Here is a 108,709-nt window from a genome sequence, read left to right as displayed (position 1 = left end):
ACCGGGTCACGCCCGGTATACTTGCTGGAAGCAAGGTCATCGGCCATCGCCTGCACTTCCAGGATGTGCAGGCCACAGAACTCGGCGATCTGTTCGAAAGTCAGGGCAGTGCTGTCGACCAGCCAGGAAGCGGTCGCGTGCGGCATCAGCGGAGTGGGCTGGCTCATGTCTCTATCTCCGGCGGAAACAATAAGGGCCGCCCCTTCGCGGAGCGGCCGTACGGAAGCTGATTTAGGTGATTGTGGCGCATTCGGCAAGCACCGAGGGAATAACCTGTATTTAACCGCCATCCCGCTATGCCCGGCGATACGGGAAACCGGGGGGAATATCCGCGTGCGCAAACTGATTTTGTCCGGCGCTCTCTTGCTGGGCGCCTGCGGCGGGGGCGAGGACTTCGCGCTGGACGTGAACCTGCCGGCGGACCGGGCCTATGCCGACTTGTCCCGCCTGAACGGCGGAGAAATCCTGGCGCTGGCCCACTTGCCCGCGATCGACCGGACCCGGCCGGCCGACGGCCAGGTGCGCTATGTGATGCACTCGCTGGAAGGCAAAGGCGATGCCGTGATCGATTTCCGCATCGAAAGGCTGAACCCGGCGCAATCGCGCCTGCACGTCACGGTCGACATGCCCAGCGTCGACTTCAGGCTCAATGGCGTGGACAAGTATGTCAGCGAGTGGAAGACCGAGCTGGTGCTCAAGAAGCTGCTGCGCCAATGGGCCGACCAGCGCGCCGCCGGCAAGCCCGCGACGAGCCAGATCGCCGAGCTCGATACCGCGATGGGCGCCTTCACCCTGGTGCTTTCGCCCGGCAAGTTTGACAGCGTCACCCGGCAGGCCGCGCTCGGCCGCTTCGATTTCGCCCGCTTCGCCGACGCCGACGAAGCGGCGGCGGAACCCGAAGCCGAGCACTGGGAACTGCAGCCCGGGGAGGTGAACGCGCCCGATCCGACATATCGGGAAGAACGGTCCGCCGCCTATGACGGCGACAGCGAATCGAGCGGATCGCAAAGCGACTGGGGCGCGGCCAACTGAACCTCACCAGAGCGCGGGCCGCGCCCTCAATCCACGCCCTCAATCAATCCATCGCGACGTAGTGCGGCAAGCCCTCGACGCGGCGCAGCCAGGCGCAGACCCCGGGATAATCGCGCAGCCGGAACCCGCCCGCCTCGCAGACATGGGTATAGGCATACAGCGCGATGTCGGCCAGCGAGACCGCCTCGCCCACGAACCATTCGCGCCCGGCCAGATGCTCTTCCATCAGGCCCAGCGCCGCCTCGCCGCCGGCACGCTTGGCCATGATCTGGCCACGCTGGTGCTCGCCCAGATTTGCCTCGCCCACGAACAGCAGCCAGAAGCGCAGCGTGGCGATGTTGGGTTCGTGATTGTACTGTTCGAAGAACATCCAGCGCAGCATGTCGGCGCGCGAGAAGCGGTCCGTGGGGATCAGCGGGCTGCCTTCGGCCAGATACCAGCAGGCGGCATTGCTTTCGGGCAGGAACCTGTCGCCCACCTGCAGCACCGGGATGCGCCCGTTGGCGTTGACGGTGCGCAGGAACTCGGGCTTGCGCGTATCGCCGAGCATGATGTCGTACTGCACGCGCTCGATCGGCAGGTCCAGCAGCGCGGCGGTCAGCCGGATCTTGTAGCAATTGCCGCTGCGCGGATCTTCATGCAGGACCAGGCGCTGGTGCTCGGCCTCCGGGTGGCTCTTCGAGAACAGCGCCAGCGCGGAGAACACGCCCGAGGGGAACTTCAGCACCTCGGGCTTGCCGGTGCCCAGCCCCTCGGTCCCCGAAACGGTATAGGGCAGCGACAGGGTCGATTGCGGATCGCTGGGCCACATGCAGTGGCGCGCGCTGAGCTTCTCGCCCTCGGCGCCTTTCCATTCCTGGTTGCGATCGGCCGGGCCGCTGAAGATTTCCACCATGTCCTGCCAGCGCCGGGCGCCGCGCCCCTTGCGCACCTCGACATGCGCATAGTCGCGCGTGATGCGAAGGACGGGGTAGGACATGGCTCAAACCTCCAGCACGATCTTCCCGATATGCTCGCCCGCTTCCATCCGCGCGTGCGCGGCGGCAGCTTCGGCAAGGGCAAAGCGCTTGTCCATGATCGGCCGCAATTCGCCGGAGATCACCAGCGGCCACGCGTTGGTGGCCACTTCCTGCACCAGCAGGGCCTTGAATTCGGCCGGACGCGGCCGCAGCGTCGAGCCGGTGAGCGTATAGCGCCGGGCCATGATCACCGCCATGTTGAGCTCCGCCCGCGCGCCGCCCTGCACCGCAATCGTCACATGGCGGCCATCTTCGGCCAGGCACTTGAGATTGCGCGGCACGTAATCGCCCGCGACCATGTCGAGCACGAGCTGGACGCCCCTGCCCCGGGTGATTCGCTGCACTTCGGCCACGAAGTCGCTCGCCCTGTAGTCGATCGCGTGCGCCGCGCCGATTTCCAGCGCCCGCGCGCATTTTTCCGGCCCGCCGCAGGTGACGATGACGTCAAGGCCGAACAGCTTGCCCAGCATCGTCGCCATCGTGCCGATGCCGCTGGTGCCGCCATGCACCAGGATCGTCTCGCCCGCCGTCGCCCAGCCGCGTTCGAACACGTTGTGCCACACCGTCAGCAGCGTTTCGGGCAGGGCCGCCGCCTGGTCCAGCGGCAGCGACTCGGGAACGGGCAGGCAATGCGCGGCGTGGGCCAGGCAATATTCGGCATAGCCACCGCCCGTCACCAGCGCGCAGACCGTCTGGCCCAGCAGCGAGGCATCCACCCCGTCGCCCAGCGCGACCGCTTCTCCCGCGATTTCCAGCCCCGGTATCGGCGAGGCGCCGGGCGGCGGCGGATAATGGCCTTGCCGCTGCACCACGTCGGGCCGGTTGACCCCGGCGAAAGCCACCTTGACCAGCACTTCGCCGGGCCCCGGGGCGGGCACCGCGATCTCGCGCGGGGCGAGGACTTCGGGTCCGCCGGGCGAATCGAAACCCACGGCGATCATCTTGGACGGAAGGGCAACGGGCATGACTGTTCTGTTGCCACAAGGGTACGCCTTTGGGGAACATGTTTTGTGACCCGTTGACAGCGGGCGGTCGCAGTCCGATGTTGCATTGCAATGGACGACGACGACCGACCGCGGCGGCGGTTGCCGGGGCAAGACCTTGGAGCCGCCAGTCTCCTCGCCGGCGAGAGCCTTGAGAGCTATTCGCTGGACGAACTCGACGCACGCGTCGTTCTTCTCGAAACCGAGATCGCGCGCGTGAAAGCGCATCGCGGCCAGGCTTCGGCCCACATGCGGGCGGCCGAAGCGCTGTTCGGACCCAGGCGGGGATGATTTCCGGGCGCCTCCTCGCAGCTTTCCCTGAGCTTCCTATATGGGAAGCGTTAGCCCCCCTTAGTTCAGACTCTCCGCGCAATGGAGAGTCCCCCTCCGGCATGAAAGAGCTTTAGATGCCAAGTTTCGCCCAAAGCCTCGAAAAGACACTGCATTCGGCATTGTCGCACGCGTCCGACCGCAGTCATGAATACGCGACGCTCGAGCACCTGCTGCTGGCGCTGATCGACGATCCCGACGCGGCGCAAGTGATGCAGGCATGTGGCGTGGATCTTGGCGATCTGGGCGATGTGGTGCGGCAGTATCTCGATCAGGAATACCAGTCGCTCAAGACCGAGGAAAAGGGCGATCCCGCCCCCACCGCCGGTTTCCAGCGGGTGATCCAGCGCGCCATCCTGCACGTCCAGTCCTCGGGCAAGGACACCGTGACCGGCGCCAACGTGCTGGTCGCGCTGTTTTCCGAGCGCGACAGCTACGCCGTCTATTTCCTGCAGCAGCAGGACATGAGCCGGCTCGACGCGGTGAGCTATATCAGCCACGGCATCGGCAAGGGCGGCCGCCGGATCGAGGATCGCACGCCCAAGGGCAGCGAGGAACAGGCGCCGCAGGCCGAGGAGAAGTCCGAGGCCAAGAGCGGCAGCAAGAAGGATTCGGCGCTTGACCAGTTCTGCGTCAATCTCAACGAGAAGGCGCTGAACGGCAAGGTCGATCCGCTGATCGGGCGCGGCCCGGAAGTGGATCGCACGATCCAGATCCTGTGCCGCCGTTCGAAGAACAACCCGCTCTACGTGGGCGATCCGGGCGTGGGCAAGACCGCCATCGCCGAGGGTCTGGCGCGCAAGATCGTCGAGGGCGAAGTGCCCGAAGTGCTTGACGAGGCGGTGATCTATTCGCTCGACATGGGCTCGCTGCTGGCCGGCACGCGCTATCGCGGCGACTTCGAGGAGCGCCTGAAGCAGGTGGTCTCCGAGCTGGAGAAGATGCCGCACGCGATCCTGTTCATCGACGAGATCCACACCGTGATCGGCGCCGGCGCCACCAGCGGCGGGGCGATGGACGCATCAAACCTGCTCAAGCCCGCGCTTTCGGGCGGGACGATCCGCTGCATCGGCTCGACCACCTACAAGGAGTTCCGCAACCACTTCGAAAAGGACCGCGCGCTGCTGCGCCGGTTCCAGAAGATCGACGTGAACGAGCCGACGATCGAGGATACCGTCAAGATCCTCAAGGGCCTGCGCACCGCCTTCGAGGAGCACCACAAGGTCAAGTACACGCCCGAGGCGATCAAGACCGCGGTCGAGCTTTCGGCGCGCTACATCAACGATCGCAAGCTGCCCGACAAGGCGATCGACGTGATCGACGAGGTTGGCGCGATGCAGATGCTGGTGCCCCCCAGCCGCCGCAAGAAGACGATCACCGGCCGCGACATCGAGGCGGTGATCGCGACGATGGCGCGCATCCCGCCCAAGTCGGTCAGTTCGGACGACAAGAAGGCGTTGGAGAATCTCGAGCGTGACCTGAAGCGCGTCGTCTATGGCCAGGACAAGGCGATCAGCGTGCTGGCCACCGCGATGAAGCTGTCGCGCGCGGGCCTGCGTGACCCGGACAAGCCGATCGGCTCGTTCCTGTTCTCCGGCCCCACCGGCGTCGGCAAGACCGAGGTCGCCAAGCAGCTCGCCTCGATCATGGGCATTCCGATCCAGCGCTTCGACATGTCGGAATACATGGAGCGGCACAGCGTTTCGCGGCTGATCGGCGCACCTCCGGGCTATGTCGGCTTCGACCAGGGCGGCCTGCTCACCGATGCGATCGACCAGCAGCCGCATTGCGTGCTGCTGCTCGACGAGATCGAGAAGGCGCACCCGGACCTGTTCAACATCCTGCTGCAGGTGATGGACAATGGCCGGCTGACCGACCACCACGGCAAGACCGTCGATTTCCGCAACGTCGTGCTCATCATGACGACCAACGCGGGCGCTTCGGACATGGCGCGGCAAGGCATCGGCTTCGGCGACGTCTCGAAGGAGGACGCGGGCGACGAAGCGGTGAAACAGATGTTCACCCCCGAGTTCCGCAACCGCCTCGATGCGATCGTGCCGTTCGCCTATCTCGGCAAGGACACCGTCAGCCGCGTGGTCGACAAGTTCATCCTCCAGCTCGAACTGCAGCTGGCCGACCAGAACGTCCACATCCAGTTCGATGGCGATGCCCGCGAATGGTTGGGCGAGCGCGGCTACGACAAGCTCTATGGCGCGCGGCCGATGGCCCGCCTGATCCAGGAGAAGGTCAAGCAGCCGCTGGCCGAGGAACTGCTGTTCGGCAAGCTGGCGCATGGCGGCGAGGTCCACGTCTCGGTCAAGGAAGACGCGCTCTCGTTCGAACTGACGCCGGCCGCGCCCAAGGTGGTGCGCAGCAAGAAGAAGGCGCCGACGAAGAAGGTGGCTCGCAAGGCCGGATCGGAGTCGGAAACCAGCTCCGACGAATAAGCGCCGCGAGCCGAAGACCTGAAAAAACGGGGTGGTATCGCCAGCGGTTCCGCCCCGTTTCGCGTGGATCGCCAGCGTGCTCGGGGATTTGAAACTTGATGCCGATCAAGGCGGTAGCTTTACCGGCCGCCTAGCGATATCCCTTCCAGAACCCCCGAGAGAGCGAGACGTGCCGACACCCGCCGCCGAACAGATCCCCGACACGCCGTTCTATCGGCTTGGCGGCCACGCCACGATGGAAGCGATCTGCAACCGCTTCTACGATCTTATGGAATCCGAGCCCGAATACGCCGAGCTGCGCGCGATGCACGCGGCCGATCTGGCGCCCATGCGCCAGTCGCTGCCGCTGTTCCTCGCCGGCTGGTCGGGCGGCCCGCGTGACTGGTTCGCGGCCAATCCCGGCCGCTGCATGATGTCGATCCACAAGCCGTTCACGATCGGCCCGGACGTGGCCGGGCAATGGGCCGAGGCGATGAAGCGCGCCATCGCCGATGTCGCGCCCGAGCCGGCCGACATGGCCCGGGCCATGGGCGAAGTGCTGGAAAACCTGGCGCGCGGCATGGCCCGGCCATGATGGCGAAAACGGGAACGAATCGGGTCAGGAACGCGAATATTGATTGATACCGGCGCCCGCGCGCCGTAATCCTCGATCATGAAGCCCAAATTGCTGACGACACTGCCCACCTATACCGGCGGGCTGTTCCTGGCTGACGCGATCGCCGGAATTACCGTGGCGATGGTGGCGATCCCGCTGAGCATCGCCATCGCCATCGCTTCGGGCACGGACCCGGCCAAGGGCCTGATCACCGCGATCGTCGGCGGCTTCGTGATCTCGCTGCTGGGCGGCAGCCGCGTGCAGATCGGCGGGCCGACCGGCGCCTTCATCGTCGTGGTCTATGGCGTCATCGCGCAGCACGGCTATGACGGGCTGGTGCTGGCCACGCTGATGGCAGGCGCGATCCTGCTGATCGCGGGGCTGCTGCGGGTGGGCAACCTGATCGCCTTCGTGCCCGAAGCGGTGGTGAACGGCTTCACCATCGGCATCGGCGTGATCATCGCCAGCGGCCAGCTCAAGGACTTCATGGGCCTGCAGGCGGCCAACCTGCCCGCCGAGTTCCTGCCCAAGATGGAAGCGCTGTGGCACGCGCGCGCGACGATCAACTGGACGGCCTGTGCCGCGGGCGCCGCATCGCTGCTGCTGCTGGTGGGGCTGCGGCGGCTGTTCCCCCGCGTGCCCGGCCCGATCTTCGCGCTGGCGCTGGTCTCGGTCGTGGCGATGGTTCTGGGCTTGCCGATCGATACGATCTTCTCGCGCTATGGCACGCTGCCCAGTACCTTGCCGGTGCCGGCGCTGCCCACCGTCAGCTTCGCGCGGCTGATGGAACTGCTGCCCTCGGCCTTCGTCATCGCCTTCCTCGCGGCGATCGAATCGCTGCTTTCGGCCATCGTCGCCGATCGGATGATCGAGGGTTCGCATCGCCCCAACGCCGAAGTGCTGGCGCAGGGCTGGGCCAATATCGCTTCCGCGCTGTTCGGCGGCCTGCCCGCGACCGGCGCGATCGCGCGCACCGCCACCAACGTGCGCGCTGGCGGGCGGACGCCAGTGGCCGGCATGGTCCACGCCGTGACGATCCTGATCGTGATGATGCTGGCCGCGCCGCTGGCGGGCTATCTGGCGATGCCCGCGCTCGCGGCGCTGCTGCTGATCACCGCCTGGAACATGAGCGAGCCGCACAAGTGGCGCGGATATTGGTCGGAACCGCTGGCGGACCGGCTGCTGCTGATCCTGACGCTGGTGCTGACGGTGCTGGCCGATCTGACCGTGGCGATCGGCGTAGGCGTCGGACTGGGCCTGGCGCTGCGGCTGCGTGACGGCAAGCTCAACGCGCCGGAGTGGCACACGCCCGATCGCTAGAGGCGATCGAGGCGGCTGCGGCCCCGCGTCGCTAAATCTCCACCCTGAACTGCTTTTCGCGAGAAGTTGCGCCGCGCAACAACTCGACCCGGCTGGGCGCGATGGCCAGCGCCGTGGCCAGCAGTTCGCGCACCGCTTCGTTGGCCTTGCCGTCCTCCGGCTTGGCGCGGACCTTGGCGGCAAGCCGCCCGTCGGCGATCTCCAGCGCTTCCCCGCGCGCGCCGGGGGTGACGCGCACCGTCAGCCGGCCTTCGCCATCGACCAGCGCGCGCACCGCCTCGGGCGGGGGCAGCACCGCGCGGGGCCGCGCCATCAGCGATCGAGGCCGAGCGCCCCGGCGTGAATCCCGGCGTTGATGACATAGCCCTTCACGCCGGCCTGATTCGCCGCGATGGCGGCATCGTCCAGATCGCGCGCGTGCTTGGCCGGCCGGCCGATCCACAGCTCGCGCGGCCCGATCGCCTTGCCCGGCGTCAGCATCGCGCCCGCGCCCAGCATCCCGTCCGAAGCGATGCGGCAGCCATCCATCACGATCGCGCCCAGGCCGACGAAGGCCCGGTCTTCCAGAACGCAGCCATGGACCATGGCCATGTGGCCGATCAGCACGTCATCGCCGATGATCGTGGGAAAGCCATCCGGGTTGCCGGGCTTGGGGCTGTCGCAATGGACCACGGTGCCGTCCTGGATATTGCTGCGCGCGCCGATGACGACGCGGTGCGCGTCGGCGCGGATCACGCAGTTATACCAGATGCTGGCATCGGGCCCGATCTCGACATTGCCGATGATGCGGCAGCCGGGCGCGATGAAGGCGCTGGAATGGATGCGCGGCGCCTTGCCGTTGATCGCGGCCAGCGTGATATCGGTGCGGTTGGCGGTCATAAGTTCCCCAGCAGCCTGTTCCAGCGGATATACGGCAGGATCGAGGCGTGATCATCTGTCCAGGCGCGCGGCGCCGGTGGTTGCAGGTCTTCCCATGGCGCAGAAGGGTCGGTCTGTTCAAGCGCCACCAGCCGCATCGGATCGTGCGAGATCGCCACCCATGAGGATGCGACCAGATTGATCCCGTCCGGCGGAATGTCCTTGCGCACCCTGACGTCAAGCCCGCGTTGCTTCGCGATAGCGGCCAGGATCGGCTCCAGCTCGATATAGCGGTTCGAGATGTGGACCAGCAGCAGGCCCTTGTCGGTCAGGGCATCGAGATAGACACCCACCGCCTCGTCCGTCAGCAAGTGCAGCGGAATCGCGTCCGACGTGAAGGCATCGACCGCCAGCACATCGAACGACGCGCGCGGTGCGCGTTCCAGATCGAGCCGCGCGTCGCCCAGCACCACGCGGGCATCAGGCGCGCAATCGCGCAGATAGGTAAACGTGCCTTGCCGCGAATAGCGCAGCACCACCGGGTCGATCTCGAAGAAGGTCCAGCGCTGGCCGGGCAGGCGCAGGCAGGCGAGCGTGCCGGTGCCGAGCCCGACCACGCCGACGCGCGCATCGCGGCCATAGAGCCGGGGCACGGCGCGCATGGCGATGCCCACGCCCGATGTCGGGCCGTAATAAGTCATCGCATCGCGCAGCCGCGCCGGATCGGTCGATTGCTGGCCGTGCAGCGTCGTGCCGTGGACCAGCAGGCGCATCTTCTGCTCGGGATAGTCGTGCACGGTATAGATGCCGAAATAGCTGCGGGTGCGCAGCCCGTCGAGCGTGGTCTGGATCGTCTCCACCCCGCCTTGCGCCAGCATCATCGCCGCCAGCACCGCGATATAGGCCCCGCGCCAGTGCAGCAGCATCAGGCCAAGGCCGGTCAGCATCACGGTGAGGAAAACGCGCGGCAGGCCCGGATCGGCCGCCGCCGCGACGTCATAGAGCAGCCAGGCGAGGAACGCGGTCATGGCCAGCAGCAGGCCCACCGCGATCCGCGCGAGGCCGGGATCGAGATCGGGCAAGCCGCGCCAGCCGAGCACTTCGGGCAGCGGCAGCACCAGCGCGGCGGCCAGGATCAGCAGCGGATGCTCCCACACCCAGTCGAATGCGACCGGCGCGACCAGCGCGGTGAAGGCTCCGCCCAGGGCGCCGCCGGCCGACATGACGAAGTAGAACAGCGTCAGCCGCGAAGTGCCGGGGCGCAGCTCATAAAGCCGGGCGTGGAGCGCGATCGCGATCACGAACAGCAGCAGGCAACTGCCCACCGCGATCGTCATCGTGCCCGAATTGCGCGAGAGCATGGCGAAGCTGCCAGCGAACAGCACCACCGCCGGCGCCGCCAGCATGACGCCGCGCGCCGCCAGCCGCCTGTCCGAAAAGGCGATGACGAAGCTGAGCAGGTAAAGCCCGAGCGGGATGACCCAGAGCAGCGGCATGGCGAAGATATCGGTGGTGAGATGCGTCGTGGTCGAGAGCATCAGCCCCGAAGGGATCGCCGACAGCGCGAGCCAAAGCGCGATCCGGCGCCAGCCGATCGGCTCGGCCGGCTCGGCGGCGGCGGCGCTGGCGCTCGCGGCACCACCGGCGCGCCAGCGCGCGCCGGCCGCCAGCGCCACCAGCACGATCAGCGCCGCGTAGCCCAGGCTCCAGACCACGCTCTGCGCGTGGAGCGACAGCAAGGGCTCCGCCAGCAGCGGATAGGCGATCAGCCCGGCAAAGCTGCCGATGTTCGACGCGGCATAGAGCGACCATGGCTCGCCCGCGGCAGGGCTGGCGGCGAACCAGCGCTGCATCAGCGGCGCCTGCGCGGAAACGACGAAGAACACCGGGCCCACCGTCAGCACGAAGAGCAGCGGCACCCAAAGCACTTCCCAGCCGGGAACGGGTGGCGGCAGATCGGCCAGCCGCAGCGGCAGGATCACCGCCGCCAGCAGCAGCAGCGCCAGATGCAGCCCCGCCTGCCGCCGCAAGGGCCAGCGCGAAAGCCAGTGCGCATAGGCATAACCGGCCAGGAGCAGCGCCTGATAGACCAGCATCGCACTGTTCCAGACATTGGGCGCGCCGCCAAGGCGCGGCAGCGCCATGCGCGCGACCATCGGCTGGACCAGGAACAGCAGGAAGCTGCCGACCAGGATCGTCGCGACGAACAGCGCGCGGCGGGCAGGCACGGTCACGGCGCTACCGGCGCGGTCCGGCGACGGGGGCGGCGGGCCATGGTCGCGGAATCGGGCGTCCGGCCGCGATCACGCGCCCAGCAGGCGCGCCGCATGCGCCGCGTGATAGGTCAGCACACCCGAACAGCCCGCGCGCTTGAAGGCAAGCAGGGTTTCGAGGACGAGCGCATCGCGATCACCCGCGCCGGCAGCCACCGCCGCCTCGATCATCGCGTATTCGCCCGAGACCTGATAGGCGAAGACCGGCACCTCGAAGCGCTCCTTCACCCGGCGGACGATATCGAGATAAGGCAGCCCGGGCTTGACCATGACGCTGTCAGCGCCCTCGGCCAGATCCAGCGCGACTTCGCGCAAGGCTTCCTCGCTGTTGCCGGGGTCCATCTGGTAGGTCTTCTTGTCGCCCTTGAGCAACCCGCGCGAGCCGACCGCGTCGCGGAACGGGCCATAGAAGGCCGAGGCGTATTTGGCGGCATAGCTCATGATCTGGACATTGGCGTGCCCGGCGCCTTCCAGCGCGACGCGAATCGCCCCGATGCGGCCATCCATCATGTCGGAAGGGGCGATGATGTCGGCTCCGGCCGCCGCCTGGTTCAGCGACTGGCCGACCAGCGCTTCCACCGTGACGTCATTGAGCACATAGCCGGCATCGTCGATCAGCCCGTCCTGCCCGTGGCTGGTATAGGGATCGAGCGCGACATCGGTGAGCACGCCGATGGCATCGCCCACCGCATCGCGGATCGCGCGCGTGGCGCGACACATCAGATTGTCCGGGTTCAGCGCCTCCCGCCCGTCCTCGCTGCGGCGTTCCGGCTGGGTGTGGGGGAACAGCGCCAGGCAGGGAATGCCCAGCGCCACCGCTTCGCGCGCGCGCGCGGCAATGCCGTCAAGCGACCAGCGCGAGACGCCGGGCAGCGAGGCGACGGGTTCTTCCACGCCGTGGCCTTCGGTGATGAACAGCGGCCAGATCAGATCGGCGGGAGTCAGCAGCGTTTCGCGGTGGAGCGCGCGGCTCCACCCGGACGCGCGCGCGCGGCGCAGGCGGGCATGGGGATATGCGGGAGTCATGGCCGGCCAATAGCCGGAAAATCACCGTGGCTTCAATCGGTCCGATCGCCTGGCGGTGCGATCGCCGCTGCCGCAGGCCCGCGTCAGGGCTTCGGCCCGGCGGGCGCCACCACGGCGCGCGGCAAGGCCGCCCGGTCAATCTCGCGCCCGATCGCGCGCGCGGGGCCGGCCTCCACGGGGCCGCCGGGCGCGATGGCGCCCAGCGCCGCGCCGGGGCGAACCGCCATCAGCGCGGCCAGCCGGGCCTTGAACGCGGCCTGTTCCTTGCCGTCGATCTGCGGGCGCGAGACGAAGCGGATCGACAGCGGATTGATCGTGCGGCCACCCTGATAGGCTTCGAAATGCAAGTGCGGCCCGGTCGAAAGCCCGCTCGATCCGACATAGCCGATCACTTGCCCGGCCCGCACATGCGTGCCGCCCGCCACCGCGATGCGGCTCATGTGGGCATAGCCGGTGCCCATGCCGTCGCCATGGTCGATCCGCACGTAATTGCCATGGCCGCCGTGACGCCCGGCATAGACCACGGTGCCATCGCTGACCGCGTAGATCGGCGAGCCATAGGCGGCGCCGAAATCGATGCCCGCGTGCATCCGCACATAGCCCAGGATCGGGTGGCGGCGCATCCCGAAGCCCGACGTGATCCGCCCGGCGACCGGCGCGCCGGTGACGCGCGATTCGTTGCGGCCGATGCCCGAAGCCTCGAAGAACTGGCCATCGCCGCCCCAGCGCAGCAACTGGAGGCGCGGCTTGCCATCGCGCAACAGCCCCGCATAGAGCAGCGCGCCCACTTGCCGCTCGCCCCTGGCGGAGCGCTTGTATTCCACCACCAGATCGAACTGGTCATCCGCGCGCAGATCGTTCTCGATGCTGAGGTGCTGGTCCACCGTGCGCAAGTAGGACTGGATCGCGGCAATCGGCGCCCCGGCATTGCGGGCCGATCGGTAAAGGCTGACGCCCACGGGCGCCCGGATGCGCAGCGGCGTGGCATCGACCGTGATCGGATGGCGCACCAGCGCAAGGCCGCCCGCGCCGCGCTCTATCGACAGGTCGAGATCGAAGCGCGCGCGGAAATCCATGCTGTCGAGCGCGCGCGGCGCCCCCGGCGCGGCGCGGCGGCCCAGCGTGATGTCGAATTGCGTGCCCGGCGCGATATCGCCCGGCGGCAGGGCATTGCCCACCAGTTGCGTCACCCGGCCGATATCGCCCGCCCCCAAGCCGGCGCGTTCGAGCATCCGGGCGAAGCTGTCGCCCTGCCCCAGCGTCGAGACGAGTTCCACGGTCGGCCGTTCCGGCGCGTTGCGCAGCGCGTGGACGAAAGGCGTCGCGCCCATGTGGCGGCCACTGTCGCTGCCGAGCGCGAGCGGCATGATCATCTGGCTGCGGAATTCGTCGCGCACCGCGTGATCCACCGGCATCGCCGTCGCGGCCTCGACCGCCGAGAGATCGGGCCAGAAGGCGATCGCGACGACGCCGAGCGCCACCATCGTGCCCAGCCCGCGAAACCATGTGCCGCTGCCGATGTCCTGCGCCAGATCGGGCGCGAGATCGACCCGGTGGCACCAGCTTTCCACGCCATGGCGCAAGGCATCGATCCGTTCGCGGAAGGAAGCACGGGAAACCGGCGAGGCATCGCGCGGGGCGGCGGCAAGCACTTGCGCGTGCGACAGCGCGGCGACGCCTGCCGCGCCGCCTGCCCGATCGCCATCACCGCACGTTTCCAGCGCCTTGAACAACGCTCGACCCCACCTTGCGCCCGTTTCGGGCACGTCTGGAAACGTCCCTGCGCCTTCAAGGTTAATCGACCGCTAACGCTGGATAAGAGTGTGTCGGGAAATGCGCCTTTCGGCGCATGGCGGCACCAGCCCACGTCCCCACCCGGCCTCCCACGAAAGTATACCGTCATGGGAGGCCGGGTGGGGACGTGGGCTGGTGCCGCAACGAAATGCGCTCTTCCGCGCATTTCCCGACACACGCCCACAAACCGTCGCGACTCGGCAACGCGCCACTTGCTAGCGGCCAGCGGCAATGCCAGATTGGCTGCGAGATGGTTTCCAGACCGCCTGCCAGTTCGCGTAGCGCCGCCTCCCCGAAGGTGAAGGCAGTGCTTGGCCCCACCAATACCGGCAAGACCCATCTCGCGATCGAGCGGCTTTGCGCGCATTCGAGCGGGGCGATCGGCTTTCCGCTGCGGCTGCTGGCGCGCGAGGTCTATGACCGGGTCTGCGCAATCAAGGGCGCGTCGCGCGTCGCGCTGATCACCGGCGAGGAGCGCATCGAGCCCAGGGACGCGCGCTGGCTGCTCTGCACCGCCGAGGCGATGCCGGTGATCCATGACAGCCTGGCCTTCGTTGCCATCGACGAGGCGCAGCTTGCCGCCGATCGTGAGCGCGGGCACATCTTCACCGACCGGCTGCTGCACGCGCGCGGCCGCGACGAGACGATGATCCTGGGTTCATCGACGCTCGAACCGATGGTGCGCGCGCTCGTGCCCGAAGCGGAGATCGTCACGCGCCCGCGCTTTTCCACGCTGCGCCATGCCGGCGCGAAAAAGCTGAGCCGGGTGCCGCCGCGCAGCGCGATCGTCGCCTTCTCGGCCGAGCAGGTCTATGCCATCGCCGAGATGCTGCGCCGCTTCCGGGGCGGCGCGGCGGTGGTGATGGGCGCGCTGAGCCCGCAGACGCGCAATGCCCAGGTCGCGCTCTACCAGTCGGGCGAGGTCGATTACCTCGTGGCCACCGACGCGATCGGCATGGGCCTCAACCTCGATATCGAGCATGTCGCCTTCGCCGGGCTCGCCAAGTTCGACGGGCAGCGCCATCGCCGGCTGACCACGGCCGAAATGGCCCAGATCGCCGGCCGCGCCGGCCGCCACCAGCGCGACGGCACGTTCGGCACGCTCGCGGGCGGGCACCACGCGGCCGAATTCGCCGACGAGGAAGTCTACGCGATCGAGGAGCACCGCTTCCCGCCGCTGACCAGGCTGTTCTGGCGCGAGCCGGAACCGCGCTTCGATTCGATTGCCACGCTGATCGCCGATCTGGAAGCCCCGCCCGACGCGCCCGAGCTTGCCCCCGCGCCCGAGGCGATCGACCTGGCCGTGCTCAAGCGCCTGGCCGACGAGCCCGAAGTGCTCGACACGCTGCGCGCACCCGGCATGGTGCGGCGCTTCTGGGAAGCCTGCTCGCTGCCCGATTTCCGCCAGCAGGGCACAGAAACCCATTCGCGCTTCGTCGCCCGGCTGTGGCAGGATCTGCGCCATGGCGAGCTGGGCGCCGATTACGTGGCGCAGGCCATCGCCCAGCTCGACAACACATCGGGTGATATCGACACCTTGCAGGGCCGCATCGCCGCGATCAGGAGCTGGGCCTACATCGCGCAGCGCCCCGACTGGGTGCTGGCGCGCGACGAGATGGCGGCGCGCGCCCGCGCGGTGGAAGCGCGCCTGTCCGACGCGCTGCACGGCAAGCTGACCGAACGCTTCATCAACCGGCGCACCGCCGTGCTGATGCGCAAGCTCGGCCCCGATGCCGGCCTGCTTTCGGTGCGGCTGGAGGACGAGGAAGTGCTGGTGGAGGGCGAGCACATCGGCAGCTTGCGCGGCTTTACCTTCCACGTCGATCCGGGCGCGCGCCATTCGGATCGCAAGCTGCTGCTGGCGGCGGCCGAACGCCACGTGCCGGCCCTGCTGGAACAGCGCGCCGAAGCGCTGGTCGAGGCGATCCATCGCGGCGATCCGGCGCTGCGGCTCGACCGGGGGGTCATCGTCTGGGACGAGGAGCGGCTGGCCCGGCTAGCGCCGGGGCGCAGCCTGCTCACGCCGCAGATCGTACCCGAGCGCGCGGTGGACGGCTTGCCGGCGCCCGCGCGCAAGCCCCTGATCGCCGCGCTCGAAGTCTGGCTCGACAAGGCGCTGGAACCGCTGGCGCCGCTGCGCAAGCTCGATGCAGCCAGCCGCGCGCCCGAAGCGGGGCCGGAACTGCGCGCGCTGCTGATCGCGCTGGTGGAGGCCGGCGGCATGATCGAGCGCGAGCGATCCGCCGTGGACCGGCTCGACAAGACGCAGCGCGCGATGCTCAACCGGCTGGGCGTGCGGGTGGGCGCGCTCGATATCTTCGCCCCTGCGATGTTGCGGCCCGGCCCGATCGCGCTGTGGCGCGAGATCGCGGCGGCGGCCGGCCAGCCGCCGCGCTGCGATGCGCCCGATGCGGCGATGCCGCCCGCGCTGCCGGCGACGCGCCAGCACCGCACGCCCGGCTATCGCAACCTGGGCCAGCAGCTCGTCCGGCTCGACATGGCCGAAAAGCTGCTGCGCGAGGCGCATGACGCGCGCGTGCCGGCGGGCAAGCGGCCTTTTGCGCTCAGCCCTTCGCGCGCGGTTTCGATGGGGCTGACCACCGCCAGCTATGCGCGGCTGCTCCGCCTGGGCGGTTTCCAGCCGGTGATGGCCCGGCCGCTGGCCGAAGGCGCGCATGGCCCGCCGGCGCCGGTGCGCTGGCGTTGGCGGCCGCCGCGCCGGCAGGTCGTTGCCGCCCAGCCGCCGCCCGCGCGCCGGGATGGCGCTTTCGCCGCCCTGGCCGAGCTGGTGCGCTGATGCCGCCCAGGCGGTGCGCGGCATGAGGATCGACAAGCTCCTCTGGTTCCTGCGGCTGGCCCGGACGCGCGGCGTGGCGCAGGCCATGGCCGAGGAAGGGCACATCCGCGTCAACGGCCGCAGAATCGACCGCGCCCACGCCAGGATCACTCCCGGCGACGTGCTCACCCTGCCGGTCGGCCACGGCGTGCGCGTGATCGAGGTGTGCGCCCTGCCGGTGCGGCGCGGCCCCGCGCCCGAGGCGCAGGAGTGCTATAGAGTGCTTGACGAGACGCGTGCGAATCCCATAGCAGCGGCCAGTCGCAATGAGTAGGTGAAGAGGGGATTTCGCAGCCATGACTTATGTCGTCACCGACGCCTGCATCCGCTGCAAGTATATGGATTGCGTGGAAGTCTGCCCGGTGGACTGCTTCTATGAGGGCGAGAACATGCTCGTCATCAACCCCAGCGAGTGCATCGATTGCGGCGTCTGCGAACCGGAATGCCCGGCCGAAGCGATCCTGCCCGATACCGAAAGCGGGCTGGAGCAATGGCTGGAGCTGAACGCGAAGTATTCCGCCGAATGGCCCAACCTCACCTCGAAGAAGGATTCGCCCGCCGACGCGGACGAGTTCAAGGGCGAGGACGGCAAGTTCGAGAAGTACTTCTCGCCCGAGCCCGGCACCGGCGACTGAGCCGGTAACTTTCCCCGTCAGGCCTGTCCCGATCCGGCCCCGATCCAGCAATGCCGGACGGGGCGGACGCGCTGGCGTTCTCGCCTCTGGCAATTTTGTTACAGCGCTGCTATATACGGACTTCGCTGCCGGGGCGTCCGCCCATTTCGGCAGGCGTTTCATTGAGAGGCAGGGTTCGAAAGCACACGGTTGGGATGCATATCTGACCGGCGGCGAAGGCTTTCACTCGCCCCGGGGTCGCATCCCCGTCGCGCTGTTTTACGAAGCCTGCAGGTGAAAGGACGATACATGGCAGCCAAGGCCAACGCCTTCGATGTTGGAGATTACGTCGTTTACCCGAAGCACGGTGTCGGTCGGGTTATCGAGCTTCAGAACCAGGAAATCGCTGGGATGCAGCTCGAACTTTATGTTCTGCGGTTCGAGAAAGAACGTATGACGCTGCGGGTCCCGGTCAACAAGGTTGAAGCGATCGGGATGCGCAAGCTGTCTTCGGACAAGACGCTGCGCGAAGCGCTCGATACGCTGAAGGGCAAGCCCAAGGTGAAGCGCACCATGTGGTCGCGCCGCGCCCAGGAATACGAAGCCAAGATCAACTCGGGCGATCTCGTCTCGATCGCGGAAGTGACGCGCGACCTGTTCCGCGCCGACGACCAGCCCGAGCAGAGCTATTCGGAACGCCAGATCTTCGAGGCCGCGTCCTCGCGCCTCGCCCGCGAGCTCGCGGCGATGGAAAAGACCGACGAACCGGCCGCGCTCAGGAAGATCCTCGAAATCCTCAACGAGCACGCCCCCAAGTACTACGAGAACACCGAAACCGCCTGAACCAGCGCGTTGCGATGATCCCGGCAGGCCGCTTCCGCCAGGAGGCGGCCTTCCTGTTTGCCGGGCCCGCGTGGGCGCGCGCCGCTTCGTTCATTGCCCCGACACGGTGGCGGTGGCACTGTCGCCGCCATGCCCCGCCCCCATTGCTCCGCCGCCCTTGTCCTCGCCGCGCTGCCCGCGCTTTCGGGGTGCCTTGCCAAGACCGTGATCGACGTGGCGACCGCGCCCGTGCGAGTCGCCGGCAAGGCGGTCGACCTGGCGACGACCAGCCAGTCCGAAGCCGATGAAAAACGCGGCCGCGAAATCCGCAAGCGCGAGGAACGGCTGGGCAAGCTCCAGCGCGCCCATGACCGGCATATGCGCGATTGCGAAAACGGCGACGACGACGCCTGCGACCGCGCGCGCGAGGAATACAGCGAAATGCAGGACCTGATGCCGGGCGTGCCTTACGAACCGCGTTAGGGCCGATCGCCATTCAGAAGATGACGTGCCGGAAATGGGGGTTTTTTGCGGCGCGGAGCGCGGCGTATCAATAGTACGTGAGCACCGGAAGCGCGGAAAATCGCCATTTGCAGGCCCTCAGGGCTGAATGGCGAGCGGCCCTTAAGCAGCGGCGCGGCGCAGCCGATCGTTGATCGCCGCGCCGATGCCTTCCCAAGGGATCGGCGCCACCGCGATGCGCGGCCGCGCGGCGCCGGCCGCTTCGTGGAGCAACGCGTAAAGCCGCGCGGCGGCTTCGGCCAGATCGCCGGTGGGCGAAAGATTGGCATCCCCCGGCACGGCGCCAAAGCCGATGTGGAACTCGTCCGGCCCGGCCGCGCACGCATCCAGCCGCACCGGCTTGCCGGGCGCGTAATGGCTGGCAAGCTGGCCGGGGGCCTCGATCGCGGCTGACGTCACGGCTTCGGCCGCGCCGCCCAGCACCGCGCGCAGATCAGCCTCGGCGATCGGGCCGGGCCGCAGCACTTGCCATCCCCCGCCTTCGCGCAAGGCGACGATGGTCGATTCGATCCCCGCCGCGCAAGGCCCGCCATCGAGCACCAGATCCACCCGATCGCCCAGCGAGGCCGCGACATGCGCCGCCGTCGTCGGGCTCACCGCGCCGCTGCGATTGGCCGATGGCGCCGCCAGCGGCACCCCCGCCGCGCGCAGCACCGCGCGCATCACCGGATGCGCGGGGCAGCGCAGCGCGACCGTTGGCAGGTTCGCCGTCACGGCGGCGGCCAGCGCGGCATCGGCGCGGCGCGGCAGGACCATGGTCAGCGCGCCGGGCCAGAAGCGTTCGACCAGGCGATGGGCGCGCGCATCGAACACGGCCAGCCGCTCCGCCGCCGCGACATCGGCCACATGGACAATCAGCGGATTGAAATCGGGCCGGCCCTTGGCACGATAGATCGCGGCGACCGAGGCAGCGGCATCGGCCCGCGCGGCCAGGCCATAGACGGTCTCGGTCGGCAGCGCGACAAGCCCGCCCGCGCGCAAGCGCGCCGCCGCCACGGCAATCCCGCGCGGATCAGCGGCAAGTATCTGGGGTCGGCTGGTGCCCGGCATGACCCGCCGCTATAGGCGAGCGGAAAGAATGCCAAGGAAAAGCATACCATGAGCTTCACGCCCCCGACCGAGGAACAAGTCTTCGCCCTGCGCATCAGCGCCGGAATCGCCGAACTGGCCAGCCACGCCCGCTTCGCGGCGGCCAGCGACGATCTGATCGAAGCGGTCGTCGCGGGCGCCGGCCAGTTCGCGGCCGGCGAATGGGCGCCGCTCAACCGGATCGGCGATAGCGAGGGCGCGCGGCTGGCCGAAGGCGGGGTGTCCCTGCCCGAAGGGTTCGCCGCGGCCTATCGCGCTTATGTCGAGGCAGGATGGGGCGGCATGGCCGCACCGGAGGACCAGGGCGGACAGGGCCTGCCCCTCGCGCTCGCCATCGCCGCGTTCGAGAACCTGGGCACGGCCAACATGGCCTTTTCGCTGCTGCCCATGCTGACGCTGGGCGCGATCGAGGCGCTGGTCCACCACGGCAGCGCAGCGCAGCAGGCCCTGTACCTTCCCAAGATCGTGACGGGCGAATGGTCCGGCACGATGAACCTTACCGAGCCACAGGCCGGCAGCGATGTCGGCGCGCTGCGCACCACCGCGACGCCGATCGCCACAGGGCCCCACGCCGGCAAGTATCGCATCGCCGGCACCAAGATCTTCATCACCTGGGGCGAGCACGAACTGACGCGGAACATCATCCACCTGCTGCTGGCCCGCACGCCCGGCGCGCCCGCCGGATCAAAAGGCATATCGCTGTTCATCGTCCCCAAGTTCCACGTGGAACCCGATGGCACGCTTGGCGCGCGCAACGACTTGCGCGCCGTGGGGCTGGAGCACAAGCTGGGCATCCACGCCTCGCCCACTTGCGTGATGAGCTATGGCGACAACGGCGAATGCATCGGCGAACTGGTGGGCGAGGAATGCGGCGGCCTGCGCGCCATGTTCACGATGATGAACCACGCGCGGATCAATGTCGGCGCGCAAGGCGTGCAGATCGCCGAGCGCGCTTTGCAGCAAGCCGGGGCCTATGCCCGCGAACGCGTGCAATCGGCGCGGGCCGGCGCGGGGGACAAGACCCCGGTGGCCATTGTCGAGCATCCCGACGTGCGGCGAATGCTGCTGCGGATGCGGGCCTTGACCGAAGGCGCGCGCGCCCTGCTCTATTACACCGCCGGGCAAGTCGATCGCGGCACGCTGGGCGATAGTGCCGCGCATCGCCGCGCCGATCTGCTGGTGCCGCTGGTCAAGGCGTGGTGCACCGACATCGGCGTCGAAGTGGCCAGCCTGGGCATCCAGGTCCACGGCGGCATGGGCTTCATCGAGGAAACCGGCGCGGCGCAGCACCTGCGCGACGCGCGGATCGCGCCGATCTATGAAGGAACCAACGGCATCCAGGCCGCCGATCTGGTCACGCGCAAGCTGGGCATGGAGGGCGGCGGCGTGCTCTTCGCCTTGCTGGACGAGATCGCGGCGGACGCGGATGACGTCATGGCGCTTGCCGATTTGTGCAAGGATTGCAAGGCGATCGGCGAGTGGATGGGATCGGCCGCCAGCCTTGACGACAAGCTGGCGGGAAGCGTGCCGTTCCTCGCCATGTGCGCCAGCGCGATCGCCGGCTGGCAATTGCTGCGGCAGGCCCGCGCCGCCAAGGCGACTGGCGGCGATTCGCTGGCGCGCGCCAAGGACGTGGTTTCGCGCTATTTCCTGGACCATCTGGTGCCCGAGGCGCGCGGGCTGAAACAGGCCGCGATAGGCGGTGCCGGGCTGCTCTATGCGCTTTCCGCCGAGGAGCTGGCGCGATGACCGATCAGGGCGATCCTCTGGCCCGTATCGCCAATGCGCTCGAACGGCTGAGCCCGCCCGCGCCGGTGCCGACCGACTGGCTGGCCGCGCCGGCCTATGTCTGGACCGGCAGCGCGGCGCGCGCGGTGGACCGGCTCGATGCCCCGGCCCTCGCCCTGCTGCGCGGGATCGAGCGGCAGAAGGAAACGGTGGTGGCCAATGTCGCGCGCCTCGCGGCGGGGCACGCGGCGCACGACATGCTGCTGTGGGGCTCACGCGGCATGGGCAAGTCGGCCGTGCTGCGCGCGGCAGTGAAGGCCGCGCAGCAGACTCATGCGGGTCGCCTCGCGCTGGTGCAAGTGGCGCAGGAAGCCCTGTCGGGCGTGAGCGCGTTGTTCGCCACGCTGGGGCATGTCGATCGACGCTTCCTCGTCTTCGTCGATGATCTCGGCTTCGAGGAAGGCGATGGCAACGGCCCCCGGCTGCTGCGCTCATGGCTGGAAGGCGGCGTCGAGGCACGGCCGGGCAATGTCCGGCTGGCGGTGACGTCAAACCGCCGGGCGATCGTGGCCCGCACCCTGTCCGAGCAGGACGACCCGATCAATCCGCGAGACGCGGTGGACGACCGGCTGGCGCTGGCCGATCGCTTCGGCCTTTCGATCGGCTTCCACAATTGCAGCCAGGACGATTACCTCGCGATCATTGCCGGCTATGCCGAGGACTTGGCGCTCGACTGGGAGCAGGCCGACGCGCTCGAATGGTCAAAACGGCGCGGTGCCCGCTCGGGCCGCGTCGCCTGGCAATATGTCGTGGAACTGGCCGGCCGCGCGGGCAGGGCGATCTAGGGCCGGGGAATCCGGGCGGGGCCGTGCGACGACCGGATGGCCCGCCGCGACGGCCGGGCCCTCAAGGCAATTGCCGGTCCGCGCCGCCGGAGAAATCGGCCTCGAACTGCCGCGTCGGGTCCTTGATCTCCTGCTGCGGCTGCATGTGCCCGGTGACGACCGGGCGGGGCCCCGCCGATGGCCTGGCGCCGGGCGCCAGCACGCGCCAGATCACGCCGGCGGTATCGTCGCTGAGCAGCAAGGCGCCCTTGCCGTCCCAGGCCAGCCAGGTCGGGCGGCCACGGGTCTCGCCCGTGCCGGGCTTGAGGAAGCCGGACAGCACCGGCACCGCCTTGCCGTTCGGATTGCCGTTGGCGTCGAACGGCACGAAGACCAGGTCATAGCCGGCGGGCGGCTGGCGGTTCCACGAACCATGCCGCGCGATGAAAGCCCCGTTGGCAAAGGCATCGCCCATCAGGTTGCCGCTGGCCGAGAACACCAGCCCCAGGACCGAAACGTGCGCGCCCATCGCGTATTCGGGCTTGCGCGTATATTCGAGCATGTAGGTTTCCATGGGCCACTGCACGCGATCGTCGAAATTGTTCTTCCAGTAGACCCACGGCCAGCCATACTGCGCGCCGACCGGCACATTCGTGAGGTAATCGGGCACCAGATCGGGGCCGAGCATGTCGCGCTCCTGCACCACGGCCCACATCTCCCCGGTCGAGGGGTTCCAGGCCATGCCGTTGGGATTGCGCATCCCCGCCGCGTATTGGCGGCGGCGGCCGGTGTCGGTGTCGATTTCCCAGATCGCGGCGCGGCCCGATTCGGCTTCCATGCCTTCGTCGGCGATGTTCGTCGCCGATCCGACCGCGACGTAGAGGTGCTTGCCGTCAGGGCTCAACAGCAGGTTGCGCATCCAGTGATTGCCGCCCGCCGGCAGTTCCATCACTTGCCGGGGCCGGCCGGCCAGTCGCGTCACGCCGGGCTGGAAGGCGAAAGCCAGCACCGCGTCATGATTGGCGATGTAGAGCGTGCCGTCGCCATAGGCCATGCCCGACGGCGATTGCATGTCCGCGCTGCGGAAATCGAAGCGCTGTTCGGCCTTGCCGTCGCCATCGCCGTCGCGCAGCAGCACGATCTTGTTGGGCGAAGCCTCGCCGGCGCCCACCCGGTTCATCGCCAGCTTCATGAAATAGCCGGCGATCCCGCCGCCCGCGCGCGGCGGCGAACTGGTTTCGGCGACAAGCACATCGCCATTGGGCAACGTCAGCATCGTGCGCGGATGGTCGAGCCCTTCGGCGAAGCGCGCCACCGCGAGGCCCTTGGCCGGCAGCGGCGCCTCGTTGGCCGCCCAGCCCACCGGCTTGACCAGGCTCACGGCGGGAATGCGGCGCGGTTCCGGCTCGACCAGCAAGGGCTCCTTGCCCATCGTCGCCTCGATCGGCTTGTCCGATGGACTGCCGTACCAGACATAGCCGATGAAGGCTCCGATCAGCACGACAAGGATGCCAAGGGCGACGAGCAGTTTTTTGAGGATGGGGCGCATGGCGCTGAAATAGGCCGGGCCGGCCTATGCGGCAACCGCCCGTTGCGCTATTCCGGCGCCGATGTTCGACTTTGCCGCCGATCCCGATCAGCCCAAGCCCATGTTGTACAACGCGCTGGCCCGTGCCGCCGATGCGCTGGTCGAGGGGGAGCGTGACACCGTCGCCAACATGGCGAACATCGCCGCGCTGATCTGGCAATTCGTCCCCCGGCTCAACTGGGCCGGATTCTATCGTGCGGTCGGCGATGAGTTGGTGCTGGGCCCGTTCATCGGCAAGCCGGCCTGCATCCGCATTCCCTTCGGCCGGGGTGTGTGCGGCACGGCCGCCGCGACCGGCGCGACGCAGCTTGTGGCCGATGTCCATGCCTTTCCCGGGCATATCGCCTGCGACGCGGACAGCCGGTCCGAACTGGTCGTGCCGGTGCTGGCGCACGGCAAGGTCATCGCCGTGATCGACCTCGACAGTCCCGAGCCCGCGCGCTTCGACGAAGCGGACGCGGCCGGCATCGAATGGCTCGCGCAAGTCGCCGCGCGCGCGATCTGAATCGCCGTCACATCCCCGCCCAGGCTGCACCGAAACGGGACAGCGTTAGCTATCGTTAGCTACCACGCTTGGTCTTCCCCGCTTTAGAGTGCTAAATTTCGCGTTAACGCCGGAATCCTTCCGGCTTTTGCGTTACGCGAAAGGGAGAGCCATGCGCCTTCGCCAGATTGCCCAGACCGCATCCGCCGCGGCGGCCGCGATGATCGTTTTCGGCGCCGCGCCGGCCTTTGCCCACGATGGCCATCATCGCGATGACCGGCCCGAATGGCACGAAGACCGCCCGGATGGCTATCCCGGCCACGCGATGCCCCGCCAACCGATGATCGACCCGCAGGCCCGCGCGGCATGGCTGGCGGATTGCCGTCAGCGCGTCTCGCATCGCGACAACGGGCTGGGCGGCGCGGCGATCGGCGGCCTGATCGGCGGGGTTGCCGGCAACCGCATCGCCGGCAAGGGCGATCGCACCGTCGGCACGATCGCGGGCGCGGCGGTAGGTGCCGCCGCCGGCATGGCGATCGACAAGGCCGAGGACCAGGGCCGTTCGCGTGACGAATGCGAAGCCTATCTCGACGATTACTACGCGCAATACAGCCGGGGCTATCCGGGTTACGGCTACCCCGGCTATGCCTATGGCGCGAGCTATCCGGGGTACGGCTATGGCTATCCGGCCTATGGCTATGGCAACGGGTGCTGCATGTCCGCCCCGGTGATGATGGTGCCGGTCCGGCGGGCGGAGCCGGAATGCACTGAGACCATCGAATATGTCTATGAAGACGTGCCGGTCCGCCCTCGCCCTCGCCCCGCTCCGCGCAAGCCCGTCAAGGTGGTGCCCGACAAGCGCGTGAAGGTCGTCCCGATCAAGTGATGTCGGTCGGAAATTAATCCATATATTTCAAAGCGATAATCGGCGGATTGGTCAGATCGATCCGCCGGTCAGGCGCTGGCAGATCAGGTCGAGCTGATCCAGCGTGCCATAGCGGATCGTCACGGTGCCCGATTTGGGATCGGCATCGGCGCTGATCCGCACGGGCAGGCCAAGGAATTCCTCAAGGTGCCCCTGCACCGCCGCGATATCGGCATCGTCCGCCGGATCGCGCGCGGTGCGCGCGCGCCGCGGAGCCGCCGCATCGCCACGCGCCTTCTTGCGCACCAGCTTTTCCACTTCGCGCACCGACATCTGCCTGGCAACGGCGGCCTCGGCGATCGCTTCGGCTTCGTCCGATCCGATCAGCGCGCGCGCATGGCCCATCGACAGCGCGCCTTTTTCCACCAGCGCGATCACCGGCTCGGGCAGCGCGAGCAGGCGCTGGAAATTGGCGACATGGCTGCGGCTCTTGTCGACCATCCGGGCGATCTCGGCCTGCGTCAGCCCTTCGAATTCGGCCAGCCGGTTATAGGCGCGCGCTTCCTCGATCGGGTTCAGATCCTCGCGCTGCAGGTTCTCGATCAGCGCCAGCGCCATGACCTCGCGCTCGGACAGTTCGCGCACCAGCGCTGGGATTTCGTGCAGCCGCGCTTTCTGCGCCGCGCGCCAGCGGCGTTCGCCGGCAACCAGTTGGTAACGGCCATTGTCCATGGCCCGCACGATCACCGGTTGGATCACGCCGCGCTGCGCGATCGAGGCGGCAAGCTCTTCCAGCGCGGCTTCATCGAAATAGCGGCGCGGCTGGTCCGGGTGCGGCGAGATTTCCGCGATCGGCAGCATGGCTAATCCCGTCGTCACGGTCGCGGGCCGATCTCCACCAGTGGACGGAGACGGCGCCAGCGGTTCCTCGCGCCGCGTCTCGCCCATCAGCGCGCCCAGGCCGCGCCCCAGCCCCTTGGGCTTCTGCCGGGGCGGTGATGCATCCTGCGGGGCCCGGGCCGAGATTCGCACAATCTGATCGTCGCTCATGCGGCTTTCCTCTTTTCGGGCAGGCGGGCGATCAGTTCGCGGGCCAGCGCCATGTAGGCGCGGCTGCCGGCGCAGGCATGGTCATAGATCAGCGCCGGCAAGCCATGGCTCGGCGCTTCGGACAATCGGACATTGCGCGGGATGGTCGTTTCGAACACCAGCTTGCCCAGGCACGAACGCACGTCTTCCGAGACCTGATCGGTCAGCCGATTGCGGCGATCGAACATGGTGAGGGCAATGCCGATGATGCCCAGTTCGGGATTGAAACGCTGCTGCACCCGCTCGACGGTCTGGAGAAGCTGGCTCAACCCTTCCAGCGCGAAGAATTCGCACTGCAGGGGCACCAGCAGCGTATCGGCGGCGGTCAGCGCATTGAGCGTGAGCAGGCCCAGCGACGGCGGGCAATCGACCAGGCAGATATCATAGCCGAAATCGCTGCGCAGCGCCTTGCTCAGCCGATGCGCGCGATCGTCCGCCCCCACCAGTTCGACTTCGGCGCCGGACAGGTCCACCGTGGCCGGGATGATATCGAGGTTGGGAATCTGGCTCGGCACGATGCAGCTTTCCACCGGCGCCTGATCGACCAGGATGTCATAGGAAGACCGCTCGCGGGCGGACGATGGCAAGCCAAGCCCGGTGGACGCATTACCTTGCGGATCGAGATCGAGCAGCAGGGTTTTCCAGCCGGTCGCCGCCAGCGCCGTGGCGACATTGATGGCCGTTGTCGTCTTGCCCACGCCGCCTTTCTGGTTGGCGATTGCAACGCGTATCACGTGCTCGTTCCCTTCCTGCCGGCCAGTGTTCCAACAATGATCCCGGCATCGGGATCGGTTAGCGACTGTTCCACGTGGAACATATGCCGCCATTTGCGGAGGTCTCGCAATTCTTGGACCGCCGACCGGCCCTTGGGCAACAGCCAATGTGTGTCGCTTGTGGAAAAGCGCGCGGATAACGCAAGCAATCGCTCAAGTGGTGCAAAGGCGCGTGCGGAAATCACCTTTGCGGTGAACGCCGGGACATTCTCGAGCCGCTCACCGATCACCACCGCCGAATCGAGGCCGAGATCACAGCGCGCGCGTTCCAGCCAATCGACTCGCCGCGCACGCGATTCGATCATGCGGACTTCGGTTTCGGGTAAGAGCGTGGCGACCACGAGACCGGGAAACCCCGCCCCGGTGCCCAGATCGAGCCATGGCGATGTTTCACGTGGAACGTGTGTGAGAAGCTGCGCGCTATCGGCGATATGCCTTTGCCACACTTGTTCCAGGCTGGCCTCCGACACCAGGTTCTGCCGCGCGTTCTCCTCACGCAGCAGCGCGACGAGGCGTTCGAGCCGCTCTATCGCCAGGTCATCGCAAGCGGGCAGCGTACGTAGCCACGCCTTGGCCGCCGCTTCGTCCCCGATCACGCGGCCTCGCGGCGGGCGTGGACCAGCAAGGCAGCAAGCGCCGCCGGCGTCACGCCGGGCACGCGGCCCGCCGCGGCAAGCGTCGCCGGGCGTGCCCGGTCAAGCCGTTCGACCATCTCGCGCGAGAGGCCGGGGACCGTGCCGTAAGGAAAGTCATCGCGCAGCGGCAAGGCCTCGCTCGCGCGCAACTCGCGCAGCTCGCGCTCCTGCCGATCGAGATAAGGCGCATAGGCCGCGTCTTCCGCCGCCTCATCCGCCAGATCGCCATCGGCCAGTGCTTCGGCATCGAGCCACGGGGTCAGCGCGGCAAGATCGACCCCACCAAACCGCAACCATTCGCGAATCGGCAAGTGTCCGGTGTCGTTGCGCACCGGCAGGCCCGCACGCGCGAGATCGACCGCCGGCACAATCGTGTCGAACGCACGGTCGATCCCGTCGCGCCGTTCCTCACGCCGGGCAAACCAGTCCCGCCGCGCCTCGCCCACCGCGCCGGCCTTCAAGGCCAGCGGCGTCAGCCGGGTCGCGGCATTGTTGGCACGCAGCCGCAAGCGGTATTCGGCGCGCGCGGTCAGCATCCGATAGGGCTCGCTCACCCCGTGCAATGTCAGGTCATCGATCATCACCGCCATATAGCTGTTCGACCGATCAAGCACGCTCACATCGCGATCGTGCACCGCCCCGGCCGCGTGCAGCCCGGCGACCAGCCCTTGCGCCGCGGCTTCCTCATACCCCGTGGTGCCGTTGATCTGACCCGCGCAATAGAGGCCGGGAATGTCGCGCAGTTCCAGGCTGGGCCGCAGCGCGCGCGGATCGATGTGATCGTATTCCACCGCGTAGCCGGCCAGCACCATCTCGACCCGCTCCAGCCCCTCCATCGTGCGCAGCATTTCAAGCTGAACCTCGGAAGGAAGCGATGTGCTCACGCCGTTCGGATAGATCAGCCGGGAATCGAGCCCCTCGGGCTCCAGGAAAACCTGGTGCCCATCGCGATCGGCGAAGCGATGGATCTTGTCCTCGATCGAAGGGCAATAGCGCGGCCCGCGCGCGTCGATCGCGCCGGAGAACAAAGGCGAGCGATGCAGGTTGTCGCGGATCACGGCATGGCTGTGCGGATTGGTGCGGGTGATCGCGCAGGCGAGCTGCGGGTTAACCCGCCCCTGCCCCATCGCCGACATCGTCCAGCCCTCACCGTCCGAAGGCTGTTCCTCCAGCCGGGCCCAGTCGATCGTGCGACCGTCAAGCCGGGGCGGTGTGCCCGTCTTGAGCCGCGCCATCGGCAGCGCCGCTTCCCGCAACTGGGCCGCGAGGACAAGGGCCGAAGATTCGCCGATCCGGCCGCCGACGATGCGCTCTTCACCCCGGAACAGCTTGCCGCCCAGGAACGTGCCCGTGCACAGGATCACCGCCTTGCCGGCAAGCCGCGTGCCGTCGGCAAGGTCGACGCCGGCCACGCGGCCTTGCGCGAGCACCAAGGCCGCCGCCTCGCCCTCGATCAGCGTGAGATCGCCTTGTTCCTTCAGCAACCGCTGGATCGCCGCCCTGAACAAACGCCGGTCCGCCTGGACGCGTGGCCCCTGGACCGCACTGCCCTTCGAGCGGTTGAGCATCCGGTAATGGATCGCCGCCGCATCGGCCGCGCGCGCGATCAGGCCGTCGAAGGCATCGACCTCGCGCACCAGATGGCCCTTGCCCAGACCGCCGATTGCCGGGTTGCAGCTCATCGCGCCGATCGTGGAGAGATTGAAGCTGACCAGCGCGGCGCGCGCACCCATCCGTGCCGCAACGGCAGCCGCTTCACAGCCGGCATGTCCGCCGCCGATCACGATCACGTCAAAGTTGTGCATGATGGCTGCCGCCTTACCCGAAGCGACCGGACGGGTCAAAGCGCGCGGCGCTGTTCCACGTGAAACATACACGTCACTTGCCGATGCAGAAGCGCCCGAACAGCGTATCGAGCATATCCTCTGTGGTGGTCCGGCCCATCAGCGCATCGAAAGCGACCCGGGTCTGGCGCAAGCCTTCCGCCACCAGCAAGGGATCGCCCTGATGCAAGGCATCGCCCAGCGCGACGGCGGCATCAGCCAGCAAACGGTGTTGCCGCGCATTGAGCGCCGCCTCGCCGGGCTTGGGCAGGGCAGCGCGCGCCGCCGCGACAAGCGCCGCGCGCAGATCGCCGAGCCCCTCGCCCGTCACGGCCGATACCCGATGCCGCGCCGCCGCCTTGGCCGGATGCCCGCGCCGATCGACTTGCGCCGTGATCTCCCACGCCCCTTCCGGCCCCTCACCTTCCGCCCCCAGCCAGAGCACCAGGTCTGCCCGATCGAATTCCGAGCGCGCGCGCGCGATGCCGATCACTTCGATGGCGTCGCTGGCGCCTTCGTGGAGGCCAGCGGTATCGGCAAACAGGAATGGCACCCCGCCAATCGCCACCGCACGCGTGATAACATCGCGCGTGGTGCCGGCGACAGGCGCGGTGATCGCCGCCTCATCCTCGACCAATGCGTTGAAAAGCGTGCTTTTTCCCGCGTTAGGCGGCCCCGCGAGCACCACCCGGAAGCCTTCGCGCAAGCGTTCCGCGCGCGGGCGATCGAGCCAAGCGGTGATTTCGCCGCGCAATGCCGCCACTCGCGCGGTGAAATCCGCCGGCAACCCGGAAACATCGTCCTCGTCGCCGAAATCGAGCACCGATTCGACCAGCGCGGACGCCGCCAGCACCCGCTCGCGCCAGCCTTCCACCAGCCGTGAGAATTCGCCGCCGGCCATGGCGAGCGCGCTGCGCCGCTGCATCTCGGTTTCGGCGGACAGCAGGTCGGCCAGTCCTTCGGCTTCGGCAAGGTCGATCCGGCCATGGGCGAAGGCGCGGCGCGTGAACTCACCCGAAGTCGCGCGACGCAACTCGGGCAACGCGGCCAGTGCGCGCTCCACCGCCGCGATCACCGCGCGGCCGCCGTGCAAGTGCATCTCGGCCAGATCCTCGCCCGTCGCCGTGTCCGATCCGGGAAACCACAGCACGATGGCCTGGTCCAGCGTCTCACCCGCACCATCGCGCAGACGGCGATAGCTGGCGCGCCGCGCGGGCGGCACGCCGCCGGCCAGCAGACGCAGCGCCGTTCCCGCCGCCGGCCCGCTGATCCGCAGGACCGCGATGGCCGAAGGCGGCGCCCCGCTCGAAAGCGCGAAAATCGTATCCGTCATCGCTGTGCAAAGTCCCCGTCAGCCGGGGGAACGGCTGGCCTAGTCGCCATCCTTCCTGGTGGCGGACCCGGTGCCGGCCCCACTCATCGCCATGGCCGCGCCGCTTTCCATCAATTGCTGGAACAGCTTGAGGCCCAGTTGCCTCATCGGCGCGACTTGCTTGGCCAGTTCCTGAAGCTGGTCGAAATTGCCGACGCCCTGCATCGCATTGGCGACCGCGTCCACATAGACCTCGTTGGCCTTGGTGATGTCCGGCAGGCCCAGGAAGCGCCGGGCCTCCTCGGGCGAGCACTCGACCTCGACATTCACCTTCATCGGCCTCTCCTCGGCGGAATTCTGCACTATTGCTGACACATACGCTTGGCAAAGTCCATCGCCCGCGCTTACTCCCTGACACAAACGCACTTGAGGAGAGCCCCATGACCACAAACACCCAGATTCCCACGCTCGATGGCGATGGCATGATCCCCGCCTATGTTGCCACGCCCCAAGGTACGCCGCGCGGCGCGATCATCGTCCAGCAGGAGATTTTCGGCGTCGATGCCGGCATCCGCAAGAAGGCCGATGGCTGGGCGGCGCGCGGCTATCTGGCGATCGCGCCCGACACGTTCTGGCGGCAGAAGCCCGGCGTCGAATTCGATGCCGATGTGCCCGAACAGTTCCAGGAAGCGGTCGGCTACATGATGAAGCACGATTTCGACCTGGGCATCCGCGATATCGAAGCGGTGATCCACTGGGCCCGCCGCGAGATGGGCGTGCCCAAGGTCGGCCTCGTCGGTTACTGCATGGGCGGCAAGATCGCCTATATGACGGCGGCGCGCACCGATATCGACGCTTCGGTCGGCTATTACGGCGTCGGCATCGACCAGATGCTGGGCGAGAAGCATGCAATCGCCCGCCCGTTGATGCTGCACATCCCCACCGCCGACGGCTTCGTGCCCGCCGAAGCACAGAAGGCGATGCACGAAGGGCTGGACGATCACCCGCGCGTGACGCTTCATGATTACGCCGGGCTCGATCACGGCTTCGCCGCCGAGATCGGCACGCGCCGCGACGAAGCCGCCGCGACTCTGGCCGACGAGCGGACCGCCGCGTTCTTCGCCGCGCATCTCGGCTAAGCCGATGCCCAACGCGCCCCGCTACACCGTGCCGCTGTTCCTGGTGGCGGCCGTGGCCTTGTGCTGGTTCGTCCCGCCGCTGCGCTGGGCGCTGGTGCTGTTCGTGCCACTGCTGGCCATCGCCTTGTGGGATTTCCTGCAAGGCAGCCACGCGTTGCGGCGCAATTATCCGCTGATCGCGCGGGTGCGCTGGCTGTTCGAGGATCTGCGCCCGTTCCTGCGCGCCTATATCGTCGAGAGCGATCGCGAGGGGCGCCCGTTCACCATCGATGAGCGCAGTCTGGTCTATGCCCGCGCCAAGGGGGCGATCTCGACCCACCCGATGGGCACCGAGCTGGACGTCTATTCCGACGAATACGAGTGGCTGGGCCATTCGATCGTCCCCACCGAGCAGGCGCCGGCCAGCTGGCGCCTGCGCATCGGCGGGCCCGATTGCCTCAAGCCCTACGAATCCTCGCTGCTGAACATTTCAGCGATGAGCTTCGGCTCGCTTTCGGCGCGCGCGGTCGAAGCGCTGAACAAGGGCGCCGCGCTGGGCGGCTTCGCGCAGGATACCGGCGAGGGCGGCATCTGCACCTATCACCGCAAGCATGGCGGCGATCTGATCTGGGAGATCGGCAGCGGCTATTTCGGCTGCCGCACGCGCGATGGCGGCTTCGATCCCGAAAAGTTCGCGGCCCAGGCCAGCGCCGATCAGGTCAAGATGGTGGAGATCAAGCTGAGCCAGGGCGCCAAGCCCGGCCATGGCGGCGTGCTGCCCGGCCCCAAGGTGACACCCGAGATCGCCGACGCGCGCAAGGTGGAGCCCTGGCAGGATTGCCTTTCGCCCGCCGCGCACTCCACCTTCTCGACGCCGATCGGCCTGCTTGAATGGATTGTCGAGCTGCGCCGCCTGTCGGGCGGCAAGCCCGCCGGCTTCAAGCTGTGCATCGGCCAGCCGCACGAGGTGATGGCGCTGTGCAAGGCCATGGTCGAAACCGGCATCACGCCCGATTTCATCGTGATCGACGGGGCCGAAGGCGGCACCGGCGCCGCGCCGCAGGAATTGACCGACAATGTCGGGATGCCCTTGCGCGAGGGGCTGATCCACATGGGCAACGCGCTGGTCGGCACCAATTTGCGCGATCGCATCCGCCTGGGCGCTTCGGGCAAGGTCCATTCGGGCGCGGGCATGGCGCGGGCGATCGCGCTGGGGGCGGACTGGTGCAATGCCGCGCGGGCCTTCATGTTCTCGCTGGGCTGCGTCCAGTCGATGAAATGCCACACCGGCAATTGCCCGACGGGCGTGGCGACACAGGAAGCCTGGCGCCAGCAGGGCCTCGTCATCGAGGAGAAGGCCGAACGCGTCGCCCGCTTCCATGCCGAGACGCTGAAGGCCCTGCGCGAGATCCTGGTGGCGATGGGGCTGGAAAATCCCTGGGCGCTGACGCACCATGACATGTTCCAGCGCATCGACAGCGCCAAGGCCGGCCCGCTCGACGAAGTCTACGAGTTCCTCCGGCCCGGCCAGTTGCTCGAAGATCCCGACAGCACCAGCTATGCCCGCGCCTGGCGCAATGCGCGCGCCGACACGTTCCGGCGCGCGTGAGCTGAACGGGGATCAGCCTGCGAAAAGCGAAGCCACGCCGAGCGAAGGGTCCACCCAGCCCTCGTAGATCATCTTCACCGCGACGTAGAGGATCACGGCGAGCCCGATGTAGGCGATCCAGCGATAGCGCTCGATATACTTGGCGATGATGTTGGCCGCGATGCCCATCAGGATCACCGAGAGCAGCAGGCCGACGATCAGGATGCCCGGATGCGCGCGCGCCGCGCCGGCGACCGCGAGCACGTTGTCGAGGCTCATCGAAACGTCGGCGACCGCGACTGCCCAGGCCGCGCCGACGAAGCTGCGCGCCGGCTTCAACCCGCTGTCCTCGTCGCCCGCGATCTCGGGCGAGCCTTCGCTTTCGCCCCCGTGATGCAGTTCGCGCCAGAACTTCCAGGCGACCCACAGCAAGAGCAGCCCGCCCGCGAAGATCAGCCCGACAATGCCCAGCAGCCAGGTTACCGCCAGGGCAAAGCCGATGCGCAGGACCAGCGCGGCGCCGATGCCGATCAGGATAACCTTCTTGCGATCCGCCGCCGGCAATCCGGCGGCCAGCGCGCCCACGACAATCGCGTTATCGCCCGCCAGCAGCAGGTCGATCATCAGCACCTGGCCGAACGCGGCCAGCGCGGCCGGTTCGGTGATGTTGGAGAAATCGGCGACGATGTGCTGCCAGATCTCGCCCGGGCCACCCAGCGAAGGGATCGCCGCGGCCAGCGTCATCAGGATATCCAAGACCAGTCGCCTTCGCTTACTGGTTCATCGCGTCGAAGAAGTCCTCGTTGGTCTTCGAGTCCTTCATCTTGTCGAGCAGGAATTCCATCGCGTCGACCGTGCCCATCTGCATGAGGATGCGGCGCAGCACCCACATCTTGGAGAGCTGGTCCTTGGGAACGAGCAACTCTTCCTTGCGCGTGCCGGACTTGCCGACATCGAGCGCCGGGAAGATGCGCTTGTCCGCCACCTTGCGGTCCAGCACGATCTCGGAGTTGCCGGTGCCCTTGAATTCCTCGAAGATGACTTCGTCCATGCGGCTGCCGGTATCGATCAGCGCAGTGGCGATGATCGAAAGCGAGCCGCCTTCCTCGATGTTGCGCGCCGCGCCGAAGAAGCGCTTCGGGCGCTGCAGCGCGTTGGCATCGACACCGCCGGTCAGCACCTTGCCCGAGCTTGGCACCACGGTGTTGTAGGCACGACCCAGGCGCGTGATCGAATCGAGCAGGATGACCACGTCACGCTTGTGCTCGACCAGGCGCTTGGCCTTCTCGATCACCATTTCGGCGACCTGGACGTGGCGCTGGGCGGGCTCATCGAAGGTCGAGGAGATCACCTCGCCCTTCACCGAGCGCTGCATGTCGGTGACTTCCTCGGGCCGCTCGTCGATCAGCAGGACGATCAGGAAGACTTCCGGGTGATTGTCGGTAATGGCCTTGGCCATGTTCTGCAGCAGCACCGTCTTGCCGGTGCGCGGCGGCGCGACGATCAGCGCGCGCTGGCCCTTGCCCTGCGGCGAGATGAGATCGATCACCCGCGCGGACTTGTCCTTGATCGTGGGGTCGAGCGAATCGAGCCGCAAGCGCTGGTCGGGGTAAAGCGGCGTCAGGTTGTCGAAGTTGACCCGGTGGCGAACCACATCGGGATCGTCGAAGTTGACCGTGGTCAGCTTGGTGATGGCGAAATAGCGTTCGCCGTCGCGCGGGGCACGGATTTCGCCCTCGACCGTGTCACCCGTGCGCAGGCCCCATTTGCGGACCTGGTTGGGCGAAACGTAGATATCGTCGGGGCCGGCAAGGTAATTCGCCTCAGGGCTGCGCAGGAAGCCGAAACCGTCGGTCAGCACTTCGATGGTGCCAAGACCCATGATTTCCTCGCCGTCTTCGGCGACTTCCTTGAGGATCGCGAACATGAGATCCTGCCGCCGCATCGTCGAGGCGCCTTCGACGCCCAGGTCCTCGGCCATTTCGACCAGTTCGGCCGATGATTTCTTTTTCAGTTCTTTAAGATGCATTGTTATCGATTCCGGGTGGAAGGAGTGTGCGGCCGGCCAATCGTAAGGGCTTGGGGAAAGCGGATCGAGGCGCGCAAGTGTGTCTGCTGGCCTGTTGCCGGAACACCGCCCAGATAAGGCCTGCCCGGCTCGCGGTCAACGCATGATCTGTGAAACGAACGCTTGTGCGCGATCGGCTCCCGTATCGAACCACGCATCGAACCACACTGGGCCCGGCGTTATTTGTCGGACTGTCGGGCCGACTGGCCGAAGTGCTGCAAGGCATTGCCGACTTTCTCCAGCTCGGCCCCGCGCTGCATCATTTCCTGCCCGCACCGCGCGGCATCAGCCTCGATCGCGGCCGGCGAATAAGCATCGCCGGTCAGCAGCCGGGTCATCTGGCCTTCCAGATCGAACCCGGAGGTTCGCCCCTCGATCCGCCCGAGGAAATACATCATCGCGCCGACGAAACCCGCCGTATCCTCGCTTTTTTCGGCATTCTTCTGCGCGCCCGAAAGCGCGAAGATGGCGATGCAGCGCAGATCCGCTTCATCCGCCGGAGACAGGACCGCAAGCGAGGCGGCGGCAAGCGGCAGGATCATAACGCGGATACTCCTGATGGGCTTCCCGGCCCGACGGAATTGTCCGGCCCCTGGGAAGATGCCCTGAATCGAAGCGCGCGGCGAGTTTCTAGAACGGCTTGACCACCGCGAGCACCACGATCAGCGCGGCAGCGAGCCCCGGAACCTCGTTCAGCAGGCGCAGGCGCTTGCCGGTGAAAGGCCGCTCCCCGCGCGCCAGCTTCTTCGCATAAGCGACAAGCCAGCCGTGATAGCCGCTCAGCAACACGACCAGCAGCAGCTTGGCGTGGAACCAGCCCTGGTGGAATGCCCCGGTGCTGTAAGCCAGCGTCAGCCCGAAAATCCACACGACGATCAGCGAAGGCATCAGGATGATCCGGCGCAGCCGCGCCTCGCGCTCCACCCAGACCGCGTTTTCCGGCGAGCCGGGCGTGGCCTCCTGATGATAGACGAAAAACCGAGGCAGCATGAACAGCCCGGCCATCCAGAAGATCACGAAAATGATGTGGCCCGCCTTGAGCCAGAGATAGGTCATCTGCAGCATCTGCTCCATGACTCGCATTTAGCGCGGAATGGCCGGCGGCGTCAGCCCCGCCATTGCCGAACCGTGGACAAAAGATGCTCCACATGCGCGATCGGCGTCTCCTTGCCGATGCCGTGGCCCAGATTGAACACGTGCGGACGATCGGCGAAGGCATCGAGGATGCGATGGACTTGCCGGTCAAGCTCCCCGCCGCTCGCGCCGCCGCCGTAAAGCAGCAGCAACGGGTCGAGATTGCCCTGCACCGGCAGGCCCTGCGGCAGCACGGCATGGGCCCAGCACGGGTCGATCGTCTCGTCGAGCCCCAGCGCATCCACGCCGGTCTCGCGCGCATAGGCGACCAGCTTTTCGCCCGCGCCCTTGGGAAAGCCGATCACCGGCACTTGCGGATAGCGCGCCTTCAGCGCCGTCACGATGGCCGCGTTGGGCGCGATCACCCAGCGCTCGAACTCGGCCGGGGCCAGGCTGCCTGCCCAGGAATCGAACAATTGCACGGCTTCGGCGCCAGCGGCGATCTGGCCGCACAGGTATTCCACCGTCACCGCGACGATCGCGTCGATGATCGCCTGGAACGCACCGGGATCGCGATAGGCGTGGCCGCGCGTCTCATGCTGGTCGCGGCTGCCTTCGCCCGCCACCATGTAGGTCGCGACGGTCCACGGGCTGCCGGCGAAACCGAGCAGGGTCTTGTCCGGGCCCAGTTGCGCGCGCACCTTGGCCACCGTCTCGTAGATCGGGCTCAGCCGCTCGGGCACTGGCGACAGCGCGGCCAGCGCGGTATCGACCAGCCGGGGCGAAAGGCGCGGCCCCTCGCCCGCGAGGAATTCCAGGTTCTGGCCCATCGCGTAAGGCACGATCAGGATATCGGAAAACAGGATCGCCCCATCCAGTCCGAAGCGCCGCAGCGGCTGGAGCGTGATTTCCGCCGCCGCGTCGGTATCATAGACCAGCGCGAGGAATCCGCCCTTCTCGGCGCGCAAGGCGCGGTATTCGGGAAGGTAGCGGCCGGCCTGCCGCATGAGCCAGACTGGACGCGGTTTCGCAGAGCTTCCGCGCAGGGTTTCAAGGAGGAGACCGGGCATCGCGTCGAAGATCCAATCAAATAAGAATAGTATTATATAAGGTTGATGGAGTCTGTTGGTCCTGTGGATAGCGGGGACGGGCGCGCCTTGCCCGATTTGTCCGGCGATGAACAGACCGAACTGCCGGTGCGACTCCCCGTCACGGCACGGTCAAGCAAAGCTTGTTCGCCTTATCCCCAGCCTGTGCAGGATCGGCCCGGCCTGTCCACAACCGGGCAGCGCCACAGCCGTCAGCGGGGAGCAAATCGCACCGGCGAGTTGTCACCGGAACTCTCCCGTGGTTTATGCGTCCGTTATCCACAAGGCTACCGGCAGGACCCCGGCACCGTCCATGACGCGTTACCATCTGCACCTCCTGTCGGATTCCACGGGCGAGACGCTGGAGATGATTGCCAAGGCCGCGCTCGCCCAGTTCGACGATACCGACGTGATCCGCCATTTCTGGCCGATGGTGCGCTCGCACCAGCATCTCGATCGGATCATGGGCGAGATATCGGCCAATCCCGGCCTCGTCTTCTTCACGCTGGTCAATACCGAGACGCGCGGCCGGCTGGAAGCGGGCTGCCAGTCGCTGGGCCTGCCTGCGATCGCGGTGCTCGATGGCGTGACCGACGCGCTGGAGGATCTGCTGGGCCAGGAAGCCAAGGGCCGGCCCGGCCGCCAGCACAAGCTGGACGAAGCCTATTTCGCCCGCGTCGACGCGATCCAGTTCACCATCGCGCATGACGACGGGATCGCCTGGGAAGATTGGGAAGATGCCGATATCGTGCTGGCCGGGGTTTCACGCACATCCAAGACGCCGACCAGCATCTACCTGGCCAACCGCGGCTACAAGGTGGCGAACATTCCGATCGTGGTGGAAAGCCCGCCGCCCCCTGCCCTGTTCGGCCTGCGCCGTCCGCTGGTGGTCGGCCTTACGACCGCGCCCGAGCGGCTGGTGCAGGTCCGCCGCAACCGCCTGCTCTCGCTCAGCCAGTCGCCCGATACCGATTATGTCGATGGCGACAAGGTTTCGAGCGAAGTGAAATACGCCCGCCGCATGTTCGCCGACAATTCGTGGCCAGTGATCGACGTCACGCGCCGCTCGATCGAGGAAACTGCCGCGGCGGTGATCAACCTCTATAACGAGCGCAAGGCATCGAGCGAGGCCGGGCAAGGCGGGCCCAAGCCGATATGATCGTGCTCGCTTCGCAAAGTGCCTCGCGCCGGGCCATGCTGGAGGCGGCGGGCATTCCCTTTCGCGCCCAGCCCGCCGATCTGGACGAACGCGCGGTCGAACAGGCGATGGGCGATGTCGCCCCCGGCGTGATCGCGCTGGCGCTGGCCGAGGCCAAGGCGCTCGCGGTTTCGGCCATGGCACCGGGCGAGATCGTGCTGGGCAGCGATTCGCTGGTCGAATGCGCTGGCCGGCGTTTCGACAAGCCGCGTGACCGGGCCATGGCGGCCGAGCACTTGCGCTTCTTCTCGGGTCGCGCGATGCGCTTGCACAGCGCCGCCGCGCTGGCGCGCGATGGGGCCTTGCTGTGGCGGGATGATGCCATGGCGTCATTGCATGTAATTGATATGTCAGAGCAATTCATCGAAGACTATCTCGCGGCGGAATGGCCGGCTGTGGCCGGCTGTGTCGGCGTGTTCCGCATCGAGGGGCGCGGTGTGCAACTGTTCTGCGAGATCGAGGGAGACCAGTTCACCGTGCTGGGAATGCCGCTGCTGCGCGTTCTTGGCGCACTGCGCGAACTGGGCGTGCTGGCCCGATGACCCGGCCTTACGCGGAAGTGATCGGCGATCCGATCGCCCATTCCCGATCGCCGCGCATCCACGGCTTCTGGCTGGAACAGCTGGGGATCGAAGCCGATTACCGCGCCTGTCACGTCCGCCCGGACGCACTGGGCGACTATATCGCCAGCCGGCGGACCGATCGGAACTGGCGTGGCTGTAACGTGACGATCCCGCACAAGGAAGCGATCCTGCCGCTGCTCGACACAGTCGATGCCAGGGCCCGCGCGGTCGGCGCGGTCAACACCGTGCTGCGCGATGAAAGCGGCACGGTGCTGGGCACCAACACCGATCTGGACGGCATTGCCGAGGCGATCGCCGGTGTGGCGCTGGAAGGCGCGACCGTCACGGTTCTGGGCGCGGGCGGCGCGGCGCGCGCGGCGTTCGCGCTGCTGGCCGGCACGCCTTGCGCCGGCGTGCGTATCCTGGCCCGCCGGCCCGAGCAGGCGCGCGCCGCCGCGCGCGATTGCGGGCTCGCGGCCGAGATCCTGCCTTTCGCGCCCGGCGCGGGCGGGCTCGCCGGCAGTTCGCTGCTGATCAACGCGACGCAGCTGGGCATGACCGGGCAAGCGGCAATGCCCGAATTCGTGCTGGAGGAACTGGGCGCGATGGCGCCGGGCGGGCTGGTCTTCGACATGGTCTACGCGCCGCTCGATACCCGATTGCTGCTCGCCGCGCGCGGGCAGGCCCTTGCCACATCGGACGGGCTGGTCATGCTGGTCGGCCAGGCGGCGACGGCTTTCGCCCGCTTCTTCGGCATGGCCGCCCCGCGCGCCTGCGACGCGCGGCTGCGCGCGATGCTGCTGGCATGAGCGGCGCATGAGCGATCAGCGCCCCTTCGTGCTCGGCCTCACCGGCTCGATCGGCATGGGCAAGTCGGCGGTCGCGGCGATGTTTCGCGGGCTCGACGTGCCGGTGTTCGATGCCGATGCCGCCGTGCACCAGTTGCAGGGCCCCGGCGGCGCGCTCCTGCCCGCGATCGAGGCGGCCTTTCCCGGCACGACCGGACCTGGCGGGGTCGATCGTGCCAAGCTGGGCGCCGCCGTGTTCGGCGATCGCGACAAGCTGGCGCGGCTGGAAGCGATCGTCCACCCGGCGGTCGGCGAGATGCGACTGGCGTTCCTGCGGGAAAACGCGGATCGCGCCCTGATCGTTTTCGATATACCCCTGCTTTACGAGAAAGGCGGGCCGCAAGGCCTCGACGCGGTCGTCGTGGTCAGCGCGCCGGCGGCGGCGCAGCGGGAGCGGGTTCTGGCGAGGCCGGGGATGACGGTGGAGAAATTCGAACAGATCCTGGCGCTGCAGGTGCCCGATGCGGACAAGCGCGCGCGGGCCGATTACGTGATCGATACGGGCGCTTCGCTGGCGCAAACCCGGCGCGCGGTCGAACGGCTGGTGCACGCGCTCACGGGTCGCGATTAATCGCCCGCGAGGCCTTGCGCAGCGGCGCCGTCAGGCAGATATGCAATCAGATGCGTGAGATCATTTTCGATACCGAGACGACCGGTCTTGACCCGAAAAGCGGTGACAGGATGGTGGAAATTGGTTGCATCGAGATGATGAACCGGGTGGCCACCGGGGAGACCTTCCACGCCTATTTCAATCCGCAGCGTACGATGCCGGCGGAAGCCGAAGCGGTGCACGGCCTGTCCGATGCCTTCCTGGCCGACAAGCCGCTGTTTTCCGATCGCGCCGCCGAATTGCTCGACTTCCTCGCCGACAGCCCGATGGTGGCGCACAACGCCGGCTTCGATTTCGCCTTCCTCAACAGCGAGCTGGTGATCTGCGGCCTGCCCGCGCTCGATCGCGCGCGGATGATCGATACCGTCGCCATCGCCAAGGTCCGCCATCCCGGCGCCAAGCTTTCGCTCGACGCGCTGTGCACCCGCTATGGCATCGATCGCAGCCACCGCACCCGGCACGGCGCGCTGCTCGATGCCGAGTTGCTCGCGCAAGTCTATGTCGAGCTTCGCGGCGGCCGCCAGATCGGCCTTGAGCTGATGGCCGGGGAAACCGCCGGCAAGGCCACCGAAACCCAGGTTCTCGTCAAACGGGAGCGTCCGTTCCGCAAACCCCGCCCGCACGCGGCGAGTGCCGAGGAACTGGCCGCGCACGCGGCTTTCCTCGAAACCGTCACCGCACCGGTCTGGTCTGCCTGAAATCAGAAGTAGGAGAAGTTCTTCAATGGATATCCGCGTCTCCGGCCATCAGGTCGATACGGGTGAAGCCCTGCAGGTTCATGCGGGTGAGCGCCTGACCACGATTGTCGAGAAGTATTTCAGCCGCGCCCTGTCCTCGCACGTGACGTTCGGGCGCGCGCCGGCTGGCGCGTTCCGATGCGATATCATCATGCACGTCATGCAGAACCTCGTGCTCAAGGGTACCGGCATGGCCCAGGACGCGCATGTCGCGCTCGATCAGGCGGCGGAAAAGATCGACAAGCAGCTGCGCCGCTACAAGCGCCGGCTGAAGGATCGCCATGGCCAGCCTGTCTCCGTCGATGCGATCGAGGAAGCAGCCTACACGATTTTCGAAGAGCCGGTCGATCACGATCAGGAAGTGGAAGCCGATGCGCCTGTGGTCATCGCCGAGACGCGGGTCGACGTGCCTGAAGCCACGGTTTCGGACGCGGTCATGATGCTGGACTTGCGCAATACCACGGCCCTTCTGTTCAAAAACGCTGGCACCGGACGCCATAATATGGTTTACCGCCGCGGCGATGGTTCGATCGGCTGGGTCGAACCTTCCTGACGCCTGCTCGGGCGTCTGGTTTTCTGGTCGGAGGAAGAGGACAAACTCCCGGTTTCCGGGAGGTTGGAAACGCATAGTAGTTTGGCAACCGGCCCTTGATAATAGTCTGAACCGAAATGACCGCTCTATTCACTCTCCTGCCCGAGGCTGTCCAGACGGTATCCGAAGGCAGCAAGGAAGCCATCCTGCGCCGGCTGGCGGGCCTGTTTTCCGACGTCTACGCGCTCGATCGCGATGCCGTGCTCACGAAAATCACACAGCGCGAGGATCTGGGAAGCACCGGCTTCGGCCGGGGCTTCGCGATCCCGCATGCGCGCGTCTCCACGCTGACCCGGCCCGTGGCGGCCATCCTGAAACTCAACGCGCCGGTCGATTTCGACGCGGCGGACGGTATGCCGGTGGACCTGGTCTTCGGCCTGCTCTCGCCCGAAGGGGCCGGCGCCGCGCATCTCCATGCCTTGGCCGCGATCTCGCGGATGATGCGCGACGAACGGATGCATGACGCGCTGATCCAGGCACCGGGCCCCGAGGCGGTCTACAGCCTCCTTTCCGATGTCATTGACCGCGACGCCGCCTGAAGTCTCCGGCGCCGGGCTGCACTGGCGCGCGCTGGAAGGGCTCTATGCCTCGGCTCCGATCAATCGGCTGTTTCCGTCGAAACTGCGGATTCTGGGTGAAGGCAGCGCGCGGATCACGTTCCTGATCGAGCCCAGCTGCTTTCACGCCGCCGGCGCCGCGCATGGCACGATCTATTTCAAGATGCTGGACGATGCCGCGTTCTATGCCGCCAACACGCTCGTCACCGATCGTTTTCTGCTGACCACATCGTTCAACCTGCATTTCTCCAAGCCGATCCGCGAAGGTGAAGTCACCGCCGAAGGGCGCTGGATCAGCGGCCGGCGCCGGGTCCTGGTCGCGGAATCGCGGCTGGTCGATGCCGAGGGAGAGGAAGTGGGGCGCGGCACGGGCACGTTCATGCGCTCGCGCATCGCGCTTTCCGGCCTGCCGGGCTATTCCGACGCACTGGCCGATGGCGCCTGAGGTGGAACCGCGGATTCCCGCGCATCTCGAAGTCTCGGCGCTGATTCGCCGGGTCCAGGCCGAAGGTGGCTTTGCCGCCGTGCTCAGCAAGGGGGAGCGCGACGCCGGTACGCTGATGCTCGTCCTTACCGAAAACGGCGCAAACTCAAGGGTTTATGAGAGGATGCCACAGGCGGACGGCACCCGCGCTTGGCATTGTTCGAAGCGCCAGGATCCTGAAAACAAACAGGAATTTCTCGATTTCCTGACCCGGCGCGGAGAGCAGGACCCCGATCTCTGGATCGTGGAACTGGATATCGCACGTGGCGAACGGTTCATCGGATTACCGCCCACGGTTTGATTGACTTCGCCGCAAGTCAGGATAAGCGCGCCTTCGCTCAAGCGGATGCGGCATGGGAGGCGGATCGGCCATCCCTGCTAGCACGCAGACGGGGAGCCGTCGGCAGGTCGTTACGGACACTTCAACGCCCCAAGGGGCCGTCCGTTCCCGCCTGTGTCGGACGCGTTCACCGCTTTTGATCAAGGCATAATGCGAAGCAAGGTCCAGAAGGCCAGCGCGATTGCGCTGACCGCAACGTTGTGCACCGCACTTCTGAGCGCCCAGGGTTCGGGCGCCGCCGCCGAGGAAGCCATTCCGGTCGCGGTTCAGCAGAAACCCGCCATCCCGTTCGTTTCCCATCCGGTCATCCAGCCGCTTCCTGCCATGCCGGGCGAGGACAATGCTGGCACTGTGGACGCTGCCGGCGATGACGATGCGGAACCGGATTCGATCCGCGAGGCCGCTTCGCTGGGCGAACTCGTCGCCGCGCAGCCCCTGCCGGAAAACCTTTCGCGCGAGCTCAATTGCCTGGCCGGCGCCATCTATTTCGAAGCGCGGGGCGAATCGCTCTCGGGCCAGCTCGCGGTGGGCCGGGTGATCGTCGATCGCGCCAATTCGGGCCGCTTCCCCAGCAGCTATTGCGGCGTGGTCTATCAGCCCGCGCAGTTCTCGTTCGTGCGCGGTGGCGGGATGCCGCCGATCCGTAAGGGATCGCGCGACTGGCGTGAGGCCGTCGCCATTGCCCAGATCGCCGACGACAACACCTGGACGAGCCCGGCGCAAGGCGCGTTGTTCTTCCACGCCGCGCGCGTCTCGCCCCGCTGGCGCCTCACCCGGCTGGCGCGGGTGGACAACCACATCTTCTATCGCTGATATTGGTGCTCTCCCGGCCTGTGCGGGCCGGGAGCCGCCATCGCCGGGTCAGGCCTTGAGGCTGACCCACATCGGCGCGTGGTCGCTGGCCTTCTCGCGCCCGCGATAGCTCTTGTCGACGCCGCATGCGACGAGCCGGTCGGCCAGCTCGGGCGAGAGCAGCGCATGGTCGATGCGAAAGCCGTGATCGCGCTGCCAGGCGCCGGCCTGATAGTCCCAATAGGTCCACAGGCCGCCGCGCGGATTGTGCAGCGCCAGCGCATCGGTCCAGCCATCGTGCAGCAGCCGCATATAGGCATCGCGCGATTTGGGCTGCATCAGCGCATCGGCCGCCATCGCGGCGGGCGCCCAGACATCGCGGTCATGCGGGATGACGTTGTAGTCGCCCGTGACGATCGCCGGCACTTCCTCCGCCGAGATCGCGCGCATCCGGTCGCGCAGACGGCTCATCCAGCGCAGCTTGTAATCGAACTTGGGGCCGGGCTGCGGATTGCCGTTGGGCAAGTAGATGCACACCACCCGCAGGCCGAAAACCTCCGCCTCAAGATAGCGCGAATGGTCATCCTCGGGATCGCCGTCGAGCCCGCGCTGGATTTCGACCGGGCGTTCGCCATCGGCCAGGATCGCGACGCCGTTGAAGCCCTTTTGCCCGTGCCAGATCGCCTGGTAGCCGATCTTTTCGAACTCGTCGGCGGGAAAGCCCTCGTCCTGCGTCTTGATCTCCTGCAGGCAGGCGACCGAGGGCCGGGTTTCCTCCAGCCATTCGAGCAGGCGCGGCAAGCGGGCCTTGATGCCGTTGATGTTGAAGCTGGCTACACGGATCAGGGGGCCGGTGGTCACGGGCGGGATCAGACCGCGAAGCTCGATCCGCAGCCGCAGCCGGCGGTCGCGTTCGGGTTTTCGACGCGGAAGGCCGCGCCGCCCAGCGATTCGACGAAATCGACCGTGCAGCCGGCCACCAGATCGAGGCTGACCGGATCGACCACCAGCCGCACGCCATCGGTTTCCGTCACCGCGTCATCGCCATAGGGCGCTTCGGCCAGGCCGAACTTGTACTGGAAGCCGGAACAGCCCCCGCCTTCGACCGAAAGGCGCAGGATCGCGGGCTTGCCCTGCTTTCCGGCAATCGTCGCGACGCGCGCGGCGGCCGAGGGACTGAGAGAGACGGGCTGGATGTTCATGCCCTGAATGTAGGCGCCGCCGTGTGTCGCGGCAAGCGCCCTTCCCGCCAAGGTGCCCGCGCGCCGTGTCCGTCGACTGCCAGCCCCGTCAGGCCATCTGGATATAGCTGCGCATCGCCTCGGCTTCGGATTCGATCTTGTCGATGCGGTATTTCACCAGATCGCCGATCGAAACGAAGCCGGCCATGCGGCCCTCGTCGACCACCGGCAGGTGGCGGATGCGGCGGCGGGTCATCAGCGAAAGCGCGGCCAGCACGGTGGTGTCGGTCGTCACCGTGACGGCGGGCGCGGTCATCACGTCCCCCACCGGGCGTTCCAGCACGGCCGGGCCGAATTCGTGCAGGCGGTAGATCACGTCGCGTTCGGAAAAGATGCCGGCCAGGCTTTCGCCCTGCATCACCGGCAGGGCGCCGATCCGGCGCTCGGCCAGCATGGCGGCGGCATCGCGCACCGTCGTGGTGACATGGCAGGTGAGGACTGCGGCATCGCGGCCCTCGATCAGGCGACCGATGGTCATTTTCTGTCTCTCCCTTGTTCTGGGGTGAAAGAATATCACAACTCGGGCCGCCACGCCACTTCGCCGCATTCATGCCTCCGGCCAGGGTCGCGGCGCTTGCGGCGGGGCGGGCAAAGGGGCACAGGAGGCGCGATGATTCCGCGCTCGCCCCTGGATGATCCGCACAACGCGGCCTTCGCCTGGGCGCGCTATCGCCGCGTGATGCGCTGGATGATGCTCGTGACGGTGACGATGGTGGCGGGATCGGTCTGGCTGCTTTACCGCAGCAATGGCCTGGTTTCGATCCACCTCTACATCGCCACCGCGCTGGGCATCGGCTTTACCATGCTGCTGGCATCGGCGCTGATGGGGCTGGTGTTCCTTTCCAGCGGCACCGGCCACGACGAGTCGATCGCCGACAAGCTGGAGGATGAGCGCAACCGGGAAGGCTGATCGGGGGCCGATCGGGCGTGCGCGATCCGCGATGCTTAGGCCGCGAGCATCCAGCGCTGGGCCGATTCGCGGAAATCCGGGCCGAGCGCGACCGGGCCATCGGGCCCGGATGTCACCAGCACGGTCCGCGCGAAGACGATCGGCTGGTCCTCCTGCATCAGAAGCTGGGCCAGCGTGTGGCTGGTCCGCCCCAGGGCCAGGACGGCGACATGCATGGCGATGGGGATCGGATAGCGGCCTTCGCCCAGGTATTCGATGGCCAGGCTCGCGACGACCGAGCTGTTCGGCCCCAGGCTTTCGCGATAGCCGCTGGCCCGGTGGAACCGCACGCGCCCTTCCTCCAGCAAGCCGGCGAACGCGACGTTGTTGACATGCATGTTGAGATCGAGATCGCCGAAGCGCAAGTCGATCGCGCAGCGGAACGGATAGCGCGCGGGATCGAGCAGCGCGGGTTCGGGTCTGGCCATGGCTGGGGGCCTAGAGCCAGGTCGGCGGCAGGTCCAGCCGCGCGGCGGGCATCAGCCTTTCTTGCCGACGATCCGGGCGATTTCGGCCGCCACCAGCTTTTCGACCATCGGCGGCAGGTTCTTGTCGAGCCATTCGGCCAGCGCCGGGCGCAGCAGATCACGCGTCAGGCCTTCTAGCGAGGTTTCGCCCGAACGGACGATCTGCGGCGGCACGCCCGGCTGCGACAGCATCGCCAGCGCGGCGAGCGAATCGCGCATACTGGCCCGCGCCTCGGGATTGACCAGGGCCTCGTCGGCCGCCTCGGCCTCATCGTCCTCATCCTCGGCCGGTTCGTCGGCGATCTCGATCATGCCGGCGAGATCGAGCACGTCGGCCTCGTCCGCGCCGTCAAGCGGTTCTTCCTCGGCCACGCCGGCGGTCGCGCGGCGGCGGCGTTCGACAGCGGCACCCGCGCGGTTGTCCCGCGCGATCACCTGCTTGATCGATTCGAGTATCTCCTCGACGGTAGGCTCCCCGGCCTGGCGCATCGCTTTACCCCCTGAGCGCTGAGTCATTGCGGTGGAATGTCACCGTCCTGCACCGGCGTGTCAACGGTGCGTGTCGATTGCACGGTCGGCGCGCGATCGTCGTCCCAGTCGAACCACTTGCCGCGCACGCGCTTGTAGTTGAGATCCGGGTCGTACAGCGTGCCGCCATCCAGATTGAGGTCGCGCGCTTCGGCCCGGCCCATCGCGGCCAGCAGCGAGAAGCCGGCGACGTAGGCGTTGCGCCGGGCCGTCACCAGCCGCACGCGGGCGTTGAGCAGTTCCTGCTCGGCATTGAGGATGTCGAGGATCGTGCGGTTGCCCACGGTGTTTTCCGCCCGCACGCCTTCCAGGCTCAGCTCGGCGGCTTCCACCGCCACTTGCGCCGAGCGGATCAGCTCGTTCGCGGCGGTCCATGAGGTATAGGCCGAGCGGGTCTGCGCGATCACGTCGCGCTCGATCTCGATCTGGGTTTCGAGCGCGGCCGAGGCTTGCGCCTGCGCCTGCCGGCGCTGCGCCGCCGGGCGGCCGCCCTGGAACAGCGGAATGGTCAGCCGCGCACCGGCTTGCGCGGTCTGCTCGGTCTGCTTGATCTGCGCGGAATTGGCGCCGCCCAGCGTGTTGAAATAGTTGTTGTACGCGCCCGAGGTGTAGAGGCTGACGGTGGGCAAGCGGCCCGCGCCGGCAACGTCGATGTCGTTCTCGGCCGCGTCGACGCGTTCCTTGGAGGCGAGGATGTCGGGATTGTTGTCCAGCGCGACGCGAACCGCTTCGTCGGCCGAGACCGGCAGGTTGGGCAGCGGCGGCGGTGGCTCCAGCGCGTTGGGCACTTTGCCGACAAGCTGGATATAGCGTTCGCGCGAGGCGGCCAGGTTGGCCTCGGCGCTGCGCGCGTCGCCTTGCGCCAGCGCCAGCCGCGATTGCGACTGGGCCACGTCGGTGCGGGTGAGATCGCCGATCTCGAAACGGTCGCTGGTCGCTTGCAGGTTGACGTTGAGCACGTCCACGTTGCCGCGATTCAGCCCGACGATCGCCTGGTTCTGGATCACGTCCATGTAGGCCGCCACGATTTGCGAGAAGACCGCGCTTTCCGTGCCGCGCAAGTCCGCCTGGCCGGCTTGCACCCGGTTCTTCGCCGCCTTCACCCGGTTCTTCACCGCGCCGCCCGAATAGATCGGCACGCCCAGGTCCACGCCCGCCGAAAGCCCGCGTTCGGGCGCGGTGAAGCTGTTCGCGCTGCGCTTGACGAATTCGGTGTAAGTCGCGTCGGCGCTGAGGCTGGGCAGGCCCGAGGCGCGCGCGATCGGCACGCTTTCGTCGGTGGCGCGCTGCTGGGCCCGCGCGGATTCAAGCGTCGGGTTGGTCTGGTAGGCCAGCACCAGGGCATCGCGCAGCGTGTCGGCGAAAGCAGCCTGCGCGCCGGCGGTCAACAGCAAGCAGGCCCCGGTCAGCAGACCGGCGCGTCCGACAGCGCGGATCATGGTCAGAAGCTCCAGCGTTTCGGCGCGGCGAATTCGGGAAGGACCGGAATGCCGATTTCGGCGAGCGGCAGCAGCGAGACCTCGCCGGCGGTCTTGCGGCCGACCGCGAGCCGGGTCACGCCGCGCAGCAGCAGCCCCGTCACCACGCGGCCACCTTCGCCCAGCCGCGCGGCGAGCGCCGCCGGCAGTTCCTCGATCGCGCCGTCGATCACGATCAGCGAAAAGCCGTCGCTGGCTGCGGGCTTGGTGGCCGCGGCCGGATCGACCGCGTCGAGCGTGCCCACCAGCGGGCGCAGCAGCGCGGCGAGATAGCCCTGGCCATCCCCCACCAGCAGCGCCTTGTCGGCCGGCTTGGGCGCGGCTTCGGCCAGCATCCGGCCATGGACCAGCGGCGCGGCGAGCGAGCGGCCATTGCCCAGCGGGATCGCGCGGTCGATATAGGCGGCGGCGCGCATCGCCTCGGGCACGAAATCCTCACGGGCCACGTTGGCCATCGCGGCCAGCACCCAAGGTTCGTTGACGCCGCTGGTGCGCAACTGGCTGTCGATCATGGCACGGCGCGCCGCTTCCGATGAGGCGGTGGGCCGATCCTCGGTCATTGTCATTGCGAGCATTTTCCCTCATGTGCCCGCCCCGGGTGCGGACAATGCATAGCGCCGGGCCTTCTATGACATGCGGCCTGCTACGCCAAGCGCTTTGACGGAATGGGTCCGCCGTGACTAGAGACGCATCGACCGGAGTGGAATCGGCATCGACCAGCTGCTTCCACCCGACCGTCTCACCGCCGTTCAGGAGCGCACGATCATGGCCGAAATGGTGACTATCCGCGAAGCCGACCTTGTCGACAGCATCGCCGATGCCCTGCAATACATCAGCTACTTCCATCCGATGGATTATATCCGCGCGCTGGCGAAAGCCTGGGAGCGCGAGGAGAACCCCGCCGCGAAGGACGCGATGGCGCAAGTGCTGGCCAATTCGAAAATGTGCGCGCAGGGCCACCGGCCGATCTGCCAGGACACTGGCATCGTCAACGTGTTCCTGAAATGGGGGCAGAACTGCCGGCTCGAATCGGACAAGTCCTTGCAGGAAGTCGTCGATGAAGGCGTGCGCCGGGCCTATATGCACCCGGGAAACAAGCTGCGCGCCTCGATCGTCGCCGATCCCGCCTTCACCCGGCGCAATACCAGGGACAACACGCCTTGCGTGCTCAATGTCGAGATGGTGCCGGGCAGCACGGTGTCGGTAGACGTTGCGGCCAAGGGCGGCGGCTCGGAAAACAAGACCAAGTTCAAGATGATGAACCCCAGCGATTCGATCGTCGACTGGGTGCTGGAGATGATCCCACAGATGGGCGCGGGCTGGTGCCCGCCCGGCCAGATCGGCATCGGCATCGGCGGCACGGCGGAAAAGGCGGTCCTGCTCGCCAAGGAATCGCTGATGGACGAGATCGACATTCACGAGCTCAAGGAGCGCGGCCCGCAGACCGATACCGAGGCGCTGCGCATCGAGCTGTACGACAAGGTCAACGCGCTCGGCATCGGCGCGCAGGGGCTGGGCGGGCTGACCACGGTGCTCGACGTCAAGGTCAGGGAATGGCCGTGCCACGCGGCGGGCAAGCCGGTGGCGCTGATCCCCAACTGCTCGGCGACGCGCCATGCGCATTTCACGCTCGACGGCTCGGGGCCGAAATTCCTCGAAACCCCGAAACTGGACGACTGGCCTGACGTCACCTGGGCGCCCGACGCGCAGGCCAGGCGCGTCGATCTCGACACGCTGACGGCGGAGGAAGTGCAGAGCTGGAAGCATGGCGACCGGCTGCTGCTCAACGGCAAGATGCTCACCGGCCGTGACGCGGCGCACAAGCGCATCCAGGACATGCTGGCGAAAGGCGAGGAACTGCCGGTCGATTTCCGTGGCCGGGCGATCTACTATGTCGGCCCGGTCGATCCGATCGTCGGCGAAGTGGTCGGCCCCGCCGGCCCGACCACCGCGACCCGCATGGACAAGTTCACCGACATGATGTGCGAGCTGGGCCTGCTGACGATGATCGGCAAGGCCGAGCGCGGGCAGGGCGCGACCGAGGTGATCGCCAGGCACAAGGTCGCCTACCTGATGGCGGTGGGCGGCGCGGCCTATCTCGTCGCCCGCGCGATCCGCGAGGCGAGGGTGCTTGGTTTCGCCGACCTCGGCATGGAAGCGATCTACGAATTCACCGTCGAGGACATGCCGGTGACGGTCGCGGTCGACAGCGAGGGCAACAATGTCCACCAGCTCGCGCCGCAAGTCTGGAAGGCGAAGATCGCGCAAGACCATCTCGTCGCGGGCTGACCTTTCGTTGGCCAGCGGCCTTTCGGCGCGGGCGGGCCCTGGCCCGGCTCGACGAAGCGCTGATCCGCGCCGACCGGCGGCATGGCCAGCATGGCCCGGTCCGCGCTATGCGGGCCGGTCATGAACGATGATATCCCAGAGGCGCGCGTTCCGGCGCGGCTCGTCCTCGCGTCGCTGATCGCGCTGTGGGCGTGCTATTTCCTGGTCGCGACACTGCGCGGGATCTTCCTGGGGTTCGAGTTCGACTGGCCGATCATCTCGCGCCGCCTGACCATCTGCATCGTCTCGATGCTGGTGATGGCCGCGCTCTGGCCGCTGCTGCAATTGCTCGATCGGCGCTCGTTCGGCACGCGCGTGGCGGTCGTGATGCTGGGCGCGCTGCCCGTCTCGCTGGCGCTGGGTGCGATCAACGAGGCGGTGTTCTCCGACATCGACGGCGAGATGCCGGCCGAGCAGCAGGGCGAAGGTGGCAATGTGCGGATCTCGCGCGACGATGCCGGCAATATCCTGGTGGACTTGCCGCCGGCCCCGCCCAAGCCGCCAGCCCCTCCCGTGGCGCCGGTTCCGGCTCCGGGAGCGCCGGATTCGGCCAGGGCGCCCCAGGTTCCGGCCGTTCCCCCGACGGCCGCCCCGGCCGGCAAGCCGCCGCAGGCCGGAACCGGATCGAAGATCACGCTGCAGGCGCCGACGGACGAGCGCGCGACCAAGCGCTGGGCGGTGATCGCCGATACCGCGTTCGGCCGCTACTTCCTCGTGCTCGCCTGGGCGGCGCTCTATTTCGCGCTGGTCAAGGCCGAGGAAGCGCGCGCGGCCGAGCGGCGCGAAGGCGAATACCGGCGCGCCGCCGCCGCCGCAGAGCTGCGTTCGCTGCGCTATCAGGTCAATCCGCACTTCCTGTTCAACACACTCAATTCGCTGTCCGCGCTGGTCATGACCGGGCGGCAGGACGATGCCGAACAGATGATCCAGACGCTTTCCACTTTCTATCGCCACACGCTTTCGGGCGATCCGACCAACGACTTGCCGCTGGCCGACGAGATCGAGCTGCAGCAGCTCTATCTCGCGATCGAGGGCGTGCGCTTTCCCAGCCGGCTGCTCACGCAAATCGATGTTGACGCCGACGTCGCCGATGCGATGGTGCCGGGCATGATCCTGCAGCCGCTTGTCGAAAACTCGGTGAAGTACGCGGTCGCCAGCACGCGCGAGCCGGTGACGATCACTATCGCCGCGCGGCGCGAGGACGGTTTCCTGTGCCTTTCGGTCAGCGACAACGGCCCCGGCGCGCGCCAGGGCGAGACGCATGGCTGCGGCATCGGCCTGGGCAATGTGCGCGATCGCCTGCGCGCGCGCTTCGGTGACGCGGCCAGCCTTGCCTTCGGCAAGCGCGCCGATGGCGGCTTCAGCACCGTGATCCGCATTCCGCTGGAACTCGCCCGTGCCTGAAGCCTTGCGCGCGCTGATCGTCGATGACGAGCCGCTGGCGGTCGAGCGGTTGCAGGTGATCTGTTCGCGGCTCGATGAAGTCGCGGTGGTCGGCACCGCGAACGACGGGCAGGCGGCCTTGCGGCTGATCGACGCGCTGGCGCCCGATCTCGTCCTGCTCGACATGACGATGCCCGAAACCGACGGGCTGGGCGTCGCCCGGCGGCTGGGCCGGCTGGCGAACCCGCCGGCGATCATCTTCGTCACCGCGCATGATGAATTCGCGGTCGAGGCGTTCGATCTCGACGCGGTGGACTATGTGCTCAAGCCGGTCGCGCCGGACCGGCTGCGCCGCGCCATCGCGCGCGTCGTCGCGCGGCGGGCCGATCGCGCGGCCCGGCCCGAGAGCGCGGGAGAGGCCTGGCTCAGCGAATTCTGGGTGCCGCATCGCTCCGAACTGGTGCGGGTCGCCGCATCCGACGTGCAGCGCATCGATGCCGAGCGCGATTATGTGCGCATCCATGTCGCGGGGCAGAGCTATCTGCTGCTGCAGACCATCACGGGGCTGGAATCGCGGCTCGATCCGGCGAAGTTCATCCGCATCCACCGCTCCACCATCCTGCGCCGGGACCATGTCACGGGCCTTCGGCATGAAGGGCTTGGCGTCTGGTCGGTCGAGACCGCCGATGGCGAGGCCTTGCGGATCGGGCGGACCTATCTGCCCAACGTAAAGAAAATGGCGGGCCGCTAGGCCCGCCAGTTTGTTGGCACTTCTTCTTTTGGGACCTCGGTTGTCGGGGGATCAGCCGCCCAGGCGCTCGTTCTCGATGGCGAGAGCCATGTCGTTGCGCGCCTTGGCGTGGGCTTCCTTGTAGCAGGCCAGCGTCTTGGCCGAGCGCAGGCGCGTGCCGGTGGTCATCTCGTCAAAGCCGCAGGCCTGCCGAGCGGCCTGGTCGAGGCGGCGCTCCAGCTTCTTCTGGCCTTCGGCGGTGGCCAGGTTCAGGTCGCCGTAGCTGACGCGGACTTCGCGGGCATAGGACGCGGTGGCGGTCAGGGCGATGCCGAGCGCGGCGGCCATGGCGAACGGGGTGGTGATCTTCATTGTGTACTTCCTCCTCATGGGTGAGCCGGCGGCGGGGGGACTTACTGTCCGGCTCGATGAGTGGGTTGTGCCGGGAATCGGGGCGCCGCGCATGGCGGGCTCGACTGTGGCTCGTCCCGGCTCGACGAACGGCAAGGCGGCCCGATGAACGACTTCGGCCATCGACGAACGCCATCGCCCGCTGGCGGGAAAGGCATGGATTTCCGGGGTGTGCGGGCGAATCGGGGCCGCGTTTCGCGCTGCCCTGGGTGTGCAAGGCGCGACTGGCCTTGTGCGGCCGGGATGACTACAGTGCGACGGGAACATGGCCATTCTCGTCATCTTCTGCCTGGGCATCGCCAATTTCGCCGCGCACAAGGCCGTGCTGGAAAGCGGCCATCCGCTGCTGGGCCAGATGCCGCGGTTCTTCCACCTCCTGTCCGGGCGCGTCAGCCTGCTGGTCGAATTCGTGATGTTGTTGGGCGCGATGCTGATGGCCCATGCCGGATCGCTGGCCTGGGCCTGGGGCTATGCCGTCTACAGCGCCTTTAACGGCTTGTCCGCCTGGCTCATCCTGACGAGGAAAGTATGATGGGAACCCTGTGCCCGCCCGGGCGGTTTCCCGCATGAGACGCGGCGCGCGCGACAGCGGCGGCCATGCGCGATGCGGCCACTTTACCGCGCGCGACGTCGCGCGGCTGCAATACGATTTCCGTAACGTACCCTATGGCTTTCCCCGCAAGTCACCGGACGTTGCGGCTGGTCTGCCGGGAAGGAGAACCGATGGGATTGCTGATGGACGGTGAACCGGCAGATGCACGGTAGCGCGGACCCGATGCGGCGCGGCCCGATCAAGCTCTTTCACCTGAGCGACCTTCACTTCGGGCTGGAGGATCGGCAGGCGCTCGCCTGGGTGGAGGATTGCATCGGCGCCGAGCGGCCCGACGCGATCGCGATCACCGGCGACCTGACGATGCGCGCGCGGCATCGCGAATTCGCCGTCGCCTGCCAGTGGATCGGCTCGCTCGACGTGCCGGTGACGGTCGAGGTGGGCAATCACGACATGCCCTATGTCAATCTCATCGAACGCTTCGTGACGCCTTACAAGCGGATCCAGGCGATCAAGGCGGTGGTGGAGGTGGAGCTTGACCTCGGCGATCTGGCGATCGTCCCGCTCAGGACCGCGACGCGCGCGCAGTGGCGCTTTCCCTGGTCGAACGGCTGGGTGACGCGCTCCGCGCTGGCCGAGACGCTGGCGGCGATCGACGCGCTGCCGGCCGGCACGCGCGTGCTCGTCACCGCGCATCATCCGCTGCCCGAACGCAGTGCCGCGGGCAAGCGGCTGACGATCAACGGCACGCGCGCGCTGGAGGAACTGGCGCGCCGCAAGGTGCTGGGGATTCTCAGCGGCCATGTCCACGATCCGTTCGACCTGATCGAGCAGACCCCGGCCGGGCCGGTGCGCATGATCGGCGCCGGCACGCTCTCGCAGCGCATCCGGTCGACCCCGCCCAGCTTCAACCAGATCATCATCGATGGCGGCAAGGTCACGGTCGAGGCGCGCAACCTCGGGCATGTGCCCACGCCGGACATGCAGATCGACGATGTGCCCGAAGATGCCATGCCGCCGCGCAAGCCCGGTGAGCCGGTCTCCTCGATCGCGACGATCCCACCGGTCGATCCCCCGCTCTACTGATCGCGTTGCCGCGCGCACCGGACAAGGCCCCCCACGCGAAAACGGCCGCGCCGGCTCATGCCGGCACGGCCGTCCGCGCGATACCGCCGGCGGGGGGTGGGCGGTGCCGGTATCAGTATTCGTGGTCGATCGAGCCCACGCCATTGATCGCGCTGCGCAAATGCGCCGGCTTGCGGTGCAGCGTGACATTGCCCGCGCCGTTGATCTCCACATCGACATTGCGCGTGGCGGCGATGCTGACATCACCCATGCCATCCACCCGTACAGTGGCATCCTCGGCATCCAGCCGGGCCAGATCGAGGTCGCTGGCGCCCGCGGCCCTGATGTCGAGCCGGCGGACCTTGCCGTCGGCGGTCAGGTCCACCGCGCCTTCGGACCGCAGGCGGAACTGGTCCTGCTGCAGCCCGGCCAGCGCGATATCACCGGGGGCTTCCAGATCGAGCCCCGCGATCTGCGGCGCGACGATAGTGACGTCAAGGCCATGGCCCAGCCGGGCGGGGCCCTTCAGCGAGAGGTGGCCATTCTCCCAGACCAGCCGGTCGATTGCGGCCGCCGGGCCCCTGACCACCATTTTCGCCTCGTCGCCGCGCGAGAAGTGCAGGTCCACCGGCACTTCCATGGTGAGCGTCTGGCCGCTGTCGATCGCGAAGGTGCGCGTTTTGCGCGGGCCCTTGGCATCCGGGCCGAAGCTGATGTTGAAGCCTTCGCCGCCCAGCATCGACTGGTGCAGCTCCTTGCCGCCGACCACCCAGGCAAGGCCGAGCGCGACGACGCACAGGATGGTTCCGCTGGCAAATACCACGAGCAGTTTCTTGAGCATGGTCCTGTCCTTCCTCATGCGAAGTCGTCGGATTTGATGGCGGGCTCGATCACCCGGTAGTGCAGGCGGCCGAACCACATCAGGGCATTGATCACCCAGATCGAGACGATGGTGAGCAGCGCCCCGGCCGCGACCGATCCGGCCATGATGCCAAGCCCGGCCAGCAGCGCGGCGATGGCGCCGCCCGGCATCGCGCTGAACGGGCCGACGACCATGACGAAGCCGCCGGCGATGAACACCGCGATCACCGCGACATACAAGGCCACGATCACGCCGATGATCGGCAGCACGATCGGCGCCAGGATCAGGATGTCGATCGTGGCCAGGCCCATGAACGCCAGCACCGCCGCCCAGGCCGAGGACGGCGTGCGCCCCGCTTCCCAGTTGCGGATGCCGGCTTCCAGCCGCAGCTCGCGGGCCAGCCGGCCGGGGTTGCCCAGGGCCTCGGCCACTTCCGACTCGGATCGGCCATCGGCTGCGCCGGCATCGAAATGGGCTTCGTAATCGCCGACGATCTCGGCCACATCCTCGGCGGGCATCCCCTTGAGGCCGGCCTTCAGCCGCTTGATGAATTCGTTACGCGTCATGGCTTGCCTCCGCTTGGCCTTCCGGCGCCGCTTCTGCTGCGGGCGTGATGAGGCCTTCGACCGCGGCGGTGAACGTGCGCCATTCGGCGACCTGCTCCGCAAGACGGCCACGGCCGGTATCGGTGATCTTGTAATATTTGCGCGGCGGACCCGAGGGCGATTCCTCAAGGTAAGTGCCGACCAGCCCTTCGGACTGCATCCGGCGCATCAGCGGGTAGATCGTCCCTTCGCCCATATCGACCGCGTGGGCCATGCGGCTGGCGATCTCGTAGGCGTAGCTGTCACCGCGCGACAGCAGGGCGAGCACGCACAGGCCGAGCACCCCTTTCTTCAACTGGATTTCGATTTCGGACACGAATCATCTCCCGTGGACGAGAGGCGGTGTATCGCAAGGTAGTATGTTATGCAAGATACCTTGCATCGACTTAATGCGTGTTCATGCAAGGTATCTTGCTATCACGAGGTATTGTGCAAATGCCTGTCGCATAAGGACATGACATAACACCATATTATCCCTGGATCGCGAGCGGTTTGCATCACCCGTGCGGTGCGCTATGGCATGGCGATGCGCATGATCGGGCTTGTCGGAGGCATGAGCTGGGAAAGCTCGGCCGAATATTATGGTATCATCAACCGGGCGATTCGCGATCGCATCGGGCCGACGGCATCGGCGCGATGCCTGCTCTGGTCCTTCGACTTTTCCGAGATCGCGGCGCTGCAACGGGCCGGGGACTGGGATACCCTCACCGCGCGCATGATCGACGCGGCGACCCGGCTCGAAGCGGCGGGGGCGGACATGGTGGTGATCTGCACCAACACGATGCACCGCATGGCCGACGCGGTGCAGGCCGCGATCGCGATCCCGCTGCTGCACATCGCGGATACCGTCGCGGAACCCATCGTCGCTGCGGGAATGGGCAAGGTAGGCCTGCTGGGCACGGCCTTCACCATGGAACAGGACTTCTATCGCGGGCGACTGCGCGATCGCTTCGGGCTCGATGTGCTCGTGCCCGAAGCGGCGGACCGGGCAACGGTGCACCGCATCATCTACGACGAACTGGTCGCCGGTGTGGTGACAGAGCAATCGCGGGCCGAATATCGGGCCATCATCGCCCGGCTGGTCGAACGCGGGGCCGAAGCCATCATTCTGGGCTGCACCGAGATCATGTTGCTGCTGCGGCCGGAGGACAGCGCGGTGCCGCTGTTCGACACCACGCGGCTCCATGCCGAGGCGGCGGTCGCGGCGGCGCTGGCGGATTGACCGGACAAGAAAAAGGGGCCGCGGCTGCCCGCGACCCCCTTGCAGGTCGATAAACCCGAAGTCTTAGCGCTTCGAGAACTGGAAGCTGCGGCGGGCCTTGGCGCGGCCATACTTCTTGCGCTCGACCACGCGGCTGTCGCGGGTGAGGAAGCCGGCGGCCTTCACCGCGCCGCGCAGCACGGGCTCGTACTTCGACAGGGCCTGCGCGATGCCGTGCTTGACGGCGCCCGCCTGGCCCGAAAGACCGCCGCCCTTGACGGTGGCGATGACATCGTACTGGCCGGTGCGATCGGCGACCTGGAACGGCTGGGCGATGACGAGGCGCAGCGTCGGGCGCGCGAAATAGACTTCCTGGTCACGGCCGTTGACCGTGATCTTGCCGCTGCCGGGCTTCAGCCAGACGCGGGCGACTGCATCCTTGCGGCGGCCGGTGGCATAGGCGCGGCCCTGCGCGTCGATCTCCTGATCGCGCAGCGGCGCGGGCGGAGCGGCGGGGATGACGGGCGCCTGGGTCTCGGCCACCACGGGGGCCGGCGCGGCGTCGGTAAGGTCCTTGAGGTCGGACAGGCTCTGAACGGTATCGGTATCGGACATCACGCGCCCACCTTGTTCTTGCGATTCATGGATGCGACATCGAGCAGCTCGGGCTGCGTGCCGGCGTGGGGATGCTCGGGGCCGCCATAGACGTGCAGCGCGCGCATCTGGGCGCGGCCGAGGGGCCCGCGCGGGATCATGCGCTCAACCGCCTTTTCCAGCACGCGCTCGGGAAAGCGGCCGGCCAGAACCTTGTCGGCGGTCACTTCCTTCAGGCCGCCGGCATAGCCGGTGTGCTTGTAGTAGGTCTGCTGCTTCAGCTTGTTGCCGGTGAAGCGGACCTTTTCGGCATTGATCACGACGACGTGATCGCCGCAATCGACATGCGGGGTGAAGCTCGGCTTGTGCTTGCCGCGCAGCAGGTCGGCGATGATGACGGCGACGCGGCCGACCACCAGACCCTCGGCATCGATCAGATGCCATTTCTTCTCCACCTCGGCCGGCTTGATCGACCGGGTGACCTTGGTAAGCGCCTTCATGGCTGGTCATTCCCTATGTATTGGGTGCTGTAACTTTTGCCGCCTCCAGCCGCGCCCAAAGGGGCACGCCGGCTTACGGGAAGGCGGCCCAATCGTCGAAATCCGCCTCTAAGTCAAGCAGGGCGCGGGTTTGCGAAGAGGTAAAATGATACCGTGATGCCGAGCGGGGGCCGATCGCGCCCGCTAGCCGCCGATGCCGGCCAGCCATGCCGCCGTGCCGCTCGCGGCCGCGTCGCAGCGCCAGCCGAGCACGGCGGGCTCGTCATAAGGATGGAGCTGGGCAAGCCGGCGCGTGGCCGGTTCGAGCAGGGCGGCATTGGTCTTGAGCAGCGCGCCGGTTTCCTCCGCCGTGCTTCTTGTGCCGTTCCACACGAAGATCGCGGTCATCGCAGGAAGGATGTTGCCGCAGGCGATCAGCCCTTCGTCCAGCAGCGCGTGCACGCAGGCGGCGGCCGATTCGCCGTCAGGAAAGGGGCACCAGAGGAGCGCGGGCACGTCCCTTGGCGCCGCCTCGGTCATTTGCGGGCGCCCAGCGCGTGCGCGCCCCAGACCGTGGCGACCAGCACCAGCGCACCGACAAGCTGGTGCGCCGCCGCGATCCACAGCGAAACGCCCGACCAGACGGTGAGCACGCCCAGCACGATCTGCAGGCCGAACGCACTGTGCAGCGCCACCGAAACCTCGCGCCGGTGCTTCGCGCGCAAGCGGCGGCCCATCATCACCAGCGCGATCACCACCACCCAGGCCCACCAGCGGTGCAGGAAATGCGTGAGGTAGGGATCGCTGAACAGTGCGTGCGCCGTGCCTTGCGACCAGTCGATGCCTTCGGGCAGGAAGCGGCCCTGCATCAGCGGCCAGGCATCCAGGCTGAACCAGCCCGCGCCCGAGACATAGCCCGCGCGCAACCCCGCGACGAGCGCGCCCAGGAACAGCTGCACCGCGACGACGGCCAGCGCGGCCGCGCCGAACCCGGTCAGCCGCGACGGGGCTTCCCGGCGGCCAAGCGCCTTGAGATCAAGCGCGGTCCAGACCAGCCCGCCCAGCGTGGTCAGCGCCACCAGCAAGTGCGCCGCCAGCCTGAAGTGGCTGACCTTCACGTCCTGGCTGAGCCCGGAGGACACCATCCACCAGCCCACCGCGCCTTGCAGGCCGCCCAGCGCCAGCAGCGCGAGCAGGCGCGGCTTGTAGCCCAGCGGGATCGTGCGGCGATACCAGAACCAGGCCAGCGGCAGCGCGAAGGCCAGCCCGATCAGCCGCGCCAGCAGCCGGTGGACCCATTCCCAGAAATAGATGAACTTGTAATCGGCCAGCGTCATGCCGGCCGGGCCGTTGACCTCGGTATATTGCGGGATCCGCTGGTAGGCGGCGAATTCGGCCTGCCACTGCGCTTCGGTCAGCGGCGGGATGGCCCCGGTCAGCGGCTTCCACTCGGTGATCGAAAGGCCCGATTCGGTCAGCCGGGTGATGCCGCCCACGACCACGATCATCACCACCAGCGCCGCCACGATCAGCAGCCATCGGGCAATCGCGGCGATATCGTCGCTGGTTCCAATGAGCGGGCGACCGTCGGGGATTCTCATGCGGCCACTCCCTGCGACCTTGCGCGGTTTTGCGCAAGGGGGGAGCGGGTCGGGGCCGCCATGCGCGACACGCCGCCTTCGCGGACCCGCCCGCCAGGGGTTGCGGCATGATACAACATTACATATGTGCATCGCCATGCGGCACGCCCTCCTCTCGATTCGCGATCGGCTTGACCGGATGGGCGTCGTCCTGTCCGCGCTTTGCGCCGTGCACTGTGTGCTGGGTATCGTCTTTGTCTCGGTCCTGGGCCTGGGCGGGCGATTCCTGCTCGACCCGCGCATTCACCAGATCGGCCTGGCGCTGGCGGTGCTGGTCGGACTGGTCTCGCTCGGCTTTGGCGTGCTGCGGCACGGCCGGCTGGGTCCGCTGGCGATCGGCGCCATCGGCCTGGGCCTGATGGCCTCGGCGATCCTTTCCGGGCATGGCCTGGCGGAAACCGTGCTGACCGTTGCCGGGGTGGCGCTTGTGGCCACGGCGCATATCCGGAACTTGCACCGCGCGGCGTGAGCGCTATCTGCGGGGCATGTCCGCTTTACTCCAGCTCATCGTCAACGGCGAACCGCGCCGGATCGCCCCCGGCGCCAGCATCGCCGATCTCGTTTCCAGCCTTGAGCTTGACCCGCGCAAGGTCGCGGTCGAGCGCAATGGCCTGATCGTGCCGCGATCGACGCTGGCCGAAGCGCCGCTGGGCGATGGCGACGTGCTGGAGATCGTGCACTTCGTCGGCGGCGGCGATGTCGCCGCCCCGCCCGAGGATACCTGGACTGTGGCGGGCCGCACGTTCCGGTCACGCCTGATCGTGGGCACCGGCAAGTACAAGGATTTCGCCCAGAACGCCGCCGCCGTCGAAGCGAGCGGCGCGGACATCGTCACGGTGGCGGTGCGCCGGGTCAACATATCGGACCCCAAGGCGCCGATGCTGACCGATTTCATCGACCCGAAGAAGATCACCTACCTGCCCAACACCGCCGGCTGCTTCACCGCCGACGAGGCGATCCGCACGCTGCGCCTGGCGCGCGAGGCGGGCGGTTGGGATCTGGTCAAGCTGGAAGTGCTGGGCGAGGCGCGCACGCTCTATCCCGACATGCGCGAAACGCTGAAGGCCACCGAAGTGCTGGCCGGCGAAGGCTTCCTGCCGATGGTCTACTGCGTCGATGATCCGATCGCGGCCAGGCAGCTTGAGGAGGCCGGCGCGGTCGCGGTGATGCCGCTGGGGGCGCCGATCGGCTCTGGCCTGGGCATTCAGAACCGGGTGACGATCCGCCTGATCGTCGAGGGGGCGAGCGTGCCCGTGCTGGTCGATGCCGGGGTCGGCACCGCATCCGACGCGGCGGTGGCGATGGAGCTGGGCTGCGACGGCGTGCTGATGAACACCGCCATTGCCGAGGCGAAAGACCCGATTCGCATGGCCCACGCCATGAAGCTGGCGGTGGAAGCGGGCCGCGCGGCCTATCTCGCCGGCCGCATGGCGACGCGCCGCTATGCCGATCCCTCCAGCCCGCTTGCCGGCCTGATCTGATCGCGCCCGCCGGTCCCGCGGGGCCAGGCACGGAGCGATGGTTAACTGCTTGGTAAGTCTAATGTGGTGATCTGTGATTCGCGGAGAGGGGGCAGGCCCGTTCCGCGAGCACGGGATGACAAGCCATGGGCTATGCAGGTACCGCCAGTCTGACCATCAGCGAGCTGCGCGAGTTCGCCAGCTTCACCTCTTGCGAGCAGCGCTATATCAAGCGCGGCCTCGATATCGGTCTGGGCCGGCAGGACGCGTTCAAGCTCTGGGCGCGTAATGCCGATGAGATCGCCTCGATCCGCTCGCAATACGTCGCTTATCAGGATCTCAAGACGCTGCGCGCGATGCGGCCTGACGATATCGGCTTCGACGGGCTCGAAGGCTTCATGGGCAAGCTGGTGCGGATGACCGCTTTCGACTTGTCGCAGGAACGGATCTCCAGCTTTTCGGCCTATCGCTTCCTTTACGAGCGGCTGCTCGGCGCGTGGGCGCGCCCCTGGCTGCCCGGCGCCTTCTGCGGCGCCGCCGCGCTGCCGCAGATTCGCCCCGATCGCCGCAAGCAACTGCTCCACTCGATCAGCGAAGCCGCCGCCACCGCGCCCGGCTGGTCCGATCGTGAGCCGAGCTTCTATCCCGAGTGGATCGAGAAGGAAGCGGCCTAATCTGGAAAACCCAATTCGAAGCTGCCGTCCAAATCTAACCTCAGGCAACCTTGGGAGATGATATCCATGCCGAGCAGGACATCGTAAAAGCGGCTGTCGCCGCCATCTATGCCCAAGATCTCATTACCGATCCCAAAAAATGCAGGGAGCGAATCGTCCTGCGTCTCGGGCCAGATTCCGACATAGAAGTGATAAGTGTGGTGATGTTCCGTGCGCTTGACATTGCCGACCGGCATAGTTCCGCGCCTCTCCAGGCCCACTTTGTTGACGACGTTTTGACTGATTGAGGTGCGCGTTGCACCCGTATCGACCAAGGCGTTGAACTCATGACAAGTCAGATCAACATCAGCGGTCACATCAGGATTGAATGCCCTGATTCCCACCCGAATCCGGATGCGATTGTCCTCTACTCTACCCCTGACATATCGCATTACTCATAAAGCCCAAGTCAACGGGTTCGTCCGTCACGAGTTGAACGGAATAGGGACCACGGCCGAACTTGGCAAATCCTTGCCGGTCTGCTTCCCCCGGCGAGTCGAAGACACCTTCAAGAACTTGATCGTGCAGCAATGCATACCGCCCGTTATTGGACAGCATAAGCCTTTCCAGCATGTCAAGAAATGCTGCGTAATTGCGCTCAATCTCGACCTCGATAGAGTGCGCCATGATTGCTCTCCTGTGTGACGTCCAACGTAACATATGCGGGATTCCGCTGTCACGTGAAAATGCCTTGACTCTGGCACCGTAAAGAGTCCGCTACGCTGCGAATCCGATCACCCCTTGTACAGGGCATCCAGCCTTTCGCCGTAGCGCTCCTTCAGCTTGTGGCGGCGGACCTTGAGGCTGGGGGTCATCTCCTCGTTCTCGATGCTGAACGGCTCGTCGGCGAAGGCGAACTGGCGGACCTTTTCGATCACGGACAAGTCGGCATTGACCCGGTCCACCGCCGCGCGGATCGCCGCCCGGTATTCGGAAGCCGCTCCCAGCGATGCCGTGTCGGCGGGCTGGCCGTTGGCCCGGGCCCATTCCTCCGACCATTCGCGGTCGGGCACGATCAGGCCAACGATGTAGGGCCGCCGGTCGCCCACCACCATGGCCTGCGCGATTTCGGGCTGGAGCGTCAGCAGCGATTCGATTTTCTGCGGGGAGACGTTGTCGCCCTTGTCGTTGACGATCATGTCCTTCTTGCGATCGGTGATGACGATGCGGCCGTTCGCGTCGAGATGGCCGATGTCGCCGGTGTGCAGCCAGCCGTCGTGCAGCACGGCGCGCGTCGCCGCCTCGTTCGCCCAGTAGCCGTGCATCACCAGTTCGCCGCGCACCAGGATCTCGCCATCGTCGGCGATCCGCACCTCGACGCCGTGGAGCGGCGGGCCGACCGTGTCCATCTTGATGCCGGCGCCGGGCCGGTTGCAGCTGATCACCGGCCCCGCCTCGGTCTGGCCATAGCCTTGCAGCAGCGTCAGCCCGATCGACTGGAAGAAGCCGCCAAGCCCGGGATTGAGCGGCGCGCCGCCCGAAACCAGCGCTTTCAGCCGGCCGCCGAAGCGGGCGCGGATGCGGGGACGCAGCGTGTGGTCCAGCAGCTTGCCCAGCGCCCAGTCGCCGAACCGGGGGTGGCCGCGCGCCGCGCGCGATCCGGTGGCGATGGCGCAGTCCATCAGCAGCGCGGGCAGGCGCCCCTGCTTGCCGATCTGCTTGACGATGCGCGTGCGCAGCACTTCGAACAGGCGTGGCACCACCACCATGATCGTGGGGTGCACTTCCTCCATGTTGGCGGCCAGCTTGTCGAGTGCCTCGGCATAGTAGATCTGGCCGCCCAGCCCGATCGGCAGGCACTGGCCGCCGGTATGCTCATAGGCGTGGCTGAGCGGCAGGAACGAGAGGAAAACCTCGTCCTCCCAGCCGAAGTCCTCAAGGATGATGCGCGCGCAGCCAGCCATGTTGGCCAGGATCATGCCGTGGTGCTGGCGCACGCCGCGCGGCGCGCCGCCAGTGCCGCTGGTGTAGATGATGCAGGCCAGGTCCTCGCGCCGCATCCCGGCCGCCCGCGCGCGCACGGCAAGCTGCGCGGCCGGTGCGTCGCCTGCGAGCAGCGCCTGCCAGGCGTGGCTGATGAAGCCGCCCGATTGTGCCGGCGGCGGCAGCGGCTCGATCGCGATCACATGCTGGCACAAGTCGGTCTGGAGCACGGCCGGCAGCAGCGCCCTGGCCAGCTTGGCGGTGGAGACGATCACCGCCCGCGCGCCGGAATTCTCCAGGATATGGACATGATCGCGCGTGGTGTTGGTGGTGTAGGTGGGCACCGTCACGCAGCCTGCCGCCATGATCGCCAGATCGGCGATGCACCATTCGGGCCGGTTTTCCGAGACGATCATCACCCGGTCGCCCGGTTGCAGCCCCATGCGCCGCAGTGCTTCGGCCATCAGGCAGACGCGCCGGGCCGCTTCCTTCCAGCTGATCGCCCGCCACGCGCCGTCCTGCTTGGTCCAGAGCATCGGCTTGTCGCCCAGCGCATCCGCGCGCGCGAGAAACAGCGAGATGAAATTGCCGGCGTTCTCGAAGTCCGAAAGGTCCATGCGCTGCGATCCTCTTCCCCGGCCGGGTCTATGTCGGCGGCGCCTGTCCGGCAAGCCGCCTGCGGGAAAGTCACCTATTGGGAAATGGCGCGGCCCTCGCTGCGCGGATCGGCGGCGCCGTCCAGCGCGCGCCCTTTCACCGCGATGGCATTGGTCTTGAGCGGCAGCTCGGCCTTGCGGATGGCGGCGTGGCCCAGCTTTGCGAGCGCGGGGATCAACGCCTCCAGCTTGGACCCCTGCTCGATCGTCACCGTGTCGCCGGGGGAATAGAGGACGGGCAGCGCCAGCGCGTCCGCGATCGGCAAGCGCCAGTCGATGAAGCCGATCAGCGCGCGTGCCACTTGCACCGGGATCGTCGCGCCGCCCGCCGCGCCCACCACCAGCACCAGCTTGCCGTCCGGGCCATAGACCAGCGTGGGCGCCATCGAGCTGCGCGGCCGCTTGCCGCCCCACACGCCATTGGCCACCGCCGCGCCGTTCTGTTCGGGCACGAAGCTGAAATCGGTCAGCTCGTTGTTGAGATAGAAACCGCCGGCCATGATGCCCGATCCGAACGCGCTTTCGATCGTGGAGGTATAGCTCACCGCCTCGCCCGCGCGGTCGACCACCACGAAGTGCGAGGTGCCGTTCTCGGGCGGGCCGAAGCCCGGCGCGCGGGCCAGGTCGCGCCGGCCGGGGAGCGCTTGCGGCAGCGTCCGGTCCGGCGCGATCAGGCGGCCGCGCGCGTGCAGGTATTCCGGGTCGATCAGGCTTTGCACCGGCACCGGCACGAAGTCGGGATCGGCCAGATAGAGGTCGCGATCGGCGTAGGCGAGCCGCTGCGATTCGGCGAAAAGGTGCCAGGCCACTGGCGAATCGGGGCCGAGCGCGGCCATGTCGAACGGTTCGAGCTGGATGAGGATCGCCAGCACCGTCGTCGCGCCCGAGGATGGCGGGCCCATGCCGCAGATCCGGTAGGCGCGGTAGACGCCGCAGACCGGCGGGCGCTCCTTTGCGGCATAGCCGGCGATGTCGGCGGCACTCATCCGGCCATCGTCGGGCGTTTCGGCGGCGACCTTGCCGGCGATCTCGCGGCCGAGCGGGCCCTGGTAGAAGGCCCCGGCGCCTTGCCGGGCGATGGTTTCCAGCGTCCGGGCCAGCGCCGGGTTGCGTACCCGGGCGCCTGCCGGCAGCGCGACGCCGGCCGCGTCATAGAACAACGCCTTGCCCGCCGCGTCATGCGCGCCGGTATCGGGCTGGCGTTGCAGGAAGTCATGCCCGCGCTGGCTCAGCACCCAGCCATCGCGGGCCAGCCGGATCGCCGGCGCGAACAGCGCGGCCCAGGCCAGCTTGCCATGCTCGGCATGGGCCTTTGCCGCCAGCGCGAGATTGCCCGGCACGCCCACGCTGCGCCCGCCGATCACGGCCGTGCGGAAAGGCAGGGGCTTGCCGTCGGCACCCAGGAAGCGGCGCGGAGTGGCGGCGGCGGGCGCCGTCTCGCGCCCGTCGATCGTCTCGATCGCGCCGTCCGCGCCGCCGCGCACATAAAAGCCGCCGCCGCCGATGCCCGAGCTTTGCGGCTCCACCACGGTCAGCGCCAGCATGGTCGCGATCGCCGCGTCGGTGGCGCTGCCACCCTTGCGCAGGATCTCCGCGCCCGCCTCGGCCGCGCGCGGATCGGCGGCGCTGACCATGCCGGTATCGTAGAGGCTGGGCGAACTGGCCGAGGGCGGGGCGGGCACGCTCGCGCAGGCGGAAAGGGCGAGCGGGGCGGCAAGGCCCAGAAGAAAACGCTGCAACATCACGCGAAACGCTATTCGCTTCCGACCGCCTCGGCAATGGAGGCGAACCCGTCGCGCCGCATCAGCCGTTCCATCCCCTTGCCGATGCGATGCGCGATCCCCGGCCCTTCATAGACCATGGCGCTGTAAAGCTGCACCAGGCTCGCGCCCGCGCGGATGCGGGCCCAGGCATCCTCGGCGCTGGCGATGCCGCCCACGCCGACCAGTGGCACCGCGCCGCCGGTGGCGCGGCGGAAATCGCGCAGCCGCTGCTGGGCCAGATCCTTCAGCGGCGCGCCGGAAAGGCCGCCGGCCTCGCCCGCGTGGGGCGAGCGCAGCGGCGGGCGCGAGACGGTGGTGTTCGAAACGATCAGCGCGCCCAGCCGCTTGTCGATGGCGATGCGGGCAATCGCGTCGATATCCGCCGGCTCCAGATCGGGCGCGACTTTCAGGAACACCGGCGGTGGCGGCCGGGCCAGGCTGGCGCTGTCGCACGCGGCGATCACCGCGTCGAGCAGCGCGGTCAGCGCCGCCTCGTCCTGCAGCGCGCGTAGCCCCGGCGTGTTGGGGCTGCTGACATTGACCGCCAGATAGCTGGCGAGCGGCGCCATCAGCCGCGCCATCGTCGCATAATCGGCAATGCGGTCGGCCGAATCCTTGTTGGCGCCGATATTGATGCCGATCACGCCGGGCCGCCCGGCGCGGGCCTCCAGCCGGTCGACCGCGGCCTGCGCGCCGCCGTTGTTGAACCCCATGCGGTTGATCACCGCGCGATCCTCCGCCAGCCGGAACAGGCGCGGCCGGGGATTGCCCGGCTGCGGCAGCGGCGTGATCGAGCCGACCTCGGCAAAGCCGAAGCCCAGGCCGAGCAGCGCGTCGGGCGCCTCGCCGTCCTTGTCGAACCCGGCGGCCATGCCGATCGGGTTGGGGAAGGCGATTCCGGCAACATCGGTGGCCAGCGGGCCCTGGCCGCGCGCGGCGGCGCGGCGCGGGCTCAGCCGCAGCGCCCGCAGCGCCAGGCCATGCGCGGATTCGGCTTCGAGGCGGAACAGCAGGGGGCGCAGCAGGGCATAGATCATCGCAGCACCGCGCATACCGGCCCGGGAGGTGTGGCTCAAATGCTTCTTTTGCCCGATTTCCATCCGATAATCGGGTCGATTTGGACCGGATCGCTGGCTCAGGGCGGGCCGGATGTCGCGTTTCTACAATAAATCACCCGGCGCGGCGCATAGAGGCCGTGGTGCGACCCGAAGGGCTCGTTAGCGGTTTCGCACGAGTTCTTTCTAAACTTGATGGCGGTTCCCCGTCTCCTGCGGGGAACCGCCGTTTCTTTTTCGCTTCCCGCACGCAGGGCCATTGAATCGCGACGGCGACCGCATTAGGTGAAATCGGAAAGAATCACTCTGATTTAGCCTGTCAGGTCGGGAAACCAGCGAAAATGCGCCTTTCCAGCATGGCCGATTACGCCGTTGTCACCATGGTCGCCGCCGCGCGGCATTGTGGCTGCGCGCGCGTTTCGGCCGCGCAGATCGCCGATGAGACCGGCCTGCCGGTCCCCACCGTGCAGAAGCTGGTCAGCCGCCTGACCGCGGCCGGCCTGCTGCGTTCGTCACGCGGGGTCGGCGGCGGCATCAAGCTCGCCCGGCCGCCGGCGGCGATCACCGTGGCCGATATCGTCGAGGCGATGGAAGGGCCGATCGCGCTGACCGCCTGCGTAGAGCAGGGCCGGCATGACTGCACGCTGGAAGATGTCTGCCTGCTGCGGCCGCACTGGCCGCAAGTCAATGCCGCGCTGCGTGGCGCGCTGGCGCAAGTCGCGCTGACCCAGCTCGTCGAGGAACCGCAATGACCGACGCAACCACCAACCTTGGCCCCGCGAGCGCGGGGGAGGAGAACCAGAAGGACCAGGCCGCGCGCGACGCCGCCGCCCGCGTCGCCGAATACGAGCACGGCTGGTCCGCCGATATCGAGCAGGAATTCGCCCCCAAGGGCCTGTCGGAAGACACCGTGCGCTTCATCTCGGCCAAGAAGAGCGAGCCGGAGTGGATGCTCGAATGGCGGCTCAGGGCCTATCGCCGCTGGCTCGAGATGCCGATGCCCGACTGGGCGAAGCTGAACGTGCCGCCGATCGACTACCAGGACGCCTATTACTACGCCGCGCCGCGCAGGAAGGAAGCGCTCGCCTCGCTCGACGAGGTCGATCCCGAGATCCTGCGCGTTTACGAAAAGCTGGGCATCCCGCTGGAGGAGCAGAAAGTGCTCGCCGGCGTCGAGGGCGCGCGCAAGGTCGCGGTCGACGCGGTGTTCGATTCGGTCTCGGTCGCCACCACTTTCCGCAAGGAGCTGGAAGCGGCCGGGGTGATCTTCCGCTCGATCAGCGAGGCGATCCGCGAATATCCCGACATGGTGCGCCGCTGGCTGGGCAAGGTCGTGCCGGTGCACGACAACTATTTCGCCGCGCTCAACTGCGCGGTCTTTTCGGACGGCACGTTCGTCTACGTGCCCGAGGGCGTGCGCTGCCCGATGGAGCTGTCCACCTATTTCCGCATCAATGCCGAGAACACCGGCCAGTTCGAACGCACGCTGATCGTCGCCGACAAGGGGGCCTATGTCTCCTACCTCGAAGGCTGCACCGCACCCCAGCGTGACGAGAACCAGCTCCATGCCGCCGTGGTCGAACTGGTCGCGCTCGACGATGCCGAGATCAAGTATTCCACCGTGCAGAACTGGTATCCCGGCAATGCCGAGGGCAAGGGCGGCATCTACAACTTCGTGACCAAGCGCGCGCTGTGCCAGGGCGCGCGATCGAAAGTCTCGTGGACCCAGGTCGAGACCGGCTCGGCGATCACCTGGAAATATCCCTCCTGCGTGCTCAACGGCGAGGATTCGGTGGGCGAGTTCTACTCGGTGGCGGTTACGAATAACCATCAGCAGGCCGATACGGGAACCAAGATGGTTCATAACGGCAAGGGCAGCCGCTCCACGATCATTTCCAAGGGCATCAGCGCGGGCCAGTCGAACAACACTTATCGCGGGCTGGTGCGCGTGGCGGCGAACGCGGAAGGCGTGCGCAATTTCACCCAGTGCGATTCGCTGCTGCTCGGCGCCACCTGCGGCGCGCATACCGTGCCCTATATCGAGGTGCGCAACCCCACCGCGCAGATCGAGCACGAGGCGACCACCAGCAAGATCAGCGACGACCAGCTGTTCTATGCGATGCAGCGCGGGCTCGATACCGAGCAGGCCGTGGCGCTGATCGTCAACGGCTTCGCCCGGGAAGTGCTGCAGCAGTTGCCGATGGAATTCGCGGTCGAGGCGCAGAAGCTGCTGGGCATTTCGCTGGAAGGGAGCGTGGGATGAGCCGCAAGACCCTGTCTGTAAAGGCCGAGGCCACGCCATCGCCCGGCGGCGAGAAGGCCTGGAGCGTCACCGGCGCGCGGCTTGAGAACCTGAAGGCCATGGCGCGCGAGAAGCGCCGCCACCCGACCGAGGCGCGCGCCCTGCTGTGGGAACGGCTGGGCAGCGCGCGCTTCGGCGCGTTCAAGTTCCGCCAGCAGGCGCTGGTGGGCTCGACCTTGGTCGATTTCGCCTGCCCCTCGCGCTGGCTGGTGGTGGAAATCAGCGAGGCCGGCGCCAATCCCGAACTCGATGCCCTGCAGGACCGCAAGCTCACCGATGTCGGCATCCGCGTGCTGCGCTTTGCCGAAGACGCGGTGCTGGCCGATGCCGATGGCGTTGCCGACGCGATCGAGGCCGAACTCAACAAGCCGTTCGACCGGCGCGCCGCGCGCTCCGGCGCGGGCCGTGGCGCCGGGCGGTACGAAGGATGACCATGCTCGAAATCACCGATCTTCACGCCACCGTCGCCGACAAGCCGATCCTGAAGGGGCTGTCGCTTTCGATCAACGCGGGCGAGGTCCACGCGATCATGGGGCCGAACGGCGCGGGCAAGTCGACGCTGGGCTATACGCTGGGCGGGCGGCCCGGCTACGAGGTGACGGGCGGCGCCATCCGGTTCGCGGGGCAGGATCTGCTCGCGCTCGCCCCGCATGAGCGGGCCGCCGCCGGGCTGTTCCTGGGTTTCCAGTATCCGGTCGAGATTCCCGGCGTCTCCTTCGTCCAGTTCCTGCGCGAAGCGGCGAACGCGCAGCGCCGGAGCCGGGGCGAGGAGCCGCTGTCGGGCGGCGAATTCCTCAAGCTGGCGCGCGAGAAGGCCGGGTTGCTGCGCATGGACATGGACATGCTCAAGCGCCCGGTGAACGTCGGCTTCTCGGGCGGCGAGAAGAAGCGCGCCGAGATGGTGCAGATGGGCATTCTCGATCCGAAGCTGGCGATCCTGGACGAGACCGATTCGGGCCTCGACATCGATGCGCTGCGGATCGTGGGCGAGGGGATCAACGCGATCATGCGCGCGCCCGGCAAGGCGGTGCTGCTGATCACGCATTACCAGCGCCTGCTCGATTACGTGAAGCCGGACTTCGTGCATGTGCTCGCGGCCGGGCGAATCGTCCGCTCGGGCGGGCCGGAACTCGCGCTCGAACTGGAAGAGCAGGGTTACGAGGCGGTGGTCGCGTGAGCGAGGCCCTGGTCCTGCCCACGCGCCGTGACGAGGACTGGCGCTATGCCGATGCGGCGTTCCTGGCCGCGTCCGATCCGGCCACGCTCATGCAATGGAGCGAATGGACCATCGCGCCGGGCGAAACGCGGCGCGATTATCGCGTGCTGGCTTCGGGCGCGCTGGCCGGCGGCACGGTCGAGCGGCTGCGCGTCCATGTCGGCGCGGGTGGGCGCTTTGAACTGGGGCTGGTCAATGCTGCCGGGCGCTATGCGCGCTTCGAGGCGGAAGTGACGCTCGCCGAGGGCGCGCATTTCGAATTCGGCGGCGTCACCATCGGCGGTGGCGACAACGTGCAGGAAGTGGTCACGCGCGTGCTCCATGCCGAACCGGGCGCGACGTCGAACCAGATCGTGCGCGCGGTGCAGTGGGGCCGGGCGACGGGCAATTTCCTGGGCCGCATCGAAGTCGCGCGCGATGCGCAGCAGACCGACGCGGGCCAGAACTTCAAGGCGATCCTGCTGGAAGCCGGCGCCTCGGCCAATACCAAGCCCGAGCTGGAAATCTTCGCCGACGATGTGAAATGCGCCCATGGCGCGGCCATCGGCGCGCTGGACGAGACGGCCGGCTTCTACCTTGCCTCCCGCGGATTGCCCCCGGCCGAAGCGCGCAAGCTGCTGATCCGCGCCTTCATCGCCGATGCCTTCGCGGCGATCACCGACGAAGAGGCGCGCCTGCGCCTGCTCGACGAAGCGCTGGCCGTGCTCGATGGAGAAGCGCCATGACCACGCCTGTGACGATCAATGCCGAAAGTGCGGTGAAAGCGCAGTTCCCCGGCCTTGCCGGCGGCTGGCACTACCTCGATACCGCCGCCAGCGCGCAGAAGCCGCAAGCGGTGATCGAGGCCACGGTGCGCGCGATGGGCGCCGATTATGCGACAGTGCATCGCGGCGTCTATGCGCGATCGGCCGAAATGACCCTGGCGTTCGAGGCGGCGCGGCGGCGCGTGGCCGAGTTCCTGGGCGGGCGCGAAAACGAGATCGTGTTCACGCGCGGCGCCACCGAGGCGATCAACCTCGTCGCGCAGACCTGGGGCGTCCAGAACCTCAAGGCCGGCGATCGCATCCTGCTTTCGACGCTGGAACACCATTCGAACATCGTTCCCTGGCAATTGCTGCGCGATCGCACCGGCGTGGCGATCGACATCTGCCCGCTTACCGAAGACGGGCGGATCGATCTCGCCGCCGCCGAGCGCATCCTGACGCCCGCGCACAAGCTGGTCGCGTTCGCACATGTCTCGAACGTGCTGGGCTCAGTGCTCCACGTGGAACATGCGGCGGGCCTCGCCCATGCGGTGGGCGCGAAGCTGCTGGTCGATGGGTGCCAGGCCGCGCCGCGCATCGCGCTCGACGTCGCGGCGATGGACTGCGATTTCTATGTCTTTTCCGCGCACAAGCTTTACGGGCCGACCGGAATCGGCGCGCTCTGGGCCCGGGGCGAGATCCTTGATGCCATGCCGCCCTGGCAAGGCGGCGGCGCGATGATCGATCGCGTCATGTTCGAAAAGACCACCTTCGCCCCGGCGCCGCAGCGCTTCGAGGCGGGCACGCCCGCGATCATCGAGGCGATCGGCTTTGCCGCAGCGGTCGACTGGCTCGAAGCCGTGGGCCTCGATACGGCCGAGCGCCATGAACGCCGCCTCACGGCCCGGCTGCGCGAGGAACTGGCGCGGCGCAACGATGTCACGCTGTTCGGCCCGGCCGATTCGGCGGGCATCGTCAGCTTCGCGCTCGATGGCATCCACCCGCACGATCTCGGCACGATCCTTGACGAGGAAGGCGTGGCGATCCGCGCGGGGCACCATTGCGCGCAGCCGCTGATGGACCATCTCGGCGTTCCCGCGACCGCGCGCGCGAGCTTCGGGCTATACAACGATGAAAGCGATATCGCCGCGCTCCTGAAGGGGATCGAGCGCGCCAGGAGGATATTCGGATGACCGACGAGAACCGCAACTTTCGGGTGGAGGAAGTCGATTCGGTCGCGCCGCCGCCCCGCGCGCGCGTGGCCGATGCCGAGAGCCCGGCCGACAAGCTGGAACGCAAGCGCGACTATCTGGAAGGTTTCCTGACGGAGCAGCCGGCGGGCGAGAACCCCGGCGAGCCCGGCGGTCAGGTCTACGAAGGCGTCGTTGCCGCGCTCAAGGAGATCTTCGATCCCGAAATCCCGGTCAATATCTATGACCTGGGCCTGATCTACGGCGTCGATGTCGGCGATGAGGGCGCGGTCGCCGTGACCATGACGCTGACCACGCCGCATTGCCCGGTCGCCGAATCGATGCCCGGCGAAGTGGAGATGCGCGTCGCCGCCGTGCCGGGCGTGCGCGATTGCGAAGTCAATCTGGTGTGGGACCCGCCGTGGGACATGGGCAAGATGTCCGACGAGGCGAAGCTGGAACTGGGGATGCTGTGAACCAGACCGCCGCCGCATCCCTGGCATCCGCATCCGCGCTCACGATCGCGCGCGCCGATTACCGCGATCCGGCGGACGCGGCGGCGCTGGTCGCGCTGCTCGATGCCTATGCGCGCGATCCGATGGGCGGCGGCGAGCCCTTGCGCGCCGATGTGCGGCAGCGGCTGGCACCCGCGCTGGCGCAAGTGCCGGGCGCGTTCTCGTTCCTCGCGCGCGAGGAGGAGGAGCCGGTCGGCCTGATCAACTGCTTCACCGGGTTTTCCACCTTCGCCGCGCGGCCGCTGGTCAACGTGCATGATCTGGTGGTGCTGCCGGGGCGGCGGGGCAAGGGCCTTGGCCGCATGCTGATGGCAGCGGCCGAGCGCGAGGCCATGGCGCGCGGCGCCTGCAAGCTTACGCTCGAAGTGCTGGCGAACAATACCAAGGCCAGGGCGCTTTACGCCGCGCTCGGCTATAACGGCTACGCGCTGGGCCCGGATGCGGGCAGCGCGCTTTTCTGGGAAAAGAAACTGCCATGACTCTCACTCGCGAACGTCCCGCCGCCGTGATCCTGACGCCCGCCGCACAGGCGCGCGTCGCCGCGCTGATGGCGCAGGCGCCCGAAGGCGCGATCGGCGTCAAGCTTTCGACTCCGCGCCGGGGCTGCTCGGGCCTGGCCTATTCGGTGGACTACGTGACCGAGGCGAACGCTTTCGACGAGCGGATCGAAACGCCGGGCGGCGCCTTCTTCATCGACGGCGCCAGCGTGCTCTACCTGGTGGGCAGCACGATGGACTGGCAGGAGGACGATTTCACCGCTGGTTTCGTGTTCGACAATCCGAACGCCAAGGGAAGCTGCGGCTGCGGGGAAAGCTTCACCGTCTGACGCGGCGCGCGGCGCTATTTCTGCCGCAGCGCGGTGACGCAGGCGGCGCGGTCCACTTCCTGCCCGTCCGAGGCGCGGCGCGCTTCGAGATAAGTCGCCAGCGGTTCGCGCGATTGCGTCGTCGGGTAGAGATAGATGTCGAGCACGCAGGCCGCCGCGCCGAACTGCAGCTTGCGCGCATCGCCTTCCCACACGTTGAGCCGGGGCTGGCCGAACTGGCGGACCAGTTCCTTCTGGTCGGCGCCGATCACGCCTTCCAGGCCCGGCAGCATGTGCACCACCGCGTCGCGCGGCGGCGGCTTGACCGGCTGGCGCACGGCGGCGTTCGGCCGGGTCGAGCCGCTCGCGCCGCCGCCGGTGGATGCGCAGGCGGACAGGAACGGGGCGAGCAGGGCCAGGCAAAGCAGCGTGCGAGGACGCAGGAAAGGCGCGCGGTTCATCGTGGGCGGCGAATCGCGCGTGATGATCCTGCTGTCAACGGCCCGCGCCTTGCGGAGCGGTGGACCGCGCGCTACTCGCGGCTGAATCCATTCTCCCCCACCAGAGGAACCTGCCTGCATGAGCCAGCCCAGTTACGACGTCATCGCCATCGGCAATGCCATCGTCGATGTCATGGCGGCGAGTACGGATGCGCTCATCGACGATCTGGGCATGACGCGCGGCGGCATGACGCTGGTCGATACCGAGCGGGCGCACGCGCTCTACGCGGCGATGGGCCCCGCGCGCGAGATCTCGGGCGGATCGGCGGCGAACACGCTGGCCGGGCTGGCCGCGCTCGGCGCGAAATGCGCGTTCATCGGCCAGGTCGCCGACGATCAGCTTGGCGAGGTCTTCGCGCATGATATTCGCGCCGGCGGCATCGCCTTTGCCACGCCGGTCCGTTCGGGCGAGCCGGCGACGGGGCGCTGCCTGATCTTCGTCACGCCTGACGGGCAGCGCACGATGAACACCTTCCTGGGCGCATCGCAGTTCCTGCCGCCGGCCGCGCTGGATGAAGCCGCGATCGCCGATGCGGCGGTGCTCTATCTCGAAGGCTATCTGTGGGATCCCGAAGAGCCGCGCGCGGCCATGCGCAAGGCGATCGGCGTGGCGCGCGGGGCCGGGCGCAAGGTGGCTTTCACTTTGTCCGACGCTTTCGTGATCGAGCGCCACGGCGCCGATTTCCACGCGATGATCGAGACCGGCGACATCGATATCCTCTTCGCCAACGAGCACGAACTGGCCGCGCTGACGGGCGAGAGCGACTTCGAAGCGGGGATGGCCAGCCTGGCCGGCAAAGTGCCCGTTCTCGTCGTCACGCGCAGCGAAAAGGGCGCGGTGGCGATCGCCGGGGGCGAGCGGGCCCATGTCGCGGCCGAGCCGATCGCCAGGGTGATCGACACCACCGGCGCGGGCGATCTGTTCGCCGCCGGGTTCCTGTTCGGCCATGTGCGCGGGCGGCCGCTGGACCAGTGCCTGAAGCTGGGCGCAGTCTGCGCGAGCGAGGTCATCGCCCATTACGGTGCGCGGCCGGAAGCCGATCTCAAGGCGCTGGTCGCCGGAATCGCGGGATAAGGGGGCGGATCGGTTGAGCTGCCCGGCGCTGATCGACTTCGAGGCGAGCTGCCTGCCTGAATACGGGCAGTCCTATCCGATCGAAGTCGCGCTGGCCCGGATCGACGGTTCCAGCCGCACCTGGCTCATCCGCCCATCGCCCAAGTGGCGATTCTGGGACTGGTCCGAGGAAGCCGAGGCGCTGCATGGCATCAGCCGCGAGATGCTGGCGCGCGAGGGCCTGCCGCCCGAGCAGGTGCTCGCCGAACTGGCCGAAGTCGCCGGTGATTGCCAGGTCTATGCCGATGCCGATCTCGATGCCTACTGGCTGGAAGTGCTGGCCGGCGCGGTGGGCGCGCCCGTGCCGTTCCCGGTGCGCTATCTGGGCGAACTGCTGGTCGAACGCGGCTATACCCGCCCGCAAGTCGTTGCCGCGCTGGCCGAGGCCAAGGCACGCCTGCCGCGCGAACACGTCGCGCGCGATGACGCCAGCCGGCTGGCGCTGACGGTCCGGCTGCTGCTGGATGGCGATCTGCCTTAGCGACCGCGCATCCTAGCTTTGGCTCGCGCGCAGCTTCTGCAGGCACAAGTCCTTGTCGCTCTTCAGCGAATCGTCATAGTCCGATGCCGTGTCATCGGGCAGCGAGCAGTCCTTGGCCGGGCGCACCGGGTAAGTGGTGGCGCAATAATCGGTGGAATAGCCCGAGGAAACGCAGGCGTCGTAATTCTTCTGCTCGGCGTCGTGGAGCGATCGGCACGTGCTGTTCCAGCGTGATGTATAGCCAAGCTGGGCGAAGCTGAGGCAGTCGTTATATTCGGTCCTGGCGTCCTTCACCGCCGCCGCCTTCTTGTCGTCGGCTTCCTTCTGCTTGTCGAGCTGCGCCTGTTCGGCGGCGTGCACGCGTTCCGCCTCGCGCGCGGTATGCATGGGCAGGAACACCCCGTAATAGTATCCCACGCCCCCGCCGAGAAACAGCGCCGCCAGTGCCAGCGCCAGCTTGAGTATCGCATCCGCACGATCGAGCATCGGCGCCCCCGAATCAAAGCCAATCCACGCAGTCCGTCCGGTTTCCAAGCCTCTGCCGCCGGCAAATGCAAGGCGCGGATGCGCGGTTTGCCCCTTGCCCGATCATTCCCCGGCTTCGCGGGCCACTTCGCGCCAGCCGATGTCGCGCCGGCAGAAGCCGGTGGGAAAGGCGATGCGATCCACCGCCTGATAAGCCTTGGCCTGCGCTTCCGTCACCGATCCGCCGCGCGCGGTGACGTTCAGCACCCGGCCGCCGTTCGCCGTCAGCACGCCGTCGATGCCCAGCGCCGTGCCGGCATGGAACACTTTGGCGCCGTCCGCCTCGGCTGCCGGAATGCCGTCGATGCGGCCGCCTTTCTCGGGCGTGTCGGGATAGCCGTTCGCGGCCATGACCACGGTGAGCGCCGTCTCGTCCAGGAAGCGCGGCTGCTCGATCGCGGCCAGCCGGCTTTCGGCGCAGGCGAACAGGATCTCCACCAGATCGCTTTCCAGCCGCATCATCAGCACCTGGCATTCGGGATCGCCGAAGCGGCAATTGTATTCGATCAGCTTGGGCCCGGCGCGCGTCAGCATCAGCCCGGCATAGAGCACGCCCGAATAGGGATAGCCTTCGTCCGCCATGGCCTGGACCGTGGGCGTCAGGATCCTGGCCATGACTTCGCCTTCGAGCAGCGCGGTCAGCACCGGGGCCGGGCTGTAGGCGCCCATGCCGCCGGTATTGGGGCCGGTATCGCCATCGCCGACGCGCTTGTGATCCTGCGCCGATCCGAAGGGGACGATGGTGCTGCCGTCGGTCAGCGCGAAGAAGCTGGCTTCCTCGCCTTCGAGGAACTCCTCGATCACCGCTTCGGCCCCGGCCGCGCCGAAGCGCCCGGCGAAGATGTCGCGCACCGCCGCTTCGGCTTCGGCGGCGGTCATCGCCACGGTCACGCCCTTGCCGGCGGCCAGGCCGTCCGCCTTGATCACCACCGGCACGCTGAAACCGTCAAGCGCGGACAGCGCGTCGGCCTCGCTGGTCACGCGGACATAGCCGGCCGTGGGAATGCCGGCGCGCTCGCACAAGTCCTTGGTGAAGCCCTTGCTGCCTTCCAGTTGCGCGGCGGCGCGGCTGGGCCCGAACACGGCGAAGCCGGCGCCGCGCAGGCTGTCGGCCAGGCCATCGACCAGCGGCGCTTCCGGGCCGATCACCACCAGCCCGATGCGCTCCGCCTCGCAGAAGCGGATCACCGCCGCGTGATCGGCGGCGTCCAGCGCCACGCAGGCGCCATGCTCGGCGATCCCGGGGTTGCCCGGTGCGGCGAAGAGCTTGCCGCAAGACGGAGATTGCGCCAGCTTCCACGCGAGCGCGTGTTCGCGCCCGCCCGAACCCAGCAGAAGGATATTCATGGCCGGTACCCTGTCTTTCGATGACGACGATGATGACGCCGCAAGTGTATCGCGTGGGCTGGTAGCGAAGCAGGCCGCCGGGGACAACGCCGCGCCGCTGACGGTGAGCGAGATCTCTGCGCTGCTCAAGCGCACGGTGGAGGACCGTTTCGGCTTCGTGCGGCTGCGCGGTGAGCTTTCGGGCGTCAAGCGGGCGGCCTCGGGGCACCTCTATTGCGCGCTCAAGGATGACAAGGCGGTGATCGACGGGGTGATGTGGCGCGGCGGCGCGCAGCGCCTGGCGTTCCGGCCCGAGGACGGTATCGAGGTGGTCGCCACCGGCAAGCTGACGACGTATCCGGGCCGTTCGAAATACCAGATCGTCATCGAAAGCATGGAGATCGCGGGCGAGGGCGCCTTGCTCGCGCTGCTGGAAAAGCTGCGCGCGCGGCTGGCCGCCGAAGGGCTTTTCGCCGAGGAGCGCAAGCGGCCGCTGCCCTTCCTGCCGCGGGTGATCGGCGTCGTCACCTCGCCCACCGGCGCGGTGATCCGCGATATCCTGCATCGGCTGGCCGATCGCTTTCCCAGCCGCGTGCTCGTCTGGCCCGTGCTGGTGCAGGGCGAGGGCTCGGCCGAGCAGGTGGCGCGCGCGGTGCGCGGCTTTTCGGCGCTGCCGGCGGGCGGCGCGGTGCCCCGGCCCGATCTTGTCATCGTCGCGCGCGGGGGCGGCTCGATCGAGGACCTCTGGTCGTTCAACGAGGAAATCGTGGTGCGCGCCATTGCCGAATGCACGATTCCGGTGATTTCCGCCGTGGGGCACGAGACCGATACGACGCTGGCCGATTTCGCCGCCGATCGCCGCGCGCCCACGCCCACCGCCGCCGCCGAGATGGCCGTGCCGGTGCGCGCGGACCTGCTGGCGCAGATCGACGAGCTGGCCTTGCGCCAGCGCCGCTGCGCGCTGCGGCCGATCGCCCTGGGGCGCGAGCGGCTGGACGCGCGGGCGCAGCGCCTGCCCCGGCCCGAGGCACTGCTGGCGCAACCGGCACAGAAGCTCGACGATCTTGGCGAGCGCTTGCGCCGGGGCTTGCGCGATCGGGCCTATGCGCAGCGCGAAAGGCTCCAGGCGGTCGCCGGCCGGCTCTCGCTGCCGCTGCTGCGCCATCGTGTGGAGCGCGGCGCGGACCGGCTGGCCCATGCCGGGCTGACCCCGGCCTTGCTCATGCGCCGGCTGGCGCTGGCGCGCGATCGCTTCGCTCCAGTCGCGCGCGTCCTGCCGCAGCTCGATCCCGACAAGCCGCTCGATCGCGGCTTCGCCCGCGTGACCACGCCCGAAGGCCAGACGCTGACGCGCAAGGCCATGGCCGAAAAGGAAGCGGCGCTGGTGCTCAAGTTCCGCGATGGCGACTTGCCGGTCGCCGTCAGCGGCGGCGGAACGGCGGCGCCCCGCCGTCCGGTGCGGCCCAGGGGCACCGTGCCGGGGCAGGGCGATTTGTTTTGATCGGGCGGGTCTGCTAGAGGCATGGCCATGCTGATGTCATCCCCCAACCGTCCCGCCATGCTCAGCTATGGACCGAACGGGTTTCGCATGTTGCAGCCGGGCGACCACGTCGTCTGCACGGTGACGGGCGAGAAGATCCCGCTTGAAGTGCTGCGCTACTGGAGCGTGGAGCGGCAGGAACCTTACGCCAGCGCGGCGATCGCGACGCAGCGGTTGCTCGGCCAGGCATGATCGCCCGCGCCGGCCTCAAGGGCTGGATGCTGGGCGGGCTGGTGCTGATCGCGCTGATCAGCGGCGGCGCCAGTCCGCTGGCCCGGCGGCTGACGGCGGCGGCCCTGCCGGATCTCTCCTCGTCCGCGGCGGCGGTGCCGGCCGAATTCACCTTCACGGGTGAAACCACGCAAGGCGGCTGGATCAGGGGCAAGGTTCCGGCCGGCACGCGCAGCCTGCGGCTCGATGCCACCGAAGTGCCGTTCGGCGCGGACGGCAGCTTCTTCGTCGCGTTCGATCGCGACGCGCCGCCGGGCGCCACGCTGGTCGCCCGGCTGGACGACGGGCGCGCGGTCACGCGCGCGCTCACGGTCGCGCCGCGCGCCTGGCAAATCGAGAACGTCAATATCGCGCGCCGGGAAGGCGGCCCGACCGAGGCCTTCATGGCGCTGCGCCAGCCCGAACTCGCGCGGATCGAAGCCGCGCGCGCCATGCGGACCGATGCGCAGGGCTGGCGGCAGCCCTTCATCTGGCCGGTGAAGGGCCGGATTTCGGGGCGGTTCGGCTCGCAACGGGTCTATCGCGGCGAGCCGGGCAGCTTTCATTCGGGCATGGACATCACCAGCGGGACCAGCGGCACGCCGTTCGTCGCGCCGGCCGATGGCGTCGTCATCCTGGCGGCGACAGCGCCTTTCACGCTGGAAGGCAACCTGCTGATGATCGATCACGGCATGGGGCTCAACAGCGCGTTCCTCCACTGCTCGCAAATCCTGGTGCGCGAAGGCGATCATGTGAAGCAGGGCCAGGTCATCGGCCGCATCGGCATGACCGGCCGCGCCACCGGCCCGCATTTGCACTGGAGCATGAAGTGGCGTGATGCCCGGATCGATCCGATCCTGCTGACGGGGCCGATGTCCTAGAGCCGGTCTGGCGTCGTGCCTTTGCGGCGAACCCGATCGCGGCGAAGCCATCGGCGTTGCATCGTTGCGACACCTGATCACCCGCGCCAAGATTGCGCGAAATGGCGCGTAACGGCAACCAACTTGCGGCCTGATCAGCGCGACTGCCGCAGGCGATCCGGCCTGTCTGATGCATTCCTGTGGCATTTTAGTGACATCGGGCAAATAAAAACTTGCACGCCCCTAAAGGTTTGTTTTGCGGCGCAACGACTGTGCCTAGACCGGGCGCATCATACTGCCTGCCTTGGCGTCCATTTCTCATTCTACGGCGTCGGGGGGCAAAGCCCGTAAGGCACACGGGTAAGGGCAGGTATGTGCTTCTTCGGTCGCGGCAGCAGCCGCAGCTAAAAGGGACAAACAAGCAATGAAACCCAATTTCGGTTTGAAAACCGGTGTGGCGATATTCGCCCTCGGCGCAGGTCTCTGCGCGGCACCGGCCTTCGCACAGTCCACTCCGGGCACCAGCGCGGAAGAGGATGATTCGCAGATCATCATCGTCACCGGCTCGATCCTTCGCCGGACCGATACCGAGACGCCGTCGCCCGTCACCGTGCTTTCCGCGGACAACATGCAGCAGCGCGGCATCAACACCGCCGCCGAAGCACTGCAGCGCCTGTCGGCCAACGGTTCGGGCACGATCTCGGAAGGCTGGAACAACGGCAACAACTTCGCGGCCGGCGCCAACGCCGTCTCGCTGCGTGGCCTGACCGTGCAGAAGACGCTGACCGTGTTCGACGGGATGCGCATGGCGCCCTATCCGGTCGCGGATGACGGCCACCGCAACTTCGTCGACCTCAACACCATTCCCGACGCGGTCATCGATCGTATCGAAGTCCTCAAGGACGGCGCTTCGGCGACTTACGGTGCGGACGCGGTTGCCGGCGTGGTCAACGTCATCACCAAGAAGCAGGTTACGGGCATTCACCTGAACGCTTCGGGCGGGCTTGCACAAAAGGGTGACGGCGGCGAGCAGCGCCTCGATCTGACCGCCGGTTACGGCGATCTCGATACCGATGGCTTCAACGTCTACATCAGCGGCATGTACCGCAAGAACGACGAGATCTGGGCGCGCAACCGCGATTATCCCTGGAACTCCGGCGATCTCAGCGGCATCTGTAACGATGCCGGCTCGTGCATGGCGATCCCGACCCGCTGGTACACCTTCGGCGTCAATGCCAACGGCAGCCTGGGCGGCTCGACCATCCCGCTCGCCCCGATCGTCGCTCCTGCCACGGCCACCGGCACGCGCAACGGCGTCTACCAGCTCCTCAACGGCGATTGCGGGGCCTTCGGTGGTTCCTCGGTGGTCCTGCCCGCGACCGCGGCCGGCACCACTTATGCGCCGAGCCAGTGCCAGGCGGACATGAAGAAGCTCTACGCGACGATTCGCCCGGAAACCGAACGCTACGGCTTCGCTGGCCGTGCGACCGCGCGCATCGGCGACAAGGCGGAAGCCTATGTGTCGTTCGATTACATGCACACCCACACCTACACGCAGCTGACGCCGACGGCGTGGCCCGCCAACACCCCGCCGCCGAGCCCGGCGACATGGACCTCGGTGGTGCTGCCCGTCTATGTCTGCTCCGCCGGTACCGCGACGTTCGTCAACAACGTCAACGTCAGCAGCGGCTGCGACGCGACCAACGGCGTGCTCAACCCGAACAACCCGTTCGCCGCTTCGGGCCAGAACGCGATCATCCGCGCCCGCTATGACAAGCCGCAGACGGTCGAGACCAATGCCCGCGCCCTGCGCGCGCAGGCCGGCATCGCCGGCTCGTTCGGCAGCGAGGATGACTGGCACTACAACGTCGATTTCACCGCGTCGGAAGTGCGCCTCACCCGCATCAGCGACAACTACCTGATCCCGCAGCGTCTTGCCGACGTGATCGCGGACGGGTCGTACAACTTCGCCCAGCCCTGGCTGAACAGCCAGGAAGTGCGGGACTATGTCGCGCCGCGCAATTCGAAGGTCTCGACCTCGAAGCTGTGGCAGGCCCAGGCGACCCTCAGCCGGGCGCTGTTCGCGCTGCCGGGCGGCGACGTGCAGGCGGCGGTCGGCCTGTCCTACCGCAAGGAATCGATCAACGACGATTCGGCCAACCCCGAAAACCTGACGCATCCCTATGATCGCTACTTCACGATCAACGCGGTCGGCGCCGTCGGCAGCCGCAACGTGAAGTCGGCGTTCTACGAAGTCAGCGCGCCGGTCCTCGACCAGCTCGAGATCGACGCGTCGGGCCGTTACGACAAGTATTCGTCGGGCCAGAAGAACTTCTCGCCGAAGTTCGGCGTGAAGTTCAAGCCGATCGAGCAGCTCGTGCTGCGCGGCACTTGGTCGAAGGGCTTCCGTATCCCCTCGTTCAACGAAGCTTATGGCCTGCCGACCACCGGCTACACCACGACGTCGATCAACTGCGAGACTTACGCCGATTTCTGCGCCTCGCACGGCAACAACACCTACGCCACCGGCCAGTACTCGCTGGGCCGCACCTCGATCGGCAACCCGGCGCTCGATTCCGAGAAGTCGACGAGCTGGACCCTGGGTGCGGTGTTCGAACCGATCCGCGACGTGAGCTTCACGGTCGACTACTTCAACATCAAGGTGAAGGACGTCATCTCGAACATCTCGGCCGAGGATCAGACCGCCGCGCTCGACGCCTATCTGCGTACGGGTGCGACGGATGGGGTCGCGGGCGTGATCGTGGTGCCGGGCGTGGCCGATCCGCAGAACCCGAACGCGCGCGCGCTGCCGGGCTTCCTGCAGTTCTCGTTCCAGAACGCGGACGAGGAACGCGTCCAGGGTATCGACTTCGGTGCCCAGATCACGCGCGACTTCGGCAATGTGAACTGGTTCAGTTCGTTCGACGCGACCTACCTGCTGAAGTACGAAGTGATCCGCGCTACGGGCGCGGTGGAACGCTATGACGGCTCGCTCAGCCCCTGCGACTACACCTCGTGCTCGGGCTCGCCCAAGTGGCGCGGTTCGTGGCAGAACACCTTCACCATGGGCAAGGTCGCGCTGACCGCCACCGCCTACTACACCGATGGCTATGATCTGGCCTCGGTCGATTACGGCGGGATCAAGGGCGATTGCGAAAACAGCATCGGCGCTTCGGTCGTCGCCTATCAGGACGGCTCGCCGGTGAAGTGCAAGATCGGCGGCCAGTGGAACGTCGATCTCTCGGCCAACGTCAAGGTCAACGACAACTTCTCGCTCTATGCCAACGTGCTCAACGTGCTGGGCATCGATCCGAAGTTCGATCCTTCGGCCGCCTACTCGATCTTCCAGTACAACCCGGCCTGGGGTCAGCCGAACATCGTCGGCCGCTACTTCCGTCTGGGCGCCAAGGTCGATTTTTAACCCGGCCTGACAACCGCCTTGAAGGCGACTTCGGGGGGCGGTCCGCAAGGGCCGCCCCCTTTCCGTTGTGGCGGCGCCATGCGCTTGCCCCGACGGCTGGCGTGACGATGCATTGTGTCATGCACGCTATCGGCATATGCACGCGGCCTGGGCCCATGCATCGGATCGCAGACTGGAACCGCTTATCGTGACCTTGCGGCGCGCTTGCTTTTGCCCAAACCCCCGCCTTGCCGAAAGGACGGCATCATCGCCCCGATGACAACGCGGCGCGGCTGGCCGAGCCCGTTGCGGCTCGCGGCGCTCGCGCTGCTGGCCGTCGGGCTGGCGCCGGGAATACTGTGGCGCGATCGGCCGAGGCACCGGGTCATCGAGCGTGAAGTGCATGTGATCCCGCTTGTGGTGCCCGCGCCCGCGGTGCAGCGCCCGCATCTGGGGGCATTCCGGCTTGCGGGGGTGTGGCGGCTGTCGAACAGCCGGCGCCAGTTCGGCGGCTATTCGGCGATGCTGGCGCTGCCCGACGGGCGCCTGATGATGATCGCCGATGGCGGCTTCGGCCTGATCATCGCGCCGCCGGACGGGCCAGGCGCCCGGCCCGAATGGTTTCGTCCCAAAGACGCCCGGCGCAACACGCGCGGCTTTCATGATTTCGAATCGGCCACGGCCGACTTCGCCCACCAGCGCATCTGGCTGGCCGAGGAAGGCATCAACACGATTTTCCGCATGGGCGCCGATCGCCGCCTCTCGGCCCGGATCGCGCCGCCGACGATGCGTGACTGGGGGATCAATTCGGGGGCGGAGGCGATGGTGCGCCTGCACGATGGGCGCTTCGTCCTGCTGCGCGAAGCCGCCAAGGGCTGGTTCGAGCGCCGCCGCCACGCCGCGCTGTTGTTTCCCGGCGATCCGATCGCGCATCCGCGCGCGCGGCGCTTTACCTTCGAGGGGCCGGCCCAGTTCGCCCCCACCGACATGGCGCAGATGCCCGACGGGCGCGTGCTGATCCTGATGCGCCGGCTGGTCTGGCCCATGCCGGCGCGCTTTGCCGGGCGAATCGTGATTGCCGATCCCCGCACGATCCGCGAGGGCGGGATCTGGCCTTCGCGCGTGGTCGCCAGGCTCAGCTCATCGCTGCCGATCGACAACTTCGAAGCCATGGCGATCAGGTCGCAAGCCGATGGCACGCTGGCCGTCTGGCTGGTCTCCGACGACAACCACGGCGTGTTCCAGCGGACCCTGCTGTGGAAGCTGGTGGTCGATCCCGCGCGCTTGCCTTAGAGATGCGCCTGTCGGCGCACGGCGGCACCAGCCCACCCCGGACAAGCGAAAAGGCGCGCGGATAGCTCCGCACGCCTTGGACAAGCGCTGTTCCTGCCCCGAAGGGCGGGAAATCAGGCGGCCTGCTGCTTCTTCTTGAGGTCGCGCTTCACCTTCAGCGCGCGCGGGCTGAGCGTGTCGTCCGAAGCCTTGAGCAGCCAGTTGTCGAGGCCGCCGTTGTGCTCCACCGAACGCAGGCCGTGCGTCGAGACGCGGAACTTGAAGCTGCGCTCCAGCCCGTCGGACAGCAGCGTGACGTTCTGCAGGTTGGGCAGGAAGACGCGCTTGGTCTTGTTGTTCGCGTGGCTGACGTTGCAGCCCGTCAGACGACCCTTGCCGGTCAGTTCGCAGATGCGGGACATGTCTCTACTCGCTCGAAAAAAATGCGTTGCCGTGAATACGGGAAGGCGCGCCCTTAGCGATTCACCCGGACAAGGTCAAGTTGCGCGGCGGGTTTCGCAAGGCTAGCGCGGGAACATGATCCGCTGGCCCTTGCCCGAACCGATGCTCCGCGCGCTTGACCAGGCGCGGGCCGCCGCCGCCGAGGGCGAAGTGCCGATCGGCGCGGTGATCGTGCGGCAAGGCGCGGTAATTGCCGCCGCGCACAACCGGCCGCGCGCCTTGCATGATCCGACATCGCACGCCGAGATCGAGGCGATTCGCGCGGCGGCGCGCCTGCTGGGCAGCGAACGGCTCGACGGATGCGACTTGTGGGTCACGCTGGAGCCTTGCGCGATGTGCGCGGGCGCCATCGTCCACGCCCGGATCGCGCGGCTCTATTACGGGGCGAGCGATCCCAAGGGCGGCGCGGTGGAGCATGGCGCGCGGGTGTTCGAGCAGGACCAGTGCCTGCATCGGCCCGAAGTCTATGCCGGGATCGGCGAGGACGTGGCTTCGGCCCTGCTGAAGGACTTCTTCCGCGTGCGGCGCTGACCCGTGGGCCCCGCCCCGCCTTACACCAGCGAGATATCCGGCGCGTCTTCCTGCTTCATGCCGATGACGTTGTAGCCCGCGTCGATATGGTGGATCTCGCCCGTGACGCCGGCCGACAGGTCCGAGAGCAGGTAGAGGCCGCCGCCGCCCACGTCCTCGATCGTGACATTGCGGCGCAGCGGCGAATTGAGCTGGTTCCACTTGAGGATATAGTTGAAATCGCCGATGCCGCGCGCGGCCAGCGTCTGGATCGGGCCGGCGGAAATGGCATTGACCCTGATATCGCGCGGACCCAGATCGTTCGCCAGGTACTTCACGCTGGTTTCCAGCGCCGATTTGGCCACGCCCATCACGTTGTAATGGGGAATGACCTTTTCGGCGCCATAGTAGGACAGCGTCAGGATCGAGCCGCCATCGGGCATCATCGCGCAGGCCCGCTTGGTCACGGCGACGAGGCTGTAGGCCGAGACGTTCATCGTCAGCAGGAAGTTTTCCAGGCTGGTATCGACATACTGGCCGCGCAGTTCGTTCTTGTCGGAAAAGCCGATCGCGTGGACGAGGAAATCGATCGTCTCCCAGCGTTCGGCCAGGCGGGCGAACGCGGTGTCGATCGAGGCCATGTCGGCAACGTCGCAATCGATCAGGAAATCGCTGCCCAGGCTTTCGGCCAGCGGGCGCACGCGCTTGGCCAGCGCCTCGCCCTGATAGGAGAACGCCATCTGTGCCCCGTGTTCCTGTAATCTCCTGGCAATGCCCCAGGCCAACGACTTGTCGTTCGCCAGGCCCATGATGAGCCCGCGCTTGCCTTGCATCAGACCGGTCATTCGCTCTCTTCCCGTTTCCATTCAAGCTGTTCCGAGGCATCCGCCTCGCTCAATCGATCGAGGCCCCGCTCCTCGGGCGTCACCGCCAGCGCCGCGTTGAGCTCGGCGCCGACCACCATCCCTAGTCCGACTAGCCAGAAAAAGAAAAGCGCGATCATCACGCCCGCAAGGCTGCCGTAAGTCAGGTCATAAGTGAAGAATGTGCGCAACACCCGGGGCAGCGCGAAGGCCACGATCACCCACCACACCGTCACCAGCAGGGCGCCCGGCCACTTCGGGAACAGCCGCCGCTGGTAGGCCGAAGGGGTGAGCGAAACGAACAGCAGATAGATCGAGACGAACAGCATCAGCGCGCCGATCAGGCGCGAGAGCACCAGTTCGTTGAACAGGGGATCGAGCCGGGGGAACAGCGTGACGAGGATCTCCTCGGCCGCCGCGATCACCACTTGCCCCGAAAGCGAGATCAGCAGCAGCAGCACCGAGGCGAAGATCACGCCGGTGGAAACCAGCCGGTAGTGCCAGAAGGCGCGCGTCTGCGGCGTGCCATAGGCGCGGTGGAGAATGTCGCGGATCGTCTCGATCAGGCTGGTGGCGGTCCACAGGCCGAACAGGCCGCCGATCCACAGCAGCCAGCCCTGCCGCGCCGAGGCGACATCGCGCGCGACCGGACCCAGCACTTGCGCCACGCGCGGCGGCAAGGCGGTGAGCACCGCGTCGATCGAGGCGTTGAGCTGGCCTTTCTCGCCGATCGCGGAAAAGATCGCCGCCACCGCGATGAAGAAGGGGAACAGGGCCAGCAGCGTCATGTAGGCCAGGTTGCCGGCATGGATGAAGCCATCGCGCCAGGCACCGTTCGCCACGCGCAGCACGATCGCGAAAGCGCGCGTGCCCGGCCCGGCGCGGCGCCTCACCCGGTCCCGCCAGTCACCGTGCCAGGCAAGCGCGGACCGCCGCCGGGCCTCGGGCGAGAGGTCGGCCGGCGCGGGGGTGTCCTTCAGCGGTTGCTCCTGCACCGCGCCGTCCTGTCGGGATGCCGGTCAGACGCCAAGTCTGGCGCGCACGTCGCGCGAGTCGCGCCAGCCTTCCAGCCGGCGGGCGAGTTCGCCGTCGCTTTCGGGCAAGGTGATCTCGATCGTCACCAGCTGGTCGCCCCGGCTGCCGTCCTTGCGGGTAAAGCCCTTGCCCTTCAGGCGTAGCACCTTGCCCGAGCTGGTGCCCGGCGGCACCGAGAGCATCACTGCGCCATCGACCGTGGGCGCGCGCACTTTCGCGCCGCCCAGCGCCTCGTCGAGCGTGACCGGCAGGTCCAGCCGGACATCGTCGCCCTCGCGGCGGAAGAAGGGGTGCGACTGGACATGGATGGTGACGATCGCATCGCCATTGCCGCCGCCGCCGGGTTCCCCCCTGCCGGCCAGCCGCATCTGCGTGCCGTCTTCCAGGCCGGCGGGCAGCTTGAGGTCGATCGTCTTGCCGTCGGACAGGGTGATGCGCTGCGGCGCCAGCCGCGCGGCATCGGGCAGCGTGACCGAAAGCCGGTACTGCACGTTCGCGCCCTTCGGCGCGGCGCGACCGCGCGGGCGCGCGCCGCCGAACCCGCCGCCGAAGCCACCGCCGCCGCCCCGGCCGCCGAACAGGTCGCCAAAGATGTCGCCCAGGTCCACGCCTTCGGCCGAGAAGCCTTCGAAGCCGCCGCCGCCAAAGCCCTGGTGCCCGCCGGCGGTGCCGCCGGGGCCGGGGCCATAGCCGAAGCCCATCGTCGGGTTGCCGTCGATATCGATCTCGCCCCGGTCGAAGCGGGCGCGCTTGTCCTTGTCGGACAGCAAGTCATAAGCGCGCGTCACTTCGCTGAAGCGCTCGGTCGCCTTCGGGTTGTCCTTGTTCGTGTCCGGGTGAAGCTCCTTGGCGAGCTTGCGATAGGCGGACTTGATGTCCTTTTCGCTCGCGCCCTTGGAAACGCCCAGGATGGAATAGGGATCTGCTGCCATGCTGCATAGCTAGGTGCCCGCGGGCGCCACGGCAAGCGGCGCTTTCCACCGAAGGTTCGTGCGGCTATCGCTTTGTTCGGCAATGCATCCGGCCCCGGTTCCGATTGTTCGGGATCAATGCCCCGGCGCGATCGTGCGCCGATGGGGCTGGCGGCTGGAACGCAGGGCGCGGAACGCGGCCGGCGGGGGCCTGGCGCACAGGAAAGATGCAATGGAAACCGAACAGACCAAAGAACTGATCCCGCACGGCGATCCCTTCGCGCTCTTCGACACCTGGTATGCCGAAGCGCGCGCGAGCGAGCCGAACGATTCGAACGCCATGGCGCTGGCGACGGCGACGGCGGACGGACTGCCGTCGGTGCGCATGGTGCTGCTCAAGGGCCATGGCCCGGACGGTTTCGTCTTCTATACCAACGCGCGCAGCCGCAAGGGCGGGGAACTGCAGGCCAACCCGAATGTCGCGCTGCTGTTCCACTGGAAGAGCCTGCGACGCCAGATCCGCATCGAAGGCCCGATCGCCCGCGTCGACGATGCGACGGCCGATGCCTATTTCCACAGCCGCGCGCGCGATTCGCAGCTGGGCGCGGTGGCGTCCGACCAGTCGGCCCCGCTTGACGCGCGCGAGACGTTCCTGGCCCGCTATGAAGCGGCCAAGGCGCGTTTCGGCGAGGGCGAGGTGGACCGGCCGCCGCACTGGACGGGCTTTCGCGTCACCCCGCGCGCGATCGAATTCTGGCACGATCGCCCTTATCGCCTGCACGAGCGCCGCCGCTTCGTGCGCGAGGGGGCGGGCTGGTCCAGCACGCTGCTCTATCCGTGAGCCGCTGGCGATGAACCGGGGCGCCAACCTCAACCGCAGCGCGGCCATGGCCAGCATCGCTGTCGCCGCCATCCTGCTGGGGCTGAAGGCATGGGCGGCCTGGGCCACCGGCTCGACCGCGATGCTCGGCAGCTTGGCCGATACCACGCTCGACCTTGTCGCCAGCGTCGCCACGTTGGCGGGCGTGTGGATCGCCTCGCAGCCGGCGGACGAGCAGCACCGCTTCGGCCACGGCAAGGCCGAGGCGATCGCGGCGCTGTTCCAGATCGTGCTGATCTCGATCTCGGCGATCGGCATCGCCGCGCGCGCGGCGGAGCAGCTTCTGGCCGGCGCGCGCACCGAGGCGGCGGCGCAAGGCATCGGCGTGTCGCTGGCGGCAATGGTGGTGACGCTGGCGCTGATCCTGTGGCAGCGCCACGTCATCCGGCGTACCGGCAGCCTGGCGATCGCCACCGACAACGTGCATTACGAATCCGACCTGCTGCTCAACCTCTCGGTGATCCTGGCGCTGACGCTGGACCAGTACGCCGGCTTCGCCGGGGCCGATCCGATCTTCGGGCTGGGCATCGCCGGCTGGCTCGGCTGGGGCGCATGGCGCGCCTCGCGCGCGGCGATCGAGCAGCTGATGGACCGCGAATGGCCCGAGGAGAAGAAGCAGCGCTTCCTGGCGCTGCTGGCGCGCAACCCGGAAATCACCGGCGTGCACGATCTGCGCACGCGCACTTCGGGCAATCAGGATTTCGTCCAGTTCCACGTCTGGGTCGATCCCAACATCACCGTGCGCGAGGCGCACCGCGTGATGGACGATATCGAGATCCGCCTGCGCCGCGAATTTCCCGATGTCGAGATCCTGATCCACCCCGATCCGAACGGCCTGATCGACGAGCGGGGGCGCGCCGCCGAAGACATCCTGCCGCACGATCCCGCCACGGCGCGGTGATCCGCCGCGTCGCGAAGGGCCTTATCCGCCGGGGAACAGCCGCAGCAGCGCGCCGATCCGATCGTGCAGCGCGGCTTCCTGCTCCGGCTCGGAATGACCCAGGCGCACCACGGTCAGCAACTGGTCGGGCGAGCTGACGAGGTACTGGCCGCCTTCGCCCAGGCAGGCGAAGAGATTGGCCGGCGACTGGCCGGGCCACAGCGCTTGCCGGCCGGTCGATTGCGGCCCGTTGAGCCAGAGCTGCGCGCCATAGCCGGCATTGCGCGGCGATGGCGCGCGCATGAACTCGATCCAGCGGCGCGGCAGGATCTGGCCGCCGTTCACCGATCCATAGTGCCGCAGGAAGTCGCCCAGCTTGCCCCAGTCGCGCGCGCTGGCGTGGATCATGCTCGATCCGATCATGGTGCCGGCCGCGTCGTAATCGGCCACGGTCGTGCGCATCCCGATCGGATCGAGCACGCGCGTGCGCAAGTAATCGGCCACGGCCTGGCGGCGGCGCTCGGGATCGCGGCTGTCGGTCAGCGCGCGCGCGGCCAGATCGGCCAGGATCACCGGCGTGGCCGAGGAATTCTCGAACACGCGGCCGGGCATGTCCTCCAGCGGCTGCGATTCGGCATAGGCCGCCATATCGTCGCGCCCGTCGAGGAACAGCATCCGCGCGCGGTCGGAGCCAGGGTCCAGCCCGGCGCCTTCGCTGTGGCGCAGGCCCGATCGCATCTGCAGGAGCTGGCGCAGCGTGATCTCGCCGCGCGGGTCGCCCGATCGCTGCCAGGCGGGGACCGGCGCGGTCTCGTCAAGGCGCAGGCGCCCGTCGCTGACGAGCTGGCCGACCATCACCCCGGTCACGCATTGCCCCATCGACCAGCCGGGCAGGCGCGTGCCGGGGCCGATCCCTTCGCCATAGCGCTCGGCGATGACCGAGCCGCGCTTGACGATCAGCAGCGCGCGGGTTTGCCCCACCGCCTCCTCGTCGAACAATCCGTCGATCGCGCGGCCCAGCACCGCGTGCGCCGCGCCGCCATCGGCCTTGATCGCGGCTTCGGCCTGCGCGCTGGGCGGCGGCGGGGGTGGCGGCGCCTTGCCGCCGCAGCCGCTCAGGGCTGGCAGGGCAAGCAGTGCGAGGATATGGGGGAGCCGGCGCGGCGTCATGATGGCGGTGTGATGTGCGAGGCGGGAGCGGATGGCAACAGCCAAGACAATGCGATTGCGGCAGCGGCAGCCTTCACGCTGGAAGCGCAACGTGCTGCTGCTGGGGCTGGCGCTGGCCGCGGGCCTGCTGGCCACGATGTGGTCGGCGCTGGCGGCCAAGGGCCGGGCAAGCGCCGCCTACGCGGCCCGCACCGGCTGCGTCTGCCACTTCATCTCGGGGCGCGGGGTGGATTCGTGCAAGGGCGATCTCGGCCCGGACCCGATCATGCTGAGCGCGAACGACGAGGCCCATGGCGTGACCGCGCGCTACCTCGTCTTCGCCCGCCAGACCGCGACGTACGACGCGGCGCATGGTTGCGTGCTGGAGCGCTGGGACCAATAAGTCCGGCCTTTAATGCCAGGCCTTCCAGACGCCGAACAGGCTGGTGATCACCAGGACGCAGCCGACCAGGATCAGCATGGGCTTGGGCGGAATGTGCTTGGCCCCCCAGGCACCGAGCGGGGCCGCCAGCACGCCGCCGATCAGCAGGCCCAGCGTCGCGCCCGCGACATTGGCCAGGCCCAGATGCCAGATGAACGTGGCCGAGACGGTCAGCGTCAGGAAGAATTCGACGGTGTTGACGGTGCCGACCACCTTGCGCGGATCGGCGCCCTGGATCAGCAGGTTGGACGTCACCACCGGCCCCCAGCCGCCGCCGCCCGCCGCATCCAGGAAGCCGCCGATCAGGCCGAGCGGGGCGATCAGCCTGGCCTCCTTGAGTTGGGGCGGATAGAGCAGGCCGCGCACCAGCAGCCACACGCCCACGGCGGTCAGGTAGATAAGCACGAAGGGCTTGACCACGCTGGCGTCCAGCGAGGTCAGCAAATAGGCGCCCAGCACGCCGCCGATCATCCCGGGCACCAGCAGGCGCAGGAAAAGCTGCTTGTCGACATTGCCATGCAGCAGGTGGCTGATCCCCGAGGTGGCGGTGGTGAAGCATTCGACGATGTGCACGCGTTGCGAGGCCGAGGCCGGCGGCACGCCCAGGACGGCGACCAGCAGCGTGTTGGAAATGACGCCAAAGGCCATGCCCAGCGCCCCGTCCACCAGTTGCGCCGCGAAGCCCACCGCGATGAAGGGGAGCAGCGCGGCAAGATCGAATCCGCCAAAGTCCATTCGAATCAGTTCCTCGCGAAGAATGCCGCCTTCGTGAGTAGACTCTATTTTCTCTACTTATCGAGTAGATTTTTTTAAGCCGCGCCAAATCGCGCTTTGCGCGCGCCGGAACGACCATCGTTACCGTCGGCGGCGGACCGCGCGCCTTGTTTTCGCGGGAGAATCAGCCCGAATCGCGCCGATGCCCGCGCGCGCGGCCGCGTCTTTTTATTGCGTTGCGCGACAGCTTTATGTCAGAGTGCGTCAGTAACATTTTGTTACAATAGGTCGCCCCCCCAGAAAAGCCAGGTTCCCATGCCAGCCGATGCCACTCTCTTTTCCCGCCGGGATGCCGGCCGGCTCCTGCTCGCGGCCGGCGTGGCGGCGGCCTTGCCGGGCCGCGCGGTCGCGGCCGGGCCCGGCAACCGCGTGGTCTGCGTTTCCAAGCAGATCAACGAGTTCATTTTCGATATCGGCGCGCAATCGCACCTGGTCGCGCGCGATCTCACCTCGATCTACCCGCCGCAGATCACCAGGCTGCCCTCGGTCGGCTATCATCGCGCGCTGAGCGCGGAGGGCATCATCTCGATGCGGCCCAGCGTGCTCTTGACCGATGGCAATGTCGGGCCGGACCCGGTGCTGGCGCAAGTCCGCTCCGTGGGCATCCCGGTCCAGACGATGGCGCCGGGCGATACGCCCGAGACGGCGCAGGCCCTGATGCTGAAGCTGGGCGCCTATTTCGGCCGCCAGGCCGCCGCGAAAGCCGTGGTGGCGCGCTGGCAGGCCGGGATGAAGGCCGCGCTGGGCGAGATGGCGCGCTATGCCCGTGGGCCGCATCCGCGCGTGCTGATGATCCATTTCGGCCAGATCGGGAACAGCTACCTCGGCCTTTCGCGCGGCGGCCCGGCGGACCAGATCGTGCGCTGGGCGGGCGGCGTCAACGCGCTCGATCAGGTGGGCGGCATGGCCCGCCTCACGCCGGAGATCATCGCGCGCTGCGCGCCGGACATCATCATCGCCACCGATGTCGGCTTTGATCGGTATGGCTCGGCGGCGAAATTCCGCGATCTGCCCGGGGTGGCGCTGACGCCGGCCGCCAAGAGCCTGCGGATCCATCGCATCTTCGAGACGGAGATCATGTATTTCAGCCCACGGACGCCGGCCTCGCTGCGCAAGATCGCGGGCTGGCTGCATCCGGCGCGCTGACGCGGGCGATGGGCCGGCTGTCCTGGATGCAGATCCATGTGCTGCTGGCGTGCGCCCTGCTGGGCGCGCTGCTGCTGTCGCTCAGTGTCGGCTCGTTCTATTTCCCGCCCGAGGAGATCTTCCGCTTCGTGCGCCACGGGCTGGGCATCGCCCCGGTGGCGCCCGAAGAGGGGCTTGACCTCAACGTCTTCGTCACCCTGCGCTTGCCGCGCGTGCTGCTGTGCGGCGTGACGGGGGCGACGCTGGGCCTGTCGGGCGCGCTGATGCAGGGCCTGTTCCGCAATCCCATCGTCGAGCCGGGGCTGGCCGGCACGTCCTCCGGCGCGGCGCTGGGCGCATCGCTCATGTTCGTGTTCGGCAACACCGCGCTGGCCTTCACTTCCCCGCTGGGCACGGCGGCCGTGCCGGTGATGGCTTTCCTTGGCGGCTTTCTCGCGACACTGCTGGTCTACCGGATCGCCACGCTTTTCGGCCATACCGACGTGCTGGCGCTGTTGCTGGCCGGCATCGCGGTGAACGCGCTGTGCAATGCCGGCACGGGCTTCCTGTCGTACATCGCGCGCGATCCGCAGGCGCGCAACATTACGTTCTGGAACCTGGGCACGTTCACCACCGCCGACTGGCGCGGCAGCCTGCTCGTCACCGCGATTTTCGTGCCTTGCCTGGTGTTCATCCTGCGGCGGGGCAAGGACCTGAACGCATTGATGCTGGGCGAGGACGATGCCGCCTATATCGGCTTCGACCCGGACAGGCTCGTTTTCCGGCTGCTGGTCCTGAACACGCTGATCGTTTCGGTGGCGACGGCGATGGTCGGCGTGATCGCCTTCGTCGGCCTGATCGTGCCGCACATGATGCGCTTGCTGCGCTCGTCCGACTATCGCTTCCTGCTGCCGGCATCCGCCCTGTCGGGTGCCTTGCTGATGGAAGCGATCGACGTGGTCGCCCGGCTGGTGATCCGCCCGGCCGAACTGCCCGTGGGGATCATCACCGCGCTGATCGGCGCGCCGATCTTTCTGTGGATCCTGCTGGCCTACCGCCGCCGGATCGCGAGCTGACGATGGACGCGGCGATCCGCCTTGAGGATGTGCGCTGGTCGATCGGCAAGACGACGATCCTTGAGCCGGTGAACCTGGCCTTCGCCGCGGAGAAGATGAACGTCATCCTCGGCCCCAATGGCGCGGGCAAGTCCACGCTCATGCGGATCGCCGCCGGCCGCCTGAAGCCCACCGGCGGACGCGTGCTGCATGGCGATCGCGACGTGTTCGGCCTGGATGCGCGGGCGCTGGCGCGCCAGCGCGCGTTCCTTTCGCAGCATGTCGAGATCGATTTCGCGATCACGGTCGAGGAAGTGGTGCTGATGGGTCGCTATCCGCATTTCGCGCGCGCGCCCGGCCGCGAGGACCGGCGCATCGTCGATGCCGCGCTGGAGATGGTGGGCATGGCGGCCCGGCGCCGCCAGATCTATCCCACGCTTTCGGGCGGCGAGCAGCAGCGCGTCCAGCTCGCGCGCGTGCTGGCGCAAGTGTGGAGCGACGAGACGCCGCCGCCCGCCCGCACCATCTTCCTGGACGAGCCGATCGCCAGCCTTGACGTGCATCACCAGCTCCAGATTCTGGAGATCGTGCGCGGCCTGCTTGCGCGCGGCTGCACGATCATCGTCACGCTGCACGATCTCAATCTGGCGATGCGTTACGGCGACAGGCTGATCTTCCTGCGCGACGGCCGCTTGCACGATGTCGTGGAAGATCCAGGCGCTGTTTCCACCGATCTGGTCCGGCGCATCTTCGACGTGCGGGCGACCGCGCTGGATGACGACGGCCGGCCGATGTTGCGATTTTATCTTTAGAAAACAATAATATAATAAAGAGTCAGGTTTTAAAAGCAGACGTGAGGGAAATGATGAAAATGCATGTTGTAAGCTGGGCATCGCTTGGCGCGATGGCCACGGCGCTCGGCGCGATGCCCGCGATGGCGGCGGATGCGCCGCCCGATCCGACCATCGTCGTCACCGCGCCCTCGACCACGCCGTTCGATCTGGCGCCCGCGGTCGACAAGATCGGCACTTCGCTGTTCGACAGTTCGCGCAGCATCCAGGTGGTCCAGCGCGAGCTGATCGACCAGCAGGGCGCCACCCAGCTTCGCGACACGCTGCGCAACGTCAGCGGTCTGGTTCAGGGGGGACAGTTCTCCTTCGGCTTTTATGACCGCTTTGTCTCGCGCGGGCTCAACGTCACGTTCCTCAACGACGGCTTGCCCGATACGACCTCGGATCTGGGCGGCTATGTCCACGGGCTGACCGGGGTGGAGCGGGTCGAGGTGCTGAAGGGGCCGGGCTCCGCGCTGTTCGGCACCACCGCGCCGGGCGGCACGATCAACCTGGTCCACTATCGGCCGACCGATACGTTCGCCGTGAACGGCGCCCTCCAGTATGGTTCGTTCGAGACGATCACGGCCAATGCCTCGCTCAACGCGCCGCTGGCTTCGGGCGTCAGCGCGCGGCTGGACGGGGGCTTCCAGCATTCGGATGGCCAGCGCGGCCGGCGCAACAAGACCGGCGAGGTCTATGGCTCGCTGGGCTTTCATCCGGCCAATCACGACATCATCGCCCGGCTGGAATACCACCGGATCGAGATCCGACCCGATTCGATCGGCCTGCCGTTCTCGCCGCCGAGCGGCACTGGCCTGCCCGCCGATGTCGACCGGGGCAACCGCTATTACACGCCGTTCGCCTATGCCGACCAGACGATCAAGCGCGCTTTCCTGAGCGATGCCTGGACGCTGAACGAGAGCCTCGTGGTCAATCTGCGCGCCGCCTATACCGATCGTGACGTCGATCTGGCGCGCAACGCCGGCGGCCGGCTGACGGCGGCGGGCAGCACGTATTCGCTCACCGGCCGGCAGCTTCGCCAGCAGACCGACAATATCCACGATTTCGTCGTCCAGGCCGAGCCGACCTGGCATTTCTCGGCCGGCGCCATGCCGGTGACGCTGCTGGCCGGCTTCGAATACCGCAAGGTCAGCGCGACCACGCGCCGCGCCACGGCGGACCTGCCCAATATCGCCGACATCCGCGCGCCCGTGACGCCGGAGACCAGCCTGGCCGCGCTCAACTTCCTGTGCGACAGGAGCCATAGCTGCAACGACGCGGATATCGACGGCCGCTTCCATGGCCTTTACGCCATGGCGCAGATCGACCTCACGCCGCGCCTCAAGCTGCGCCTGTCGGGCCGTGAGGACTGGTTCAGGACATCGGCCGAGGGTCGTTCGGCCATTCCGGTCAATCCGGGGTCCGAGCATCCGTGCGATCCGCCCCAGGCGACGACTTGCGCCTTCGTGCCCGGCCAGCCGGTGGTCCGCAAGGATGATCGCTTCGAATGGGATGTCGGCGCGGTCTATCAACTGGCGGATGCCTTCGCGCTGTTCGGCGGCTATGCCAGCAACAGCTATCCGATCTTCAACACCGAGGAACCGCAGAGCATTGGCCAGGTGCCGGAAAAGGGCACGCAGATCGAGGCTGGCCTGCGCGTGCGCCAGGACAAGTGGCTGGCGCTGTCCTCCTCGCTGTTCCGCACCACGCGCAAGAACGTCTACACCATCATCCTGGTCGACAATCTCGATGTATCGCAGGTCTTTTCCTATCGCGTGAAGGGCTGGGAGACCGACCTCACCTTGCGCCCGGTGCCGGCGTGGAACATCATTGCCAACTTCACGCTGCAGGACCCGGTGCTGGTGGATTATCCGCAGAACCCCGGCCAGATCGGCAATCGCGTGCCCAGCGTGCCGAAACGGATCGGCAATGTCTGGACCAGCTATGACCTTGCCTTGCCAGAAGCGGTGGGCACGCTGCAGTTCGCCGCCGGCCTGCGTTACCGCAGCGCCTATTTCGGCGATACCGGCGAGACCCGGACCCTGCCGGGCGCCACGATGATCGACCTGTCGGCCGCGCTGCTGCACGGCCCCTGGACGGTGCGTGCCGGCGTCAGCAACATCGGCGACAAGCGCAATTACGACTATGCCGCCGGCACCGGCAGCGGCGCCATCCCCGGACAGGGCCGGACCTTCTTCGTCAGCCTGGCCGCCAAGGCGCTGTAAGCAAGGAAGCGGCACCGGCCCCTCGCGGGGTGGCCGGTGCCACTCCGGTTCGGCCACGCCGGATCGGAGCGGCGGCGCGCGCCTGACGCATGAACCGCCGCATCGCTCGGGCAGCGACAGCTTTGTGACAGGTTAGCGGCGATATGCTGCGCGGGTTGCGGAACCCGGGGCAGCGGAGCGGCAAAGCCGTACCGGCCGGAAATCCATAAGCCAAACGGAGCCGTGGGACTCGGGATGGGGGAAGAGTACCGCTTTTTGTCACGCATCGTTCGATAAAGGGGGAAATCGATGTCGGAATCTCAGGCTTGTCTGTCCGATCGTTCGCGCGCCCGCCCAATCCGATGAGCCGTTCCGCCTTCGACCATTTCCGCCAGATTGAAAAAAGGGGCCTTTCATGAAGTTCACTCGTTGGTTCGCCTTGCTCGGCGTCAGTTGCCTCCTCGCCACGCCCCTCTATGCCGATTACGACGAAAGCCAGTGGTCGGACCTGCATTATCGCCAGGTCGGCCCGTGGCGCGGCGGCCGCGTCACCACCGTCACCGGCGTGCCTTCGCAGCCCTTCACGTTCTACATGGGCACGGTCGGCGGCGGCGTCTGGAAGACCACGGATGCCGGCCAGAGCTGGACCAACACCACCGACGGGCAGATCTCGGTCGGATCGATCGGCGCGGTGGCGGTGGCCGACAGCAATCCCAACATCATCTACGCCGGCACCGGATCGTCGAAGATCCGCAGCAACGTGTCGATCGGGCGCGGCCTCTACAAGTCGGTCGATGGCGCCAAGACCTGGACGTTCATGGGGCTGCGCGATGTCGGCCAGATCGCCACGATCCGCGTGAACCCCGCCAACCCCGACGAACTGTTCGTCGCGTCGATCGGCAACCCCTTCACCAACAGCAAGGAACGCGGCGTCTACCGCAGCCGCGACGGCGGCAAGACCTGGCAGCAGGTGCTGTTCGTCACCGATCAGCTCGGCGCCGCCGACGTGGAATACCAGCCCGGCAATCCGCAAGTGCTCTATGCCACGATATGGCACGGCCTGCGCCGGCCCTGGTCGATCATCTCGGGCAGCACCGACGGCGGCGTCTACAAGTCGACCGACGGCGGCGATCACTGGACTAAGCTGGGCGGCGGCCTGCCCACCGGCCTGTTCGGCCGCGCCAACATCGGCGTGAGCGCGGCCGCGCCCAACCGGGTCTATGCGCTGATCGAGGCGAAGCCCGGCGCGGGCCTCTACCGCTCGGACGATGCCGGCGCGAGCTGGACGCTGGTCAACGGCGAGACGCGGCTCACCACGCGCCCGTTCTACTACACCACGCTCGGCGTCGATCCCAACAACGCCGATGTCGTGTTCGTGGGCAACGAGGGCTGGTTCAAGTCGACCGACGGCGGCAAGACCTTCAAGACCCAGCGCACGCCGCATGGCGACAACCATGACGTGTGGATCAATCCGCGCAATTCCAGCTACCTGATCCAGGCGAACGACGGCGGCGCCAACGTCTCGCTCAATGGCGGCACGAGCTGGAGCACGCAGGCCAACCAGCCTACGTCCGAGATCTACCAGATCGCCGTGGACGATCAGTTCCCCTATCGCCTCTATGGCGCGCAGCAGGACAACACGACCGTGATCGTGCCCTCGCTCCCCCTGGGTGACGGGCAGGAATTCAAGGTCGGGCCGGGCTGCGAGACCGGGCCGATCATCCCCAAGCTGAACGATCCGAACTTCGTCTGGGGCGGCTGCAAGGGGCAGTTCAGCCGGCTGGACATGCGCACCAACGGCAATGAGGAACGCTTCTGGATCGGCGCCGAATCGCTTTACGGCAATGATCCCAGGGAGCTGCGCTATCGCTTCCAGCGCGTCGCGCCGCTGGAGATTTCGCCGACCGAGCCCAACACGATCTATTACGGTTCGCAATATGTGCACCGTTCGCGCGATGGCGGCGTCACCTGGGAGAAGATCAGCCCCGACCTGACGGCGAATCCCGCCGACAAGCAATATGGCTCGGGCGAGCCGATCACGCGCGATGCCACGGGCGAGGAAGTCTATTCCACGGTCTATGCGATCCGCGAAAGCACGCTGAAGCCCGGCGTGATCTGGGCCGGATCGAACGACGGCCTGCTCTGGGTGACGCAGGACGACGGCAAGAGCTGGCGGAACATCACGCCCAAGGGTCTGCCGCCGGGCGGACGCGTGCAGAATATCGAGCCGGGCGTTCGTGCCCCCGGCACGGCCTATGTCGCGATCTACCGCTATCTGCTGGGCGATTTCGCGCCTTATCTCTACCGCACCGACGATTACGGCAAGACCTGGACCAAGCTGACCGACGGCCGCAACGGCATCGCCGTGGACGAGCCGACCCGCGTGATCCGCGAGGACCCGGAGCGGCCGGGCCTGCTTTATGCCGGTACCGAGTTCGGCATGTACGTCTCGTTCGATCGCGGCGCGAAATGGCAGAGCTTCCAGCTCAACCTGCCGGCGGTGCCCGTCACCGATATCCGCCTGACGCATGGCGATCTGGCTTTCTCCACGCAGGGCCGCGGCTTCTGGATCCTCGACAACCTGGGCGTGCTGCGCCAGCTTCCCGCCGAGGGTGAGGCCGGCAAGGCCAGCCGGCTCTACAAGCCCGCCACGGCGATCCGGGTCAACGCCGGGGCCGACAAGGGCCCCAACCCCGGCACCGGGCCTGAATATATTCTGCCCGGCGCGCAGATCGATTACTACGTCGCGCCGGGCGGCAATGCCGGGCCGGTGACGCTCTCGATCCTCGACAAGGCGGGCACCGTGGTGCGGCGCTTCACCAGCGAGGGCGCCGCGCCGCGCGGCGAGGGCGAAGGCGGCGGTGGCGGCGAGGATGGCCTTGGCAGCTATCGCCCGTCTTATGCCACCAGCCTTGAAGCCAAGCCGGGGATGCACCGCTTCATCTGGGATCTGCGTTATTCGGGCGAGCCGCAAGTGAAGCCGGCCGCGACCCGGCCGGGCGAAGGCGGCCGTTCGCGCTTCCCGGCCGGGCCGGTGGCGGCGCCGGGCAGCTATACGATCGAGATGTCGATCGGCGGCACCACCATGCGCCAGCCGCTCACCATCGTGGAAGATCCGCGCGTGCTGGCCAGCGGCGTGACCGATGCCGATCTTGTCGCGCAGTTCGAGCACAACATGCGCGTGCTGCAACTGGTGAACGACACCAACCTGAACGTCTCGCGCCTCACCCACGCGCTGGCCGAGCTGAAGGACCATCCCGATGCGGCCAAGGAAAAGGCGCTGAAGGCGATCGCCGACCGGCTGCTCACCCCGCCGATCCGCTACAGCCATCCCGGCCTGCAGACCCATGTCGGCTATCTCTACAGCCTGACCAACGCGACCGACCAGAAGGTGGGCCGCGATGCGATCGAGCGCTATCAGGAACTGCGCCCGAAGATCGACGCCATCACCGCCGAGCTGAACAGCGTGCTGGGCCCGGTGCAGACGGCCGAGATCGAGGCGTTCCTGCAAGGCGACTATACCTATCGCGCCGATGACGACGACGATGAGGAAACCGAGAGCAACGATTGATCCAACGGGCCTTTCCCCCACACCCGTTGCGTGATGCGCGGCTGGCCGAACGCCCTGGGGCGCCGGCCAGCCGTCGCCCTCCGGCGTCCCCGCCCTCGCCGCGCGGGCAGCCCCTGCGAACTGTCCTTCCCCTGGAGTTGACCATGCGCCTTGCTTTCCCGACCGTCCTTGTTCTGCTGATGGCCGGCACCGCTGTTTCGGCAGAGGTGCCCTCGTCCCCGCCTTCCGCCAAGGCGACCGCCGAGATCAAGCGGATCGAGGCGAGCGCGGCCTTCAAGAAGGCGGTCGCCGCTCTCGACGCCGGTCACGGCCAATGGGTCGATACCATCGTCACGCTGACCGAGATTCCCTCGCCGCCGTTCAAGGAAGCGGCGCGCGCCCAGGCCTTTCTGGAGATGTTCAAGGCGCGCGGCCTTACCGATGTCGAGATCGACGGCGAAGGCAATGTGCTGGGTATGCGCAAGGGAACGGGCGGCGGCGGGCTGGTCGTCGTCTCGGCGCACATGGACACGGTGTTCCCCGAAGGGACGCCGGTGAAGGTGCGGCGCGAGGGCGAGAAGCTGTTCGCACCGGGCGTGGGCGACGATACCGCGGGCCTTGCCACGCTGCTCAGCCTGATCGACGCGATGAACGCCGGCGGCATCCGCACGCGCGATGACGTGCTGTTCATGGGCACGGTGGGCGAGGAAGGCGCGGGCGACTTGCGCGGCGTGCGCTACCTGCTTGGCAAGGGGCGGTACAAGGACAAGGTGAGCGCCTTCTTCTCGCTCGATGGTGGCGGGCTCGATTCGATCACCACCGGCGGGGCCGGATCGAAGCGCTACCGCGTCACCTTCAAGGGGCCGGGCGGCCACAGCTATGGCGCTTTCGGGCTGGTCAATCCGATGGCGGCGATGTCGCAGGCCGTGGTCGATTTCTACAAGATCCCGGTGCCGCAAGGCATCAAGACCACCTACAGCGCCAGCGTCGTCGGTGGTGGCACCTCGGTCAACGCCATCCCCCGCGAGGTGTGGATGGAATTCGACATGCGCTCCGAAAGCGCCGTCGAGCTGGCGAAAGTCGACCAGCGCTTTCTCGAGATATTGAACCAGGCGGTCGCGACCGAGAACGCCGCGCGATCGACCAAAGAAGGGCCGATCACGATCGACGTCAAGCAGATCGGCGAGCGCCCGGCCGGCCAGACCGACAAGGCGGCCGACATCGTCCAGTTCTCCACGGCGGCCTATGCGGCCGAAGGGATCAGGGTGGGCTACAGTTCCAGCTCGACCGATTCCAACATCGCGATCAGCCTGGGCATTCCCGCGATCACCATCGGCCGGGTAGCCAGCGGCGGACGCGGCCACTCGCTCGACGAATGGATCGGGATCGAGAAGGACGCCAACGTCCGCCTGCAGAAGATCGACCTGGCCACCATCCTGGCGACTGCCGGCATGAAATGACCTTCGCGCCGCGATGACCCGGCCGGCGCCGCTCTGTTCAGCCTCTACCGGCGCCGGTATCGAAAGTACCACACCTCGTGGCCGAGCTTGCGGGCCTTGGCCTCGTAGCGGGTTTCGGGCCAGCCGCCGGGCCGGGTGAGGAAGTCGGCCGGCTTGTCGCACAGCCAGTCGAACAGGTCGCGGTTGCGGCGCATGACCATCAGCGCGTGACGCAGGTAGACCGGATGGTCGGTGCCGAAGCGGAATTCGCCGCCCGGCCGCAGCTTGGCGGCGAACAGGCGGACGGGGCCGTCGTTCATCATCCGCCGCTTGGCGTGCCGGGCCTTGGGCCAGGGGTCGGGGTGGAGCAGATAGAGGAACGACAACGCGCCGTCGGGCACGCGCGCCAGCACGTCCAGCGCGTCGCCGTGATGGATGCGCACGTTGCCGAGCGGCGGGTGCGTGCCTCCCCTCGCGCCCGAATCCCCGCCGGCAACATGGACCAGCGCCTGGGCCACGCCGTTGACGAAGGGTTCACAGCCGATGAAGCCGTGATCGGGCAGCATGTCGGCGCGGGCGGCCATGTGCTCGCCGCCGCCGAAGCCGATCTCGAAATGGAGCGGGCGCGGCGCGCCGAACAGGCGCTCGGCGGTGACGGGGCCGTCGGTGGGCACGGCGATCCGGGGCAGCAGGGTATCGACCAGCGCCTGCTGGCCGGCGCGCAGGGTCTTGCCCTTGGCGCGGCCGTAAAGGCGGTTGAGCGTGGTCGGATCGCCGGGTTTGTTCGCGGTCATGGCGCGGCGCGATGGCAGGCGCGGGCGCGCCGGTCAACCGGGCGGAGAAGCGCGAAGCGGGCCGCGCCCGGCCGGCAAGGGAGGCTCCGCAAGATCACGTAATTGTTGATGCCGGAACCCTTTGCGGCGTGAAAGGGTTTCATTTGAAAGCATCTCGCGCCAAAGCGGATCCCAGCGAGGTCGTCACAAGAAAGGAAACGATCCATGAAATTGCTGCGATGGGCCATCGGCGGCGCTTCGGCCTATGTCATCTACCGCTATTCGATCGGCAAGCGCGCCAAGGGCGAGGACGTGTTCCAGTCCCCCGAACGCGCGCTGGAAGCCATGACCAAGGGCGAAGGCGAGCAAGCCGAGACCGCCCCCGGCAAGCCCAAGCGCTCGTCGGGCAAGGCCGCGAAGTAGGCGGTTCGCACCGCACCAAGGCCGCAACGAACCTGGCCCGCCGTTTCAGGCGGGCCATTTCGGGTAGCTGGAAGGCGATTCTGCGAGGCTGAATCGAAGCGGCACCGACCCGCTGCCACGTCAGTGGATTTAACGCAGCAGACGAAAAGGCCTCAGGCCGCCTCGGCCTGTTCGTCGGGATCGCGCAGCACATAGCCGCGGCCCCAGACCGTCTCGATATAGTTGGCGCCGCCGCAGGCGTGGCTGAGCTTCTTGCGCAGCTTGCAGATGAACACGTCGATGATCTTGAGCTCTGGCTCGTCCATGCCGCCGTAAAGGTGGTTCAGGAACATTTCCTTGGTCAGCGTGGTGCCCTTGCGCAGCGAGAGCAGTTCCAGCATCGCGTATTCCTTGCCGGTCAGGTGCACGCGCGCGCCATCGACCTCGACCGTCTTGGCATCGAGATTGACGACCAGCTTGCCGGTGCGGATGACCGATTGCGAATGTCCCTTGGAACGGCGGACGACGGCGTGGATGCGCGCGACCAGTTCCTCGCGGTGGAACGGCTTGGTCACATAGTCGTCGGCCCCGAAGCCGAAGCTGCGGACCTTGGAATCCATTTCCGAGATGCCCGAAAGGATCAGAACCGGCGTCTGCACCTTGGCGACGCGCAGCTTCTTGAGCACATCGTAACCATGCATGTCAGGAAGGTTCAGGTCGAGCAGGATGATATCGTAATCATAGAGCTTGCCGAGATCGAGACCTTCCTCGCCCAGATCCGTGGAATAGACATTGAAGCCTTCCGCCGTCAGCATGAGCTCGATAGCCCTCGCCGTGGTGGGTTCGTCCTCGATCAACAGCACGCGCATGTGGGTTTCCCCCTTTGCCCCGAAGTCCGGCGACGCCATCCCCGCTCGCAGGGATATTGCCGCCTATTAACCATATGGCTTATGAAACTTAAAGGTTAATTTTGTGTAAAGCTTCGCAGGTGCCTGATTCGCGGATAATTCCACAATGGAGTTATCGCGTTTATGGTTGCCGGCCGGCAAGGCGCCGCAGCCATTTGCGCGCGGCCAGCAGCAGCCCGATCGCCAGCGCCAGCAGGACCAGCGCCACGCCGGCGGCGGCCAGCGGATAGGCATAGGCAAGCACCAGCAGGCCGCCGGTGAACAGGTCTTCCACGGTGGAGACGGCCAGGTTGCTGAACGGTTCGGGGCTGGTGTTCACCACCGCGCGGGCGCCGGCCTTGCCGCCGTGCGCCAGCAGCGCGGCGCCGCCGCCCAGCAGGAAGGCGATGGTCTGCGTCGCCGGGTCGGACGGATCGACGATGGCCAGCGTCAGCAGCGCGCCGCCCAGCGGGCGGATCACGGTGTGCACCCCGTCCCAGATCGTATCGACGATGGCGATCTTGTCGGCCAGCAGCTCGCATAGCGCGGCGAAGGCAGCCACGCCGATCACCCAGGGATTGGCCAGCACGTCCAGCGCGGCCAGATGCTCGGGCAGCGGCAGCACCCCCAGGCGCATGGCGATCCCCGTGGCGAAGACGCACAGGTAAAGCCGCCAGCCCGACAGCAGGCTGAGGCTGGCGGCAAGGCCCAGGATCTCGACGATGCCGAGCGGGTGGCCCACTGGCGTCAGAGCACTTCGAACAGCCCGGCCGCGCCCATGCCGCCGCCGATGCACATGGTGACGACGACGTGGCGCGCGCCGCGCCGCTTGCCCTCGATCAGCGCGTGCATGGCGCAGCGCGCGCCGGTCATGCCATAGGGATGGCCGATGGCGATGGCGCCGCCATCGACATTGAGCCGGTCCTCGGGAATGCCCAGCCGATCACGGCAATAGGCCACTTGCACGGCGAAAGCCTCGTTCAGCTCCCACAGGCCGATATCGTCCATGGCCACGCCGAACCGATCGAGCAGCCTGGGGATGGCGAAGACCGGGCCGATGCCCATCTCGTCGGGTTCGGTGCCGGCGACCGCCATGCCGACGAAGCGGCCCAGCGGGGCCAGCCCCTTGCGGGCCGCAAGCGCGGCTTCCATCACCACCACCGCGGCCGAGCCGTCGGAAAGCTGGCTGGCGTTGCCGGCGGTGACGCTGCCGCCCGGAACCACCGGGGGGAGCGCGTGCAGGCCTTCGAGCGTGGTGTCGGGCCGGTTGCCTTCGTCCTTTGCGATCGTGACTTCGCGCTCGCTGGTCTCGCCGCTGGCCTTGTCGGTGACTTTCATCGTCGTGGTGACGGGCACGATCTCGGCAGCGAAGCGGCCTTGCGCCTGCGCGGCGGCGGTGCGCTGCTGCGAGCCGAGCGCATAGGCATCCTGCGCCTCGCGCGCGATGCCATAGCGGCGGGCGACCACTTCGGCAGTCTGCAGCATCGGCATGTAGGCGGCATTGTGCAGCGCGATCAGCGCGGGATCGAATTCCATGCGGAACGCGGGGGTCTGCACCGTGCTGATCGATTCCTGCCCGCCGGCGATCACCACGTCCATCCGGTCGCGCACGACCTGGTGAGAGGCGGCGGCGATGGCCATCAGGCCAGACGAGCATTGCCGGTCGATGGTCATGGCCGGCACCGTCACCGGCAGCCCGGCGCGCAAGGCCGCGAGCCGGCCAATGTTGAGCGCCTGCCCGCCCTGCTGGAGCGCGCAGCCCCAGACCACGTCGTCCACCTCGCCCCCTTCGATCCCGGCGCGTTCCAGCGCGGCGGTGATCGCGAAGGCGCCCAGGGTGGGGGCCGGCGTGGCATTGAAGGCGCCCTTGTAGGCGCGACCGATCGGTGTGCGCGCGGCGGCGACGATCACGGCATCCCGCATCCTCTTGTCTCCCGTTATGGCCGTTCCTGTCCCTGTAGATGGGGCAAGGCGCGGGGAGAGGCAATGATGGGCGTATCGGCGCCAAGAAATGCGCTCTTCCGCGGGTTTCCCAACAGCCTCTCAGGAAGCGATGGTGCCCATCGGGCGCATGGCCACCGGCTTGCGGCGCGCCACGCGCATGTCCGGCGCCTCGA

General features: G+C 67.5%; 118 protein-coding genes (2 of these 118 running past the window's edge). 63 read left to right on the top strand and 55 right to left on the bottom strand.

What is annotated here, in order from left to right; translation table 11 throughout:
• On the bottom strand, positions 1-167 hold the 5' end (the start) of the coding sequence (locus tag PYV00_RS08745; RefSeq protein ID WP_275227897.1) for a DUF1013 domain-containing protein. 535 nt of this gene lie to the left of the window's left edge; 167 of the gene's 702 nt are visible here — the first part of the coding sequence; the start codon lies at positions 165-167; its stop codon lies beyond the left edge, outside the window.
• Positions 168-333: 166 nt separating this feature from the next.
• Between PYV00_RS08745 and PYV00_RS08740 the strand changes: the two genes are divergently transcribed.
• Complete coding sequence (locus tag PYV00_RS08740) at positions 334-1,032, top strand: hypothetical protein (RefSeq protein ID WP_275227896.1); 699 nt, start codon at positions 334-336, stop codon at positions 1,030-1,032.
• Positions 1,033-1,075: 43 nt separating this feature from the next.
• On the opposite strand, the gene PYV00_RS08735 is transcribed toward PYV00_RS08740, so the two are convergent.
• Together PYV00_RS08735 and PYV00_RS08730 are read right to left on the bottom strand one after the other, a co-directional pair.
• The gene (locus tag PYV00_RS08735; protein WP_275227933.1) at positions 1,076-1,720 is read right to left on the bottom strand and encodes a glutathione S-transferase family protein; all 645 of its coding nucleotides are present in this window, start codon (positions 1,718-1,720) and stop codon (positions 1,076-1,078) included.
• A 294-nt stretch (positions 1,721-2,014) separates the two neighbouring features.
• Complete coding sequence (locus tag PYV00_RS08730; RefSeq protein WP_275227895.1) at positions 2,015-3,016, bottom strand: NAD(P)H-quinone oxidoreductase; 1,002 nt, start codon at positions 3,014-3,016, stop codon at positions 2,015-2,017.
• 90 nt (positions 3,017-3,106) lie between these two features.
• On the opposite strand from PYV00_RS08730, the gene PYV00_RS08725 reads away from it, so the two are divergent.
• The 4 genes from PYV00_RS08725 to PYV00_RS08710 all read left to right on the top strand — a co-directional run bounded on the left by PYV00_RS08725 (position 3,107) and on the right by PYV00_RS08710 (position 7,726).
• Positions 3,107-3,325 carry a DUF1192 domain-containing protein gene (locus PYV00_RS08725; RefSeq protein ID WP_275227894.1) on the top strand — a complete coding sequence of 73 codons (219 nt, stop codon included), beginning with the start codon at positions 3,107-3,109 and terminating at the stop codon, positions 3,323-3,325.
• Positions 3,326-3,441: 116 nt separating this feature from the next.
• Positions 3,442-5,811, top strand: a complete 2,370-nt coding sequence (gene clpA / locus PYV00_RS08720) for an ATP-dependent Clp protease ATP-binding subunit ClpA (RefSeq protein WP_275227893.1) — start codon at positions 3,442-3,444, stop codon at positions 5,809-5,811.
• 169 nt (positions 5,812-5,980) lie between these two features.
• Complete coding sequence (locus PYV00_RS08715) at positions 5,981-6,385, top strand: group II truncated hemoglobin (protein WP_275227892.1); 405 nt, start codon at positions 5,981-5,983, stop codon at positions 6,383-6,385.
• Between the two features lie 78 nt (positions 6,386-6,463).
• Positions 6,464-7,726 (top strand): SulP family inorganic anion transporter, encoded by a 1,263-nt coding sequence (locus PYV00_RS08710; RefSeq protein ID WP_275227891.1) that lies wholly within the window; start codon positions 6,464-6,466, stop codon positions 7,724-7,726.
• A 31-nt stretch (positions 7,727-7,757) separates the two neighbouring features.
• Here the strand turns inward: PYV00_RS08710 and PYV00_RS08705 are convergent, their stop codons facing one another.
• The 5 genes from PYV00_RS08705 to PYV00_RS08685 form a co-directional block, all read right to left on the bottom strand.
• The gene (locus PYV00_RS08705; protein ID WP_275227890.1) at positions 7,758-8,039 is read right to left on the bottom strand and encodes a DUF167 domain-containing protein; all 282 of its coding nucleotides are present in this window, start codon (positions 8,037-8,039) and stop codon (positions 7,758-7,760) included.
• A complete protein-coding gene (locus tag PYV00_RS08700) occupies positions 8,039-8,605 on the bottom strand; it encodes a gamma carbonic anhydrase family protein (protein WP_275227889.1) in 567 nt (188 codons plus the stop codon). The genes PYV00_RS08705 and PYV00_RS08700 overlap by 1 nt, the downstream gene beginning before the upstream one ends.
• Positions 8,602-10,818 (bottom strand): spermidine synthase, encoded by a 2,217-nt coding sequence (locus PYV00_RS08695; RefSeq protein WP_275227888.1) that lies wholly within the window; start codon positions 10,816-10,818, stop codon positions 8,602-8,604. Before PYV00_RS08695 ends, PYV00_RS08700 begins: the two co-directional genes overlap by 4 nt.
• 69 nt (positions 10,819-10,887) lie before the next feature.
• Complete coding sequence (gene hemB / locus PYV00_RS08690) at positions 10,888-11,883, bottom strand: porphobilinogen synthase (protein ID WP_275227887.1); 996 nt, start codon at positions 11,881-11,883, stop codon at positions 10,888-10,890.
• An 83-nt stretch (positions 11,884-11,966) separates the two neighbouring features.
• On the bottom strand, positions 11,967-13,616 hold the full coding sequence (locus PYV00_RS08685) for a M23 family metallopeptidase (protein WP_275227886.1): 1,650 nt from the start codon (positions 13,614-13,616) through the stop codon (positions 11,967-11,969).
• 311 nt (positions 13,617-13,927) lie between these two features.
• Here PYV00_RS08685 and PYV00_RS08680 point away from each other — a divergent pair, with 311 nt between their 5' ends.
• From PYV00_RS08680 to PYV00_RS08660, 5 genes are all read left to right on the top strand, one after another.
• Positions 13,928-16,474 (top strand): helicase-related protein, encoded by a 2,547-nt coding sequence (locus PYV00_RS08680; protein ID WP_275227885.1) that lies wholly within the window; start codon positions 13,928-13,930, stop codon positions 16,472-16,474.
• Positions 16,475-16,496: 22 nt separating this feature from the next.
• Entirely contained in the window at positions 16,497-16,787 is a 291-nt protein-coding gene (locus PYV00_RS08675) for an RNA-binding S4 domain-containing protein (protein ID WP_275227884.1), read from the top strand.
• A gap of 22 nt (positions 16,788-16,809) precedes the next feature.
• Positions 16,810-17,148: a ferredoxin FdxA gene (gene fdxA / locus PYV00_RS08670; RefSeq protein ID WP_275227883.1), complete on the top strand. Its 339-nt coding sequence runs from the start codon at positions 16,810-16,812 to the stop codon at positions 17,146-17,148.
• A gap of 288 nt (positions 17,149-17,436) precedes the next feature.
• On the top strand, positions 17,437-17,970 hold the full coding sequence (locus PYV00_RS08665; protein WP_275227882.1) for a CarD family transcriptional regulator: 534 nt from the start codon (positions 17,437-17,439) through the stop codon (positions 17,968-17,970).
• Positions 17,971-18,099: 129 nt separating this feature from the next.
• Positions 18,100-18,432 carry a hypothetical protein gene (locus PYV00_RS08660; protein ID WP_275227881.1) on the top strand — a complete coding sequence of 111 codons (333 nt, stop codon included), beginning with the start codon at positions 18,100-18,102 and terminating at the stop codon, positions 18,430-18,432.
• A gap of 141 nt (positions 18,433-18,573) precedes the next feature.
• Here the strand turns inward: PYV00_RS08660 and PYV00_RS08655 are convergent, their stop codons facing one another.
• On the bottom strand, positions 18,574-19,521 hold the full coding sequence (locus tag PYV00_RS08655) for an L-threonylcarbamoyladenylate synthase (RefSeq protein ID WP_275227880.1): 948 nt from the start codon (positions 19,519-19,521) through the stop codon (positions 18,574-18,576).
• Positions 19,522-19,569: 48 nt separating this feature from the next.
• Between PYV00_RS08655 and PYV00_RS08650 the strand changes: the two genes are divergently transcribed.
• Positions 19,570-21,309 carry an acyl-CoA dehydrogenase gene (locus tag PYV00_RS08650; protein WP_275227878.1) on the top strand — a complete coding sequence of 580 codons (1,740 nt, stop codon included), beginning with the start codon at positions 19,570-19,572 and terminating at the stop codon, positions 21,307-21,309.
• The gene (locus PYV00_RS08645) at positions 21,306-22,133 is read left to right on the top strand and encodes an ATP-binding protein (protein ID WP_275227877.1); all 828 of its coding nucleotides are present in this window, start codon (positions 21,306-21,308) and stop codon (positions 22,131-22,133) included. The genes PYV00_RS08650 and PYV00_RS08645 overlap by 4 nt, the downstream gene beginning before the upstream one ends.
• 61 nt (positions 22,134-22,194) lie before the next feature.
• On the opposite strand, the gene PYV00_RS08640 is transcribed toward PYV00_RS08645, so the two are convergent.
• Positions 22,195-23,661, bottom strand: coding sequence for a PQQ-dependent sugar dehydrogenase (locus tag PYV00_RS08640; protein ID WP_275227876.1), 1,467 nt, complete (start codon positions 23,659-23,661; stop codon positions 22,195-22,197).
• 61 nt (positions 23,662-23,722) lie between these two features.
• Between PYV00_RS08640 and PYV00_RS08635 the strand changes: the two genes are divergently transcribed.
• Both PYV00_RS08635 and PYV00_RS08630 read left to right on the top strand, forming a co-directional pair.
• On the top strand, positions 23,723-24,205 hold the full coding sequence (locus tag PYV00_RS08635; RefSeq protein ID WP_275227875.1) for a GAF domain-containing protein: 483 nt from the start codon (positions 23,723-23,725) through the stop codon (positions 24,203-24,205).
• 151 nt (positions 24,206-24,356) lie between these two features.
• The gene (locus PYV00_RS08630; protein WP_275227874.1) at positions 24,357-25,070 is read left to right on the top strand and encodes a glycine zipper 2TM domain-containing protein; all 714 of its coding nucleotides are present in this window, start codon (positions 24,357-24,359) and stop codon (positions 25,068-25,070) included.
• Positions 25,071-25,121: 51 nt separating this feature from the next.
• Here the strand turns inward: PYV00_RS08630 and PYV00_RS08625 are convergent, their stop codons facing one another.
• From PYV00_RS08625 to PYV00_RS08600, 6 genes are all read right to left on the bottom strand, one after another.
• Positions 25,122-26,099: a ParB/RepB/Spo0J family partition protein gene (locus PYV00_RS08625; protein ID WP_275227873.1), complete on the bottom strand. Its 978-nt coding sequence runs from the start codon at positions 26,097-26,099 to the stop codon at positions 25,122-25,124.
• Positions 26,096-26,872, bottom strand: a complete 777-nt coding sequence (locus tag PYV00_RS08620; protein WP_275227872.1) for a ParA family protein — start codon at positions 26,870-26,872, stop codon at positions 26,096-26,098. Before PYV00_RS08620 ends, PYV00_RS08625 begins: the two co-directional genes overlap by 4 nt.
• Complete coding sequence (gene rsmG / locus PYV00_RS08615; RefSeq protein WP_275227871.1) at positions 26,869-27,507, bottom strand: 16S rRNA (guanine(527)-N(7))-methyltransferase RsmG; 639 nt, start codon at positions 27,505-27,507, stop codon at positions 26,869-26,871. The genes PYV00_RS08620 and rsmG overlap by 4 nt, the downstream gene beginning before the upstream one ends.
• Positions 27,504-29,351 carry a tRNA uridine-5-carboxymethylaminomethyl(34) synthesis enzyme MnmG gene (gene mnmG, locus PYV00_RS08610; RefSeq protein WP_275227870.1) on the bottom strand — a complete coding sequence of 616 codons (1,848 nt, stop codon included), beginning with the start codon at positions 29,349-29,351 and terminating at the stop codon, positions 27,504-27,506. The genes rsmG and mnmG overlap by 4 nt, the downstream gene beginning before the upstream one ends.
• A 73-nt stretch (positions 29,352-29,424) precedes the next feature.
• A complete protein-coding gene (gene mnmE / locus PYV00_RS08605; protein ID WP_275227869.1) occupies positions 29,425-30,702 on the bottom strand; it encodes a tRNA uridine-5-carboxymethylaminomethyl(34) synthesis GTPase MnmE in 1,278 nt (425 codons plus the stop codon).
• Positions 30,703-30,741: 39 nt separating this feature from the next.
• Positions 30,742-31,017, bottom strand: a complete 276-nt coding sequence (locus PYV00_RS08600) for a DUF6489 family protein (protein ID WP_275227868.1) — start codon at positions 31,015-31,017, stop codon at positions 30,742-30,744.
• A 104-nt stretch (positions 31,018-31,121) separates the two neighbouring features.
• On the opposite strand from PYV00_RS08600, the gene PYV00_RS08595 reads away from it, so the two are divergent.
• Together PYV00_RS08595 and PYV00_RS08590 are read left to right on the top strand one after the other, a co-directional pair.
• A complete protein-coding gene (locus PYV00_RS08595) occupies positions 31,122-31,820 on the top strand; it encodes a dienelactone hydrolase family protein (protein WP_275227867.1) in 699 nt (232 codons plus the stop codon).
• 4 nt (positions 31,821-31,824) lie between these two features.
• On the top strand, positions 31,825-33,408 hold the full coding sequence (locus PYV00_RS08590; protein WP_275227866.1) for an FMN-binding glutamate synthase family protein: 1,584 nt from the start codon (positions 31,825-31,827) through the stop codon (positions 33,406-33,408).
• Between the two features lie 12 nt (positions 33,409-33,420).
• On the opposite strand, the gene PYV00_RS08585 is transcribed toward PYV00_RS08590, so the two are convergent.
• The 5 genes from PYV00_RS08585 to hemE all read right to left on the bottom strand — a co-directional run bounded on the left by PYV00_RS08585 (position 33,421) and on the right by hemE (position 37,599).
• Positions 33,421-34,131 (bottom strand): YjbE family putative metal transport protein, encoded by a 711-nt coding sequence (locus tag PYV00_RS08585; protein WP_275227932.1) that lies wholly within the window; start codon positions 34,129-34,131, stop codon positions 33,421-33,423.
• A 28-nt stretch (positions 34,132-34,159) separates the two neighbouring features.
• Complete coding sequence (gene rho / locus PYV00_RS08580) at positions 34,160-35,416, bottom strand: transcription termination factor Rho (RefSeq protein WP_275227865.1); 1,257 nt, start codon at positions 35,414-35,416, stop codon at positions 34,160-34,162.
• A gap of 218 nt (positions 35,417-35,634) precedes the next feature.
• Positions 35,635-35,997, bottom strand: a complete 363-nt coding sequence (locus PYV00_RS08575; protein ID WP_275227864.1) for a hypothetical protein — start codon at positions 35,995-35,997, stop codon at positions 35,635-35,637.
• 88 nt (positions 35,998-36,085) lie between these two features.
• On the bottom strand, positions 36,086-36,529 hold the full coding sequence (locus PYV00_RS08570) for a CopD family protein (RefSeq protein ID WP_275227863.1): 444 nt from the start codon (positions 36,527-36,529) through the stop codon (positions 36,086-36,088).
• 32 nt (positions 36,530-36,561) lie between these two features.
• Positions 36,562-37,599 (bottom strand): uroporphyrinogen decarboxylase, encoded by a 1,038-nt coding sequence (gene hemE / locus PYV00_RS08565; protein WP_275227862.1) that lies wholly within the window; start codon positions 37,597-37,599, stop codon positions 36,562-36,564.
• A gap of 331 nt (positions 37,600-37,930) precedes the next feature.
• Here hemE and PYV00_RS08560 point away from each other — a divergent pair, with 331 nt between their 5' ends.
• From PYV00_RS08560 to PYV00_RS08515, 10 genes are all read left to right on the top strand, one after another.
• Positions 37,931-38,776 (top strand): pyruvate, water dikinase regulatory protein, encoded by an 846-nt coding sequence (locus PYV00_RS08560; RefSeq protein ID WP_275227861.1) that lies wholly within the window; start codon positions 37,931-37,933, stop codon positions 38,774-38,776.
• Entirely contained in the window at positions 38,773-39,357 is a 585-nt protein-coding gene (locus PYV00_RS08555; RefSeq protein WP_275227860.1) for a Maf family protein, read from the top strand. Before PYV00_RS08560 ends, PYV00_RS08555 begins: the two co-directional genes overlap by 4 nt.
• Entirely contained in the window at positions 39,354-40,187 is an 834-nt protein-coding gene (locus PYV00_RS08550) for a shikimate dehydrogenase family protein (RefSeq protein ID WP_275227859.1), read from the top strand. The genes PYV00_RS08555 and PYV00_RS08550 overlap by 4 nt, the downstream gene beginning before the upstream one ends.
• A gap of 7 nt (positions 40,188-40,194) precedes the next feature.
• Positions 40,195-40,797, top strand: coding sequence for a dephospho-CoA kinase (gene coaE / locus PYV00_RS08545; RefSeq protein ID WP_275227858.1), 603 nt, complete (start codon positions 40,195-40,197; stop codon positions 40,795-40,797).
• Positions 40,798-40,847: 50 nt separating this feature from the next.
• Positions 40,848-41,534, top strand: a complete 687-nt coding sequence (gene dnaQ / locus PYV00_RS08540) for a DNA polymerase III subunit epsilon (RefSeq protein ID WP_275227857.1) — start codon at positions 40,848-40,850, stop codon at positions 41,532-41,534.
• Positions 41,535-41,559: 25 nt separating this feature from the next.
• Positions 41,560-42,126 (top strand): ribosome hibernation-promoting factor, HPF/YfiA family, encoded by a 567-nt coding sequence (gene hpf / locus PYV00_RS08535; protein ID WP_275227856.1) that lies wholly within the window; start codon positions 41,560-41,562, stop codon positions 42,124-42,126.
• 116 nt (positions 42,127-42,242) lie between these two features.
• Positions 42,243-42,704: a PTS sugar transporter subunit IIA gene (locus PYV00_RS08530; protein ID WP_275227855.1), complete on the top strand. Its 462-nt coding sequence runs from the start codon at positions 42,243-42,245 to the stop codon at positions 42,702-42,704.
• The gene (locus tag PYV00_RS08525; protein ID WP_275227854.1) at positions 42,679-43,167 is read left to right on the top strand and encodes a PaaI family thioesterase; all 489 of its coding nucleotides are present in this window, start codon (positions 42,679-42,681) and stop codon (positions 43,165-43,167) included. Before PYV00_RS08530 ends, PYV00_RS08525 begins: the two co-directional genes overlap by 26 nt.
• A 1-nt stretch (position 43,168) precedes the next feature.
• On the top strand, positions 43,169-43,507 hold the full coding sequence (locus PYV00_RS08520) for a DUF1491 family protein (protein WP_275227931.1): 339 nt from the start codon (positions 43,169-43,171) through the stop codon (positions 43,505-43,507).
• 189 nt (positions 43,508-43,696) lie between these two features.
• Positions 43,697-44,359: a cell wall hydrolase gene (locus PYV00_RS08515; protein ID WP_275227853.1), complete on the top strand. Its 663-nt coding sequence runs from the start codon at positions 43,697-43,699 to the stop codon at positions 44,357-44,359.
• A gap of 48 nt (positions 44,360-44,407) precedes the next feature.
• On the opposite strand, the gene xth is transcribed toward PYV00_RS08515, so the two are convergent.
• The 3 genes from xth to PYV00_RS08500 form a co-directional block, all read right to left on the bottom strand.
• On the bottom strand, positions 44,408-45,181 hold the full coding sequence (gene xth, locus PYV00_RS08510; RefSeq protein ID WP_275227930.1) for an exodeoxyribonuclease III: 774 nt from the start codon (positions 45,179-45,181) through the stop codon (positions 44,408-44,410).
• 26 nt (positions 45,182-45,207) lie between these two features.
• On the bottom strand, positions 45,208-45,540 hold the full coding sequence (locus tag PYV00_RS08505) for a HesB/IscA family protein (RefSeq protein ID WP_275227852.1): 333 nt from the start codon (positions 45,538-45,540) through the stop codon (positions 45,208-45,210).
• 88 nt (positions 45,541-45,628) lie between these two features.
• On the bottom strand, positions 45,629-46,057 hold the full coding sequence (locus PYV00_RS08500) for a CBS domain-containing protein (protein ID WP_275227851.1): 429 nt from the start codon (positions 46,055-46,057) through the stop codon (positions 45,629-45,631).
• A gap of 132 nt (positions 46,058-46,189) precedes the next feature.
• On the opposite strand from PYV00_RS08500, the gene PYV00_RS08495 reads away from it, so the two are divergent.
• Positions 46,190-46,489: a hypothetical protein gene (locus tag PYV00_RS08495; protein ID WP_275227850.1), complete on the top strand. Its 300-nt coding sequence runs from the start codon at positions 46,190-46,192 to the stop codon at positions 46,487-46,489.
• A gap of 35 nt (positions 46,490-46,524) precedes the next feature.
• Here PYV00_RS08495 and PYV00_RS08490 read toward each other — a convergent pair whose 3' ends face one another.
• Genes PYV00_RS08490 through PYV00_RS08475 form a run of 4 tightly spaced genes read right to left on the bottom strand, consistent with a single transcriptional unit; the run spans position 46,525 to position 49,567 of the window.
• On the bottom strand, positions 46,525-46,956 hold the full coding sequence (locus PYV00_RS08490) for an acyl-CoA thioesterase (RefSeq protein ID WP_275227849.1): 432 nt from the start codon (positions 46,954-46,956) through the stop codon (positions 46,525-46,527).
• Positions 46,957-47,007: 51 nt separating this feature from the next.
• Positions 47,008-47,484 carry a DUF2497 domain-containing protein gene (locus PYV00_RS08485; protein WP_275227929.1) on the bottom strand — a complete coding sequence of 159 codons (477 nt, stop codon included), beginning with the start codon at positions 47,482-47,484 and terminating at the stop codon, positions 47,008-47,010.
• Between the two features lie 23 nt (positions 47,485-47,507).
• Positions 47,508-48,962 carry a TolC family outer membrane protein gene (locus PYV00_RS08480; protein ID WP_275227848.1) on the bottom strand — a complete coding sequence of 485 codons (1,455 nt, stop codon included), beginning with the start codon at positions 48,960-48,962 and terminating at the stop codon, positions 47,508-47,510.
• 2 nt (positions 48,963-48,964) lie between these two features.
• Positions 48,965-49,567 (bottom strand): protein-L-isoaspartate O-methyltransferase family protein, encoded by a 603-nt coding sequence (locus tag PYV00_RS08475; protein WP_275227928.1) that lies wholly within the window; start codon positions 49,565-49,567, stop codon positions 48,965-48,967.
• A gap of 208 nt (positions 49,568-49,775) precedes the next feature.
• Here PYV00_RS08475 and PYV00_RS08470 point away from each other — a divergent pair, with 208 nt between their 5' ends.
• The 3 genes from PYV00_RS08470 to PYV00_RS08460 all read left to right on the top strand — a co-directional run bounded on the left by PYV00_RS08470 (position 49,776) and on the right by PYV00_RS08460 (position 53,463).
• Positions 49,776-51,290, top strand: coding sequence for a fumarate hydratase (locus tag PYV00_RS08470; RefSeq protein WP_275227927.1), 1,515 nt, complete (start codon positions 49,776-49,778; stop codon positions 51,288-51,290).
• A gap of 120 nt (positions 51,291-51,410) precedes the next feature.
• Entirely contained in the window at positions 51,411-52,733 is a 1,323-nt protein-coding gene (locus PYV00_RS08465) for a sensor histidine kinase (RefSeq protein WP_275227847.1), read from the top strand.
• Positions 52,726-53,463, top strand: coding sequence for a LytR/AlgR family response regulator transcription factor (locus PYV00_RS08460; RefSeq protein WP_275227846.1), 738 nt, complete (start codon positions 52,726-52,728; stop codon positions 53,461-53,463). The genes PYV00_RS08465 and PYV00_RS08460 overlap by 8 nt, the downstream gene beginning before the upstream one ends.
• Before the next feature lie 51 nt (positions 53,464-53,514).
• On the opposite strand, the gene PYV00_RS08455 is transcribed toward PYV00_RS08460, so the two are convergent.
• Positions 53,515-53,814: a UrcA family protein gene (locus tag PYV00_RS08455; RefSeq protein WP_275227845.1), complete on the bottom strand. Its 300-nt coding sequence runs from the start codon at positions 53,812-53,814 to the stop codon at positions 53,515-53,517.
• A 304-nt stretch (positions 53,815-54,118) separates the two neighbouring features.
• Between PYV00_RS08455 and PYV00_RS08450 the strand changes: the two genes are divergently transcribed.
• Positions 54,119-54,385, top strand: a complete 267-nt coding sequence (locus PYV00_RS08450) for a hypothetical protein (protein ID WP_275227844.1) — start codon at positions 54,119-54,121, stop codon at positions 54,383-54,385.
• A gap of 222 nt (positions 54,386-54,607) precedes the next feature.
• Positions 54,608-55,489, top strand: coding sequence for a metallophosphoesterase family protein (locus PYV00_RS08445; RefSeq protein WP_428981617.1), 882 nt, complete (start codon positions 54,608-54,610; stop codon positions 55,487-55,489).
• A 112-nt stretch (positions 55,490-55,601) separates the two neighbouring features.
• Here the strand turns inward: PYV00_RS08445 and PYV00_RS08440 are convergent, their stop codons facing one another.
• The 3 genes from PYV00_RS08440 to PYV00_RS08430 are packed head-to-tail and all read right to left on the bottom strand — an operon-like array spanning position 55,602 to position 57,251.
• Positions 55,602-56,309 (bottom strand): GIN domain-containing protein, encoded by a 708-nt coding sequence (locus PYV00_RS08440; RefSeq protein ID WP_275227843.1) that lies wholly within the window; start codon positions 56,307-56,309, stop codon positions 55,602-55,604.
• A gap of 14 nt (positions 56,310-56,323) precedes the next feature.
• Positions 56,324-56,896 carry a DUF1700 domain-containing protein gene (locus PYV00_RS08435; RefSeq protein ID WP_275227842.1) on the bottom strand — a complete coding sequence of 191 codons (573 nt, stop codon included), beginning with the start codon at positions 56,894-56,896 and terminating at the stop codon, positions 56,324-56,326.
• On the bottom strand, positions 56,886-57,251 hold the full coding sequence (locus PYV00_RS08430) for a PadR family transcriptional regulator (protein ID WP_275227841.1): 366 nt from the start codon (positions 57,249-57,251) through the stop codon (positions 56,886-56,888). The genes PYV00_RS08435 and PYV00_RS08430 overlap by 11 nt, the downstream gene beginning before the upstream one ends.
• A 210-nt stretch (positions 57,252-57,461) precedes the next feature.
• On the opposite strand from PYV00_RS08430, the gene PYV00_RS08425 reads away from it, so the two are divergent.
• The gene (locus PYV00_RS08425; RefSeq protein ID WP_275227925.1) at positions 57,462-58,157 is read left to right on the top strand and encodes an aspartate/glutamate racemase family protein; all 696 of its coding nucleotides are present in this window, start codon (positions 57,462-57,464) and stop codon (positions 58,155-58,157) included.
• A 63-nt stretch (positions 58,158-58,220) separates the two neighbouring features.
• On the opposite strand, the gene rpsI is transcribed toward PYV00_RS08425, so the two are convergent.
• From rpsI to PYV00_RS08405, 4 genes are all read right to left on the bottom strand, one after another.
• On the bottom strand, positions 58,221-58,751 hold the full coding sequence (rpsI, locus tag PYV00_RS08420; protein WP_275227840.1) for a 30S ribosomal protein S9: 531 nt from the start codon (positions 58,749-58,751) through the stop codon (positions 58,221-58,223).
• Positions 58,751-59,230, bottom strand: a complete 480-nt coding sequence (gene rplM / locus PYV00_RS08415; protein WP_275227839.1) for a 50S ribosomal protein L13 — start codon at positions 59,228-59,230, stop codon at positions 58,751-58,753. Before rplM ends, rpsI begins: the two co-directional genes overlap by 1 nt.
• Positions 59,231-59,413: 183 nt before the next feature.
• Complete coding sequence (gene cutA, locus PYV00_RS08410) at positions 59,414-59,749, bottom strand: divalent-cation tolerance protein CutA (protein ID WP_275227838.1); 336 nt, start codon at positions 59,747-59,749, stop codon at positions 59,414-59,416.
• The gene (locus PYV00_RS08405; protein ID WP_275227837.1) at positions 59,746-60,810 is read right to left on the bottom strand and encodes a COX15/CtaA family protein; all 1,065 of its coding nucleotides are present in this window, start codon (positions 60,808-60,810) and stop codon (positions 59,746-59,748) included. The genes cutA and PYV00_RS08405 overlap by 4 nt, the downstream gene beginning before the upstream one ends.
• Positions 60,811-60,946: 136 nt before the next feature.
• On the opposite strand from PYV00_RS08405, the gene PYV00_RS08400 reads away from it, so the two are divergent.
• The 3 genes from PYV00_RS08400 to PYV00_RS08390 all read left to right on the top strand — a co-directional run bounded on the left by PYV00_RS08400 (position 60,947) and on the right by PYV00_RS08390 (position 62,983).
• On the top strand, positions 60,947-61,318 hold the full coding sequence (locus PYV00_RS08400) for a MerC domain-containing protein (protein ID WP_275227836.1): 372 nt from the start codon (positions 60,947-60,949) through the stop codon (positions 61,316-61,318).
• A gap of 16 nt (positions 61,319-61,334) precedes the next feature.
• Positions 61,335-62,330, top strand: a complete 996-nt coding sequence (gene thiS / locus PYV00_RS08395) for a sulfur carrier protein ThiS (protein WP_275227835.1) — start codon at positions 61,335-61,337, stop codon at positions 62,328-62,330.
• 125 nt (positions 62,331-62,455) lie between these two features.
• On the top strand, positions 62,456-62,983 hold the full coding sequence (locus tag PYV00_RS08390; protein WP_275227834.1) for a hypothetical protein: 528 nt from the start codon (positions 62,456-62,458) through the stop codon (positions 62,981-62,983).
• Here PYV00_RS08390 and PYV00_RS08385 read toward each other — a convergent pair.
• The 5 genes from PYV00_RS08385 to PYV00_RS08365 all read right to left on the bottom strand — a co-directional run bounded on the left by PYV00_RS08385 (position 62,980) and on the right by PYV00_RS08365 (position 68,401).
• Entirely contained in the window at positions 62,980-63,339 is a 360-nt protein-coding gene (locus tag PYV00_RS08385) for a retroviral-like aspartic protease family protein (protein WP_275227833.1), read from the bottom strand. The two genes, PYV00_RS08390 and PYV00_RS08385, sit on opposite strands and share 4 nt — an antisense overlap.
• Before the next feature lie 55 nt (positions 63,340-63,394).
• The gene (locus tag PYV00_RS08380; RefSeq protein ID WP_275227832.1) at positions 63,395-63,649 is read right to left on the bottom strand and encodes a hypothetical protein; all 255 of its coding nucleotides are present in this window, start codon (positions 63,647-63,649) and stop codon (positions 63,395-63,397) included.
• Positions 63,650-63,756: 107 nt separating this feature from the next.
• A complete protein-coding gene (locus PYV00_RS08375) occupies positions 63,757-65,562 on the bottom strand; it encodes an AMP-dependent synthetase/ligase (protein ID WP_275227831.1) in 1,806 nt (601 codons plus the stop codon).
• Between the two features lie 74 nt (positions 65,563-65,636).
• Positions 65,637-67,343: a gamma-glutamyltransferase gene (gene ggt, locus PYV00_RS08370; protein WP_275227830.1), complete on the bottom strand. Its 1,707-nt coding sequence runs from the start codon at positions 67,341-67,343 to the stop codon at positions 65,637-65,639.
• 11 nt (positions 67,344-67,354) lie between these two features.
• Complete coding sequence (locus PYV00_RS08365) at positions 67,355-68,401, bottom strand: quinone-dependent dihydroorotate dehydrogenase (protein ID WP_428981621.1); 1,047 nt, start codon at positions 68,399-68,401, stop codon at positions 67,355-67,357.
• Positions 68,402-68,760: 359 nt separating this feature from the next.
• On the opposite strand from PYV00_RS08365, the gene PYV00_RS08360 reads away from it, so the two are divergent.
• From PYV00_RS08360 to PYV00_RS08320, 9 genes are read left to right on the top strand one after another with little or no spacing between them, the layout of a single operon-like run.
• Positions 68,761-69,171 (top strand): SUF system Fe-S cluster assembly regulator, encoded by a 411-nt coding sequence (locus tag PYV00_RS08360; RefSeq protein ID WP_275227829.1) that lies wholly within the window; start codon positions 68,761-68,763, stop codon positions 69,169-69,171.
• Complete coding sequence (gene sufB / locus PYV00_RS08355) at positions 69,168-70,682, top strand: Fe-S cluster assembly protein SufB (RefSeq protein WP_275227828.1); 1,515 nt, start codon at positions 69,168-69,170, stop codon at positions 70,680-70,682. The genes PYV00_RS08360 and sufB overlap by 4 nt, the downstream gene beginning before the upstream one ends.
• The gene (locus tag PYV00_RS08350) at positions 70,679-71,152 is read left to right on the top strand and encodes an endonuclease domain-containing protein (RefSeq protein WP_275227827.1); all 474 of its coding nucleotides are present in this window, start codon (positions 70,679-70,681) and stop codon (positions 71,150-71,152) included. The genes sufB and PYV00_RS08350 overlap by 4 nt, the downstream gene beginning before the upstream one ends.
• 2 nt (positions 71,153-71,154) lie before the next feature.
• Positions 71,155-71,898 carry a Fe-S cluster assembly ATPase SufC gene (gene sufC, locus PYV00_RS08345; RefSeq protein WP_275227826.1) on the top strand — a complete coding sequence of 248 codons (744 nt, stop codon included), beginning with the start codon at positions 71,155-71,157 and terminating at the stop codon, positions 71,896-71,898.
• Entirely contained in the window at positions 71,895-72,662 is a 768-nt protein-coding gene (locus tag PYV00_RS08340; RefSeq protein ID WP_275227825.1) for a SufD family Fe-S cluster assembly protein, read from the top strand. The genes sufC and PYV00_RS08340 overlap by 4 nt, the downstream gene beginning before the upstream one ends.
• A complete protein-coding gene (locus tag PYV00_RS08335; RefSeq protein ID WP_275227824.1) occupies positions 72,659-73,873 on the top strand; it encodes an aminotransferase class V-fold PLP-dependent enzyme in 1,215 nt (404 codons plus the stop codon). Before PYV00_RS08340 ends, PYV00_RS08335 begins: the two co-directional genes overlap by 4 nt.
• Positions 73,870-74,346 carry an SUF system Fe-S cluster assembly protein gene (locus PYV00_RS08330; protein WP_275227823.1) on the top strand — a complete coding sequence of 159 codons (477 nt, stop codon included), beginning with the start codon at positions 73,870-73,872 and terminating at the stop codon, positions 74,344-74,346. The genes PYV00_RS08335 and PYV00_RS08330 overlap by 4 nt, the downstream gene beginning before the upstream one ends.
• Positions 74,343-74,864, top strand: coding sequence for a GNAT family N-acetyltransferase (locus tag PYV00_RS08325; protein WP_275227822.1), 522 nt, complete (start codon positions 74,343-74,345; stop codon positions 74,862-74,864). Before PYV00_RS08330 ends, PYV00_RS08325 begins: the two co-directional genes overlap by 4 nt.
• On the top strand, positions 74,861-75,211 hold the full coding sequence (locus PYV00_RS08320; RefSeq protein WP_275227821.1) for a HesB/IscA family protein: 351 nt from the start codon (positions 74,861-74,863) through the stop codon (positions 75,209-75,211). The genes PYV00_RS08325 and PYV00_RS08320 overlap by 4 nt, the downstream gene beginning before the upstream one ends.
• Before the next feature lie 14 nt (positions 75,212-75,225).
• Here PYV00_RS08320 and PYV00_RS08315 read toward each other — a convergent pair whose 3' ends face one another.
• Positions 75,226-75,651: a hypothetical protein gene (locus tag PYV00_RS08315; protein ID WP_275227820.1), complete on the bottom strand. Its 426-nt coding sequence runs from the start codon at positions 75,649-75,651 to the stop codon at positions 75,226-75,228.
• 118 nt (positions 75,652-75,769) lie between these two features.
• On the opposite strand from PYV00_RS08315, the gene PYV00_RS08310 reads away from it, so the two are divergent.
• Together PYV00_RS08310 and PYV00_RS08305 are read left to right on the top strand one after the other, a co-directional pair.
• Complete coding sequence (locus PYV00_RS08310; protein ID WP_275227819.1) at positions 75,770-76,765, top strand: adenosine kinase; 996 nt, start codon at positions 75,770-75,772, stop codon at positions 76,763-76,765.
• A 13-nt stretch (positions 76,766-76,778) separates the two neighbouring features.
• Positions 76,779-77,285, top strand: coding sequence for a 3'-5' exonuclease (locus PYV00_RS08305; RefSeq protein ID WP_275227818.1), 507 nt, complete (start codon positions 76,779-76,781; stop codon positions 77,283-77,285).
• A 12-nt stretch (positions 77,286-77,297) separates the two neighbouring features.
• On the opposite strand, the gene PYV00_RS08300 is transcribed toward PYV00_RS08305, so the two are convergent.
• Both PYV00_RS08300 and purD read right to left on the bottom strand, forming a co-directional pair.
• A complete protein-coding gene (locus tag PYV00_RS08300) occupies positions 77,298-77,771 on the bottom strand; it encodes a hypothetical protein (RefSeq protein ID WP_275227817.1) in 474 nt (157 codons plus the stop codon).
• A 102-nt stretch (positions 77,772-77,873) separates the two neighbouring features.
• Positions 77,874-79,157, bottom strand: a complete 1,284-nt coding sequence (purD, locus tag PYV00_RS08295; RefSeq protein ID WP_275227816.1) for a phosphoribosylamine--glycine ligase — start codon at positions 79,155-79,157, stop codon at positions 77,874-77,876.
• Between purD and xseA the strand changes: the two genes are divergently transcribed.
• From xseA to PYV00_RS08270, 5 genes are all read left to right on the top strand, one after another.
• A complete protein-coding gene (xseA, locus tag PYV00_RS08290) occupies positions 79,156-80,637 on the top strand; it encodes an exodeoxyribonuclease VII large subunit (RefSeq protein ID WP_275227815.1) in 1,482 nt (493 codons plus the stop codon). The genes purD and xseA overlap by 2 nt on opposite strands.
• Positions 80,638-80,664: 27 nt before the next feature.
• Positions 80,665-80,868: a DUF2093 domain-containing protein gene (locus tag PYV00_RS08285; RefSeq protein ID WP_275227814.1), complete on the top strand. Its 204-nt coding sequence runs from the start codon at positions 80,665-80,667 to the stop codon at positions 80,866-80,868.
• A complete protein-coding gene (locus PYV00_RS08280; protein WP_275227813.1) occupies positions 80,865-81,767 on the top strand; it encodes a M23 family metallopeptidase in 903 nt (300 codons plus the stop codon). The genes PYV00_RS08285 and PYV00_RS08280 overlap by 4 nt, the downstream gene beginning before the upstream one ends.
• A gap of 433 nt (positions 81,768-82,200) precedes the next feature.
• The gene (locus PYV00_RS08275; protein WP_275227812.1) at positions 82,201-85,167 is read left to right on the top strand and encodes a TonB-dependent receptor domain-containing protein; all 2,967 of its coding nucleotides are present in this window, start codon (positions 82,201-82,203) and stop codon (positions 85,165-85,167) included.
• A 255-nt stretch (positions 85,168-85,422) separates the two neighbouring features.
• Entirely contained in the window at positions 85,423-86,439 is a 1,017-nt protein-coding gene (locus PYV00_RS08270; RefSeq protein WP_275227811.1) for an esterase-like activity of phytase family protein, read from the top strand.
• Positions 86,440-86,552: 113 nt separating this feature from the next.
• On the opposite strand, the gene rpmB is transcribed toward PYV00_RS08270, so the two are convergent.
• A complete protein-coding gene (gene rpmB, locus PYV00_RS08265; RefSeq protein ID WP_275227810.1) occupies positions 86,553-86,840 on the bottom strand; it encodes a 50S ribosomal protein L28 in 288 nt (95 codons plus the stop codon).
• Between the two features lie 115 nt (positions 86,841-86,955).
• Between rpmB and PYV00_RS08260 the strand changes: the two genes are divergently transcribed.
• A complete protein-coding gene (locus PYV00_RS08260) occupies positions 86,956-87,411 on the top strand; it encodes a nucleoside deaminase (protein WP_275227809.1) in 456 nt (151 codons plus the stop codon).
• Between the two features lie 20 nt (positions 87,412-87,431).
• Here the strand turns inward: PYV00_RS08260 and fabI are convergent, their stop codons facing one another.
• The 3 genes from fabI to PYV00_RS08245 are packed head-to-tail and all read right to left on the bottom strand — an operon-like array spanning position 87,432 to position 90,220.
• Complete coding sequence (fabI, locus tag PYV00_RS08255; protein ID WP_275227808.1) at positions 87,432-88,235, bottom strand: enoyl-ACP reductase FabI; 804 nt, start codon at positions 88,233-88,235, stop codon at positions 87,432-87,434.
• The gene (locus tag PYV00_RS08250) at positions 88,232-89,248 is read right to left on the bottom strand and encodes a YihY/virulence factor BrkB family protein (protein WP_275227807.1); all 1,017 of its coding nucleotides are present in this window, start codon (positions 89,246-89,248) and stop codon (positions 88,232-88,234) included. The genes fabI and PYV00_RS08250 overlap by 4 nt, the downstream gene beginning before the upstream one ends.
• Before the next feature lie 24 nt (positions 89,249-89,272).
• Positions 89,273-90,220, bottom strand: coding sequence for a DnaJ C-terminal domain-containing protein (locus tag PYV00_RS08245; protein ID WP_275227806.1), 948 nt, complete (start codon positions 90,218-90,220; stop codon positions 89,273-89,275).
• 211 nt (positions 90,221-90,431) lie between these two features.
• Between PYV00_RS08245 and pdxH the strand changes: the two genes are divergently transcribed.
• Together pdxH and PYV00_RS08235 are read left to right on the top strand one after the other, a co-directional pair.
• Entirely contained in the window at positions 90,432-91,040 is a 609-nt protein-coding gene (pdxH, locus tag PYV00_RS08240) for a pyridoxamine 5'-phosphate oxidase (protein ID WP_275227805.1), read from the top strand.
• 10 nt (positions 91,041-91,050) lie between these two features.
• Complete coding sequence (locus tag PYV00_RS08235; RefSeq protein WP_275227804.1) at positions 91,051-91,980, top strand: cation diffusion facilitator family transporter; 930 nt, start codon at positions 91,051-91,053, stop codon at positions 91,978-91,980.
• Between the two features lie 21 nt (positions 91,981-92,001).
• Here the strand turns inward: PYV00_RS08235 and PYV00_RS08230 are convergent, their stop codons facing one another.
• Complete coding sequence (locus PYV00_RS08230) at positions 92,002-93,129, bottom strand: serine hydrolase domain-containing protein (RefSeq protein WP_275227803.1); 1,128 nt, start codon at positions 93,127-93,129, stop codon at positions 92,002-92,004.
• A 49-nt stretch (positions 93,130-93,178) separates the two neighbouring features.
• On the opposite strand from PYV00_RS08230, the gene PYV00_RS08225 reads away from it, so the two are divergent.
• On the top strand, positions 93,179-93,511 hold the full coding sequence (locus PYV00_RS08225; RefSeq protein WP_275227802.1) for a hypothetical protein: 333 nt from the start codon (positions 93,179-93,181) through the stop codon (positions 93,509-93,511).
• 9 nt (positions 93,512-93,520) lie between these two features.
• On the opposite strand, the gene PYV00_RS08220 is transcribed toward PYV00_RS08225, so the two are convergent.
• Positions 93,521-94,285: a sulfite exporter TauE/SafE family protein gene (locus PYV00_RS08220; RefSeq protein ID WP_275227801.1), complete on the bottom strand. Its 765-nt coding sequence runs from the start codon at positions 94,283-94,285 to the stop codon at positions 93,521-93,523.
• A 294-nt stretch (positions 94,286-94,579) separates the two neighbouring features.
• Here PYV00_RS08220 and PYV00_RS08215 point away from each other — a divergent pair, with 294 nt between their 5' ends.
• The 6 genes from PYV00_RS08215 (at position 94,580) to PYV00_RS08190 (ending at position 104,551) form a co-directional block, all read left to right on the top strand.
• A complete protein-coding gene (locus tag PYV00_RS08215; RefSeq protein ID WP_275227800.1) occupies positions 94,580-95,470 on the top strand; it encodes a heme/hemin ABC transporter substrate-binding protein in 891 nt (296 codons plus the stop codon).
• An 8-nt stretch (positions 95,471-95,478) separates the two neighbouring features.
• Positions 95,479-96,525 carry a FecCD family ABC transporter permease gene (locus PYV00_RS08210; protein WP_275227799.1) on the top strand — a complete coding sequence of 349 codons (1,047 nt, stop codon included), beginning with the start codon at positions 95,479-95,481 and terminating at the stop codon, positions 96,523-96,525.
• 2 nt (positions 96,526-96,527) lie between these two features.
• Positions 96,528-97,316, top strand: coding sequence for an ATP-binding cassette domain-containing protein (locus tag PYV00_RS08205; RefSeq protein WP_275227798.1), 789 nt, complete (start codon positions 96,528-96,530; stop codon positions 97,314-97,316).
• 59 nt (positions 97,317-97,375) lie between these two features.
• Entirely contained in the window at positions 97,376-99,562 is a 2,187-nt protein-coding gene (locus tag PYV00_RS08200) for a TonB-dependent receptor (protein ID WP_275227797.1), read from the top strand.
• A gap of 394 nt (positions 99,563-99,956) precedes the next feature.
• A complete protein-coding gene (locus tag PYV00_RS08195; RefSeq protein WP_275227796.1) occupies positions 99,957-103,112 on the top strand; it encodes a WD40/YVTN/BNR-like repeat-containing protein in 3,156 nt (1,051 codons plus the stop codon).
• 179 nt (positions 103,113-103,291) lie between these two features.
• Positions 103,292-104,551 carry a M20/M25/M40 family metallo-hydrolase gene (locus PYV00_RS08190; protein ID WP_275227795.1) on the top strand — a complete coding sequence of 420 codons (1,260 nt, stop codon included), beginning with the start codon at positions 103,292-103,294 and terminating at the stop codon, positions 104,549-104,551.
• A gap of 44 nt (positions 104,552-104,595) precedes the next feature.
• On the opposite strand, the gene trmB is transcribed toward PYV00_RS08190, so the two are convergent.
• Entirely contained in the window at positions 104,596-105,324 is a 729-nt protein-coding gene (gene trmB / locus PYV00_RS08185; RefSeq protein ID WP_275227794.1) for a tRNA (guanine(46)-N(7))-methyltransferase TrmB, read from the bottom strand.
• A gap of 204 nt (positions 105,325-105,528) precedes the next feature.
• Here trmB and PYV00_RS08180 point away from each other — a divergent pair, with 204 nt between their 5' ends.
• Positions 105,529-105,726: a hypothetical protein gene (locus PYV00_RS08180; protein WP_275227793.1), complete on the top strand. Its 198-nt coding sequence runs from the start codon at positions 105,529-105,531 to the stop codon at positions 105,724-105,726.
• A gap of 152 nt (positions 105,727-105,878) precedes the next feature.
• On the opposite strand, the gene ctrA is transcribed toward PYV00_RS08180, so the two are convergent.
• The 4 genes from ctrA to PYV00_RS08160 form a co-directional block, all read right to left on the bottom strand.
• Positions 105,879-106,574, bottom strand: coding sequence for a response regulator transcription factor CtrA (gene ctrA, locus PYV00_RS08175; protein ID WP_275227792.1), 696 nt, complete (start codon positions 106,572-106,574; stop codon positions 105,879-105,881).
• Positions 106,575-106,734: 160 nt separating this feature from the next.
• Positions 106,735-107,334 carry a DUF4126 domain-containing protein gene (locus PYV00_RS08170; protein WP_275227791.1) on the bottom strand — a complete coding sequence of 200 codons (600 nt, stop codon included), beginning with the start codon at positions 107,332-107,334 and terminating at the stop codon, positions 106,735-106,737.
• Positions 107,335-107,339: 5 nt separating this feature from the next.
• On the bottom strand, positions 107,340-108,515 hold the full coding sequence (locus tag PYV00_RS08165; protein ID WP_275227790.1) for an acetyl-CoA C-acyltransferase: 1,176 nt from the start codon (positions 108,513-108,515) through the stop codon (positions 107,340-107,342).
• Between the two features lie 120 nt (positions 108,516-108,635).
• Positions 108,636-108,709: the 3' portion of a DUF5935 domain-containing protein gene (locus PYV00_RS08160; protein WP_275227789.1), read on the bottom strand. Its footprint extends 1,297 nt past the window's final position; 74 of the gene's 1,371 nt are visible here — the last part of the coding sequence; its start codon lies beyond the right edge, outside the window — the gene reads right to left on this strand; its stop codon occupies positions 108,636-108,638.

It is taken from the genome of Novosphingobium album (ex Liu et al. 2023), from assembly GCF_029076845.1.
Classification (GTDB): Bacteria; Pseudomonadota; Alphaproteobacteria; order Sphingomonadales; family Sphingomonadaceae; genus Novosphingobium.
The sequence above is the reverse complement of the archived record's forward strand: the minus strand, read 5'-3'. Positions and strand labels throughout refer to the sequence as shown.

What these genes read in the sequence shown, in the direction of transcription:
- PYV00_RS08730 (WP_275227895.1), bottom strand. Translation starts at nt 3,016, where the DNA reads ATGCCCGTTGCCCTTCCGTCCAAGATGATCGCCGTGGGTTTCGATTCG.
- PYV00_RS08725 (WP_275227894.1), top strand. Translation starts at nt 3,107, where the DNA reads ATGGACGACGACGACCGACCGCGGCGGCGGTTGCCGGGGCAAGACCTT.
- clpA (WP_275227893.1), top strand. Translation starts at nt 3,442, where the DNA reads ATGCCAAGTTTCGCCCAAAGCCTCGAAAAGACACTGCATTCGGCATTG.
- PYV00_RS08710 (WP_275227891.1), top strand. Translation starts at nt 6,464, where the DNA reads ATGAAGCCCAAATTGCTGACGACACTGCCCACCTATACCGGCGGGCTG.
- PYV00_RS08705 (WP_275227890.1), bottom strand. Translation starts at nt 8,039, where the DNA reads ATGGCGCGGCCCCGCGCGGTGCTGCCCCCGCCCGAGGCGGTGCGCGCG.
- PYV00_RS08700 (WP_275227889.1), bottom strand. Translation starts at nt 8,605, where the DNA reads ATGACCGCCAACCGCACCGATATCACGCTGGCCGCGATCAACGGCAAG.
- hemB (WP_275227887.1), bottom strand. Translation starts at nt 11,883, where the DNA reads ATGACTCCCGCATATCCCCATGCCCGCCTGCGCCGCGCGCGCGCGTCC.
- PYV00_RS08680 (WP_275227885.1), top strand. Translation starts at nt 13,928, where the DNA reads ATGGTTTCCAGACCGCCTGCCAGTTCGCGTAGCGCCGCCTCCCCGAAG.
- PYV00_RS08675 (WP_275227884.1), top strand. Translation starts at nt 16,497, where the DNA reads ATGAGGATCGACAAGCTCCTCTGGTTCCTGCGGCTGGCCCGGACGCGC.
- fdxA (WP_275227883.1), top strand. Translation starts at nt 16,810, where the DNA reads ATGACTTATGTCGTCACCGACGCCTGCATCCGCTGCAAGTATATGGAT.
- PYV00_RS08665 (WP_275227882.1), top strand. Translation starts at nt 17,437, where the DNA reads ATGGCAGCCAAGGCCAACGCCTTCGATGTTGGAGATTACGTCGTTTAC.
- PYV00_RS08660 (WP_275227881.1), top strand. Translation starts at nt 18,100, where the DNA reads ATGCCCCGCCCCCATTGCTCCGCCGCCCTTGTCCTCGCCGCGCTGCCC.
- PYV00_RS08655 (WP_275227880.1), bottom strand. Translation starts at nt 19,521, where the DNA reads ATGCCGGGCACCAGCCGACCCCAGATACTTGCCGCTGATCCGCGCGGG.
- PYV00_RS08650 (WP_275227878.1), top strand. Translation starts at nt 19,570, where the DNA reads ATGAGCTTCACGCCCCCGACCGAGGAACAAGTCTTCGCCCTGCGCATC.
- PYV00_RS08645 (WP_275227877.1), top strand. Translation starts at nt 21,306, where the DNA reads ATGACCGATCAGGGCGATCCTCTGGCCCGTATCGCCAATGCGCTCGAA.
- PYV00_RS08640 (WP_275227876.1), bottom strand. Translation starts at nt 23,661, where the DNA reads ATGCGCCCCATCCTCAAAAAACTGCTCGTCGCCCTTGGCATCCTTGTC.
- PYV00_RS08635 (WP_275227875.1), top strand. Translation starts at nt 23,723, where the DNA reads ATGTTCGACTTTGCCGCCGATCCCGATCAGCCCAAGCCCATGTTGTAC.
- PYV00_RS08630 (WP_275227874.1), top strand. Translation starts at nt 24,357, where the DNA reads ATGCGCCTTCGCCAGATTGCCCAGACCGCATCCGCCGCGGCGGCCGCG.
- PYV00_RS08625 (WP_275227873.1), bottom strand. Translation starts at nt 26,099, where the DNA reads ATGAGCGACGATCAGATTGTGCGAATCTCGGCCCGGGCCCCGCAGGAT.
- mnmG (WP_275227870.1), bottom strand. Translation starts at nt 29,351, where the DNA reads ATGCACAACTTTGACGTGATCGTGATCGGCGGCGGACATGCCGGCTGT.
- mnmE (WP_275227869.1), bottom strand. Translation starts at nt 30,702, where the DNA reads ATGACGGATACGATTTTCGCGCTTTCGAGCGGGGCGCCGCCTTCGGCC.
- PYV00_RS08600 (WP_275227868.1), bottom strand. Translation starts at nt 31,017, where the DNA reads ATGAAGGTGAATGTCGAGGTCGAGTGCTCGCCCGAGGAGGCCCGGCGC.
- PYV00_RS08595 (WP_275227867.1), top strand. Translation starts at nt 31,122, where the DNA reads ATGACCACAAACACCCAGATTCCCACGCTCGATGGCGATGGCATGATC.
- PYV00_RS08590 (WP_275227866.1), top strand. Translation starts at nt 31,825, where the DNA reads ATGCCCAACGCGCCCCGCTACACCGTGCCGCTGTTCCTGGTGGCGGCC.
- PYV00_RS08585 (WP_275227932.1), bottom strand. Translation starts at nt 34,131, where the DNA reads ATGACGCTGGCCGCGGCGATCCCTTCGCTGGGTGGCCCGGGCGAGATC.
- rho (WP_275227865.1), bottom strand. Translation starts at nt 35,416, where the DNA reads ATGCATCTTAAAGAACTGAAAAAGAAATCATCGGCCGAACTGGTCGAA.
- PYV00_RS08575 (WP_275227864.1), bottom strand. Translation starts at nt 35,997, where the DNA reads ATGATCCTGCCGCTTGCCGCCGCCTCGCTTGCGGTCCTGTCTCCGGCG.
- PYV00_RS08570 (WP_275227863.1), bottom strand. Translation starts at nt 36,529, where the DNA reads ATGGAGCAGATGCTGCAGATGACCTATCTCTGGCTCAAGGCGGGCCAC.
- hemE (WP_275227862.1), bottom strand. Translation starts at nt 37,599, where the DNA reads ATGCCCGGTCTCCTCCTTGAAACCCTGCGCGGAAGCTCTGCGAAACCG.
- PYV00_RS08560 (WP_275227861.1), top strand. Translation starts at nt 37,931, where the DNA reads ATGACGCGTTACCATCTGCACCTCCTGTCGGATTCCACGGGCGAGACG.
- PYV00_RS08555 (WP_275227860.1), top strand. Translation starts at nt 38,773, where the DNA reads ATGATCGTGCTCGCTTCGCAAAGTGCCTCGCGCCGGGCCATGCTGGAG.
- PYV00_RS08550 (WP_275227859.1), top strand. Translation starts at nt 39,354, where the DNA reads ATGACCCGGCCTTACGCGGAAGTGATCGGCGATCCGATCGCCCATTCC.
- coaE (WP_275227858.1), top strand. Translation starts at nt 40,195, where the DNA reads ATGAGCGATCAGCGCCCCTTCGTGCTCGGCCTCACCGGCTCGATCGGC.
- dnaQ (WP_275227857.1), top strand. Translation starts at nt 40,848, where the DNA reads ATGCGTGAGATCATTTTCGATACCGAGACGACCGGTCTTGACCCGAAA.
- hpf (WP_275227856.1), top strand. Translation starts at nt 41,560, where the DNA reads ATGGATATCCGCGTCTCCGGCCATCAGGTCGATACGGGTGAAGCCCTG.
- PYV00_RS08530 (WP_275227855.1), top strand. Translation starts at nt 42,243, where the DNA reads ATGACCGCTCTATTCACTCTCCTGCCCGAGGCTGTCCAGACGGTATCC.
- PYV00_RS08525 (WP_275227854.1), top strand. Translation starts at nt 42,679, where the DNA reads ATGTCATTGACCGCGACGCCGCCTGAAGTCTCCGGCGCCGGGCTGCAC.
- PYV00_RS08515 (WP_275227853.1), top strand. Translation starts at nt 43,697, where the DNA reads ATGCGAAGCAAGGTCCAGAAGGCCAGCGCGATTGCGCTGACCGCAACG.
- PYV00_RS08505 (WP_275227852.1), bottom strand. Translation starts at nt 45,540, where the DNA reads ATGAACATCCAGCCCGTCTCTCTCAGTCCCTCGGCCGCCGCGCGCGTC.
- PYV00_RS08500 (WP_275227851.1), bottom strand. Translation starts at nt 46,057, where the DNA reads ATGACCATCGGTCGCCTGATCGAGGGCCGCGATGCCGCAGTCCTCACC.
- PYV00_RS08495 (WP_275227850.1), top strand. Translation starts at nt 46,190, where the DNA reads ATGATTCCGCGCTCGCCCCTGGATGATCCGCACAACGCGGCCTTCGCC.
- PYV00_RS08490 (WP_275227849.1), bottom strand. Translation starts at nt 46,956, where the DNA reads ATGGCCAGACCCGAACCCGCGCTGCTCGATCCCGCGCGCTATCCGTTC.
- PYV00_RS08485 (WP_275227929.1), bottom strand. Translation starts at nt 47,484, where the DNA reads ATGCGCCAGGCCGGGGAGCCTACCGTCGAGGAGATACTCGAATCGATC.
- PYV00_RS08480 (WP_275227848.1), bottom strand. Translation starts at nt 48,962, where the DNA reads ATGATCCGCGCTGTCGGACGCGCCGGTCTGCTGACCGGGGCCTGCTTG.
- PYV00_RS08475 (WP_275227928.1), bottom strand. Translation starts at nt 49,567, where the DNA reads ATGACAATGACCGAGGATCGGCCCACCGCCTCATCGGAAGCGGCGCGC.
- PYV00_RS08470 (WP_275227927.1), top strand. Translation starts at nt 49,776, where the DNA reads ATGGTGACTATCCGCGAAGCCGACCTTGTCGACAGCATCGCCGATGCC.
- PYV00_RS08465 (WP_275227847.1), top strand. Translation starts at nt 51,411, where the DNA reads ATGAACGATGATATCCCAGAGGCGCGCGTTCCGGCGCGGCTCGTCCTC.
- PYV00_RS08455 (WP_275227845.1), bottom strand. Translation starts at nt 53,814, where the DNA reads ATGAAGATCACCACCCCGTTCGCCATGGCCGCCGCGCTCGGCATCGCC.
- PYV00_RS08450 (WP_275227844.1), top strand. Translation starts at nt 54,119, where the DNA reads ATGGCCATTCTCGTCATCTTCTGCCTGGGCATCGCCAATTTCGCCGCG.
- PYV00_RS08445 (WP_428981617.1), top strand. Translation starts at nt 54,608, where the DNA reads ATGCACGGTAGCGCGGACCCGATGCGGCGCGGCCCGATCAAGCTCTTT.
- PYV00_RS08440 (WP_275227843.1), bottom strand. Translation starts at nt 56,309, where the DNA reads ATGCTCAAGAAACTGCTCGTGGTATTTGCCAGCGGAACCATCCTGTGC.
- PYV00_RS08435 (WP_275227842.1), bottom strand. Translation starts at nt 56,896, where the DNA reads ATGACGCGTAACGAATTCATCAAGCGGCTGAAGGCCGGCCTCAAGGGG.
- PYV00_RS08425 (WP_275227925.1), top strand. Translation starts at nt 57,462, where the DNA reads ATGCGCATGATCGGGCTTGTCGGAGGCATGAGCTGGGAAAGCTCGGCC.
- rpsI (WP_275227840.1), bottom strand. Translation starts at nt 58,751, where the DNA reads ATGTCCGATACCGATACCGTTCAGAGCCTGTCCGACCTCAAGGACCTT.
- rplM (WP_275227839.1), bottom strand. Translation starts at nt 59,230, where the DNA reads ATGAAGGCGCTTACCAAGGTCACCCGGTCGATCAAGCCGGCCGAGGTG.
- cutA (WP_275227838.1), bottom strand. Translation starts at nt 59,749, where the DNA reads ATGACCGAGGCGGCGCCAAGGGACGTGCCCGCGCTCCTCTGGTGCCCC.
- PYV00_RS08405 (WP_275227837.1), bottom strand. Translation starts at nt 60,810, where the DNA reads ATGAGAATCCCCGACGGTCGCCCGCTCATTGGAACCAGCGACGATATC.
- PYV00_RS08400 (WP_275227836.1), top strand. Translation starts at nt 60,947, where the DNA reads ATGCGGCACGCCCTCCTCTCGATTCGCGATCGGCTTGACCGGATGGGC.
- thiS (WP_275227835.1), top strand. Translation starts at nt 61,335, where the DNA reads ATGTCCGCTTTACTCCAGCTCATCGTCAACGGCGAACCGCGCCGGATC.
- PYV00_RS08390 (WP_275227834.1), top strand. Translation starts at nt 62,456, where the DNA reads ATGGGCTATGCAGGTACCGCCAGTCTGACCATCAGCGAGCTGCGCGAG.
- PYV00_RS08380 (WP_275227832.1), bottom strand. Translation starts at nt 63,649, where the DNA reads ATGGCGCACTCTATCGAGGTCGAGATTGAGCGCAATTACGCAGCATTT.
- PYV00_RS08375 (WP_275227831.1), bottom strand. Translation starts at nt 65,562, where the DNA reads ATGGACCTTTCGGACTTCGAGAACGCCGGCAATTTCATCTCGCTGTTT.
- ggt (WP_275227830.1), bottom strand. Translation starts at nt 67,343, where the DNA reads ATGTTGCAGCGTTTTCTTCTGGGCCTTGCCGCCCCGCTCGCCCTTTCC.
- PYV00_RS08365 (WP_428981621.1), bottom strand. Translation starts at nt 68,401, where the DNA reads ATGATCTATGCCCTGCTGCGCCCCCTGCTGTTCCGCCTCGAAGCCGAA.
- PYV00_RS08360 (WP_275227829.1), top strand. Translation starts at nt 68,761, where the DNA reads ATGCGCCTTTCCAGCATGGCCGATTACGCCGTTGTCACCATGGTCGCC.
- sufB (WP_275227828.1), top strand. Translation starts at nt 69,168, where the DNA reads ATGACCGACGCAACCACCAACCTTGGCCCCGCGAGCGCGGGGGAGGAG.
- PYV00_RS08350 (WP_275227827.1), top strand. Translation starts at nt 70,679, where the DNA reads ATGAGCCGCAAGACCCTGTCTGTAAAGGCCGAGGCCACGCCATCGCCC.
- sufC (WP_275227826.1), top strand. Translation starts at nt 71,155, where the DNA reads ATGCTCGAAATCACCGATCTTCACGCCACCGTCGCCGACAAGCCGATC.
- PYV00_RS08335 (WP_275227824.1), top strand. Translation starts at nt 72,659, where the DNA reads ATGACCACGCCTGTGACGATCAATGCCGAAAGTGCGGTGAAAGCGCAG.
- PYV00_RS08330 (WP_275227823.1), top strand. Translation starts at nt 73,870, where the DNA reads ATGACCGACGAGAACCGCAACTTTCGGGTGGAGGAAGTCGATTCGGTC.
- PYV00_RS08320 (WP_275227821.1), top strand. Translation starts at nt 74,861, where the DNA reads ATGACTCTCACTCGCGAACGTCCCGCCGCCGTGATCCTGACGCCCGCC.
- PYV00_RS08315 (WP_275227820.1), bottom strand. Translation starts at nt 75,651, where the DNA reads ATGAACCGCGCGCCTTTCCTGCGTCCTCGCACGCTGCTTTGCCTGGCC.
- PYV00_RS08310 (WP_275227819.1), top strand. Translation starts at nt 75,770, where the DNA reads ATGAGCCAGCCCAGTTACGACGTCATCGCCATCGGCAATGCCATCGTC.
- PYV00_RS08300 (WP_275227817.1), bottom strand. Translation starts at nt 77,771, where the DNA reads ATGCTCGATCGTGCGGATGCGATACTCAAGCTGGCGCTGGCACTGGCG.
- xseA (WP_275227815.1), top strand. Translation starts at nt 79,156, where the DNA reads ATGGCCGGTACCCTGTCTTTCGATGACGACGATGATGACGCCGCAAGT.
- purD (WP_275227816.1), bottom strand. Translation starts at nt 79,157, where the DNA reads ATGAATATCCTTCTGCTGGGTTCGGGCGGGCGCGAACACGCGCTCGCG.
- PYV00_RS08285 (WP_275227814.1), top strand. Translation starts at nt 80,665, where the DNA reads ATGCTGATGTCATCCCCCAACCGTCCCGCCATGCTCAGCTATGGACCG.
- PYV00_RS08280 (WP_275227813.1), top strand. Translation starts at nt 80,865, where the DNA reads ATGATCGCCCGCGCCGGCCTCAAGGGCTGGATGCTGGGCGGGCTGGTG.
- PYV00_RS08270 (WP_275227811.1), top strand. Translation starts at nt 85,423, where the DNA reads ATGACAACGCGGCGCGGCTGGCCGAGCCCGTTGCGGCTCGCGGCGCTC.
- rpmB (WP_275227810.1), bottom strand. Translation starts at nt 86,840, where the DNA reads ATGTCCCGCATCTGCGAACTGACCGGCAAGGGTCGTCTGACGGGCTGC.
- PYV00_RS08260 (WP_275227809.1), top strand. Translation starts at nt 86,956, where the DNA reads ATGATCCGCTGGCCCTTGCCCGAACCGATGCTCCGCGCGCTTGACCAG.
- fabI (WP_275227808.1), bottom strand. Translation starts at nt 88,235, where the DNA reads ATGACCGGTCTGATGCAAGGCAAGCGCGGGCTCATCATGGGCCTGGCG.
- PYV00_RS08245 (WP_275227806.1), bottom strand. Translation starts at nt 90,220, where the DNA reads ATGGCAGCAGATCCCTATTCCATCCTGGGCGTTTCCAAGGGCGCGAGC.
- pdxH (WP_275227805.1), top strand. Translation starts at nt 90,432, where the DNA reads ATGGAAACCGAACAGACCAAAGAACTGATCCCGCACGGCGATCCCTTC.
- PYV00_RS08235 (WP_275227804.1), top strand. Translation starts at nt 91,051, where the DNA reads ATGAACCGGGGCGCCAACCTCAACCGCAGCGCGGCCATGGCCAGCATC.
- PYV00_RS08230 (WP_275227803.1), bottom strand. Translation starts at nt 93,129, where the DNA reads ATGACGCCGCGCCGGCTCCCCCATATCCTCGCACTGCTTGCCCTGCCA.
- PYV00_RS08225 (WP_275227802.1), top strand. Translation starts at nt 93,179, where the DNA reads ATGCGATTGCGGCAGCGGCAGCCTTCACGCTGGAAGCGCAACGTGCTG.
- PYV00_RS08220 (WP_275227801.1), bottom strand. Translation starts at nt 94,285, where the DNA reads ATGGACTTTGGCGGATTCGATCTTGCCGCGCTGCTCCCCTTCATCGCG.
- PYV00_RS08215 (WP_275227800.1), top strand. Translation starts at nt 94,580, where the DNA reads ATGCCAGCCGATGCCACTCTCTTTTCCCGCCGGGATGCCGGCCGGCTC.
- PYV00_RS08210 (WP_275227799.1), top strand. Translation starts at nt 95,479, where the DNA reads ATGGGCCGGCTGTCCTGGATGCAGATCCATGTGCTGCTGGCGTGCGCC.
- PYV00_RS08205 (WP_275227798.1), top strand. Translation starts at nt 96,528, where the DNA reads ATGGACGCGGCGATCCGCCTTGAGGATGTGCGCTGGTCGATCGGCAAG.
- PYV00_RS08200 (WP_275227797.1), top strand. Translation starts at nt 97,376, where the DNA reads ATGCATGTTGTAAGCTGGGCATCGCTTGGCGCGATGGCCACGGCGCTC.
- PYV00_RS08195 (WP_275227796.1), top strand. Translation starts at nt 99,957, where the DNA reads ATGAAGTTCACTCGTTGGTTCGCCTTGCTCGGCGTCAGTTGCCTCCTC.
- PYV00_RS08190 (WP_275227795.1), top strand. Translation starts at nt 103,292, where the DNA reads ATGGCCGGCACCGCTGTTTCGGCAGAGGTGCCCTCGTCCCCGCCTTCC.
- trmB (WP_275227794.1), bottom strand. Translation starts at nt 105,324, where the DNA reads ATGACCGCGAACAAACCCGGCGATCCGACCACGCTCAACCGCCTTTAC.
- PYV00_RS08180 (WP_275227793.1), top strand. Translation starts at nt 105,529, where the DNA reads ATGAAATTGCTGCGATGGGCCATCGGCGGCGCTTCGGCCTATGTCATC.
- ctrA (WP_275227792.1), bottom strand. Translation starts at nt 106,574, where the DNA reads ATGCGCGTGCTGTTGATCGAGGACGAACCCACCACGGCGAGGGCTATC.
- PYV00_RS08165 (WP_275227790.1), bottom strand. Translation starts at nt 108,515, where the DNA reads ATGCGGGATGCCGTGATCGTCGCCGCCGCGCGCACACCGATCGGTCGC.